Source organism: Bacillus sp. BACIII (genome assembly GCF_057836745.1).
Window position 1 is genome coordinate 140344 of sequence record NZ_CM174437.1, and the last position, 115343, is coordinate 255686.

117 protein-coding genes, 2 pseudogenes and 2 other annotated features (1 of these 121 running past the window's edge) are annotated in these 115343 nt (G+C 46.6%); of the genes and pseudogenes, 88 read left to right on the forward strand and 31 right to left on the reverse strand.

Annotation, left to right across the window (positions count from 1 at the left end):
- Positions 1 to 118 (forward strand) — a binding site (T-box leader); it begins 96 nt to the left of the window's first position.
- Between the two features lie 109 nt (positions 119 to 227).
- The 3 genes from leuS to ACXN9U_RS00855 all read left to right on the forward strand — a co-directional run bounded on the left by leuS (position 228) and on the right by ACXN9U_RS00855 (position 3633).
- Complete coding sequence (gene leuS / locus ACXN9U_RS00845; RefSeq protein WP_060964509.1) at positions 228 to 2642, forward strand: leucine--tRNA ligase; 2415 nt, start codon at positions 228 to 230, stop codon at positions 2640 to 2642.
- Between the two features lie 116 nt (positions 2643 to 2758).
- On the forward strand, positions 2759 to 3070 hold the full coding sequence (locus ACXN9U_RS00850; RefSeq protein WP_060964510.1) for a rhodanese-like domain-containing protein: 312 nt from the start codon (positions 2759 to 2761) through the stop codon (positions 3068 to 3070).
- 26 nt (positions 3071 to 3096) lie between these two features.
- Positions 3097 to 3633: a GNAT family N-acetyltransferase gene (locus tag ACXN9U_RS00855; protein WP_082761647.1), complete on the forward strand. Its 537-nt coding sequence runs from the start codon at positions 3097 to 3099 to the stop codon at positions 3631 to 3633.
- Between the two features lie 37 nt (positions 3634 to 3670).
- Here the strand turns inward: ACXN9U_RS00855 and ACXN9U_RS00860 are convergent.
- Positions 3671 to 4182: pseudogene (locus ACXN9U_RS00860) on the reverse strand (family 4 glycosyl hydrolase); the annotation flags it as partial.
- A gap of 125 nt (positions 4183 to 4307) precedes the next feature.
- Between ACXN9U_RS00860 and ACXN9U_RS00865 the strand changes: the two are divergent.
- A complete protein-coding gene (locus tag ACXN9U_RS00865; RefSeq protein WP_060964511.1) occupies positions 4308 to 4490 on the forward strand; it encodes a sporulation protein Cse60 in 183 nt (60 codons plus the stop codon).
- A 35-nt stretch (positions 4491 to 4525) separates the two neighbouring features.
- Here the strand turns inward: ACXN9U_RS00865 and opuD are convergent, their stop codons facing one another.
- Together opuD and ACXN9U_RS00875 are read right to left on the reverse strand one after the other, a co-directional pair.
- Positions 4526 to 6064 carry a glycine betaine transporter OpuD gene (gene opuD, locus ACXN9U_RS00870; protein WP_060964512.1) on the reverse strand — a complete coding sequence of 513 codons (1539 nt, stop codon included), beginning with the start codon at positions 6062 to 6064 and terminating at the stop codon, positions 4526 to 4528.
- 166 nt (positions 6065 to 6230) lie between these two features.
- On the reverse strand, positions 6231 to 7496 hold the full coding sequence (locus tag ACXN9U_RS00875; protein ID WP_060964513.1) for a BaiN/RdsA family NAD(P)/FAD-dependent oxidoreductase: 1266 nt from the start codon (positions 7494 to 7496) through the stop codon (positions 6231 to 6233).
- 205 nt (positions 7497 to 7701) lie between these two features.
- Between ACXN9U_RS00875 and ACXN9U_RS00880 the strand changes: the two genes are divergently transcribed.
- Positions 7702 to 9339, forward strand: a complete 1638-nt coding sequence (locus tag ACXN9U_RS00880) for a putative polysaccharide biosynthesis protein (protein ID WP_060964514.1) — start codon at positions 7702 to 7704, stop codon at positions 9337 to 9339.
- Positions 9340 to 9395: 56 nt separating this feature from the next.
- Positions 9396 to 10115: a pseudouridine synthase gene (locus tag ACXN9U_RS00885; RefSeq protein WP_060964515.1), complete on the forward strand. Its 720-nt coding sequence runs from the start codon at positions 9396 to 9398 to the stop codon at positions 10113 to 10115.
- Positions 10116 to 10246: 131 nt separating this feature from the next.
- On the opposite strand, the gene ACXN9U_RS00890 is transcribed toward ACXN9U_RS00885, so the two are convergent.
- Complete coding sequence (locus ACXN9U_RS00890) at positions 10247 to 10468, reverse strand: DeoR family transcriptional regulator (protein WP_003152337.1); 222 nt, start codon at positions 10466 to 10468, stop codon at positions 10247 to 10249.
- 279 nt (positions 10469 to 10747) lie between these two features.
- Between ACXN9U_RS00890 and ACXN9U_RS00895 the strand changes: the two genes are divergently transcribed.
- On the forward strand, positions 10748 to 11452 hold the full coding sequence (locus ACXN9U_RS00895) for an ABC transporter ATP-binding protein (RefSeq protein ID WP_016938525.1): 705 nt from the start codon (positions 10748 to 10750) through the stop codon (positions 11450 to 11452).
- Positions 11449 to 12609, forward strand: coding sequence for an ABC transporter permease (locus tag ACXN9U_RS00900; RefSeq protein ID WP_060964516.1), 1161 nt, complete (start codon positions 11449 to 11451; stop codon positions 12607 to 12609). The genes ACXN9U_RS00895 and ACXN9U_RS00900 overlap by 4 nt, the downstream gene beginning before the upstream one ends.
- 33 nt (positions 12610 to 12642) lie before the next feature.
- Here the strand turns inward: ACXN9U_RS00900 and ACXN9U_RS00905 are convergent, their stop codons facing one another.
- The gene (locus ACXN9U_RS00905) at positions 12643 to 13947 is read right to left on the reverse strand and encodes an NCS2 family permease (RefSeq protein WP_045926428.1); all 1305 of its coding nucleotides are present in this window, start codon (positions 13945 to 13947) and stop codon (positions 12643 to 12645) included.
- A 95-nt stretch (positions 13948 to 14042) separates the two neighbouring features.
- Here ACXN9U_RS00905 and pepV point away from each other — a divergent pair, with 95 nt between their 5' ends.
- Positions 14043 to 15434 carry a dipeptidase PepV gene (gene pepV / locus ACXN9U_RS00910; RefSeq protein ID WP_489202079.1) on the forward strand — a complete coding sequence of 464 codons (1392 nt, stop codon included), beginning with the start codon at positions 14043 to 14045 and terminating at the stop codon, positions 15432 to 15434.
- Positions 15435 to 15472: 38 nt separating this feature from the next.
- Here the strand turns inward: pepV and cysK are convergent, their stop codons facing one another.
- Positions 15473 to 16444: a cysteine synthase A gene (gene cysK, locus ACXN9U_RS00915; RefSeq protein ID WP_489202080.1), complete on the reverse strand. Its 972-nt coding sequence runs from the start codon at positions 16442 to 16444 to the stop codon at positions 15473 to 15475.
- Between the two features lie 90 nt (positions 16445 to 16534).
- Between cysK and thpR the strand changes: the two genes are divergently transcribed.
- From thpR to ACXN9U_RS00935, 4 genes are all read left to right on the forward strand, one after another.
- Positions 16535 to 17086 carry an RNA 2',3'-cyclic phosphodiesterase gene (thpR, locus tag ACXN9U_RS00920; RefSeq protein ID WP_489202081.1) on the forward strand — a complete coding sequence of 184 codons (552 nt, stop codon included), beginning with the start codon at positions 16535 to 16537 and terminating at the stop codon, positions 17084 to 17086.
- A 26-nt stretch (positions 17087 to 17112) separates the two neighbouring features.
- Complete coding sequence (locus tag ACXN9U_RS00925) at positions 17113 to 18045, forward strand: hypothetical protein (RefSeq protein ID WP_489202082.1); 933 nt, start codon at positions 17113 to 17115, stop codon at positions 18043 to 18045.
- A 52-nt stretch (positions 18046 to 18097) separates the two neighbouring features.
- The gene (locus ACXN9U_RS00930) at positions 18098 to 19027 is read left to right on the forward strand and encodes a YegS/Rv2252/BmrU family lipid kinase (RefSeq protein ID WP_489202083.1); all 930 of its coding nucleotides are present in this window, start codon (positions 18098 to 18100) and stop codon (positions 19025 to 19027) included.
- Between the two features lie 268 nt (positions 19028 to 19295).
- Positions 19296 to 20093, forward strand: coding sequence for a phosphotransferase family protein (locus ACXN9U_RS00935; protein WP_060965121.1), 798 nt, complete (start codon positions 19296 to 19298; stop codon positions 20091 to 20093).
- Here the strand turns inward: ACXN9U_RS00935 and ACXN9U_RS00940 are convergent, their stop codons facing one another.
- The gene (locus ACXN9U_RS00940) at positions 20094 to 20372 is read right to left on the reverse strand and encodes a YtzH-like family protein (protein WP_003152357.1); all 279 of its coding nucleotides are present in this window, start codon (positions 20370 to 20372) and stop codon (positions 20094 to 20096) included. It abuts the gene before it with no gap.
- A gap of 185 nt (positions 20373 to 20557) precedes the next feature.
- On the opposite strand from ACXN9U_RS00940, the gene trmB reads away from it, so the two are divergent.
- From trmB to ACXN9U_RS00955, 3 genes are all read left to right on the forward strand, one after another.
- Complete coding sequence (gene trmB, locus ACXN9U_RS00945) at positions 20558 to 21211, forward strand: tRNA (guanosine(46)-N7)-methyltransferase TrmB (RefSeq protein ID WP_060964522.1); 654 nt, start codon at positions 20558 to 20560, stop codon at positions 21209 to 21211.
- A gap of 58 nt (positions 21212 to 21269) precedes the next feature.
- A complete protein-coding gene (locus tag ACXN9U_RS00950; protein WP_489202084.1) occupies positions 21270 to 22115 on the forward strand; it encodes a YtnP family quorum-quenching lactonase in 846 nt (281 codons plus the stop codon).
- An 80-nt stretch (positions 22116 to 22195) separates the two neighbouring features.
- Positions 22196 to 23893: an NAD-dependent malic enzyme gene (locus ACXN9U_RS00955; RefSeq protein ID WP_489202085.1), complete on the forward strand. Its 1698-nt coding sequence runs from the start codon at positions 22196 to 22198 to the stop codon at positions 23891 to 23893.
- Between the two features lie 55 nt (positions 23894 to 23948).
- Here the strand turns inward: ACXN9U_RS00955 and ACXN9U_RS00960 are convergent, their stop codons facing one another.
- Complete coding sequence (locus tag ACXN9U_RS00960) at positions 23949 to 24266, reverse strand: PepSY domain-containing protein (protein WP_003152366.1); 318 nt, start codon at positions 24264 to 24266, stop codon at positions 23949 to 23951.
- Between the two features lie 157 nt (positions 24267 to 24423).
- Here ACXN9U_RS00960 and ACXN9U_RS00965 point away from each other — a divergent pair, with 157 nt between their 5' ends.
- A complete protein-coding gene (locus ACXN9U_RS00965) occupies positions 24424 to 25497 on the forward strand; it encodes a M42 family metallopeptidase (RefSeq protein WP_489202086.1) in 1074 nt (357 codons plus the stop codon).
- Between the two features lie 32 nt (positions 25498 to 25529).
- Here ACXN9U_RS00965 and ACXN9U_RS00970 read toward each other — a convergent pair whose 3' ends face one another.
- Positions 25530 to 25976, reverse strand: coding sequence for a YtoQ family protein (locus ACXN9U_RS00970; RefSeq protein ID WP_016938538.1), 447 nt, complete (start codon positions 25974 to 25976; stop codon positions 25530 to 25532).
- 198 nt (positions 25977 to 26174) lie between these two features.
- On the opposite strand from ACXN9U_RS00970, the gene ACXN9U_RS00975 reads away from it, so the two are divergent.
- The 12 genes from ACXN9U_RS00975 to motS all read left to right on the forward strand — a co-directional run bounded on the left by ACXN9U_RS00975 (position 26175) and on the right by motS (position 37763).
- Positions 26175 to 26498, forward strand: a complete 324-nt coding sequence (locus ACXN9U_RS00975; RefSeq protein ID WP_003152373.1) for a thioredoxin family protein — start codon at positions 26175 to 26177, stop codon at positions 26496 to 26498.
- A gap of 15 nt (positions 26499 to 26513) precedes the next feature.
- A complete protein-coding gene (locus ACXN9U_RS00980; protein ID WP_016938539.1) occupies positions 26514 to 27323 on the forward strand; it encodes a DUF1444 domain-containing protein in 810 nt (269 codons plus the stop codon).
- A 14-nt stretch (positions 27324 to 27337) separates the two neighbouring features.
- A complete protein-coding gene (gene ytpR, locus ACXN9U_RS00985) occupies positions 27338 to 27943 on the forward strand; it encodes a YtpR family tRNA-binding protein (RefSeq protein WP_438420410.1) in 606 nt (201 codons plus the stop codon).
- Between the two features lie 167 nt (positions 27944 to 28110).
- A complete protein-coding gene (locus ACXN9U_RS00990) occupies positions 28111 to 30690 on the forward strand; it encodes a DNA translocase FtsK (RefSeq protein ID WP_489202087.1) in 2580 nt (859 codons plus the stop codon).
- A gap of 239 nt (positions 30691 to 30929) precedes the next feature.
- On the forward strand, positions 30930 to 32228 hold the full coding sequence (murC, locus tag ACXN9U_RS00995) for a UDP-N-acetylmuramate--L-alanine ligase (protein WP_016938542.1): 1299 nt from the start codon (positions 30930 to 30932) through the stop codon (positions 32226 to 32228).
- Positions 32229 to 32384: 156 nt separating this feature from the next.
- A complete protein-coding gene (locus tag ACXN9U_RS01000) occupies positions 32385 to 32807 on the forward strand; it encodes a DUF948 domain-containing protein (RefSeq protein ID WP_060964533.1) in 423 nt (140 codons plus the stop codon).
- 32 nt (positions 32808 to 32839) lie between these two features.
- A complete protein-coding gene (locus ACXN9U_RS01005; protein ID WP_003152380.1) occupies positions 32840 to 33253 on the forward strand; it encodes a YtxH domain-containing protein in 414 nt (137 codons plus the stop codon).
- A 25-nt stretch (positions 33254 to 33278) separates the two neighbouring features.
- Entirely contained in the window at positions 33279 to 33605 is a 327-nt protein-coding gene (gene ytxJ, locus ACXN9U_RS01010; RefSeq protein WP_045926809.1) for a bacillithiol system redox-active protein YtxJ, read from the forward strand.
- Between the two features lie 236 nt (positions 33606 to 33841).
- Positions 33842 to 34918, forward strand: coding sequence for a bifunctional 3-deoxy-7-phosphoheptulonate synthase/chorismate mutase (locus ACXN9U_RS01015; protein WP_016938546.1), 1077 nt, complete (start codon positions 33842 to 33844; stop codon positions 34916 to 34918).
- Positions 34919 to 35195: 277 nt separating this feature from the next.
- A complete protein-coding gene (ccpA, locus tag ACXN9U_RS01020) occupies positions 35196 to 36200 on the forward strand; it encodes a catabolite control protein A (protein WP_489202088.1) in 1005 nt (334 codons plus the stop codon).
- A 68-nt stretch (positions 36201 to 36268) separates the two neighbouring features.
- Complete coding sequence (gene motP / locus ACXN9U_RS01025) at positions 36269 to 37084, forward strand: flagellar motor protein MotP (protein WP_016938548.1); 816 nt, start codon at positions 36269 to 36271, stop codon at positions 37082 to 37084.
- Positions 37074 to 37763: a flagellar motor protein MotS gene (gene motS / locus ACXN9U_RS01030; protein ID WP_060964535.1), complete on the forward strand. Its 690-nt coding sequence runs from the start codon at positions 37074 to 37076 to the stop codon at positions 37761 to 37763. Before motP ends, motS begins: the two co-directional genes overlap by 11 nt.
- An 11-nt stretch (positions 37764 to 37774) precedes the next feature.
- Here the strand turns inward: motS and ACXN9U_RS01035 are convergent, their stop codons facing one another.
- From ACXN9U_RS01035 to ACXN9U_RS01045, 3 genes are read right to left on the reverse strand one after another with little or no spacing between them, the layout of a single operon-like run.
- The gene (locus tag ACXN9U_RS01035) at positions 37775 to 38941 is read right to left on the reverse strand and encodes an acetoin utilization protein AcuC (RefSeq protein ID WP_489202089.1); all 1167 of its coding nucleotides are present in this window, start codon (positions 38939 to 38941) and stop codon (positions 37775 to 37777) included.
- On the reverse strand, positions 38938 to 39582 hold the full coding sequence (locus ACXN9U_RS01040) for an acetoin utilization AcuB family protein (protein WP_489202090.1): 645 nt from the start codon (positions 39580 to 39582) through the stop codon (positions 38938 to 38940). Before ACXN9U_RS01040 ends, ACXN9U_RS01035 begins: the two co-directional genes overlap by 4 nt.
- Before the next feature lie 24 nt (positions 39583 to 39606).
- Complete coding sequence (locus tag ACXN9U_RS01045) at positions 39607 to 40239, reverse strand: GNAT family N-acetyltransferase (protein WP_489202091.1); 633 nt, start codon at positions 40237 to 40239, stop codon at positions 39607 to 39609.
- A gap of 158 nt (positions 40240 to 40397) precedes the next feature.
- Here ACXN9U_RS01045 and acsA point away from each other — a divergent pair, with 158 nt between their 5' ends.
- The 3 genes from acsA to sr7p all read left to right on the forward strand — a co-directional run bounded on the left by acsA (position 40398) and on the right by sr7p (position 43966).
- A complete protein-coding gene (gene acsA / locus ACXN9U_RS01050) occupies positions 40398 to 42116 on the forward strand; it encodes an acetate--CoA ligase (protein ID WP_016938553.1) in 1719 nt (572 codons plus the stop codon).
- 55 nt (positions 42117 to 42171) lie between these two features.
- Positions 42172 to 42404, forward strand: a binding site (T-box leader).
- Between the two features lie 50 nt (positions 42405 to 42454).
- The gene (tyrS, locus tag ACXN9U_RS01055; RefSeq protein ID WP_016938554.1) at positions 42455 to 43720 is read left to right on the forward strand and encodes a tyrosine--tRNA ligase; all 1266 of its coding nucleotides are present in this window, start codon (positions 42455 to 42457) and stop codon (positions 43718 to 43720) included.
- 120 nt (positions 43721 to 43840) lie between these two features.
- Complete coding sequence (gene sr7p / locus ACXN9U_RS01060) at positions 43841 to 43966, forward strand: small protein SR7P (RefSeq protein WP_016938555.1); 126 nt, start codon at positions 43841 to 43843, stop codon at positions 43964 to 43966.
- A 41-nt stretch (positions 43967 to 44007) separates the two neighbouring features.
- On the opposite strand, the gene ACXN9U_RS01065 is transcribed toward sr7p, so the two are convergent.
- The 3 genes from ACXN9U_RS01065 to ACXN9U_RS01075 form a co-directional block, all read right to left on the reverse strand.
- Entirely contained in the window at positions 44008 to 44331 is a 324-nt protein-coding gene (locus tag ACXN9U_RS01065) for an AzlD domain-containing protein (protein ID WP_016938556.1), read from the reverse strand.
- Positions 44328 to 45059, reverse strand: a complete 732-nt coding sequence (locus tag ACXN9U_RS01070; protein ID WP_060964539.1) for an AzlC family ABC transporter permease — start codon at positions 45057 to 45059, stop codon at positions 44328 to 44330. The genes ACXN9U_RS01065 and ACXN9U_RS01070 overlap by 4 nt, the downstream gene beginning before the upstream one ends.
- A 71-nt stretch (positions 45060 to 45130) precedes the next feature.
- Positions 45131 to 45937: a TrmB family transcriptional regulator gene (locus ACXN9U_RS01075; RefSeq protein ID WP_016938558.1), complete on the reverse strand. Its 807-nt coding sequence runs from the start codon at positions 45935 to 45937 to the stop codon at positions 45131 to 45133.
- Between the two features lie 219 nt (positions 45938 to 46156).
- Between ACXN9U_RS01075 and ACXN9U_RS01080 the strand changes: the two genes are divergently transcribed.
- The 3 genes from ACXN9U_RS01080 to ACXN9U_RS01090 all read left to right on the forward strand — a co-directional run bounded on the left by ACXN9U_RS01080 (position 46157) and on the right by ACXN9U_RS01090 (position 48524).
- Positions 46157 to 47029: a cation diffusion facilitator family transporter gene (locus ACXN9U_RS01080; RefSeq protein WP_060964540.1), complete on the forward strand. Its 873-nt coding sequence runs from the start codon at positions 46157 to 46159 to the stop codon at positions 47027 to 47029.
- A 160-nt stretch (positions 47030 to 47189) separates the two neighbouring features.
- Positions 47190 to 47600, forward strand: a complete 411-nt coding sequence (locus tag ACXN9U_RS01085; protein ID WP_489202092.1) for a CotG/ExsB N-terminal domain-containing protein — start codon at positions 47190 to 47192, stop codon at positions 47598 to 47600.
- A gap of 168 nt (positions 47601 to 47768) precedes the next feature.
- A complete protein-coding gene (locus ACXN9U_RS01090; protein ID WP_269774643.1) occupies positions 47769 to 48524 on the forward strand; it encodes an SGNH/GDSL hydrolase family protein in 756 nt (251 codons plus the stop codon).
- A 15-nt stretch (positions 48525 to 48539) separates the two neighbouring features.
- On the opposite strand, the gene ACXN9U_RS01095 is transcribed toward ACXN9U_RS01090, so the two are convergent.
- The 3 genes from ACXN9U_RS01095 to ACXN9U_RS01105 form a co-directional block, all read right to left on the reverse strand.
- Positions 48540 to 48668 carry a hypothetical protein gene (locus tag ACXN9U_RS01095; protein WP_256076118.1) on the reverse strand — a complete coding sequence of 43 codons (129 nt, stop codon included), beginning with the start codon at positions 48666 to 48668 and terminating at the stop codon, positions 48540 to 48542.
- 146 nt (positions 48669 to 48814) lie between these two features.
- Positions 48815 to 49324: a cysteine protease YraA gene (gene yraA, locus ACXN9U_RS01100; RefSeq protein ID WP_060964543.1), complete on the reverse strand. Its 510-nt coding sequence runs from the start codon at positions 49322 to 49324 to the stop codon at positions 48815 to 48817.
- Between the two features lie 180 nt (positions 49325 to 49504).
- Positions 49505 to 49732 carry a hypothetical protein gene (locus ACXN9U_RS01105; protein WP_060964544.1) on the reverse strand — a complete coding sequence of 76 codons (228 nt, stop codon included), beginning with the start codon at positions 49730 to 49732 and terminating at the stop codon, positions 49505 to 49507.
- Positions 49733 to 49978: 246 nt separating this feature from the next.
- On the opposite strand from ACXN9U_RS01105, the gene hmpA reads away from it, so the two are divergent.
- Entirely contained in the window at positions 49979 to 51169 is a 1191-nt protein-coding gene (gene hmpA / locus ACXN9U_RS01110) for an NO-inducible flavohemoprotein (protein WP_060964545.1), read from the forward strand.
- Between the two features lie 568 nt (positions 51170 to 51737).
- On the opposite strand, the gene ACXN9U_RS01115 is transcribed toward hmpA, so the two are convergent.
- Positions 51738 to 51884 (reverse strand): hypothetical protein, encoded by a 147-nt coding sequence (locus ACXN9U_RS01115; RefSeq protein WP_158509235.1) that lies wholly within the window; start codon positions 51882 to 51884, stop codon positions 51738 to 51740.
- An 84-nt stretch (positions 51885 to 51968) separates the two neighbouring features.
- Between ACXN9U_RS01115 and ACXN9U_RS01120 the strand changes: the two genes are divergently transcribed.
- The 8 genes from ACXN9U_RS01120 to ACXN9U_RS01155 all read left to right on the forward strand — a co-directional run bounded on the left by ACXN9U_RS01120 (position 51969) and on the right by ACXN9U_RS01155 (position 56692).
- Positions 51969 to 52469 (forward strand): DUF4944 domain-containing protein, encoded by a 501-nt coding sequence (locus tag ACXN9U_RS01120; protein ID WP_489202093.1) that lies wholly within the window; start codon positions 51969 to 51971, stop codon positions 52467 to 52469.
- 227 nt (positions 52470 to 52696) lie between these two features.
- Positions 52697 to 52885: a hypothetical protein gene (locus ACXN9U_RS01125; RefSeq protein WP_489202094.1), complete on the forward strand. Its 189-nt coding sequence runs from the start codon at positions 52697 to 52699 to the stop codon at positions 52883 to 52885.
- Between the two features lie 325 nt (positions 52886 to 53210).
- Positions 53211 to 53534, forward strand: a complete 324-nt coding sequence (locus ACXN9U_RS01130) for a hypothetical protein (protein ID WP_489202095.1) — start codon at positions 53211 to 53213, stop codon at positions 53532 to 53534.
- Between the two features lie 267 nt (positions 53535 to 53801).
- Positions 53802 to 53978, forward strand: a complete 177-nt coding sequence (locus ACXN9U_RS01135; RefSeq protein WP_017418372.1) for a hypothetical protein — start codon at positions 53802 to 53804, stop codon at positions 53976 to 53978.
- Between the two features lie 23 nt (positions 53979 to 54001).
- Positions 54002 to 54682: a hypothetical protein gene (locus ACXN9U_RS01140; protein ID WP_060964548.1), complete on the forward strand. Its 681-nt coding sequence runs from the start codon at positions 54002 to 54004 to the stop codon at positions 54680 to 54682.
- 604 nt (positions 54683 to 55286) lie between these two features.
- Positions 55287 to 55817, forward strand: coding sequence for an HNH endonuclease signature motif containing protein (locus ACXN9U_RS01145; RefSeq protein WP_060964549.1), 531 nt, complete (start codon positions 55287 to 55289; stop codon positions 55815 to 55817).
- Between the two features lie 33 nt (positions 55818 to 55850).
- Positions 55851 to 56408: an SMI1/KNR4 family protein gene (locus tag ACXN9U_RS01150; RefSeq protein ID WP_489202096.1), complete on the forward strand. Its 558-nt coding sequence runs from the start codon at positions 55851 to 55853 to the stop codon at positions 56406 to 56408.
- A gap of 143 nt (positions 56409 to 56551) precedes the next feature.
- Positions 56552 to 56692: a PhrK family phosphatase-inhibitory pheromone gene (locus ACXN9U_RS01155; RefSeq protein WP_489202477.1), complete on the forward strand. Its 141-nt coding sequence runs from the start codon at positions 56552 to 56554 to the stop codon at positions 56690 to 56692.
- Positions 56693 to 56836: 144 nt separating this feature from the next.
- Here ACXN9U_RS01155 and rpsD read toward each other — a convergent pair whose 3' ends face one another.
- The gene (rpsD, locus tag ACXN9U_RS01160) at positions 56837 to 57439 is read right to left on the reverse strand and encodes a 30S ribosomal protein S4 (protein WP_003152406.1); all 603 of its coding nucleotides are present in this window, start codon (positions 57437 to 57439) and stop codon (positions 56837 to 56839) included.
- A gap of 290 nt (positions 57440 to 57729) precedes the next feature.
- Here rpsD and ACXN9U_RS01165 point away from each other — a divergent pair, with 290 nt between their 5' ends.
- Entirely contained in the window at positions 57730 to 59478 is a 1749-nt protein-coding gene (locus ACXN9U_RS01165) for a sensor domain-containing diguanylate cyclase (RefSeq protein WP_060964552.1), read from the forward strand.
- Positions 59479 to 59512: 34 nt separating this feature from the next.
- Here ACXN9U_RS01165 and ACXN9U_RS01170 read toward each other — a convergent pair whose 3' ends face one another.
- Positions 59513 to 59995 carry a GAF domain-containing protein gene (locus tag ACXN9U_RS01170; protein ID WP_016938571.1) on the reverse strand — a complete coding sequence of 161 codons (483 nt, stop codon included), beginning with the start codon at positions 59993 to 59995 and terminating at the stop codon, positions 59513 to 59515.
- A gap of 126 nt (positions 59996 to 60121) precedes the next feature.
- Here ACXN9U_RS01170 and refZ point away from each other — a divergent pair, with 126 nt between their 5' ends.
- Positions 60122 to 60745 (forward strand): forespore capture DNA-binding protein RefZ, encoded by a 624-nt coding sequence (refZ, locus tag ACXN9U_RS01175; RefSeq protein ID WP_016938572.1) that lies wholly within the window; start codon positions 60122 to 60124, stop codon positions 60743 to 60745.
- Here refZ and hisJ read toward each other — a convergent pair.
- Complete coding sequence (gene hisJ / locus ACXN9U_RS01180) at positions 60735 to 61547, reverse strand: histidinol-phosphatase HisJ (RefSeq protein ID WP_060964553.1); 813 nt, start codon at positions 61545 to 61547, stop codon at positions 60735 to 60737. The genes refZ and hisJ overlap by 11 nt on opposite strands.
- 195 nt (positions 61548 to 61742) lie before the next feature.
- Here hisJ and ezrA point away from each other — a divergent pair, with 195 nt between their 5' ends.
- Positions 61743 to 63434, forward strand: a complete 1692-nt coding sequence (gene ezrA / locus ACXN9U_RS01185) for a septation ring formation regulator EzrA (RefSeq protein ID WP_060964554.1) — start codon at positions 61743 to 61745, stop codon at positions 63432 to 63434.
- Positions 63435 to 63546: 112 nt separating this feature from the next.
- On the opposite strand, the gene brnQ is transcribed toward ezrA, so the two are convergent.
- Positions 63547 to 64887, reverse strand: coding sequence for a branched-chain amino acid transport system II carrier protein (brnQ, locus tag ACXN9U_RS01190; protein ID WP_489202097.1), 1341 nt, complete (start codon positions 64885 to 64887; stop codon positions 63547 to 63549).
- 193 nt (positions 64888 to 65080) lie between these two features.
- On the opposite strand from brnQ, the gene ACXN9U_RS01195 reads away from it, so the two are divergent.
- The 5 genes from ACXN9U_RS01195 to ACXN9U_RS01215 all read left to right on the forward strand — a co-directional run bounded on the left by ACXN9U_RS01195 (position 65081) and on the right by ACXN9U_RS01215 (position 71091).
- Positions 65081 to 66226 carry a cysteine desulfurase family protein gene (locus ACXN9U_RS01195; RefSeq protein ID WP_489202098.1) on the forward strand — a complete coding sequence of 382 codons (1146 nt, stop codon included), beginning with the start codon at positions 65081 to 65083 and terminating at the stop codon, positions 66224 to 66226.
- Positions 66227 to 66229: 3 nt separating this feature from the next.
- Positions 66230 to 67435 carry a tRNA uracil 4-sulfurtransferase ThiI gene (thiI, locus tag ACXN9U_RS01200; protein WP_016938577.1) on the forward strand — a complete coding sequence of 402 codons (1206 nt, stop codon included), beginning with the start codon at positions 66230 to 66232 and terminating at the stop codon, positions 67433 to 67435.
- A gap of 80 nt (positions 67436 to 67515) precedes the next feature.
- Positions 67516 to 67737, forward strand: coding sequence for an alpha/beta-type small acid-soluble spore protein (locus ACXN9U_RS01205; RefSeq protein WP_007408043.1), 222 nt, complete (start codon positions 67516 to 67518; stop codon positions 67735 to 67737).
- A 148-nt stretch (positions 67738 to 67885) separates the two neighbouring features.
- Positions 67886 to 69472 (forward strand): acyl-CoA synthetase MbcS, encoded by a 1587-nt coding sequence (gene mbcS, locus ACXN9U_RS01210; protein ID WP_489202099.1) that lies wholly within the window; start codon positions 67886 to 67888, stop codon positions 69470 to 69472.
- 23 nt (positions 69473 to 69495) lie between these two features.
- A complete protein-coding gene (locus ACXN9U_RS01215; protein ID WP_489202100.1) occupies positions 69496 to 71091 on the forward strand; it encodes an amidohydrolase in 1596 nt (531 codons plus the stop codon).
- A 16-nt stretch (positions 71092 to 71107) separates the two neighbouring features.
- Here ACXN9U_RS01215 and ACXN9U_RS01220 read toward each other — a convergent pair whose 3' ends face one another.
- Positions 71108 to 71914, reverse strand: a complete 807-nt coding sequence (locus ACXN9U_RS01220) for an NAD kinase (RefSeq protein ID WP_016938580.1) — start codon at positions 71912 to 71914, stop codon at positions 71108 to 71110.
- A 182-nt stretch (positions 71915 to 72096) separates the two neighbouring features.
- Between ACXN9U_RS01220 and sppA the strand changes: the two genes are divergently transcribed.
- From sppA to ACXN9U_RS01290, 14 genes are all read left to right on the forward strand, one after another.
- A complete protein-coding gene (sppA, locus tag ACXN9U_RS01225) occupies positions 72097 to 73104 on the forward strand; it encodes a signal peptide peptidase SppA (RefSeq protein ID WP_016938581.1) in 1008 nt (335 codons plus the stop codon).
- Between the two features lie 13 nt (positions 73105 to 73117).
- Positions 73118 to 73609, forward strand: a complete 492-nt coding sequence (locus tag ACXN9U_RS01230) for an RDD family protein (protein WP_049627162.1) — start codon at positions 73118 to 73120, stop codon at positions 73607 to 73609.
- 76 nt (positions 73610 to 73685) lie between these two features.
- Positions 73686 to 74375, forward strand: a complete 690-nt coding sequence (locus ACXN9U_RS01235) for a DUF2953 domain-containing protein (protein WP_489202101.1) — start codon at positions 73686 to 73688, stop codon at positions 74373 to 74375.
- 12 nt (positions 74376 to 74387) lie between these two features.
- Positions 74388 to 74828, forward strand: a complete 441-nt coding sequence (ytfJ, locus tag ACXN9U_RS01240; RefSeq protein WP_016938584.1) for a GerW family sporulation protein — start codon at positions 74388 to 74390, stop codon at positions 74826 to 74828.
- Positions 74829 to 74943: 115 nt separating this feature from the next.
- Positions 74944 to 75447 (forward strand): thiol peroxidase, encoded by a 504-nt coding sequence (gene tpx, locus ACXN9U_RS01245; protein ID WP_007408050.1) that lies wholly within the window; start codon positions 74944 to 74946, stop codon positions 75445 to 75447.
- Positions 75448 to 75508: 61 nt separating this feature from the next.
- The gene (locus ACXN9U_RS01250; RefSeq protein ID WP_489202102.1) at positions 75509 to 76495 is read left to right on the forward strand and encodes a class I SAM-dependent methyltransferase; all 987 of its coding nucleotides are present in this window, start codon (positions 75509 to 75511) and stop codon (positions 76493 to 76495) included.
- 313 nt (positions 76496 to 76808) lie between these two features.
- A complete protein-coding gene (locus tag ACXN9U_RS01255; protein WP_489202103.1) occupies positions 76809 to 77996 on the forward strand; it encodes an acetate kinase in 1188 nt (395 codons plus the stop codon).
- Between the two features lie 100 nt (positions 77997 to 78096).
- The gene (locus tag ACXN9U_RS01260) at positions 78097 to 78609 is read left to right on the forward strand and encodes a MogA/MoaB family molybdenum cofactor biosynthesis protein (protein WP_064777645.1); all 513 of its coding nucleotides are present in this window, start codon (positions 78097 to 78099) and stop codon (positions 78607 to 78609) included.
- A 150-nt stretch (positions 78610 to 78759) separates the two neighbouring features.
- The gene (locus ACXN9U_RS01265) at positions 78760 to 79971 is read left to right on the forward strand and encodes an argininosuccinate synthase (protein ID WP_016938589.1); all 1212 of its coding nucleotides are present in this window, start codon (positions 78760 to 78762) and stop codon (positions 79969 to 79971) included.
- A complete protein-coding gene (gene argH, locus ACXN9U_RS01270; protein ID WP_060964564.1) occupies positions 79968 to 81344 on the forward strand; it encodes an argininosuccinate lyase in 1377 nt (458 codons plus the stop codon). The genes ACXN9U_RS01265 and argH overlap by 4 nt, the downstream gene beginning before the upstream one ends.
- Positions 81345 to 81417: 73 nt before the next feature.
- Positions 81418 to 81546, forward strand: a complete 129-nt coding sequence (locus ACXN9U_RS01275; protein ID WP_014470818.1) for a hypothetical protein — start codon at positions 81418 to 81420, stop codon at positions 81544 to 81546.
- Positions 81547 to 81681: 135 nt separating this feature from the next.
- Positions 81682 to 82449 carry an SDR family oxidoreductase gene (locus tag ACXN9U_RS01280; RefSeq protein WP_016938591.1) on the forward strand — a complete coding sequence of 256 codons (768 nt, stop codon included), beginning with the start codon at positions 81682 to 81684 and terminating at the stop codon, positions 82447 to 82449.
- A 60-nt stretch (positions 82450 to 82509) separates the two neighbouring features.
- Entirely contained in the window at positions 82510 to 83196 is a 687-nt protein-coding gene (locus ACXN9U_RS01285) for a metal-dependent hydrolase (RefSeq protein ID WP_049627161.1), read from the forward strand.
- Positions 83197 to 83334: 138 nt separating this feature from the next.
- Complete coding sequence (locus ACXN9U_RS01290) at positions 83335 to 84651, forward strand: CBS domain-containing protein (protein WP_060964565.1); 1317 nt, start codon at positions 83335 to 83337, stop codon at positions 84649 to 84651.
- A gap of 28 nt (positions 84652 to 84679) precedes the next feature.
- Here the strand turns inward: ACXN9U_RS01290 and ACXN9U_RS01295 are convergent, their stop codons facing one another.
- Positions 84680 to 84982 (reverse strand): YtpI family protein, encoded by a 303-nt coding sequence (locus tag ACXN9U_RS01295; RefSeq protein ID WP_003152434.1) that lies wholly within the window; start codon positions 84980 to 84982, stop codon positions 84680 to 84682.
- A gap of 115 nt (positions 84983 to 85097) precedes the next feature.
- Between ACXN9U_RS01295 and ACXN9U_RS01300 the strand changes: the two genes are divergently transcribed.
- A complete protein-coding gene (locus ACXN9U_RS01300) occupies positions 85098 to 86039 on the forward strand; it encodes a DHH family phosphoesterase (protein ID WP_060964566.1) in 942 nt (313 codons plus the stop codon).
- A 17-nt stretch (positions 86040 to 86056) separates the two neighbouring features.
- On the opposite strand, the gene ACXN9U_RS01305 is transcribed toward ACXN9U_RS01300, so the two are convergent.
- The 3 genes from ACXN9U_RS01305 to ytrH all read right to left on the reverse strand — a co-directional run bounded on the left by ACXN9U_RS01305 (position 86057) and on the right by ytrH (position 87195).
- Positions 86057 to 86248: a YtzJ family protein gene (locus ACXN9U_RS01305; protein ID WP_013353167.1), complete on the reverse strand. Its 192-nt coding sequence runs from the start codon at positions 86246 to 86248 to the stop codon at positions 86057 to 86059.
- A gap of 105 nt (positions 86249 to 86353) precedes the next feature.
- Positions 86354 to 86857 (reverse strand): sporulation membrane protein YtrI, encoded by a 504-nt coding sequence (ytrI, locus tag ACXN9U_RS01310; RefSeq protein ID WP_016938595.1) that lies wholly within the window; start codon positions 86855 to 86857, stop codon positions 86354 to 86356.
- Entirely contained in the window at positions 86854 to 87195 is a 342-nt protein-coding gene (ytrH, locus tag ACXN9U_RS01315) for a sporulation membrane protein YtrH (RefSeq protein WP_016938596.1), read from the reverse strand. The genes ytrI and ytrH overlap by 4 nt, the downstream gene beginning before the upstream one ends.
- Positions 87196 to 87338: 143 nt before the next feature.
- Here ytrH and dnaE point away from each other — a divergent pair, with 143 nt between their 5' ends.
- The 7 genes from dnaE to ACXN9U_RS01350 all read left to right on the forward strand — a co-directional run bounded on the left by dnaE (position 87339) and on the right by ACXN9U_RS01350 (position 97658).
- Entirely contained in the window at positions 87339 to 90683 is a 3345-nt protein-coding gene (gene dnaE, locus ACXN9U_RS01320) for a DNA polymerase III subunit alpha (protein WP_489202104.1), read from the forward strand.
- 139 nt (positions 90684 to 90822) lie between these two features.
- Entirely contained in the window at positions 90823 to 92055 is a 1233-nt protein-coding gene (ystJ, locus tag ACXN9U_RS01325; protein WP_060964568.1) for an NADP-dependent malic enzyme, read from the forward strand.
- Positions 92056 to 92381: 326 nt separating this feature from the next.
- Complete coding sequence (accD, locus tag ACXN9U_RS01330; protein ID WP_060964569.1) at positions 92382 to 93254, forward strand: acetyl-CoA carboxylase, carboxyltransferase subunit beta; 873 nt, start codon at positions 92382 to 92384, stop codon at positions 93252 to 93254.
- The gene (gene accA, locus ACXN9U_RS01335) at positions 93239 to 94216 is read left to right on the forward strand and encodes an acetyl-CoA carboxylase carboxyl transferase subunit alpha (protein ID WP_016938600.1); all 978 of its coding nucleotides are present in this window, start codon (positions 93239 to 93241) and stop codon (positions 94214 to 94216) included. The genes accD and accA overlap by 16 nt, the downstream gene beginning before the upstream one ends.
- A 191-nt stretch (positions 94217 to 94407) precedes the next feature.
- A complete protein-coding gene (pfkA, locus tag ACXN9U_RS01340; protein WP_016938601.1) occupies positions 94408 to 95367 on the forward strand; it encodes a 6-phosphofructokinase in 960 nt (319 codons plus the stop codon).
- A gap of 39 nt (positions 95368 to 95406) precedes the next feature.
- Positions 95407 to 97164 (forward strand): pyruvate kinase, encoded by a 1758-nt coding sequence (gene pyk, locus ACXN9U_RS01345; protein WP_489202105.1) that lies wholly within the window; start codon positions 95407 to 95409, stop codon positions 97162 to 97164.
- A 110-nt stretch (positions 97165 to 97274) separates the two neighbouring features.
- Positions 97275 to 97658 (forward strand): FxsA family protein, encoded by a 384-nt coding sequence (locus ACXN9U_RS01350; RefSeq protein WP_016938603.1) that lies wholly within the window; start codon positions 97275 to 97277, stop codon positions 97656 to 97658.
- Positions 97659 to 97689: 31 nt separating this feature from the next.
- Here the strand turns inward: ACXN9U_RS01350 and ytvI are convergent, their stop codons facing one another.
- Positions 97690 to 98805, reverse strand: a complete 1116-nt coding sequence (gene ytvI / locus ACXN9U_RS01355) for a sporulation integral membrane protein YtvI (RefSeq protein ID WP_489202106.1) — start codon at positions 98803 to 98805, stop codon at positions 97690 to 97692.
- Positions 98806 to 98902: 97 nt separating this feature from the next.
- Between ytvI and ACXN9U_RS01360 the strand changes: the two genes are divergently transcribed.
- From ACXN9U_RS01360 to coaE, 14 genes and pseudogenes are all read left to right on the forward strand, one after another.
- Positions 98903 to 99367, forward strand: coding sequence for a DUF441 domain-containing protein (locus tag ACXN9U_RS01360; protein ID WP_007408072.1), 465 nt, complete (start codon positions 98903 to 98905; stop codon positions 99365 to 99367).
- A gap of 106 nt (positions 99368 to 99473) precedes the next feature.
- Positions 99474 to 99610 (forward strand): annotated as a pseudogene (locus ACXN9U_RS01365) (peptidoglycan-binding domain-containing protein); the annotation flags it as partial.
- Between the two features lie 162 nt (positions 99611 to 99772).
- Positions 99773 to 100183 carry a YjdF family protein gene (locus ACXN9U_RS01370; RefSeq protein ID WP_489202107.1) on the forward strand — a complete coding sequence of 137 codons (411 nt, stop codon included), beginning with the start codon at positions 99773 to 99775 and terminating at the stop codon, positions 100181 to 100183.
- Between the two features lie 346 nt (positions 100184 to 100529).
- Positions 100530 to 100949, forward strand: coding sequence for a hypothetical protein (locus ACXN9U_RS01375; RefSeq protein WP_489202108.1), 420 nt, complete (start codon positions 100530 to 100532; stop codon positions 100947 to 100949).
- A 282-nt stretch (positions 100950 to 101231) separates the two neighbouring features.
- Positions 101232 to 101372, forward strand: coding sequence for a PhrK family phosphatase-inhibitory pheromone (locus tag ACXN9U_RS01380; protein ID WP_489202478.1), 141 nt, complete (start codon positions 101232 to 101234; stop codon positions 101370 to 101372).
- A 438-nt stretch (positions 101373 to 101810) separates the two neighbouring features.
- Positions 101811 to 102929 carry a citrate synthase gene (citZ, locus tag ACXN9U_RS01385; RefSeq protein ID WP_489202109.1) on the forward strand — a complete coding sequence of 373 codons (1119 nt, stop codon included), beginning with the start codon at positions 101811 to 101813 and terminating at the stop codon, positions 102927 to 102929.
- Between the two features lie 160 nt (positions 102930 to 103089).
- Positions 103090 to 104361: an NADP-dependent isocitrate dehydrogenase gene (icd, locus tag ACXN9U_RS01390; protein WP_438420374.1), complete on the forward strand. Its 1272-nt coding sequence runs from the start codon at positions 103090 to 103092 to the stop codon at positions 104359 to 104361.
- Between the two features lie 45 nt (positions 104362 to 104406).
- The gene (mdh, locus tag ACXN9U_RS01395) at positions 104407 to 105345 is read left to right on the forward strand and encodes a malate dehydrogenase (RefSeq protein WP_003152455.1); all 939 of its coding nucleotides are present in this window, start codon (positions 104407 to 104409) and stop codon (positions 105343 to 105345) included.
- A 215-nt stretch (positions 105346 to 105560) separates the two neighbouring features.
- Positions 105561 to 106280, forward strand: coding sequence for a response regulator transcription factor (locus ACXN9U_RS01400; RefSeq protein ID WP_045509934.1), 720 nt, complete (start codon positions 105561 to 105563; stop codon positions 106278 to 106280).
- Positions 106273 to 108012, forward strand: a complete 1740-nt coding sequence (pnpS, locus tag ACXN9U_RS01405; RefSeq protein ID WP_489202110.1) for a two-component system histidine kinase PnpS — start codon at positions 106273 to 106275, stop codon at positions 108010 to 108012. The genes ACXN9U_RS01400 and pnpS overlap by 8 nt, the downstream gene beginning before the upstream one ends.
- 246 nt (positions 108013 to 108258) lie before the next feature.
- Positions 108259 to 110898, forward strand: a complete 2640-nt coding sequence (polA, locus tag ACXN9U_RS01410; protein WP_060964576.1) for a DNA polymerase I — start codon at positions 108259 to 108261, stop codon at positions 110896 to 110898.
- 28 nt (positions 110899 to 110926) lie between these two features.
- Complete coding sequence (gene mutM / locus ACXN9U_RS01415; protein WP_489202111.1) at positions 110927 to 111763, forward strand: DNA-formamidopyrimidine glycosylase; 837 nt, start codon at positions 110927 to 110929, stop codon at positions 111761 to 111763.
- A 131-nt stretch (positions 111764 to 111894) separates the two neighbouring features.
- Positions 111895 to 112527 (forward strand): sporulation membrane protein YtaF, encoded by a 633-nt coding sequence (gene ytaF, locus ACXN9U_RS01420; protein ID WP_060964578.1) that lies wholly within the window; start codon positions 111895 to 111897, stop codon positions 112525 to 112527.
- A 15-nt stretch (positions 112528 to 112542) separates the two neighbouring features.
- Complete coding sequence (coaE, locus tag ACXN9U_RS01425) at positions 112543 to 113136, forward strand: dephospho-CoA kinase (RefSeq protein ID WP_047476910.1); 594 nt, start codon at positions 112543 to 112545, stop codon at positions 113134 to 113136.
- A 38-nt stretch (positions 113137 to 113174) separates the two neighbouring features.
- On the opposite strand, the gene ACXN9U_RS01430 is transcribed toward coaE, so the two are convergent.
- Positions 113175 to 114017 carry an aldo/keto reductase gene (locus ACXN9U_RS01430; protein WP_060964579.1) on the reverse strand — a complete coding sequence of 281 codons (843 nt, stop codon included), beginning with the start codon at positions 114015 to 114017 and terminating at the stop codon, positions 113175 to 113177.
- A gap of 54 nt (positions 114018 to 114071) precedes the next feature.
- A complete protein-coding gene (locus ACXN9U_RS01435) occupies positions 114072 to 115271 on the reverse strand; it encodes an MFS transporter (protein WP_060964580.1) in 1200 nt (399 codons plus the stop codon).
- Positions 115272 to 115343 lie beyond the last annotated feature (72 nt).

The window sequence follows — 115343 nt, forward strand, 5'->3', positions numbered from 1 at the left end:
AGAGTTGCAGCGGCAAAACCGCTGACGCATAACTGCGTTAAAAGTATCAAGTGAGTGCGGCTTAAAACCGCGCTAACGAGGGTGGTACCGCGGGAAACAAAAATCTCTCGTCCCTTTTTGGGATGAGGGAGTTTTTTTTAGTTTTAGAATAATCTGAATATCATCTTCCTTATCCCGTCAATACTTGGACTACATACGCCGTATTCAATCAGAAGGAGGTTTTTGCGTTGAGTTTTCAGCACGAAAAAATAGAAAAGAAATGGCAGAATTACTGGTTGGAGCATAAAACGTTCGCCGTCAGCGAAGAGAGTGACAAGCCGAAGTTTTACGCGCTTGACATGTTCCCGTATCCTTCAGGAGCCGGCCTTCATGTCGGGCATCCGGAAGGCTATACGGCAACCGACATTCTTTCACGCATGAGACGCATGCAAGGGTATAATGTGCTTCATCCGATGGGATGGGACGCGTTCGGGCTTCCCGCCGAGCAATACGCGCTTGACACGGGGAATGATCCGGCTGAGTTTACGAAACACAATATCGATAATTTCCGCCGCCAGATCCAATCGCTCGGTTTTTCATATGATTGGGATCGTGAAATCAATACGACTGATCCCGACTACTACAAGTGGACGCAGTGGATCTTCACCAAGCTGTATGAAAAAGGTCTCGCTTATGTAGACGAAGTGCCGGTCAACTGGTGCCCGGCACTCGGAACGGTGCTTGCGAACGAAGAAGTCATTGACGGCAAAAGCGAGCGGGGCGGCCATCCGGTTGAACGCCGCCCGATGAGACAATGGATGCTGAAAATCACCGCTTATGCGGACAGGCTTCTTGAAGATTTAGAAGAGCTTGACTGGCCTGAAAGCATTAAAGACATGCAGCGCAACTGGATCGGACGCTCAGAAGGCGCAAACGTCCATTTCGCGATCGACGGCACTGACGACACATTCACGGTGTTTACGACAAGACCGGACACGCTGTTCGGCGCGGCTTATGCCGTGCTGGCTCCAGAGCATGAGCTTGTGGAGGCCATCACGACGGCTGAACAAAAAGAAGCGGTAGACGCTTATATTAAAGAAGTTCAGGCGAAAAGTGACCTGGAACGGACGGATCTTGCGAAAACAAAAACAGGCGTCTTCACGGGCGCATATGCGGTAAACCCGGCAAACGGGGAAAAGCTGCCGATCTGGATAGCTGATTATGTCCTCGCTTCTTACGGAACGGGTGCTGTAATGGCCGTGCCGGCGCATGATGAACGCGATTTTGAATTCGCCAAAGTGTTCAGCCTGCCTGTCAAAGAAGTCGTAAAAGGCGGAAACACGGAAGAGGAAGCGTACACGGGAGACGGAGAACATATCAATTCCGGCTTTCTGAACGGACTGAATCAAGCGGAAGCGATTGAAAAAATGATTGCCTGGCTTGAAGAAACGAAAAACGGTGAGAAAAAAGTGACATACCGTCTGCGTGATTGGCTGTTCAGCCGCCAGCGCTATTGGGGCGAGCCGATTCCGGTCATTCATTGGGAAGACGGCACTTCAACAGCCGTTCCGGCAGAAGAGCTGCCGCTGATTCTGCCGAAAACCGATGAGATCAAACCGAGCGGAACAGGTGAATCACCGCTTGCCAACATTAAAGAGTGGGTAGAGGTCACTGATCCTGAAACGGGCAGAAAGGGCAGAAGAGAAACGAACACGATGCCGCAATGGGCGGGAAGCTGCTGGTATTTCCTTCGCTTTATCGACCCGAAAAATCCGGATCAGCTCGCTTCACCTGAGAAACTGGATAAATGGCTGCCTGTCGATATTTACATCGGAGGAGCGGAGCATGCCGTGCTTCACCTTCTGTACGCGCGTTTCTGGCATAAATTCCTCTATGATATCGGTGTCGTACCGACGAAAGAACCGTTCCAAAAGCTGTATAACCAAGGAATGATTCTCGGGGAAAATAATGAAAAAATGAGTAAATCCCGCGGAAACGTCGTTAATCCGGATGAAATTGTGGCGTCTCACGGAGCAGATACGCTCCGCCTGTACGAAATGTTTATGGGGCCGCTTGACGCCTCTATCGCCTGGTCTGAATCAGGTCTTGACGGAGCGCGCCGCTTCCTTGACCGTGTATGGCGTTTGTTTATCGAGGAAAACGGCGAGCTGACGGGCAAAGTGACAGAAGGCGCGGGCGAAACTCTTGAGCGCGTCTATCATGAAACGGTTATGAAAGTGACAGAAAACTTCGAAGCGCTTCGCTTTAATACGGGCATCTCTCAGCTGATGGTCTTCATTAATGAAGCCTACAAAGCGAATGAACTTCCGAGAGAATATGTCGAAGGCTTTGTGAAGCTGCTTTCTCCTGTTGCACCGCATTTGGCGGAAGAACTGTGGGAAAAACTCGGCCACGAAGGTTCGATTGCATACGAAGCCTGGCCTGCTTATGACGAATCAAAACTGGTGGATGATGAAGTGGAAATCGTCGTCCAGCTGAACGGAAAAGTAAAAGCGAAATTAATGGTTCCGGCTGATGCTGATAAAGCAGCATTAGAACAGCTCGCACAAGCTGACGAAAAAGTAAAAGAGCAGCTTGAAGGAAAAACGATCCGAAAAATCATTGCCGTACCGGGCAAGCTTGTCAATATCGTGGCAAACTGACCGGACGAAGCCCCTCTCCTACTGAGAGGGGCTTTTTTATCAGGCCTCTATCATAGAAATTGCACTGCGGGCTTTGGTATACTTAACATCATAAAGATGAATGGGAGTGTCACATATTGAAAATAAATGAAATCAGCACAGCCGCACTTGAAGAAAAATTAAAAGCTGGAGAAGAGCTGTATCTGATTGATGTCAGAGAAGATGAAGAAGTAGCCGAAGGAATGATTCCGCAAGCTGTTCATATCCGCATGGAGGACATCCCAGAAAAGATGGATGCGTTAGACAAGGACAAGGAATATGTATTTATCTGCCGTTCCGGAAAAAGAAGCATGAACGTTTGTATGTATTTACATGAGCAGGGCTTCCGTACGGTTAATGTTGAAGGCGGAATGCTGGAATGGGAAGGCGAAACAAAACCGAAGAAATAACGTTGTGAAGTGAAAGAAGAAAAGGGATGTACGTCTTTTCTTCTTTTTTTATAGAAAAAACGGGAGGCGATCAGGTGAAACCGGTCATACGCGCTATGAAAGCAAGTGATATCAAACAGGTCCGGCAAATCGCGGAACGAAGCTGGCATCATACGTATGAAGGGATTATCCCCAGACACATTCAGGATCAGTTTCTCGAATCTGCCTATCATGATGAGATGATGGAACGCCGGCTTCGTCATTCACTGTTCCTTGTGGCAGAAGAAAAAGAGGGAAGACATCTCGGTTTTGCAAATGCCACCCCGGTTCAAAAAGACGGGAAAGCGGAGCTCGCCGCCATTTATATTGATCCGGATTGCCAGGGAAGCGGGATAGGCACGGCACTTCTTAAAGAGTGCATCAGACAGTCCGGCGGGATAAAAGAGCTTTATGTCCATGCAGAAAAAGAGAACCGCCCCGCCTTGTCCTTTTATCAGGCTAAAGGATTTCAATGGGTATGTGAATTTGAAGAAGACTTTAAAGGACACACCTTACAGACGGTCAAACTGGTGCTGAACATATAAAGCGTCCGGCCCCCCTCAAGGGCCGGATCGCGAATGATTAGTGATAAGCCGGAAGCCAGTCTTTGTGCGCTTCAAATAAGTCATCGCACAAAGATATGATGTCATTTATGGAAAGCTCGGCGTTCGTATGCGGATCAAGCATCGCCGCCTGATAGACAGCTTCCTTTTTTAAAGTGACGGCCGCTTCAATGGTTAAAAGCTGTGTGTTGATGTTCGTTCTGTTGAGCGCCGCGAGCTGTTCCGGAAGTTCGCCTGAATAGCACGGCATCATTTGATTTTTGACGGCGGCGCACGGCACTTCTGCGATCGCTTTCGCCTGCAGATTCTATCAGCCCCGTATTCAGCACATTGCCGCCGAACATAAACGGATGCCCCGTCTCCATCTTCTATCATTCTCGAACCATATTCTTTCGAGCGTTCATGCGTCAGGTTTTGATTGTTGGTGATGCCGTCTTTCATCGTTTCCCAATTTTTGATTTGTTCTGCGCATCTCCTAGGATATTCATCAAGCGGAATTTGGAGTTCGTCTATCAGCTCCGTCACATTTTTGCAAGCGTTTTCAATAACGATTTTCGGTTGTTTTTAGTAAAGATCAGTAAAAAATAAAAACTTGTTTATTCCCTATCATAATTCATTTCTGCCGGAATAAATTGATAGGGAAAGGAGAGGATGACGTGCTGAAGATAGCTGTGTTTGATCAGGAGCATGAGAAGGATTTGCAGACTGAAGTCAATTCATTTTTAAAGGGGATTTCTGAAGAACAGCTCGTTGATATCAAATATACGGTAGCGGCAGCCTGTGATCCGGAAGGGGAGCAGCTTTATTGTTTTTCCGCTCTCATTTTATATCGGAAATAAAGAAGCCCGGACGAATGGCCGGGCTTCACTGTGCATTATGCTTTTTTGACGCGGGGACTTCTCGGCTTTTGGTATTTCTCCGCTTGTTTGATTCCTTTTCTTTCACTCGCTAATGACTTGTACAGAGACACGATCATCAGAAGGATCACGACTGAAAACGGAACCGCAGCGAGAATGGCTGTGTTTTGCAGTGCGGCAAGGCCGCCGGAATATAATAAAACCGCTGCCACGGCAGACTGGATAATGCCCCAAGTGACTTTCACCTGGTTTGAAGGGTCCAACGAGCCGTGAGTCGTCTGCATTCCAAGCACAAATGTCGCTGAATCGGCTGATGTAATAAAAAATACAGCGATCAGAACAAGCGTCAACACGGATGTCACCATTGTGAGCGGATAGTGGCTGAGAGCGCCGAACAGCATCGTATCCGCCGACAATCCGGCGACATTGAAGACGCCTTTCTGCTGAAGATCCATTGCAGATACGCCGAAAATCGCAAACCATAAAAAGGCCAATATACAAGGTGTCACTAACACACCGATTAAAAATTCCCGGATGGTCCGGCCCCTTGATACACGGGCGATAAAAATGCCGACAAACGGAGACCAGGAAATCCACCAGGCCCAATAGAAAATGGTCCAGCTGTTAATCCATTCGCGTTTTTGGGGATCATTCGGTGACAAACGGAAGCTCATCTGCACGATATTTTGGATGTACTGCCCGATAGAATCGGTAAATGAGTTCATAATCAGCACCGTCGGGCCTGCAATGAGCATGAAAAGCATTAATATACCCGCGAGCACCATGTTGGTATTGCTTAAGTATTTAATTCCCTTGCCGATTCCGCTCCACGCAGAAATTAAGAAAAGCACGGTCACGACAACGATCAAGATCAGCTGAATGGAAAATGTCTTCGGAATGCCGAATAAATAATGCAGACCGCCGTTGATCTGAGTCGCGCCGAGCCCCAAGCTTGTCGCCACACCGACAACCGTTGCAAATACGGCGATACAGTCAATCGTCTTGCCGATCGGACCGTTCACTTTATCGCCTAAAATCGGTGTCAGTGTGCTGCTGATCAAACCGGGGGCATCTTTTCTGAATTGAAAATATGCGATACATAAAGCGACGACGGCGTATATGGCCCAAGCGTGCAGCCCCCAATGGAAAAACGTATACCGGAGCGCATCACGAAAAGCTTGGGGCGTTTCTGTTTCACCTGAGGGAGAGCTGATCGTGTAATGGCTGATCGGTTCCGCAGCCCCGTAAAATACAAGGCCGATTCCCATGCCTGCGCTGAATAGCATGGCAAACCATGATAATAAGCCGAATTCCGGTTTTTCCCCGGGTTTTCCGAGTTTTATTTTGCCGATCGGACTCACGATGAGAAAGAGACAGAAACCGACAAATATTGAAACGGCCAGCAGATAATACCAGCCGAAAGAATCCGTAACAAAACGTTGTGCCGTATCTGTCACTTGCTGCAGGCTATCAGGTGAAATAACTCCCCATAAAACCGCAGCGGCTGTGATAACGATCACAATCCAAAAAACACTGGAGATATTCTTTTTCTTCAAACGTTCTCACCCTCTGACTATTTTTTCAATACGCCATTTGCTTTAGTATGATCGTACGATTGCAGATCATCCTTTTCTTCCTATTCCCTCAATCAGGTGAAACAAAACGCAGAAAACTCTATCATGTTTTTGGTGGGGCGCTCAGGTTAATGTGCTTAAAACCATTTTACAGCGAGTGTGAGTAACGTCCTGCATTCAAGCCGGCGAGACGTCCCGTAACAAGGGCTGACGTGATATTATAGCCTCCGGTGTAGCCGTGAATGTCAAGGATTTCCCCACAAAAATATAAGCCCTCCATTTTTTTAGACGCCATTTGTTTCGGTTCAATCTCTTTTACGGAAACACCGCCGCCCGTGACAAACGCTTTGTCCAAAGAAAGCGTTCCGTCTGCTGAAACCGTAAATTGTTTGCAGTCTTTGACAAACGCCCTGAATTGATCCTTCGGCAGCTCCGTAAAGCTGATCTGAGGATCAAGGCCGTTCCGCTCCAGAAGGAAAAGCAGGTACCGTTCCTGCATCCATGGTCTGAGCGCGTTTTTGAGCGCTTTTTTCGGCGCGTCTTTCAGCTCCTTGTGCATCCGCTGAAATAACTCTTCCTCGGTGATGCCGGGAAACAGATCGATGCGGAGTTTGACCTCTGGCTGCTTTTTCAGTTCTTTGACGACAAACTGGCTGCAGCGGAGAATGGCGGGGCCTGACAAGCCGAAATGGGTAAACAGCATGTCCATCACATGTGTGACGACAGGTTTGCCTTTTTTATTCAGGACGCTGACGGCCGTGTTTCTAAGAGACAGCCCCTGAAGGGTTTTTTGCTTAATAAACGGCTCTGACGACGTAACCGGCACTTCTGTCGGAAAGAGTTCAGTTACGGTGTGGCCGGCCGCTTCCGCCCATGCATAGCCGTCTCCGGTGCTGCCGGTATGCGGGACTGATTTTCCGCCGACCGCGACAATGACGGCGCGTGCGTTAATGTGTTCGTCATTGTTTGTCGTAATGCCCGCTGTCCTGCCGTTCTCGTACCGCACTTCTTTGATTTTTTCATTTGTGCGGATGGTGACATTCAGTTCTTTTAAACGGTTCAAAAGCGCATCGACAACGCTTTGCGCTTTGTCCGTCACCGGGAACATGCGCCCGTGGTCTTCTTCTTTCAGCTGAATGCCGAGGTTTTCAAAAAAGGCGATGATATCTTCATTATTAAATTCGGAAAATGCGCTGTATAAAAAGCGGCCGTTGCCGGGAATGTGTTTGATAATCTCTTCAACAGGGAGGCGGTTGGTCACGTTGCAGCGCCCGCCGCCGGAAATCGCCAGCTTCCGTCCCAGCTTGTTTCCTTTATCAATTAATAGAACATCTGCCCCTTCTTCACCTGCGGCAATGGCAGCCATTAAACCGGACGGGCCGCCGCCGATCACAATCACGTCATAATGTTTCATATTTCATCAACAACTTTCTTTTTCGCGTATAATAGGCGGAAATGTCCGCTTCCTGCTATTATAGCGAAAGAAAGGGATTCCATAAACGTGTTTTGTGTTTTTAAAGTTTCCCAAAAAGTTTCCCGCTGTAATTATTACCGTCTATTTGCCCAATTGTGTTAAAATAGAAAAGTTGAATCTTCGTAGAAAATGGTGATGAGGAAACATGTCAAGCAAATTGTTAAGGGGCACGTTCGTGCTGACGCTCGGCACCTATATATCGCGGATTTTAGGGATGATTTATCTGATCCCGTTCGGAGCGATGGTCGGAGCGACGGGCGGAGCTTTGTTTCAATACGGATATAATCAATATACACTGTTTTTAAACATTGCCACGATGGGATTTCCCGCCGCGGTTTCAAAGTTTGTCTCGAAATATAATTCCAAAGGAGACTATGAGACGAGCAGGCGGATGCTGAGAGCGGGAATGTCGGTTATGCTCGTTACCGGGATGATCGCTTTTTCGATTCTTTATATTTCGGCGCCGTTTTTTGCGGAAACATCTCTCGGCGGCGCAAGTAACAACGGGCTTACGATTGACCACGTCGTTTATGTCATCCGGATGGTCAGTCTGGCACTTTTGGTTGTGCCGATTATGAGTCTTGTACGCGGTTTTTTCCAAGGCCACCAGATGATGGGGCCGACAGCCGTTTCTCAGGTTGTGGAACAGCTTGCCCGGATCATCTTCTTATTGGGCGCGACATATTTGATTTTAAGAGTGATTAACGGCGGCCTTGTCATCGCAGTCGGATATGCGACTTTCGCAGCGCTGATCGGATCATTCGGAGGGCTTGTCGTCCTTTATATTTACTGGAATAAGCGGAAAGGCGATCTTCTGGCGATGAAGCCGAACCTCGTCCCGTCAGCGAACTTAAGCTATAAAAAAATGTTCATTGAGCTTTTCAGCTATGCCGCTCCTTACGTTTTTGTCGGACTGGCGATTCCTTTGTATTCTTATATCGATACAAATACGTTTAATAAAGCGATGATTGCGGCGGGCCATAAGGACATCAGCCAGGACATGCTGGCGATTGTCACCCTCTATGTACCGAAGCTTGTCATGATTCCGGTTTCTCTGGCGACCGCTTTCGGTCTGACGCTGATCCCGACGATAACCGAATCATTTACGAGCAGGAATTATAAGCTTTTGAACCAGCAGATTAACCAGACGATGCAGATCATTTTGTTTCTGGTTATCCCCGCCGTTGTCGGGATGTCGGTGTTATCAGGGCCGGCCTATACGTTCTTCTACGGTTCTGAAAGCCTTCGTCCGGATATCGGACAGGATATTTTGTTCTGGTACGCGCCTGTCGCGATTTTGTTTTCTCTGTTTACAGTAAACGCCGCGATCCTGCAAGGGATTAATAAGCAGAAATTTGCGGTTGTGAGCCTTTTCATCGGCGTCATTATAAAAGTGGTGCTGAACGTGCCGCTGATCAAACTGTTTCAGGGAGACGGCGCCATATTGGCAACGGCGCTCGGTTATATCGCTTCTCTTCTGTACGGTTTTATTATGATTAAGCGCCATGCGGGCTATTCGTATACGGTGCTTATGAGGCGGGTCATTTTAATTGCGGTCTTATCCGTTGTAATGGGAGTCGCGGTCAAGCTGACTCAATGGCTGCTCAGTTTCTTCGTAACGTACCAAAGCGGCCAGCTGCATGCGGCGATTGTCGTCTTTGTCTGTGCCGCTGTCGGCGGTGCGGTGTACATGTTTGCCGCGTACCGAATCGGATTTTTGCAGAAAATGTTTGGAAACCGTCTGCCGCGGATTTTAAGAAGAGGCAGGCATTCCGCCCATTGAGGAATAATGAACAGTCCGCTTATTGCGGGCTTTTCTTTTTAAAGGAGAGGATCAGGATGAGACTTGATAAGCTGCTTTCAAACAGCGGATTCGGCTCAAGAAAAGATGTGAAAAAAATCGTCAAGGCAGGGGCTGTCATGATTGACGGAGAGCCGGCGAAAGATGTGAAAACCCATGTCGATCCGGATAAACAGGACATCACGGTATACGGAGAGCCGGCAGACTATCGGGAATTTATTTATGTCATGATGAATAAGCCGCAAGGAGTGCTGTCCGCTACAGAAGACAGCCGCCAGCAAACGGTGGTTGATCTGCTGACGCCTGAAGAACAGAGATTCGAACCGTTTCCGGCGGGACGTCTTGATAAGGATACCGAAGGATTTCTGCTTCTGACCAATGACGGGCAGCTCGCTCATCGTCTGCTTTCTCCGAAAAAGCACGTGCCTAAAACATACGAGGTCCGGTTAACCTCACCTCTGTCACCGGAAGACATCATCAATCTGGAAAAAGGCGTCGTCATTGAAGGGGGCTATAAGACGAAGCCGGCAGCCGTTGAAGCCATTACTGAAAGCCCGGATGGAACGGCCATTCATTTGACCATTACAGAAGGCAAATATCATCAGGTGAAGCTGATGGCAAAGGCTGTCGGAAATGAAGTGTCTTATTTAAAACGGCTTTCGATGGGGGCTGTTTCTCTTGATCCGGAGCTTAAGCCGGGAGAGTTTCGCGAGCTGACTGAAGAAGAGCTCGCAGCGCTGAAAGATACTGAAGTGTAATCGATATCAGAAAAGCCCAAAACAGATTTGTTTTGGGCTTTTTATATAGAGGAACAAAAAAACAACAAGGCAAAGACGCTGCTTTGCCTTGCAGCATGTCAGGCTGAAAAGGGCCTTATGTAATTGTTCGCTTAAGATGTAATTTTTACTTTTTTTCGTGTTGTCTCCCACTTGCCTCGGCTAGGACTATGAACAAGATCATTGTATGCTAACACATTTAAGTCTCGCTGAATGGTTCTAGGTGTAATGCCGAATTCATCAACCAGTTCCTGTGTCGTCACAAGACCTTTTTCCTGGATGAACATGTAAACTGATTTAATCCGAGTCAGCATACGATTTGTTGAAGGTTTCAAAAAACCACTCCTTATCATAAGATCGGAAGGACTTGATATACCACAACTTTCGACTCTAAAACTTCGTACGAATAAGCAACAAAGGCAGACATTCTGTTTTTTCTCTTTTAACTGCCTCCATTATACACGATATGGCGGACATGAATCTAGGAATAAACGCAGATAATTTTTACCAATTGGGAGTGCCTTGGTGCATTACTATGCCCGGCCCGCTTTTATTATTATGGTAACTGAAACTTTTTTTATACGTGTCCGTATGAAAACGGGGGAGGGAGAAGCTTGGGAGACTTATTGAATGCAAACATCGTCTGCGCCGGTTATGCTGACAGGCCGAAGGTGATCTCAAATGTATCTCTGTCGGTCAGCGCGGGGGAAATTGCCGGGTTAATCGGGGCAAACGGAGCGGGGAAAAGTACGGTGATTAAGGCGATTCTCGGGCTGTGCAGGGATATAGAAGGCGGAATTGAATGGAATGATTCATCCTATGCTTACATACCGGAGCGTCCGAGTTTTTATGAAGAACTGACGCTTTGGGAGCATCTTGAACTCACAGGGTCATTGCGGGGGATAGAAGCCGGAGAGTGCCGTGAGCGGGCCGGGCGGCTGCTTGATGAATTTTCATTGACGGCGGTAAAACATGAGTTGCCTTCCGGTTTTTCAAAAGGGATGCAGCAAAAATTGATGCTCATACAGGCGTTTTTGGCGAAGCCGGATATTTACATCATTGATGAGCCGTTTATCGGACTTGATCCGATCTCAACGAAGCTGTTTACCGACATGCTGATTGCTGAGAAAGAAAGGGGCGCGGGTATTCTGATGTGCACCCATGTTTTGGATACCGCCGAAAAAATCTGCGACCGGTTTTATTTGCTGGATCAAGGCGCTCTGCTTCTTCAAGGCACGTTAGCGGAGCTTCAAGAAAAAACGGGGAGCCGTTCATTGTTAGATTGCTTTTATTCAGCGGTTCGGAGCAGTCAGCGATGACCGGGCGGGCTTTGTTTTTTCAAAGGATGTTTCATTTTTGGCGGTATCAATGGAAGGTGTTTCAGACGGTCATTGATTGGACGGTCGCGCTGTATATCGTTCTTCCTGCTGCCGCATTTGCCGTTTATCAATATGCTGAATGGCTGAACGGAAGGGGGCTTCTTAATGGAGCGGCAGGAGTATTAGGCTGGGGCTGGTTGTATGTCTTCAGTGTCCTGCTGTTATGCACCGGTTTTATTCATACCTTTTTGCTGGAAGCGGATCATGTGTTTTTGGTGCATACAAAATATCTGATGAAAAAGCTGAAACGGTACGCGCTTTTGTATTCGATGTTCCTTTCACTTATCAAATGGGGCGTGCTTGCCGTGCTGTTATTTCCCTTATGGCGACAGTACGGTGACTGCACCTTTTCGGCATATTTCGGCATTTTTTGCTGTCTGTCCGGCTTTCATGCTGCGATATTGGCAGTGCATCGGCAAAGAAAAATCAGACGGCAGACATTCGGAAATCAGGCGGCAGGCTGGCTGAAAGCGGCGGTTCTGTTGGCGGGCGCGTGTTTCATGATCCGGTTTGCCGCGGAGTGGTACTGGCTTTGGCCGGCAGGATGTATATTGTTCATCTGTTCCGCCCTTTTGACTTGGAAAGAAGCGGAGTCCTTATCAGCTTTTGAGGAAGAAGTGCTTGAGGAGAACAGGCGAAAGCTTTCATTCACCGCTTCTGTTTTGATGCTCAGCCATGATGTGCAGCTGCCGAATGTGAAAAAGAAAGGGCGGAGCAAGCCGTTTTTATATCCCGGCTCAAAGCACATCTTTACAAAACGGTCGGCGTATACGGCGTGGAAAGAATTATTTTTTAAAGTGCTGATCCGAAACGGCGGGTATCTCCGGCAGCTTTACCTTTTAACCGCGGCTTTTACGGCTCTTATTCTCGTTCTTCCGCTTTTGCTGAAGCCGGCAGCCCTCATTTTATTTACACTGGTCAGCCGATACGCCGCGTCGCTTCTCTTTGACCGGATCACGGACAAACCGGTTTTAAGCGGTATCAAAAAAGACAGTGATGACTATTTCCGGGCGAGAAACAGCGTATTAACCTTCATTCAAATCATCGGTTCCGGATGGTGCCTCATTGCGGCGGTTTTTTCCGCTCTTTATATGTGAAAAATCCCTTTCCGAAAAAGGAAAGGGATTTTTTTAATGTCCGTTCAAAATAAAAAGCTGAATAAAAAACAGCACTGCAAAGATGATGACTAAAGGATGGATTTCGCGCCATTTTTTCTTGGCGAGCTTCACAAGCGGGTATGAAATGAAGCCGAGCGCGATTCCGGTTGAAATACTGGATGTTAAAGGCATCGCCAAAATGACGAGAAAGGCCGGGAATGCTTCATCAAGCTCATTCCAGCGGATATTCGACACCGCCCCCATCATCAGGCTGCCGACAATAATCAGAGCCGGTGACGTAATGGCTGACACTTCTGATAAGACGCTGACAAGCGGACTGAAAAACATGGAAACGGCAAACATAACGGCAATCGTCAGCGCCGTCAGGCCCGTTCTTCCGCCGGCGGCCACCCCTGCTGAAGATTCAACGAACGCGGTCGTCGGGCTGGTGCCGAAGATGCTTCCGACCGTCGTAGCGGTCGAATCAGCCAAAAGCGCTCTTCGCGCATTCGGCAGCTGATTGTTTTTGATCAATCCCGCCTGTTCAGCGACACCGATCATGGTGCCGGTCGTGTCAAAAATCGTAACGAGAAGAAAAGAAAACACAACGGCGTACAGACCGTGGTGCACGACATCCCCGAGGGCTCCGAACGGATTTGTTATTAAAAGCCCCTCAGGCAGGTGCGGGAAGGACATGAACCCTTTTGTAAAATGAATCTGACCGGTCAAAAAGGCAATGACAGCAGTCAGCGCCATACCGATGAACAGAGCTCCGTTTACATTCAGCACCATCAGCACGATACTGATGATGAGCCCGATAAGCGTTAAAATGACGGCAGGCGAATGAAGATCGCCGAGTGCGACTAAATTAGATTTATCAGCCGTGATGATACCGGATTGGCGCAAGCCGATAAACGCGATAAATAAGCCGATGCCGGTCGTAATTCCGTATTTTAAATTGCCCGGAATGGCTTCTATTAGTTGTTTTCTTAAAGGCGTTAACGATAAAATGATAAAGATGACTCCCGCGATAAATACGGCGCTGAAAGCCGTCTGATACGAAATGCCGCTGCCTGCGCCGACGACATGAAAGGCGAGATACGCGTTTAAGCCCATGCCGGGGGCAATGGCAATCGGAAAATTCGCAGCGAGAGCCATCCATAAAGTTCCGACAATGGAAGCGATAATCGTGGCGGTGAACACCTGGTCAAACGGAATTCCCGCATTTGAAAGGATCACCGGATTGACGACAATGATATACACCATTGTAAAGAAGGTGGTCAGTCCCGCGGTAATTTCTCTTTTTATTGTCGTTTGATGCTTGTCGAGATGAAACATAAGTACCTCCAATGACGAACATTTTTTCAAAACATCATCTATATTATTCGTTTTATGAACATTTTGCAAGTCTTTATCAAGAAAGGGGATTTGTGATGAACTGGGAAGTTGAAGTTATCCGAAACAAAGAAGATCTCATCCGTGACACGCAGAAATTTTTACAGATCAACAGCGTAATGGACGAATCAACAGCCGGCCCCGGCCGGCCGTTTGGGGAAGGCGTCAATGCCAGCCTGACTTCACTGCTGGAATTCGGCGAAAAAGAAGGCTTCACCGTCAAAAATCTTGACGGCTATGCGGGCCATATTGAGTGGGGAACGGGTGACGAAATTGTCGGCGTTCTGTGCCACGTCGATGTCGTTCCGCCCGGAGACGGCTGGACAAGCGATCCGTTTTCAGCCGAAATCAGGAACGGCCGGATATATGCCAGAGGCGCCATTGATGATAAAGGGCCGACAATGGCGGCGTTTTACGCGCTGAAAATCGTCAAAGACATGCAGCTGCCTTTATCCAAACGCGTGAGAATCATCATCGGAACAGATGAAGAGAGTGATTGGAGATGCGTGGACCACTATTTCAAACACGAAAAAATGCCTGACATCGGATTTGCCCCTGACGCCGATTTTCCGATCATTAACGCGGAAAAAGGAATGATAGATGCCACACTGCGTATTGCAAAAAGAACTTCTGACAAAGACGCAAAAAACGGGCTTCTGTCATTCCGTTCAGGGCTGCGCTTGAACATGGTGCCGGATGCGGCCGAAGCGGTCATTGAAGGGGCCGGCCAGGATGCCGTGCACGCATATTTCAGCAACTGGCTGGAACAGTCAAAAACACAAGGTGAAGCGGTTTCGGAAAACGGAAAACTGACGCTTCGGGTGTTCGGAAAATCATGCCACGCAATGGAACCGAATAATGGTGTCAATGCCGGCTTAAAGCTTGCTGAATGTCTTAACGGAACGGAACTGGATGAAGCCGGAAAACACTTTGTCAAAACCGTCAGTGACTATTTTTCAAATGATACACGGGGCAAAAAGCTGAAGATTGATTGCAGGGATGACATCAGCGGAGAGCTTACATTGAATGTCGGCACCTTTACATACAGAAAGGGTGAGGGCGGAGAACTCGGCATCAACATCCGTTATCCCGTCACTTCGGACAGCCAAGTGATTCGTGATGCCTTTATGTCCGCTGCTGAATTCCGGCTTGAAGAATTTAAAGACAGCAAACCGCACCACGTATCTGGCGATCATCCGCTCGTAAAGACACTTCAAAAGGTTTACGAAGGACAGACGGGAAAGAAAGCGGATTTGATTTCAATCGGCGGAGGAACGTATGCGAGATCCCTTGCGGCGGGCGTGGCGTTCGGGCCGCTGTTTCCCGGCCGGCCTGACAGCGCGCATCAAAAGGATGAGTACATCGAAATTGATGACCTTCTCCGGTCAACCGCTTTATACGCCGAAGCCATTTATGAGCTTGCCAAGTGATCACAAAAAGGGACGCCGAAAGCGGCATCCCTTTTTTATCATTCAAATGACCATAAATCCGTTGATAAATAACGTTCTCCCGTATCGGCCGTCATACAGATGACGATCTGTTCGGAAGGGAGGCGTTTTGCGGTTTCAATGGCCGCAAAGCAGGCGGCGCCTGAAGACGGGCCGACGAGTATACCTTCTTCCCGGGCCAGGCGCCGGGTTGTCGTATACGCATCTTCATCAGATATTTTCATGATTTCATCGTAAACGTCCTGATTCAATATGCCGGGAATAAATCCGGGGCTTGTCCCGACCAGCTTATGAGCGCCGGGTTTTCCGCCGGACAGTACCGGGGATCCCGCGGGTTCGGCGACATGAACAATCATATCAGGGAAAAGCTCCTTCAGCGTTTCTCCGGTTCCGGTAATGGTTCCGCCCGTTCCCGCCGTTGCAACAAAAGCACCGAGCGGCCTGTTGAGCTGCTGAACGGCCTGATAGATTTCAATCGCGGTCGTTTTTCGGTGGGCGTCCGGATTTGCGCCGTTATCGAATTGCATCGGGATAAAACTTCCCGGAATCTGTTCGGCGAGTTCTTTCGCTTTTTTGATGCTGCCGGGCATTCTTTCGGCCCCCGGCGTTAATACCACCTCCGCGCCGTACGCTTTAAGCAAGTTGATGCGTTCTTTCGTCATCGTGTCAGGCATGACGAGGATTGCTCTGTAGCCGCGGGCCGCCGCGTTCATCGCCAGACCGATGCCTGTATTGCCGCTTGTCGGTTCGATAATGACAGAGCCGGGTTTTAAATGCCCGCTTTTTTCCGCTTCAATGATCATATTGTAAGCCGCTCTGTCTTTGACGCTGCCGCTTGGGTTAAATGATTCTAATTTTAAATAGACTTGAGCTGCATGTTCTGGCTGAAGGCGATTGAGCTTTACGATCGGTGTGCCGCCGATCAGCTCCGCCGTGCTGTTTACGATTTTCAAGACCGGCTCATTCCTTTCTGTATAAAACGTTCGGTACATAATATCCTATCATAATAAGCGGACAGGGTTCTCCTCTCCGCTTATCCGTTTTATAATTAACACCATAACAAAAGAGGGGGAGATCCTCATATGAAAGCTTCATTGCCGCATTATTTTATCGGCATTCCGATTCCTGCTGACATTGCTGAACCGATTTGGGAAGCAGCCAGAAAGGAGCCGGCGTTAACATTCACAAAATGGGTGCATCCGCATGACTATCATATTACACTCATTTTTCTCGGGGCCGCGGATGAAGCCCGGCTTGCGAAACTATTGCCTTTGCTCGCAGATGCTGCGTCGAAAGCGCAGCCGTTTACCGTACAGTTTCAGCAGCTGGATGTTTTCGGCGACCGCAGACAGCCGAGAGTGCTTCACCTAGAACCTGAACGGAATGAACGGCTCTTTGATTTGCGGGAAAAAACAAAACAGGCTGTTTTGAAAGCCGGTTTTCAAGTGGAAAAACGGCCGTATCATCCTCATATGACGATGGCGCGGAAGTGGGCGGGAGACCGGCCGTTTCCGGACGATGTGCCGTTTGAAAGCGGCAGGGTGCAAAGTGCCGTCAGCCGGTTTTCCCTGTTTCAGACCCACCTTGACCGGTCGCCTAAATACGAAGAAATCGCACAGTTTCAATTGACATAAACAAATATTCGGAGTGGGGAAATCACATGGCACAGATCATCAAAATACACGATTGCATTTCAAGATATGAGCTCGATCCATATCATTATATGAACCAGTTTATCCGGCTGAAGAAAGAACGCTGGGAGGCTCTCCTTGAAGCCTTTGACCGGAAAACGGAGGAAAAAGAAACAGAAACGGCTCAAGGCGGTGAAACCGGCCAAACGCCGGCCCGAAAAAAATTTTTCTTAAAAAAGAGAAAAGAAGAAAAAACGGCCGATATAAATGAAAAGAGGCACCAATGGTTTGATGAGCCGGAGGAAGAAGAGGCGCTGTTCGGAAATCTTCCGTCTCAAAAGTCTGAGCTCGCGTCTTTTTTCAAAGAACAGCTGTATGACTTTCAATTAAAATGGGCGAGCTCCACGCTTTCTCAAAAGTCTGAGCTTTCGCAGGCGGTCAAGAGGGACAGGATATTAAAAATGCTTGCTCAAAAGCTGCCCGATTCGTATTTTGTGATGTATCATCCGGTTCTTCAAATCCAGCAGGCGTCCGTCGAGCTGAGCATCATCATCATCTCCCCGCTGGAGATTTTCTGCGCTGCTTTTATGGAAGCTGAAGAGGACAGCGTATATATCGGATCAAAACATCGTTTTTGGGAAGAGAGGGGTTCCGGCAGCACGCGCCAAGTATTAAATCCGTCTCTCAGCCTGAACCGCACGGGCTCGGTCGTTTCGCAAATCGTAAAAGAAAAGCAGGCCGACATTCCCGTCAGAAAGCTTTTGCTCAGCAGAACGTCTTATTTTGATTACCCGGAGCCGCCATTCGGGCTGGATATAGCCGATAAACGGACTGCCGCAGAGTGGCTGGAAAAGCAGCGGAAAAATACGGCGCCGATCAAGCACCATCAGCTGAAGGCGGCGAAGGCACTTTTGTCTTACGGCTTAAGTCATTCACACCGGAGAGAGGAATGGCTTGATTAAAACGGACGTTTGGAGGCTGTCTCTTCTTCAATGAAGCAGGTGAAAACAAACGATGAGTCAATGGTTTTTTATTATTAATCCGGTCTCAGGAGGCGGGAGGGGGCGGCGTGTCTGGAAATCGGTTCAAAAAGAGCTGACCAGACGCGGTGTCAGCCACCGCTCCTTTCTGACCGGACATCCCGGGCATGCGGAAGTGCTGGCGAGACAGATTTCAATGATGCAGGATCATAAGCTGAAGCGGCTTTTTGTCATCGGCGGTGACGGCACGATGCATGAAGTCATTAACGGACTGAAAGGAATGGATCAGATTGAACTGACCTTTGTGCCCGCCGGTTCGTACAATGACTTTTCCAAAGGCCTCGGTGTTAAGAAGTCGGCGCTCCTCCATGAAATCAAAGGTCTGCACCGCCCGCTCACACGGAAATTTTTCGGGGGAAGCATCAACTTTTTTCATGACAAAGCACAATCTCTTTATTTTATTAACCACCTGTCTATAGGGTTTGACGCCTCGGTTTCGAAGGCAGCCGCGGAGTTTCCGTTTTCGCGTGTTCTTCGGTTTCTGCGTCTCGGCTTTGTGATTTACCCGCTTGCGCATATACATACGGCCTCGGGGTTTCAGCCGTTCCGGTTTGCCTGCACGGCAGACGGCCAAAGGCATGAATTCCGCAATGTCTGGTTTGTCATTGCGGCTAATCATCCTTATTACGGAGGCGGTATGAAAGCGGCGCCTTCTGCAAATCCCCGCCAAAACGATTTTGATATTGTCATTGCGGAAAACCTGTCCTTTTTCTCGCTGTATCGTTTTTTATGGGCGATGAGCTTTGGCCGGCATATCAAAATGGACGGAGTGACGATGATAAAGGGGAAGGAATTCATTTTTGAAACAGATGGGAAAATTCCGTTTCACGCTGACGGCGAACTGGTCGGAACGACGCCGTTTCGGCTGATGCCGGGCGGAGCGCCGTTAAAAATAAAAACATAATAAAAATAAAACCCGTCAAATCTTTCTCGGCAAAGAACGGTTTGCGGCATAAATCTTCAGAATTCACAGGTGTTCTTGCTAGTTTTGCTTGACGAAGTTTGTGCTGTAGCGCTAAAATTTATAAGACGGCTATTGATTAGCATATGAGACTCTCAATAGCTGTCTTTTTTATTCTCAAGAAATTGTTTATGACAGGCTGCTCCGCCGAAAGAGAAAGGCTGGAGGCCTATTCTAAAATATTTTAAGAAATGATGGGTTGAACATTGATATGAACTGGTTGGGACAATTACTAGGTAGCGATTGGGAGATCTTCCCCGCCGGAGGAGCTACAGGAGATGCATATTATGCGAAACATAACGGCCAACAGCTTTTTTTAAAACGTAATAGCTCGCCCTTTTTAGCCGTGTTATCCGCCGAAGGCATTGTTCCGAAGCTGGTTTGGACGAAACGGATGGAAAACGGAGACGTTATTACGGCTCAGCATTGGATGACGGGCAGAGAGCTGAAGCCGAAGGATATGAGCGGACGCCCGGTGGCTGAGCTGCTCCGCAAAATCCACACATCGAAAGCCTTGCTTGACATGCTGAAAAGATTGGGGAAAGAACCGCTCGATCCGGGCGCTCTTTTGTCGCAGCTGAAGCAGGCCGTCTTTGCTGTGCGGCAATTTTCGCCGCTTATTCAGGAAGGCCTTGCTTATTTGGAAGCTCATGTGGATCAGGTGCAATTCGGTGAAAAAGTCGTTTGCCATTGTGATGTGAATCATAATAACTGGCTTTTGTCTGAAGACGACCAGCTGTATTTAATAGATTGGGACGGCGCGATGATAGCTGATCCGGCCATGGATCTCGGCCCTTTATTGTATCATTACGTCGAAGAGCCAGCGTGGGACAGCTGGCTTGGGATGTACGGCATGAAGCTCACGGAAGGGCTTCGGCTGCGGATGGCGTGGTACATGTTATCAGAGACCATCACCTTCATCGCCTGGCACAAATCAAAAGGGAACGACAAAGCGTACCATGATGCTATGGAAGAGCTTCATGCCCTGATGAAGCGGATTGTCAAGTAGTCAGGAGTACGAATCCATCTGCTCCACCCATTGGGACAAATGGTTTTGGTGCTCCTGAATATGCGTGTCGATGGAATCGGCCGTGATGCCTGACTGGCTGTAGCGGTATACATCCTCGAGCACGTTTTTTATATTTGAATCAAGCCCGGTGTTAGCCATCAGTGATTTGATGACGCGCTCGAGCTGTTCATACTCGGCAACCGTGCCGCAGCAATCCAATTGGTGGTCGGCCAGTATGTCCTTTAATAACCGGACCTGATGTTCGCTTGTTAAGCCCATGATTCATATACACATCCTTTCTGTGTCATACATTGTGCAAAGCGGTGCGGTTTTATGCATCACATGAGTGTTCCGGACCGGGGAGCCTCTTTTTTTATGCAGCCGGAGCCTTTAAAAGGCGCTTGCGGCTCTTTTTGTTTCATGGTATGTTGTTACTCGAAATTATAGATAGAGGTGTCAATCATATGAGAATGCGCCATAAACCTTGGGCGAATGATTTTCTGGCAGAAAACGCTGACATCGCCATCAGTGATCCGGCTCAGTTTAAAGGGCGTTGGAACACGGTCTTTGGCAATGACAACCCGATCCATATTGAAGTCGGTACGGGAAAAGGGCAGTTCATTTCAGGAATGGCCAAGCAAAATCCGGATATCAACTATATCGGAATTGAGCTGTTTAAAAGCGTCATCGTCACTGCCGTCCAAAAAGTAAAGGACAGCGGGGCTCACAATGTCCGTTTGTTAAATATAGACGCGGAAACACTGAATGACGTATTTGAACGGGGAGAAATCAAGCGCGTATATTTAAACTTTTCTGACCCTTGGCCGAAAAACCGTCACGAAAAACGCCGTTTAACCTTTAAAGCGTTCTTGAAAAAATACGAAGAAGTCATGGGCGAAACGGGTGAGATTCATTTCAAAACCGATAACCGCGGGTTGTTTGAATATTCTTTGAAAAGTTTTTCCGAATACGGCCTGCTTCTGAAGGAAGTCAGTCTCGATCTGCACAACAGCGATCCGAAAGGCAATATTATGACAGAATACGAAGAAAAATTCTCCGCGCTCGGCCAGCCGATTTACCGGGCTGAAGTTGAATGGAGAACAAAAGACAGACTCTGATGCGGGAGTCTGTTTTTTTATGCTTCCATTTGCTACGATTACATCAGGAGGGATCAAGATGGAGACATTGAATATTGGGAATATTTCATTAACATGGCTGGACGGCGGTGTAACGCATATGGACGGAGGAGCGATGTTCGGCGTTGTCCCGAAGCCTTTATGGTCGAGAAAATACCCTGTAAACGACAAAAACCAGATTGAATTAAGAACAGACCCGATTCTGATCAGAAAAAACGGCCTGAATATTTTGGTTGACGCGGGGATCGGCAGAGGAAAATTCTCTGATAAGCAGAAAAGGAATTACGGTGTAACGCAGGAGTCCAATCTGAAAAAATCTCTGAGTGAACTCGGGCTTTCCTGTGAAGACATTCATATTGCGGCAATGACCCATCTTCATTTTGACCATGCATGCGGCCTGACGGAATACCGCGGAGAGGAGCTTGTCTCTGTTTTCCCGAACGCCCGCATTATCACTTCTGCGACAGAGTGGCAAGAAATGAGAAACCCTAATATCAGATCGAAAAATACATATTGGAGAGAAAATTGGGAGGCTGTACAAGATCAGGTCGAGACCTTTGAGAACGCGTATGAGCTCACAGAAGGCATTGCGATGCACCATACCGGCGGCCACAGTGACGGACACAGTGTCATTGTGTTAGAAGACGGAGGGGAAACGGCTGTGCATTTTGCTGACCTGATGCCGACAAACGCGCATAAAAATCCGTTATGGGTGCTGGCATATGATGACTATCCGATGACCTCCATTCCGCAAAAGCAAAAATGGCAGGCGTTCGCGGCAGAGAAAAATGCTTGGCTGATTTTCTATCACGACGCGATTTACAGAGCCGTAAAATGGGGCAAAAACGGCGAAGTGGCCGCGTCTGTCAAACGGGAGAGAAAATAAGCGGAATCAAATGATTTACCTGTATGAATTTCGGGAATAAAAGCAAACCTAAGACAAATTGCTTTGAAAGGAAGAGACAGGTGAATCAATTTCAAGTGACAACAGATGGAGAAATCAAAACAACTCTGCGCGGATTAGAAGTTCTTTCTACTCCTTTTTTAAATAAAGGGGTGGCCTTTACACAAGAGGAAAGAAAGGAACTCGGACTCGAGGGATTTCTGCCGCCGAAGGTATTGACAATCGAAGAGCAGGTGAAGCGGGCTTACGAACAGTTCAGTTCGCAGCCTGATGAGCTGAGCAAAAATGTGTACTTGACTGCTCTCCATGACCGGAATGAAACATTATTTTACAGGCTGTTAAATGATCATTTAGGCGAAATGCTGCCGATCGTATATACGCCGACAGTCGGCACCGCGATCCAGCGTTACAGCCATGAGTACAGAAAACCCCGCGGTCTGTATTTGTCGATAGATGATCCTGAGGGAATGCGCGCCGCATTTCAGCAGTTCGGAAAAAATGAAAACATTGATTTAATCGTTGCGACAGATGCCGAGGGCATTCTGGGAATCGGTGATTGGGGCGTCGGCGGCATCGCCATTTCTGTCGGAAAACTTGCGGTGTATACGGCAGCGGCCGGAATTGACCCGTCACGAGTGCTTGCGGTCGTATTGGACGCGGGGACGAATCAGGAAAGCCTCTTAAATGACCCGTTTTACGTCGGAAACCAGCATTCAAGAGTGCGCGGCGAGAAATATGACCGCTTTATTGATGAGTATGTCTCGCTTGCCCGGGAAACATTCCCGAATGCGCTGCTTCATTGGGAGGATTTCGGCACGGCTAACGCCCGCGGCATATTGAAACGGTATAAAGATAAAGTCTGTACGTTTAACGATGACATTCAAGGAACGGGCGCGGTGTCGCTTGCAGCTGTTTTAGCCTGCGCGAAAGCATCAAAAGTGCCTTTAAAAGAACATAAAGTCGTCGTCTTCGGCGCGGGAACGGCCGGTATCGGAATTGCTGAGCAGCTGCGCGAAGCAATGGTGCATGCCGGATTAAGCGAAGAAGAATCATACAGCCGCTTTTGGTGTATCGACAGAAACGGACTGTTAACGGATGACATGAAAGACTTGCGTGATTTTCAGGTTCCGTACGCCCGGTCTGCCGATGAAGTGAAAGAGTACAGCCGCAGCGGTGAAGGCGGATCAATTGATCTGGCGGAGACGGTCCGTCAGGCCAAGCCGACGATTCTGATCGGCACATCTACTGTATCAGGCGCATTTACAGAAGAAATCGTCAAAGAAATGGCATCACATGTTAAACGGCCCGCTATTTTGCCGATGTCAAATCCGACCACATTATCAGAAGCAAAACCGGAAGACTTAATTAAATGGACGGAAGGCCGCGCGCTTGTCACGACGGGCAGTCCGTTCCCGCCTGTTGAGTATAACGGCGTTACGTACCATATCGGCCAGGCGAACAACGCGCTCGTATTCCCGGGACTTGGACTCGGCACGATTGTGACAAAGGCAAGGCTCATTACGGACAACATGTTTGTCGCCTGCGCGAATGCCATCGCCGGTATGGTGGATGTCGGCAAGCCAGGAGCGCCGATGCTCCCGAAAGTGGAAGATCTCAGAACGGTATCGGCAACTGTAGCGGCAGCCGTAGCAAAAGCGGCCATCCAGGACGGTGTAGCGGAAACGGAACCCGAGGATCTGATCCAAACGGTGCAGGACGAGATGTGGCACCCTGTATACAAACGGATTCGGCCGATGTAACTGAATAAAGCCCAAAACGCTGATGGTTTTGGGCTTTATTTTTTGCTTGTCCGAATTATGAGGCGACAGAATCAATGACATCGACAATCTGGCCTGTTTTTGCATTGACCATGACTTCATATTGCTCCAGCTCGCCGAAAGCCGAACGTGTCACGCCGGTTTTGTATACCTGGATGGTTTCTCCGTTTACCTGGTAAGGCTCAGGCTCTGTGTAAATCCACGATCCGTCTATCGGTCCGCGCTGTTTAAAAGCCGCTTTCACGATACGGAGCGCTTTTTCTGAAGAGATATAAGGTTTCATCGCATACTTTTTCACTGCGATGGCAGCGCATAATCCGACTCCTGCACCTAAGAGAAAATGACGTAATTTCAATATGAAGCACCTCCAATTATGTCGTATTTTTATTATACAGAAGATGCCAGACGGTGTTAAGTAAAGCGGCGGTTTTACAGCCCATTCAATCTGACCGCTTGGAAAACAGTTGTTTTTCTAATAAAATAAAAGCATTACATAGAAATGAGGGGAAAATATGAATGAGGAAACGAAAACGCTTTTCCGGACGCTGACGCAGCTTCCCGGCGCACCGGGAAATGAACATCAGGTCCGCTCCTTTATGAAACGGGAGCTTGCGAAATATGCGGATGACATCGTGCAGGACAGACTCGGAAGTGTTTTCGGCGTAAGGCGCGGTGCTGAAGATGCGCCCACTGTTATGGTAGCAGGCCATATGGATGAAGTCGGATTTATGGTAACGCAGATTACGGATAACGGCATGCTGAGATTTCAGACGCTCGGCGGCTGGTGGAGCCAGGTGCTTCTGGCCCAGCGCGTCGAGGTTCAGACGGATAACGGACCTGTCATCGGCGTCATCTCAAGCATCCCGCCCCACATTTTAACGGATGCCCAGCGCGCAAAGCCGATGGAGATCAAAAATATGATGATTGATATCGGTGCAGATGACAGAGAGGATGCGGTCAAAATGGGGATCAGACCGGGTCAGCAGGTCGTGCCGGTCTGCCCGTTCACCCCGATGGCCAACGAGAAGAAAATATTGTCCAAAGCGTGGGATAACCGCTACGGCTGCGGATTAAGCATTGAATTATTAAAAGAGCTGCACGGAAAAGAGCTGCCGAACAACCTGTACGCCGGGGCCACCGTTCAGGAGGAAGTCGGCCTGAGAGGGGCGCAGACAGCGGCCAACATGATTCAGCCTGATCTCTTCTTCGCGCTGGATGCCAGCCCGGCAAATGATATGAGCGGCGATAAGGAGCTGTTCGGCCGTCTCGGCGAGGGAGTGCTGCTCCGCATCCTCGACAGAACGACGGTCATGCACCGCGGGATGAGAGAGTTCGTCCTTGATATGGCGGAAACGCACAATATCCCTTATCAATATTTCGCTTCCGGCGGGGGAACGGATGCCGGGCGGGTTCACATATCAAACAGCGGGGTTCCGTCAGCCGTCATCGGCATTTGTTCAAGATACATTCATACAAATGCCGCCATCATCCATGTCGATGATTATGCCGCAGCGAAAGAAATGCTCATTAAGCTGGTCATGGCGAGTGACAAGCAGACGGTTGAAACGATCAGAGAAAATGTGTGAAAAAATAAGCAGGCCCGCATAAGGCGGCCTGCTTATTCTGTTTCAAATAAATAAGAGAGTGCTTTCATCGCCTGATTGACGGTTTCCACCGTAATATTCGCTTTGCCGGAAAGCTCTTTAAGCGGATGATGCAGCTCTTTCGGACGGATGAGAATGAGCGGCTTGCCTTTTGCTATGGCATAAGAAGCATCCATCGCGGTATTCCACTGTTTATATTTCTCGCCAAACAGGGCGATTACAAAATCGGCTTTTTCCATCAGCACCTCTGTACGGAAATTGTTGATATCAGAGGCTCTGGCGTCCTTTAAAACAGAATCAGGCTGCTCGCCCATAATCTCTTCTCCGATATTGTCTGAGCGCTCATGGTTTTCCATCGGTCCGACAAACGTAATCGGCAGGTGCAGCGCTTTTGCTTTGTTCTTGATCTCGTTCCGCCAATCGCTGTGGATTTCACCGGCTAAATATACGACAAACTGCATCTTTTGCTCCTCCTTATTCCATATTCAGATTTTCGTACGGCTATAAGCAAAATGGTAAACGAAACTTGCTTGATAATGCAAATGAAATATGATAATGATATTGCATATAGTTGGTCTTGCTGTAAACAGTCTGGTATGATCCAATTGGACAAACATCAGCATACAAAAAAACTTGAAAATCCAGATGGAGGAATGACAATGAAAAAGATTGAAAGCACGGAAGAATTGCAAAAAGCGGTACAGGACGATTGGGCGGTATTTATGTTTTCTGCGGATTGGTGCCCGGACTGCCGCTTTGTGGAGCCGTTTCTCCCTGAGCTGGAAGCGGACTTTCCTGAATTCACTTATTACTACGTAGACCGCGATCAATTTATCGATACATGTGCGGAATGGGAAATCTACGGCATTCCGAGTTTTGTGGTATTTAACGGAGGAAAAGAAGTAAACCGCTTCGTCAGCAAAGACCGCAAAACAAAAGAAGAAATCGAGCAATTTTTAACCGATTCCCTTGCTAAAGCATAAAGGAGGCCACGGGCTTTGAAGATGACGTCGAGGAAGCTGTCGGATCTATTAAAACAGCGCCTGCAGCACGAGAACCGATCCTTCTTTTTTGACAGAGAAAAAGACACCCTCCGTGTTGAGGATCAAACGACTAAAAAAGGCATCACATTAGAACTTCCGCCGATCATCGCCAAGTGGGAGACGAAAAAAGAAGAAGCGATCGACGAGATCGTCTACTATGTGTCAGAAGCGATGGAGGCGATGGGAGGAAGCGGACAGGAGATGTCCGGAAAGGAAGCCGGAATTTATCCGGTGATCCGCTCCACGTCATTTCCTGATCAAACGGGCGACGGCATTCCGCTCGTGTATGATGACCATACCGCCGAAACCAGAATCTACTACGCGCTTGATCTCGGCAAGACGTACCGCTTAATTGACAGCCGGATGCTTGAGAAAGAAAACTGGACAAAAGAACGGATCAGGGAGACGGCATCATTCAATCTCCGCTCGCTCCCTTCGGTCGTAAAGCAGGATACGGTTGCGGGCAATTATTTTTATTTTTTCAGAGCGAATGACGGCTATGACGCCAGCCGGATTCTCAATGATTCGATTCTTCATGAATACAAACAGGCCGCTGAAGGCGAATTAGCGATTTCTGTCCCGCATCAGGATGTATTAATACTTGCTGACATTCGAAATGAATCGGGTTATGATATTTTAGGGCAAATGTCCATGAGCTTCTTTGCAAGCGGCACGGTGCCGATTACGGCCCTTTCATTTCTCTATAATGAAGGCAGACTGGAACCTGTGTTTATCATGGCGAAAAGCCGGCCGAAAAAGGATTAGAAAGGATTTTTCTTATGAACGCTTTTTACAATAAAGAAGGTGTGGGAGATACGCTTCTGATCTCTCTTAAAGATGCAGCACGTGAAGAAATCGGCTATGAAAGAGAAGGCGATGTCGTCAGAATCTTTAACAAAGAAACAAAAGAAACGACGGGCTTTAATATTTTTAACGTGTCTTCTTATTTACAGATTGAGGACAACGGCCCTGTCGCTTTGTCTGAGACATTCGTTCAGGACGTGAATGAAATACTGAACAGAAACGGTGTTTCAGAAACGCTGACGGTTGACCTTTCTCCGAAATTTGTTGTCGGTCACGTTGAATCGAAAGAAAAACATCCGAATGCGGATAAACTGAATATCTGCCAAGTGAATGTGGGAGAGGAAACCCTTCAAATCGTTTGCGGCGCGCCGAACGTAGACAAAGGACAAAAAGTCGTCGTCGCTAAAGTCGGCGCGGTGATGCCGAGCGGGCTTGTCATTAAAGACGCTGAATTAAGAGGCGTTCCGTCAAGCGGCATGATCTGCTCCGCGAAAGAACTCGCTTTGCCGGATGCACCGTCGGAAAAAGGCATTCTCGTTCTTGAAGACAGCCGCCAGGCCGGCGAAGCATTTCAATTCTAACTCCCATAAATAAGCGCACAGAATCGAATGATGTGAGAGAAAGCCGTTAAGCAGGCCTGCTTAACGGCTTTCTTCAGTTGGGAGCTTAATCTTTTCTGAGCCGCCCGGCAGTGGTATACTAAATATCGTCCCAGACTACTAATAAGGGAGTTAGAGAGTGATTAAACATGAGTTGGCTGAATAAATTTTTTGACTTATTTTTAGGTGAAAAAGAAGAAGAGCATGAACATGAACCGAACACACATGCCCAAATCCCGAAACAGCAGATACCGGATCAGCCAGAAGGCAAATTAACGCGCATGGAAGATCCTAAAATATATTACGAATATCCGAAAGGGAATTTCCGCTTTCCCATCGTTCCGGACGGCTATAAGAGAACGGAACAAAGACAGCAGGAAAGGCATGAACGCCGCCAGCCGTCCCGGGGATATGCCGCCGGGAAGGAGCATACGGAGCGGGAGCGGAAACAGCATACATATGAAAAGCCGGAGCCGGTGAAAAAGCCCTTTAAACCGACATCCATTCCTTCACCGGTCTACGGTTTTCAATCTCAGCACAGCATTAAAAAAGCGCCTAATCCGCAAAAACAGCGTGAAGAGAGCGTGACATTGCTGTCAGAGGAGCAATTTGTTCCGCCAAAGTCCGGTCAGGAAACGGAAAAAGAGCCCGCATTCACAGCATCCGCCATGACAAAACAGACGGACACCCGGCCGGACCCGTCTGTGAAACCGGAAGAATTCCAGGCCGCCCAAAAAGAGCAGCCGCACACTGAGGCTGAGAATGCAAAAGAGCAAGTGTACAGTGCATCAGAACCGCGCGAGGCTAAAGACCTGCAGCAGCCGGAAAGCACGGAACCTGCCGGCTATGCAGATCAACAAGAGCTGGAACAAACCGAGCCGCAGCCTTTAAATGAGACTGAGTATGAAGCGTCCCGGCCGTCTGAACACACAGAAGAACAAGCGCCGCAGCAGGAGGAGTATCAAAAGCCTGAGGCGGAAGCCGCTCAAACTTTTGAAACCGCTGGGGAACCGGTATATACATACTCAGAACCCGGGTATGAAGAGGAAGTTCAGCCGCAGTCTGAATCGCTTGAGGCTGACACGGAACAAAAAGCAGAGGAACAGCCTGAGTTCAACGAAGCCCCTCCGCATTCTGAACCGGAGCCTGAATCTGCAGTCATCGAGCCGGCCGAAGCCCCGGCCCCGCCTGCCGAAGAAAAAACGAAGAATTACGAACAGCCCGTGAAAACGGCGGAGCGGCCGAAAGAGCGCAGTGTTCCGTTTAACGTTATGATGCTCAAAAGCGATAAACACAAGCAGACGAAGACGTCAGAAAGCGGTGCGGGCTATGTTTTCCCGAATCTGTCGCTTCTGGACGTACCGCCGGCGCAAAGACATGACGACCAATCATGGATTGAAGAACAGCGCGAGCTTTTAAACGTTACACTGAAAAACTTTAATGTGCGCGCCCAAGTCGTTCATGTCACACAAGGCCCGTCCGTCACAAGATTTGAAGTGCATCCTGAGCCGGGAGTGAAAGTAAACAAAATTACAAACTTAGCAGATGATATAAAGCTGAGTTTATCTGCCAAGGATATTCGGATTGAGGCGCCGATCCCCGGCAAAAACACGATCGGTATTGAAGTTCCGAACCGCGTAAGCAAGGTCGTTGATTTACGGCAGATGATCAGAAGCGCCGCTTTCAGGACGAATCCGTCTCCGCTTACAGCCGCGCTCGGTGTCGATATTTCCGGCAATCCGGTCGTCATTGATTTGAAAAAAATGCCGCACGGCTTGATTGCGGGTGCGACAGGATCGGGAAAAAGCGTCTGCATCAATACCATTTTGGTCAGTCTGCTTTATAAGGCAGATCCGAGCGAGGTCAAAGTGCTTTTGATTGATCCGAAAATGGTCGAGCTTGCGCCTTATAACAAAATTCCGCATTTAGTCAGCCCCGTCATCACGGACGCCAAAGCCGCAACCGCAGCGTTAAAATGGGTTGTGGAAGAGATGGAACGGCGGTATGAACTATTTGCCCATTCAGGTGTGAGAGATATCGGCCGCTTTAATGAATTAACGGCCGATCATAAGACAGGCGAAAAGCTCCCGTACCTCGTAGTGGTTATTGATGAGCTTGCCGATTTAATGATGGTCGCGCCGAACGATGTGGAAGAAAGCATTGCCAGAATCGCGCAGAAAGCGAGAGCCTGCGGCATTCATCTCCTAGTCGCGACACAGCGTCCGTCTGTCGATGTCATTACCGGCATGATCAAGGCGAACATCCCGACGAGGATCGCATTCTCCGTCTCAAGTCAGGTCGATTCCAGAACGATTATCGACATGGCGGGGGCGGAAAAGCTGCTCGGAAAAGGCGACATGCTGTACTGGGAAAACGGTACCGGTAAACCGGTGCGTCTGCAGGGGAACTTTGTCTCAGACAGCGAGATCGACCGCGTCGTCTCTCATGTCAGAAAGCAGCTCCCGCCTTCTTATTTGTTTGAACAGGAAGAACTGATCAGGCAGGGAACCGCCCTCAAGGAAGAGGACGAGCTGTTTCCTGAGGCGTGCCAATTTGTCGTGGAGCAAAACAGCGCCAGCACCTCCAGCCTTCAAAGAAGGTTCAGGATCGGCTATAACCGTGCGGCGAGGCTGATTGACATGATGGAAGCTGAAGGCATGATCTCAGAAGCAAAGGGCAGCAAACCCCGCGAAGTGCTGATTACGGCTGCTGACATTACTCAAGAATAAGAATATCGTTCATTTTTCTCACAAACATGGTATGATAATGGATGGACCATCAAACAGCATCACTGTCACGCGCTGAAATATCATGCGGCAGGTTTAATCAAAAAGAAAGTTACAGATACTGACGATAATGTAAAAATAAATGGAAGCGCCGCTGTGCGGGCTTTTCGCCCGCGGCGGTCGCAAAATGAAATGAGCGTCATATACTGGGGAACAGATAGACGTTTGTTGGAGGTACGATTATGACTGTTTATCATTTTGTTGGAATAAAAGGGACAGGTATGAGCCCGCTTGCTCAAATCCTGCATGATACAGGGTATCAGGTGCAGGGATCGGATATCGAGAAGCAGATTTTTACTCAGGCTGCCCTTGAAAAAAGAAATATCCCGATCTATCCGTTCAGCCCCGATAACATCAAACCGGGCTTAACGGTAATCGCCGGAAACGCATTCCCTGATTCTCATCCGGAAATCGCAAAGGCGCTCGCTGAAGGAATTCCTGTTATCAGATATCATAAATTTTTAGCTGAATATATGAAAAAATACACAAGTGTCGCGGTTACGGGCGCACACGGCAAGACGTCCACTACGGGTCTCTTGGCACACGTGATGCAGCAGGCGAAGCCGACTTCGTTTCTTATCGGAGACGGGACGGGCAGAGGAAATGAAAGCAGTGAATACTTTGTATTTGAAGCCTGCGAGTACCGCCGTCATTTCTTAAGCTATCAGCCTGATTACGCGATCATGACGAACATTGATTTTGATCACCCTGATTATTTCGCCAACATTGACGATGTGTTTGATGCTTTCCAAAACATGGCGCTTCAAGTCAACAAAGGCATCATTGCCTGCGGTGATGACGAGTATCTGCCGAAAATTCACGCCAATGTGCCTGTTGTTTATTACGGCACGGGAGAAGAAAACGATTTTCAAGCGAGAAACATCGTAAAAAATACGGAAGGCACGACATTTGACGTCTTTGTCCGCAATACGTTTTACGATACGTTCTACATCCCGGCATACGGCCATCACAATGTCCTCAATTCATTAGCGGTCATTGCGCTCTGCCACTATGAAGAGATCGACGTGAACATGATTAAACGCGGACTTGAATCATTCGGCGGCGTCAAACGCAGATTCAATGAAAAAGTGATCGGCAGCCAGGTGCTGATAGACGACTACGCCCACCATCCGACTGAAATTAAAGTTACCATTGAGGCGGCGCGCCAAAAATATCCGGAACGTGAAATCATCGCGGTATTCCAGCCGCATACGTTTACACGGACGCAATCATTCCTTGATGAATTTGCAGAAAGCTTGAGCGCGGCCGATCGCGTGTATCTGTGCGACATTTTCGGCTCTGCCCGCGAGAACGTCGGCAAACTCACCATCACGGATCTGCAGGAAAAAATCGATAACGCAGAACTCATTGAAGAGAATGACACATCCGTGTTAAAAGCGCATAAAGACGCAGTGCTGATCTTTATGGGCGCCGGAGACATTCAAAAATATATGAGGGCCTATGAAAACGTCATAGCGTAACAAAAAAGCAGTGGGGCTCTCACTGCTTTTTTGCGCGTGCTGCAAAGGGATTTACCGATAAACGGAGAAATAGTATACATACAGCCCCTTTCATATATGTTTATCATTTTAATAATTGGGTATATACCATTATATCCTGCAATAAGGAGGTATTAGATGATTATCATTCTTTACTTAAGCGTCGCACTCATTGCCGTAGCATTTCTCATCCTCGTCATTTATCTGTCCAAAACATTAAAGTCTGTGCAGATGACCTTAACAAACGTAGCGTCGACTTTAGACGGCCTTGAAGGGCAGATGAAGGGCATTACCGCAGAGACAACCGAGCTGTTACATAAGACAAACCGTCTCGCGGAAGACATTCAGGAAAAATCACAGAAATTAAATACGGTTGTCCATGCTGTGCAGGAAGTGGGAACTTCCGTCCAGCAGTTTAATACATCCATAAAGCAGGCAGCCGGTTCCGTTTCGGCCTCTGTCAGAGAGAACCAGGATAAGATCAGTCAGGTTGTCACCTGGAGCCAGGCCGCTATGGAAATATGGGACAAGTGGAAGCAAAAGAAAAAAACATCGCTTTAATCATAAGAAAAATCCACTAAGGAGGAATCATAATGAGCAAAGATGGAATCAATAGTAAGGATTTTTTAATCGGAACGCTGATCGGGGGAATTATCGGCGCGACAACGGCTTTGTTTCTGGCGCCTAAATCAGGCAAGGAGCTGCGCGACGATCTCGGCAGCCAGGCTTCCGCATTGAAGGATAAGACGGACAGAATGACGGCCGACGCGAAAGAAAAAGGCTCTCAATATGTCAGCATCGCCAAGGACAAAACATCTAACATCACCCAGCTGGTAGCTGATCAGTCAGGCCAGATTATGAATAAAGTGAAGGATTTAAAAGACCGTTCTAAGAGCACACTAACCGAGAAAGCCGAAGAGACGAGAAGCGAAATGCAGGACACGGCCCAAAGCATCAAAGCCGAAGCGGAAGATGCAGGGGAAAAAGCCGGTCAGGCAAATCGCTGATCTTCAATAAGGAGAGATAACAGACATGACAAAGCAGCTGATATCGTCAGAAGAAGAGTTCAAAAATGCCGCTGAGAAAGAAAGCACGTTCGTGTTTTTGAAACACAGCACAACCTGCCCGATTAGCCAAGCGGCGTTTCAGGAGTTTGACGCGTTTGCATCAGAGCATTCAGAAGTGCCTTCTTATTATCTGCAGGTGCAGGACAGCCGGCCGCTTTCAAACTATATCGCCGAGACCTACGGTGTGAAACATGAAAGCCCGCAAGTATTCGTCATTACAAACGGAGAAGTCAAATGGCACGCGTCTCATTCTCAAATCACAAAAAACGCAATAGAGCAGCACCTTTCATAATTTACTGACCGCCGGATGATACCGGCGGTTTTTTTTTGAAAAAAACTATTGATCATTTCAGCCATATCATGTAGGATATCAATATACACTACTTCAACGCATAAAAGCTTAAAAGCGTTTTGGTGATAAAGTAAAATGTGAAGAAATTTATTGTTTCATATTCCTATTTTCGCATAACTGTAGTAAGATGCATGTTAACCATTAAAATAAAACATAGCATAGAAGGGATGAAAAAGATGAGCAACAAGGAATTAGAGAGCCTAAGACAGCAGGCAGACGCACTAAACTTACAAATCCTTAAATTAATCAATGAACGCGGAGCCGTTGTAAAAGAAATCGGTAAAGCCAAAGAAGCACAGGGTGTCAACCGATTTGACCCCGTCAGAGAGCGTACAATGCTTAACCGCATTATTGAAAGCAATGACGGCCCGTTTGAAAACTCAACAATCCAGCATATTTTCAAAGAAATTTTCAAAGCCGGCCTTGAGCTTCAAGAAGAGGATCACAGCAAAGCGTTGCTCGTCTCCCGGAAGAAAAAAGCAGAAGATACGATCGTTGACATTAAAGGCGAAAAAGTCGGTGACGGCGATCAGAGATTCATCGTCGGTCCTTGTGCCGTAGAAAGCTATGAGCAGGTTGCGGAAGTAGCGGCCGCTGCGAAAAAACAAGGCATTAAAATCCTGCGCGGAGGTGCGTTCAAACCCCGCACAAGCCCGTATGATTTCCAAGGTCTCGGCGTAGAAGGCCTGCAAATCCTCAAACGCGTCGCTGATGAATATGACCTCGCGGTGATCAGTGAAATCGTTACGCCTGCCCACATTGAGCAAGCGATTGATTACATTGACGTCATTCAGATCGGCGCACGTAACATGCAAAACTTTGAATTACTGAAAGCCGCCGGTTCGGTTAAAAAGCCGGTATTGCTAAAACGCGGTCTTGCCGCAACGATTTCAGAGTTCATCAATGCAGCTGAATACATCATGTCACAAGGAAACGACCAAATCATTCTTTGTGAGCGCGGAATCAGAACGTACGAAACAGCAACGAGAAACACGCTTGACATTTCTGCCGTGCCGATTTTGAAACAGGAAACTCACTTGCCGGTGTTTGTTGACGTCACACATTCAACAGGCCGCCGCGATCTCCTGCTTCCGACAGCAAAAGCAGCGCTTGCGATCGGCGCTGACGGCGTGATGGCCGAAGTTCACCCTGATCCTTCCGTTGCCCTTTCAGACTCTGCGCAGCAGATGGATATACCTGAATTCGAGAAATGGCTGAACGAATTAAAGCCGATGGTGAAAGTAAAAGCATAATAAAGTGTTCCGTTCTTTAAGGGCCGCCTGTGCGGCCCTTTTTCGCTTCTTCATTTTATTTAATTATAAAATGGAAGTGAACGTTTTCATCACTGGGAAAAACGTGTATAATTTCATGAGAAGTATTTAAATTTGATGAATAATGAAAAATAATGTACACTACTGACTTACGCTTACAACCATAAACGACAGAATGCGAAAACGCACGACATTTCTTTACATAAAGTGTTTATGCTATAGATAAGGATAAGTGTATCCAGTAAAAGGAGTGGTTTCAGTGAGCAACATTACGATATACGACGTGGCCAGAGAAGCAAATGTCAGCATGGCGACTGTTTCCCGCGTCGTAAACGGCAATCCGAATGTAAAACCGACGACCAGAAAAAAAGTATTGGAAGCCATTGACCGGCTCGGCTACCGCCCGAACGCGGTGGCAAGAGGACTGGCAAGCAAAAAAACGACAACGGTCGGCGTCATCATCCCTGATATCTCAAGCATTTTCTACTCGGAACTTGCCCGGGGAATTGAAGATATCGCGACGATGTACAAATATAATATTATTTTAAGCAACTCGGACCAAAACCTCGAGAAGGAACTGCACCTGTTAAACACGATGCTCGGCAAACAAGTGGACGGTATCGTATTTATGGGCGGAAACATTACGGACGAGCATGTCGAAGAATTTAAGCGCTCTCCTGTGCCGATCGTATTGGCGGCATCAGTGGAAGAACAGGGTGAGACGCCTTCTGTCGCCATTGATTATGAACAGGCGATTTATGATGCCGTTAAGCTTTTCATTGAGAAAGGGCATCGCGACATCGCATTTGTCTCCGGGCCGATGGCAGAGCCGATCAACCGCTCGAAAAAACTGCAAGGGTACAGACGGGCGCTTGAAGAAGCGGGCATCCCGTTTAATGAGCAGTTCGTAGCGGAAGGCGATTACACCTATGATTCCGGAATGGAGGCGCTTCAAAGCTTAATGGGCCTTGAGCGGAAGCCGACGGCAATCCTTTCTGCAACGGATGAAATGGCGCTCGGCATTATTCATGCGGCTCAGGATCAAGGTCTGTCGATTCCTGACGATCTTGATATTATCGGTTTTGACAATACGAGATTGAGCCTGATGGTCCGCCCTCAGCTTTCCACAGTCGTGCAGCCTACTTACGATATCGGAGCCGTGGCGATGAGGCTTTTGACAAAACTGATGAACAAAGAGCCGGTTGAAGAGCATATCGTTGAGCTGCCTCACCGCATCGAATTAAGACAATCAACAAAGTCATAAAAAAACGGAAAAGCAAGCTTCACTCTGAGGAGTGGAATCTTGCTTTTTTACTTGAGTAAGGAGAAGATATGAAACGTTTTGATTATCTGACACCCGTTGGATTTATGTTAGGATGTATTATTGTCGCAATCGGAATTCTCTCAGGAACGGGACTTGCGGGAATCAGTTCATTTTTAGATCTGACTTCTTTTTTAATCGTCACAGGCGGCCTTGCCGCGGCGGTCTTTATCAGCTTTCCGCCTCGGGATTTAAAGAAAACCCCTTCTGTTTTAAAACAGGTATTTTCCCGTCAGGATGACAATGTGAAGGACCTTGTCAGAGTATTCGTCAGCCTTGCGGAGCAGGCGCGAAGACAGGGGCTGCTGTCTCTGGAGGACCGGGCGCGCGAGATTAAGGATCCGTTTTTGAAAAAAGGGCTTTTGCTTGCGATTGACGGCTGGGACGAAGAAACGATCCGGCTGGTGATGGATTCTGAGATCGCCGCGATGGAAGAACGACACAGAAAAGGAAGACGCGTTTTTGAAAAAGCTGGTGATTTCGCGCCCGCCTGGGGAATGATCGGGACGCTTGTCGGACTCGTGCTCATGCTTAAAAATTTAAATGACCCGCATACCCTCGGGCCGAACATGGCTGTTGCGCTATTGACGACGCTGTACGGCGCGCTGCTTGCCAATCTCGTGTTTATCCCTATCGCGGCAAAGCTTGAAGAAAAAACGGAAAGTGAAATTTTCATCAAACAGGTTATGATCGAAGGGGTTGTCGGCATCCAATCGGGAAAAAATCCCCGCAACCTCGAAAGTCAGCTCGTCGTTTTCAGCTCAAGAGAAGACTGGCGTAAAGAGCAGCCTGCGAACAAGAAAAAGGGCGCTGTCCATGAAGCTTAGAAGAGAGCGTTTTGAAAGAAGAAACAAACCGGAACATTCCGGCGGTTCACCAAGATGGATGGTGACGTTCGCTGACTTGATCACGCTCATTCTTGTGTTCTTTATATTGCTTTTTTCCATGTCGCAAATAGACGCGGAAAAATTTCAATCAGCCGTTTCATCGATTCATACAAACGGCAGCGGAGGTGAACCGGCGTCATCAGACAAAGCAAACGAAAATAAAGAACAGGATTTGCTGCTGCAGAACGTGAAAACATACATAAAATCGCACCATTTGAGTTCCAAATTAACGGCGAAGCGCGATGAGCGCGGAGTGGTTCTTGTGCTGCAGGAGGCCGTTCTGTTTCAGACAGGAAAAGCGGATGTGCTGAAAAACGCCGAGCCAGTCCTGCATCAGATCGCAGTGCTTTTGAAAACAATTCCGAATGACATTCAAGTGGAAGGCCATACGGACAGCCGCCGGATTTCCACCTATCAATTCCCGTCGAACTGGGAGCTGTCGTCTGCAAGAGCGGCGAGTGTGATCCGGTATTTTACCGCGAAAGAAGACTTTTCCACAAAACGGTTTATTTCAGTCGGATACGCGGATACGAAACCTGTGAAGGACAACAAAAGCCCCGGTCATATGAATGAGAACCGCCGTGTGGAAATTGTCATAAAAAAAACGACCTCCTCGTAAGGGTCGTTTTTTTATTTTGTTTTATACCTCTGTTCAGACCGGATGGCAAAAAGCGCTTTTTCCACGGTTTGGGCGTTTTTTTCTGATATTTCTTCTTTTCGGGGAATCGGAGGATATAATTGTTCAGGGTCACTCCAAAACGCGGGCAGGGTATAGGGCGAGTGTTTCTGCCATTTATGAATCCACTCCTGCGGTATGTGCTCCCCGGGATCAATCCCTTTCATCTCAAGCCATATGCGGCTCCATGCTCTCGGGACGACTCGCCAAATATCGTATCCGCCTCCGCCGACCGCGATCCATCTGCCGCTGCAATGTTGATGCGCTAATAAGTGAGCGAGCCGGGGGATCTCCTGATAGATGGAGATGGTAGTGGACAGGTGTGTCAATGGGTCGTAATAATGGGCGTCCGCTCCGTTCTGTGTCAGGATTACATCCGGCTTAAAAAAAGCCGCGATTTCTGAAGCGGCCGTTTTGTAAGCGTGAAGAAAGGAATCGTCCTCTGTGAAAGCGTCCAGCGGAATGTTAAAAGAATAGCCGTAGCCTTGCCCGCTTCCTTTTTCCAGTACCTGTCCCGTCCCGGGAAATAAATAACGCCCGGTTTCGTGAAATGAAACTGTGCAGACATCTGACCTGTCGTAAAACGTAAATTGAACGCCGTCGCCGTGATGAGCGTCGGTATCAATGTATAACACCTTTGCCCCGTAGTTTTTCTGAATGTATTGGATGGCCACGGCGCTGTCATTATAAATACAAAAGCCCGATGCCCTGCCGCGGAAGCCGTGGTGAAGGCCCCCGCCTAAATTGCAGGCATGCCTCGCCTGTCCCGTCATGACATAATCTGCCGCTGTTAAAGTGCCGCCCACCAGAAGCGACGCGGCTTCATGCATGCCGGCAAAAACTGGGGTGTCTTCCGTTCCTAGCCCGTAGCTTTCTCCTTCTGCGGCAGGAAGCCGGCCCGCCCCCGCTAGTTCAACCGCCTGTATGTAATCCTCTGTATGAACGAGTGCCAGCTCTTCTTTAGAAGCCATGCGCGGAGCGGCGATATCTCCCTCTTCAAACGCGTCCGCCGCCTGAAGCAGCTCGTATGTCAAAAGCACGCGCTGCTGATTAAACGGGTGATCCTGGTGAAATTGATACGTCTGATAAGAAGGCGAGTAAACAAAAACGCTGTCTCTCATGACTGATCCCTCAATTGTTTCGGCCACAAGACATTGTACCCGGCTTCATGAACGCTGCGGATAAAAGGGAGCGGATTCATCGTCTTCACCCGGAAGACGAGTATATTTGCCCCGGCGGAATCATGGGGATAGACGAGCACGCTCAAGATTTGCAGCTGAAGATCGCGGCACATGCAGCTGAGATCAGCAAGGCTTTTAGTCATATCCGTCACCAGAATTTCCACCTGTGATCCCGGCTGGGCTGCGCCTGTCAGGCTGACAAAGGTCCGGAGTACATCGGTTTTGGTTAAAATGCCCGTCAGCTTATGATTTACCGTAATCGGCAGACATCCGATGCCATGCTCATAGAAAGAAGCCGATATTTCCTCTACGAAATCAAGCGGATGGGCGCAGATGACATTCCGTTTCATAATGGTTTCCACTTTGTTTGTCAGAAACGCGACGCGGTCTTCTTGTTCAAAGCTGCCCGGGCCCGCCTGTTTAATGTCTCTGTCTGTGACGATGCCGGCAACGTGCAGTTCTTCGTCGATGACAGGGAGATGGCGGATATGATATGCCTTCATTTTATGTACGGCTGTTTCTATGGAGTCGTTTTTTGTGACGGTGATGACGTCCCGTTTCATGATTTGTTCTGCAATCATCTTTTTATCCCCTTTGTATGTCAGTCAATACATAAATCGCTGATAAAAACGAAGTCTGTCGAACTGTTCAATTGACGCCTGACTGACGTGCCTGCCGATGCGGGCCATCAGACAATTGGCCGGATGAGAGCTGATTTCCGATTCATCCGTTGCAAACCAGACAAGACCTCCGGCATTCATCATCTTTTCCATGATCTTTCTGTACTCCCACACGTCTTTTTTCATCCCTTTTAAATCCCAATGCCAGTAATATTCTGTCGTCATGATGATGTACCGTTCCATCTGTTCATCCATCATGCTGACAGTCAGCAAAGTTTTTCCGACAGAACAGCCTCTGTAGCCGGGAGCGACTTCGATCGCCCCGAGTTCAAGGAGATCTTCCATATTTCCGTCAGACCACCGTTCAAGCGGATCAGGATATAAATACGTCACATAGCCGATAATCGTCTCTCCGTCCCTGGCGATGATGATCCGCCCTTCGGGAAGCCCGGCTATTTCGACTAACGCTTTGTGCTGTTCATGAGGAAGGCGAAAGGCTGTCAGGCCTTCATGAAACTCATACTGTGCTAAGTCCTCTGGAGGAACAGGCCCTTCTATCAAAAGAGGGCCGGCTGCTGTCTGAATAGATGAAGAATGGTACGTTTTATGATGTTTCACTGATTCACCGCCTGTCGGTTCTTAATAAAAACACATCTCCTTTAAGCATAACAAAATATAAAGCGTTTTCAATAGTACGGCAATTTATATTTTAAAAATTGAGAAAACTGTGAACATCTACTATAATTAGTCTATAGATAAGCAAAGGGGGATGTTGCATGAATTTGAAAACGTTGCCAGCGGAAAAGGGGAATTATCATCTGCAAAATTATGAGGAAACATACCGCAGCTTCGATTGGAAAGAAGTCGAGACGGAGTTTTCCTGGCATCAGACCGGAAAGCTGAATGCCGCGTACGAAGCGATTGACCGTCATGCCGAATCATTTCGCAAAAACAAAGTAGCGTTGTATTACAAGGACGCAAACCGGGAAGAAAAATACACGTTTAAAGAAATGATGGAGGAATCGAACCGGGCGGGAAATGTGCTGAGACGGTATGGAAACGTAGAAAAAGGGGACCGCGTTTTCATTTTCATGCCGCGTTCGCCGGAGCTTTATTTTATCATGCTCGGCGCAATTAAAATCGGTGCGATTGCCGGCCCTTTATTTGAAGCGTTTATGGAAGGCGCCGTCAAAGACCGCCTGTTGAACAGCCAGGCCAAGGTTGTCGTAACAACACCTGAACTGGCTGAACGGATTCCGGCGGACAGCCTGCCCGACCTGGAGCATATCTTCATTGTCGGCGGCAGCAAAGAAGCCGGAGATAAAATCATTCATTATGATAAAGCGGCTGAGGGAGAAAGCACGAGACTTGATATTGAATGGATGGACAGAAGAGACGGCTACCTGCTTCACTATACATCAGGATCAACAGGAACGCCTAAAGGCGTGCTTCATGTTCATGAAGCCATGATTCAGCAATACCAGACCGGCAAGTGGGTGCTTGATCTTAAAGAGGACGATATATATTGGTGCACGGCGGACCCGGGCTGGGTGACCGGGACGGTGTACGGGATTTTTGCGCCGTGGCTGAACGGAGCGGCGAATGTGATCGTCGGCGGCAGATTCAGTCCGGAAAACTGGTACGGCACGATTGAAAAGCTTGGTGTCAGCGTCTGGTACAGCGCTCCGACGGCTTTCAGAATGCTTATGGGCGCCGGAGATGAAATGGCGTCCAAATTTGATCTTACTTCACTTCGTCACGTCCTGAGTGTCGGAGAACCTTTAAACCCGGAGGTCATTAAGTGGGGACATAAAGTATTCGGCAAGCGCATTCACGATACGTGGTGGATGACGGAAACAGGCGGGCAGCTTATCTGCAATTATCCGTGCATGGAGATCAAGCCGGGTTCAATGGGGAAACCGATTCCGGGAGTGGAAGCGGCGATCGTTGACAACCAAGGGAATGAGCTTCCGCCGTACCGAATGGGGAACCTCGCCATTAAAAAGGGCTGGCCGTCCATGATGGATTCCATTTGGAATAACAAAGAAAAATATGAATCTTATTTCATGCCGGGCGGCTGGTATGTTTCCGGAGATTCAGCTTATATGGATGAAGACGGTTATTTTTGGTTCCAAGGCAGAGTCGATGATGTCATCATGACATCCGGCGAGCGCGTCGGCCCGTTTGAAGTCGAAAGCAAACTTGTGGAACATCCGGCGATTGCCGAAGCCGGTGTTATCGGAAAGCCGGACCCTGTCCGGGGAGAAATTATTAAAGCATTTATCGCGCTTAGAGAAGGGCATGAGCCATCCGATCAGCTGAAGGAGGACATTCGCCTTTTTGTAAAACAAGGGCTGGCCGCCCATGCCGCACCGCGGGAAATTGAATTCAAAGATAAACTTCCAAAAACACGGAGCGGAAAAATCATGAGACGTGTGCTGAAGGCGTGGGAGCTCAACCTGCCGGCAGGCGACCTGTCCACAATGGAAGATTAAAGAGACGGCGTTGACATGACATCTTATTTATGTTAAAAATGAGTAAGCTTCATACGAAAAGGTTTTGATTGAGACAAGTAGGATATCTGATTGTTCCAGAGAGCTGATGGCCGGTGAAAATCAGCACATAAGATATGCCGAATACACTCATGAACCGCTTTTGCGAACAAAGCCCTTCCAAGGCTTTCAGTAGTGGAAGAACGGACACGGTCCGTTATCAAAAAGAGTGATAAAAGCTTTTTTATGCTTTTATTAGTAGGGTGGTACCGCGATTATATCGTCCCTTCGTTTTAAACGAAGGGGCGTTTTTTATTTCTATAAACAAAGGAGCAGACAAAATGACTAACTTATTAGAAGATTTATCATTCCGCGGCTTAATCCAGCAAATGACGGATGAAGAAGGACTGAATAAACAGCTGAACGAAGAAAAAATCCGTTTATACTCAGGGTTCGACCCGACGGCGGACAGCCTGCACATCGGTCACCTTCTGCCGATATTGACACTGCGCCGTTTCCAGCTTGCAGGCCACCATCCGATTGCGCTTGTAGGCGGAGCGACGGGGCTGATCGGCGATCCGAGCGGTAAAAAAGCGGAGCGTACGTTAAATACTCAGGATATCGTTGTCGAATGGTCGCAAAAAATTAAAAATCAGCTTTCCCGATTTTTAGATTTCGATGCAGGAGAAAACCCAGCCGTCATAGCGAACAACTTTGACTGGATCGGAAAAATGAGCATCATTGATTTTCTCCGCGACGTCGGAAAGAACTTCGGAATCAACTACATGCTTGCGAAAGATACTGTAAGCTCGAGAATTGAAACCGGAATTTCTTACACGGAATTCAGCTACATGATCCTGCAATCCTACGATTTTCTGAATCTGTACAGAGAAAAGAACTGCAAACTCCAAATCGGAGGCAGTGACCAGTGGGGCAACATCACGGCAGGTCTTGAACTGATCAGAAAATCGGAAGAAGAAGGGGCGAAAGCGTTCGGCCTTACCATTCCGCTCGTCACAAAAGCTGACGGCACGAAATTCGGCAAAACAGAAGGCGGCGCGATTTGGCTTGATAAAGAAAAGACATCGCCGTATGAATTCTACCAATTCTGGATCAATACAGATGACCGTGATGTCGTCAAATATTTAAAATACTTTACTTTCTTATCAAAAGAGGAAATTGAAGCTTATGCTGAAAAAGCCGAGACGGCTCCAGAGAAAAGGGAAGCGCAGAAACGCCTTGCTGAAGAAGTGACTGTACTTGTACACGGCCGTGAAGCGTTTGAGCAGGCCGTTCATATTTCTCAGGCGCTGTTCAGCGGCAATATTAAAGAGCTTTCCGCTCAAGACGTCAAGGTAGGTTTTAAAGACGTGCCTTCACTTGAAAAAGACCGCTCTGAAGAACTGTCTTTAGTAGACGTGCTTGTGGAATCTAAGTTGTCGCCTTCAAAACGGCAGGCCCGCGAAGACATTCAAAACGGGGCTGTTTACATTAACGGAGAGCGCCAGACGGATATCGGTCATCTGCTGACGGCGGAAGACCGCATCGAAGATCAATTTACCGTACTGCGCCGCGGAAAGAAAAAATACTTCTTGATCACATACTGAAAATAAAGAGCAGTCCGGCCGCTCAATGCGGCAGGCTGCTTTTTTTATGTTTTGCGAATACTGCACCGGGAAATGAGTACAGTACATAGTATAAGCAAAACAGGGAAGGGGCGCTGCGCCGTGAATTTCATGTTTACCATTGCGAAAGAAAGATTGCAGCGGGATCATTGGGAACAGCAGCAAAGCATGAACGCCGAAGTCAAAGCCGAAGAAACTGAGGCGGAAGAAGAAAATCCGACCTCATAAAACAAAAGCCTCCATTCCCAAGGGATGGAGGCTTTTGTTTGTCACCATATCAGTCTGACGGCGGCCATCAGCACGACGCCTGTAATGACCGTGATGGATAAGCTTTTCGTCCGCATCGCGCAAAGCAATGTCGGGATGAGGACGATCATTGCTTTCCAATCAAAGGTCAAAGTGCTGTTTGTTTTTACGATCATGCTTTCCGTTACCAAGGCGGTCAAAATGCAAAGCGGAATAAAGGAGAGCCACTTTAAAGCCAATTCCGGCATCTGAATGTTCCGGACAAATATAAACGGAACAATGCGCGGCACAAGCGTAACAATCATGCAGCCGAGTATAATCCAGATCATTTGCGTGCTGATGCTCATTTGTCCGTCACCACCCCGATTGTTGCCACAATTACGGTTGAGACGATGACCGCGATGTGTGACGGGACGAAATACGATAACAAGATCATAAAAATGATCATATAGAGAATAAGGGAGAGGCTGTGTTTCAGCTTTTCCGACGCGGACGACTGCAATTGCAGCACCAAAAGCGCCGCAAACATAGCGGGCAAAGCAAAGTCCAGACCGAGGGCGTAAGGATCAGATATCCATTGTCCGAGAAGCCCGCCCATCACACAAGAAATAATCCAGCACGCATAGGCGGTTATATTGAGGCCGTTCATCCACTTATCGTACAGCTTGCCGTTCTGAACCGCCTTGTTCACCGCTACCCCGAAAGATTCATCAGTAAGCAAAGCACCGAAGCCGATATTCTTCACCAAAGAGTATTTTGTGAAATAAGGCGCGATGGTCAGACTCAGGAGCAGGTGCCGCAGATTGACGATGAACGTCGTTAAAATAATGGCGGAAGTCGGACTCCCGGAAACAAGGAGTGAGCAAATAATAAATTGGGCGGCGCCGGCATAGACCAGCAAGGATAACAAACAAATTTCAAGAATACTGAGGTGTGAGGCAACGCCAACAATGCCAAAAGCAAAACCGACACTCATATAGCCCAGCAGTGTAGGCACACAATCCCGCACCCCCTGTAAAAACGTATCGTTCATTTCCCGGGAAACGGCTGTTTTTTGCACTTCTGTCTGAATCATTTTTATACTCCTTCCTTAGAGATTATAATGATAACGACTAATGAAAAAATCAAAGAAAATACGGTTCACATTTAAATGAACCGATTTCCGGTGACGACATGAAATAAAGAATGGTTTTGTTTCATCAGACCTTCAACTTTTTCAGCTCCGACTTCTTTCACAAGCTCCGCAAACATCAGGTCATGCCTCATATATTCCATGGCCACGAGAACGAGAGCGGGATCTTCTGTTTTAATGGCCCAGGCATTCGTCTGCGGGGAAAAATTGGCGATTAAGACTTCTTTATTATCCCGTGCTGCTATCGTTAATCTTCCGCCCATGCGTTTTTCCGCCACTTCAGGAGACATATTATGATGTGTCGTATTTCCGAGCTTCACTTCCGGAGGGCCGAACACAATCGAAAAGACGGGCAATTTTTCGGCGGCGCGTTTGTTAACGGCCTCTTGAATAAAGGGAATCTGCTGTTCCCAGACAGACAGCCACAATTCTTCCTCGGCTTTTTCAATCATATCCTTCAATTCATTGATGACATGATCATTTGTGCTGATGCGGCGGATGACATTCATCTCCTGCTCGCTTTCAAGCGCCAATAATTTCTCTTCAAGATAGCCGAAGGAGCTCTCGAAGTCATGCCGCAGCCGGTCGATTAATTCCTTTCCGGCCAGCGGGGCATATGTAACCGGATCAGACGGCACAATATGGACAGCGCCTTTATCAACTAATTTACCCAATACTTCATAGATCATTGAGCGGGGGACGCCTGACCTTTTACTGATTTCATATCCGGTAACAGGCGAGTGTTTCAACAAGCCGATATATGCTTTGCATTCGTATTGAGAAAATCCGAATTTCTGCAGTTCTTTCAGAACGTCCTCCATAAACATCCTCCATAGTGGTTATTCATGAAACTACTATAATGTAAGCGGTTGTATGTTGTCAATGGGACTTGAGTGCTGAAAGAACGATTCGCTTGTGTTTCCGCTTTCCAACTTATTTTAGGGCGAGTTACTTGTATGGCTCTTGTGAAAAACGTTGCCGTAGACCCACACGGATGCCGTTTGGTACGATAAATTCAAGAAGTCAAAATGAGGAGGATCATGGTGGAAAACACCTCTAAAATCGCTTTTTTATCAGTGATAAGCAATTCTCTGGTCGTCATGCTCAAAATAGCGGTAGGCATGGTAACCGGGTCTGTCGCAATACTTTCCGAAGCCATTCATTCTTTTTTAGATCTGATCGCCGCCTTCATCGCTTTTATTTCCGTCAGGATTTCAAAAAAGCCGGCTGATACAGGGCATCCGTACGGCCATGGAAAGGTCGAGAATCTGTCCGGAACGATCGAAACAATGCTGATTTTTGCGGCGGGGATTTGGATGATATATGAATGCGTTCAAAAACTGGTAAACCCGGAGCCTGTTCATCTGCCGGTATTGGGAATCGTTGTGATGCTTGCGGGAGCTCTCATTAATTTGATCGTCTCGAAATTAGTAAAAAGAGAAGCTGTAAAGGTTAATTCCGTGGCAATGAAATCAAATGCCCTGCACTTACTGACTGACGTGTACACCTCATTAGGCGTAGCGGCAAGCCTTTTGGTCGTTACATTAACGAAGTGGTACATACTTGATCCGATCATAGGTATGGTGCTGGCGGTGTATATCATATATGAAGCGTTTAAGTTAATGAAAGAAGCATTTCCGCCGCTGATTGACACCCGTTTGTCAGCAGAGGAAGAAAAAACAATTTTAAAGATTATCGAAACATTCCATCACGAATTTATTGAAATTCACGATTTTCGCACAAGGCGGTCCGGCCCGCAGGAGTATATTGATTTTCACATGGTCGTGGCGTCTCACGTGACGATTAAAGATGTGCATGACTTGTGTGACCGCATTGAAAGGGATATTACGGATGAATTTAAACAAGCACAGGTGATGATTCATGCCGAGCCGGAGAGTGAAAGGAAGAAATAAATCAGTTCTTGTATTTTGCGTTTTAACCAGAAAGGCCCGTTTATACGGGTCTTTTTGTTATGTAAATGACTATTTCTATCACGGATTGAGAGAGAAGCTTATACAAGAGAGGCGTTCATTTCATACGTTATGGTGTAAAGAAAGAGGGAGGTGAATACGATTGAACGCTATTTCTGTTAAAGAAATTGAACATGGAGTCGCCGTTGCTCATAGAGAAGGTTTAGGGGAGTATTTGCACCAAGAACCGGTTTCTGGAAAAAGCAAGCGCCGTTCACGCAGCAAAAAACGGACACGCCGGACACATCGTTCACGCAGCCAAAAACGGACGCACCGGACACACCGTTCACGCAGCCAAAAACGGACGCACCGGACACACCGTTCACGCAGTAAAAAACGGACGCACCGGACACACCGTTCGCGCAGCCAAAAACGGACGCACCGGACACACCGCTCACGCAGCAAAAAACGGACACACCGGACACACCGCTCACGCAGCAAAAAACGGACACATCGCACAAGACGGTCCCAAAAGAAACGCCGCTCTTCCCGCAAACGCTGTTTTAAATGCTGACTGTAGAAACGATGATAGATGATCTGCTATAATGGCAATAAAGGGACTGGATAAAAACTCCAGTATTACCTGCGGACACTGAACTGACAACATGACGCTGTTTGTTCGTGTCCGTTTTTGATTTTTGAACAACATGCCGAAGGATAAAACAGGAAGGGATGACGCCGAATGAAGCTGAATGAGGAAATGTATCAAGACTCTGAAGGAAAAACAATCTATTCGCAGGATATCAGCAGCAAGCTTTTGCATATCACGGACAGCGGGCATATCAGCGTTGACTTCATCAGCATAAGCAGGCTGCGGAAGGCTTCGAAAATCGCGATCTTAGGTGACAGCGTCGCCCGGGGGCTGCGTGCGAAATACAGCTTTGGTGACATTCTGAAAGACCGGACAAACGCCGAAATCACCAATCTGTCTGTCAGCGGCGTCAATATGAGCAACAACGGAAACGATAACATTTATCAGCAATCACTTAAAACGTCGGGACAAGATGTCATTATTGTGCAGGGAACAGATGATGATTGGTGCGGCCACATCCCCATCGGCACAGATGAAAAAGATATCACTTCATTTTACGGAGGTTTCTGCCAAGTCATTCAGCAGCTCCGCAGCAGAAATAAAGGCGCGAGCATCATTGCAGTGACCCCGACGAAACAAGCGAAAATGTCAAACGGAAAAATCGTCCGCCGTGATACTGATAAAAATAAACTGGGTTTGAAGCTGGCTGACTATGTAAAAGCCCAGAAAGAAGCCTGCACCCTGCTTTCTGTACCGTATGCCGACCTATTTGATACAGATCTCATCGACCCGTATAATCCCGCTTTCCGTAAAATGTGCATGTCAGAAGGCCTTCATCCGAACGAGACAGGGCATCAAATTATCTTTCAGGAAATCTGCCGAAATTTTTATTATTATTACGGATGAAACAGCACTGAAAGGTTATTTTCGGCTTTTCTCTTCTAAAAGCTCAATCATTCTTTGAGATGCACGCCGTTGCGCTCTTAAAAGCGAGACGATATTTCCGGTAAAACCGATTAAAATGATAAGCAGAAAAATGATTATCCACATAAGCGAACCTCCCGTCGAGTGTTGAAAAACCCACTCTTTATTTTACTTATTATGGATGAGGAAGAGAATAGGTCTAACTATTGGTGTTTCTTTATAAACCCATAAAAAAATGCACAGACTGAACTGGTCTGTGCATTTTTATTTGCTTATTTCAGCAGATTCAATGATTCGCGATTAAAGGCTTCCAAATCGTCAGGTGTTCTGCTTGTTACGATGTTATGGCTGACAACGACTTCTTCATCTTTATAATTGGCGCCGGCATTGATTAAGTCTTTGCGGATGCTGCGGTATCCCGTGATATCTTTCCCTTTCAGAAGGTCGGTATCAATCAGCAGCTGCGGGCCGTGGCAGATCGCAAAAACGGGTTTCTGATTTTCCACGAATGCTTTAGTAAATTCACCCGGGCGATCATCTCCGCGAAGCAGATCCGGTGAAAAGCCTCCAGGGATTAATAACGCATCGAATTCCTTGGCGTCTGCGTCTGAAATCGCTTGATCGATCTTAACTTTCTCACCGTGCTTGCCCGTCACTTCTTTCCCTGCTTCCAAATCTATTGTCACCACGCTGTGGCCTGCTTCTTTAAATGCTTCTGCCGGGCTTGTATATTCAATATCCTCGAATTGGTCTGTTATCAGAACTGCGATTTTTTTGCTCATATGTCATGCCTCCTGTGTAGTTTGTATATGACAAGGATATCAGGCAGATCGCTCTCTCTCAACGTATTTGCTTGGAGATAAAGCATAAAAAAGACCCCTCTGAAAAAGAGGAGCCAAAAGGTACGGAGGCCTGCTGAAACTTGCGTGTTTAACCTGAGATAAGGCAAGAAATCGAACCGATTACTTTTTGTGTCTTTTTTTATGCTTTTTACATCCGCATTTCCCGGGATCGCCCGGATCAATAACCTCATGAATTGTTTCTTCTTGATATACGTGGCGGGGAACATAACGGATATGCTCTCTTTTAATGTGTTTGATGGGATGGACGTAAACCACTTCTTTGTCAGTATACGTGTCAGTCACAATATACTTAGGGTCACAGTAATATACTTTCGATTTTTTACCCATTCATCTCACCTCCCGTACTTTATTAAATGCTGACAAGGGGGATTTTGCATCGGACAAGTACACCACGGCAAGTCCACATTTTTGCAGTTTGCAATAAGGAGCGGATAGTATCTGTATGGTTTTTCCTGAATTCGCTTTAAATTGGGATGGTTAATGCTTTTTAATCAGGGAAATTTATAAAAAAGAATTCAACATAATTCTTTTCTCAGTTCAACGAGATGCTGACATCTTTGGAGGGATTTCTGAATGCTCGATGAAAAAACAATTGAAATCGTTAAAAGCACAGTGCCGGTCTTGGAAGAGCACGGTGAAGAAATCACAGGACGATTTTATGACCTGCTGTTTCAGCATCACCCTGAGCTGCTGAATGTCTTTAATCAGACGAATCAAAAGAAAAAAACCCAGCGTACAGCTTTGTCGAATGCTGTGATCGCGGCCGCCGCCAATATTGACCGCTTGGAAAACATCGTTCCCGTCGTTAAACAAATCAGTCAAAAACACCGGAGTATCGGAGTTAAGCCCGAGCATTATCCAATCGTTGGCAAGTACTTGTTAATCGCGATAAAGGATGTGTTAAAAGACGGGGCTTCCCCTGAGGTCATTCAGGCATGGGAAAAAGCATACGGCGTCATTGCAGACGCATTTATCGGTATTGAGAAGGAAATGTATGAACAAGCGGAAACACAAAAAGGCGGCTGGAAAGACTATAAGGCGTTTAAAATTGATAAAAAAGTAAAAGAAAGCAAAGAGATCATGTCTTTTTATTTAAAACCGGAAGACGGACAAGTTCTCCCCGAATTCAAAGCGGGACAATATATCAGTGTAAAAGTATACATTCCGGATACGGGTTATACACATATCCGCCAGTACAGCTTGTCCGATGTGTCCGGTAAGGATTATTACCGGATTTCCGTTAAAAAAGAAGGGGTTGTTTCCTCATATCTGCATGACCAATTACACGAAAAGGATTCAATTGAGATCAGCGCTCCGGCCGGAGACTTCGTATTAGACCCTGATTCCAAAAAGAATCTGGTTCTCATCAGTGCCGGTGTCGGAATTACCCCGATGATCAGCATGTTAAAGACGGTTGCCAAAACCCAGCCGCAGCGAAATGTTCTCTTTATCCATGCGGCAAGGAGCGGCGAGTATCATGCGCTGCGGCATGAAGCTGAAGAAGCCGCTGAACACTCATCCGTTGCCACCGTCTTTATTTACAGCGACCCGTCCGAACAAGACCGCTCAGAAAACATTCATTTTCGGGAAGGCCGGATTGACAAACAGCTGTTAGAAGAAGTGATGACAGAAAAAGATGCTGATTTTTATCTATGCGGATCACCATCATTCATTAAGGCAATGAAAAAGCTGATTTCCGAATTCAATGCACCGCCGGAATCGATTCACTATGAATTATTCGAACCGCAGCTCAGTATGGTGTGATGAAAGAAGGAAGGACGAGGATTTTAATGTATGAAGCACCCGGATTGGGTGCTTTTTTTATTCTCTTGCAAGGAAGGTTCCGCTGCCCACATACAGGGAAACAAAGATACAAATCAGGGTAAGGTCACCCGCATTAAATGGGATGGAGGTGAATTGTCTTATTGAATATAAGTCCAAGACGGAAAGCCTGTTGGCGCTGAGGAGGAAATAGCGTGAAAATAGGGAGCGTCTTATCAGCAGAAAAAAAGCCATGTGCAGTATGCAATAGAAGAAATAGGGAAAGCAGGATGAGTCCCTGCTTTCTCTATTTCTTCGTGATTCCGTAATATAAAATCACTATCTCGCCAATGGCAAGTACTATACGAATGATAATTAATTTGGATTGCAGCATACTATACGTTAAATCTCACTCAAACAGACTGGTTTGAAAGCACCAAAAAGAATATTTGCACACAGAATATTCCTCTTTCTACATCATAATAGATAGTATTCAATAACTCATCTCTAATTTTTTTTAGAAAAAAAAGAACCAGTCATGCATCAGCAACTCGTTCAATTTTTGTTATGATCAGAATGATTTTAAGTACTTTTGTACTTCAGTTTCCCCTTGTTTAACTGTTAAATTCTCATTTGTGGCTTCAACTGCTTGAGCATTATTAAGAAAAGTAAAACTCAAAACTGATGTTACTAAAAGACTCATTGCAACTTTTTTCATTTGTTTCTCCTTTTTTGTATTTATGGTACTATTATATATTAATTACTTTTAAAGGGAAATCAATACATTTTTTGGAGGTTGTTTATGACGAACGAGTATAAAAGGCCCGTTTTATTTACAGTTTCTGCATTGGTGATCATTTTCCTAGTGTTTTTCTCATTAAAAATCTATAACCATTACAATCTCGAATATCCTAACTGGGAAGGTAAAAGTAAGGATCATAACTGGGAGGTAGTCTTTAAAAAGAATGAAGATGCTCCAAAGGAGTTCAGTGGGGAGATCCTTTGGATTGGCGATAAAGATAAAACTGATAAAACTTATATAGAATCCATAACAATAATGAAAGGTAATAAAACACTTCTTGATTCTTCAGATTTTAACAGCGATATCCCTATGAAAGATTATTCAGGTGGTACCTCTAGCGATGGATCAGCTAAAGAAAAATCATTTTCATTTTTAGAACGCTTAGAAGAATCTGATCTAAAAGGATCTAAGATAACGGTTCAAGTGAAATGGAAACAAGATAACCAATCATTCAGTACGGAAAAGTTCGTTCTTTCAAAGAAAACTATATTTAATCACTAAATTTATTGAGTTTATTCTAACCAGTTCTTAATCTGAACTGGGAGAAGATTTAATTAAATAAGTCCAAGACGGAACGCCTGCGGACACTGATCATTGTACAGATTTACTGTGCTCTGATTGGTGCCCGTTTTTTGTTTCTCGAAAGCGGCAAAGAAATGCTTATATAAATGCATTGGTTTCAATCTGAGGGCATTTCCCAAAAGGCGGGGAAATGGGGGTGGCAAAGGATGAAACGTGCCGGGATCGGCGATGTGATAAGAGAAGAATATAAATGCCCTTGTGGAAGTGGGCAAGTAGTTTACGGAAAAGAAAATATTCCCAGTTCCAGAAGTATCGAGATTGATTGTTACTGTAAGCAATGTAATGAAAAATACGATTTCGGTAGAGGAACGGCAACATTAAAAAATAATTATTAGTTTGAATTGCGCTCTTCGGGAGGGCTTTTTTATGTTCTCTGTAAACTGCGTCCGGTAAATCGTTCGACAAAATTCGTGAATGGTTCCATTATTATACTCTTTTACCGATAATATCAGGGAGGAGATGATATTATGAGCACAGATATAATAGTTGCTATAATAAACGGCTTGGTGACAATTTTAGTCGGAATTATTACAGCTCGTGTTGCTTAGTTAGGCTCAATGAGAGGTGCAAAGCTTCAAATTGAAAAGGCCAATGCGGATGCCGAGAGAGTTAAGAAGGAAGAAGAGGAATTAGCCAAGAAATTTAAAGTCATTCCTATAAATGGAAATAACGAAAAATATAAAAAAGATTAGTCCGCAACAAATTAGATCAATTAGGGAGCGGGCAGAAGACAAATTAAGTGTATCAACTTATTTAAAAATAAAACCCAAACTTAGCTTTGACACTTACAATGAAGTAAGACATACACTCAATAAAATTAACGATGTTTTGTTTGTTGCCGAAGTCCTTAGAATTTATAAATGTTTTAAAATTTTGAAGGACAATGGCAAACTGAATGATAAAAGCGTAGTAGCAGCAGGAGAAATATATGATGCATTGCAACATTGGATTAAAAAGTTACACATTGAGGAGCATCTTGAATAGAGATGCTTTTTTGCTTCCGGTAAATCAGTCATTGGTATTTACTGATTTTGTTTCCATGTAGTTAATAAGAATCATTTATTATGCTCTACCATTTTTCCGCCTCTAATAATGTGTTAACATGTTTTTTATAAATCAGTATCTTTACAGCTAGTACAAGAAAAAACAAATTGTTAGAAAGTTGTAAGTAGACAAAATATTTCATGTTTTATAAAATGTGGGTGTACTTAAAAACAAGCACCCGGAATTATGCAGATTGGAGAAATCAAAATGACTAATAAGAAAATTATCTTTGACATTATTATGTACATTATTTTCGGTGGGGTAAGTGTTTACTTATTTTCGCAAACTAATTTTGGAACAGGTGCGTTGATTTGTATTATCGTGATTTATCTTGCTGTTATCGCGTATAAAGTCAAACAGTTAGTCAGTCGGGCTGATTCTTAGGGTGCGTTAAGGGGGATTAGTAAGTGAACAGGAAAAAAATTTTGACCGGGGTTTTGGCTGCGTCAATCGCTTCAGGTACAGTTTTACCAACAAGTTCTGCGTTTGCTAAAAGCATTCAAGCACCTTCCTATGAACAGTTAAATAAGGATTTTAAAATCACAAGTGAAGTAATTAAGGATGACGGCAAACTAGTGGAGATTCAATACGCTAAACAAGGTGAGAAACACAAAGCTGTGCTTAATGCAAAAGATCATACTGTTAAAGTTGACGGTGAAGTACAAAAAGGTTTGAACTATGATTTTGATGAAAAGAAAGCAGAGATAGCAAATGGCACTCAAAATTCATCAGCGACAGATACATTCACAACAATGGCCGCGAAACCAAAGGCAGGATATAAGTATGTTGGAACGGTGTCTGGCCATACAAAAGAGTCTAAAAATGCAATCACCTTAGTGGGATCTTTATTTGGAACAATTCCTGGGCTTGGTTGGGGTGCTAAGGCTGCAGGTGTCTTGTTTGCTTACTGGACTAAAGAACGAATCCCTGATGCTTATTACAAATATGATTTGTATGAAAAAGGTGCAATGACTAACTCATGGTATCAATATACTACAACTCAATTTTTTGAAGATAAAGCACATAAAAAGCCGATGGGTAAACCTTGGACAAGCAGCCCAACAAAAATCGACTTGCCTAATAGCTAACTGGGAAAGCAGGTGTTTAAGCCTGCTTTTTTATATTCTCTGTAAACTGCTTCCAATAAATCTCGGAAATACGAATGGCGGTTAACAGTCTGAGGACGGGGGCGGTTTAGAAAGAATATATTGGAGGGAGTACATGGAGACAATTAGTCAAGCCTTTGAGGAATGAGGAAAGAATCTAAGCTGGGCGGCTGAAAGGATGTCAACGCCCAAACGGCTATCCATAGAAGCTTTTTTATGTTGATAGAGCATGCATGGAAACAATTTATGCGCATCGATTTGAGACGTCATGGTTTATTTCGCTCACGTGCTTCTGTTTATCGTGTGTAGTCTGTTCAGGTAAATCAGAAAAGGAATAAGCATGGCAAGGCAACGTGACGAATTAGACAAAATCTATAATACAGCACGCTGGAAGCGAGTAAGAAAAGTCGTTCTGATTAGGGACGGCTATTTGTGTTGTGAGTGCCGTCCTCGTGGATTGATAACGGAAGCGAATACGGTTCACCATAGCATTGCTTTAGGGGAGGATCCAAACCTAGCTTTGATCTTGATAATCATAAAACGATCTGTTTAAAGTACCACAATAGGAGGCACCCGGAAAGAAGCGGTGGGGAGGAGGAACAAACGATTATATGTAAGTAACACTTATAGCGGAAAATATGGAAGGGTTTTTCTCCATAACAGAGAATTTTTAGGGAAGGATATTAAAGCAGGTAAATCATATTCAAAGTCGTATTATCCTAAAAAGACAAAGTTTTTTATGTCCCAACATACTTCGGTAGCCGGCTGGAAAGGTTCACTTCCTGATACTTCCGCTGGAACGTTGGCTCCTGCTCTTGCGAATAAAATAGCAATGCTGTATCCAGAGATAATAAATACTCACAGCAAAAAAACAATGCCTTTACCGGCTAAAGCAAATTTCCCGGTTGTACCTGTCGATAAAAGAACTAAATGGGATAGTAGAACGGATCAAGGTAACTATATAAAGAAGTATATCGACACATACGGTGATCCGAAGTGGAATTGGAGTTCATTCGATATTCACCATGTGCTTCCGCTAAAGTATGGGGGAAAAAATAACTTTAATAATTTGTATCCTCTCCCTCGTGACATGCACCAAAACCTATTAAATCCTTGATGGGATAAATATTAATAAGTAAGAGGTGGCTCAATGGCAGTTTTTGTTGAAAAAACGCTCCAAGGTCTAAAAGAATTAATTGATGAAAAATGCCGCTTGAATATTTTGGGAAATGAAGGAACTCTTTTAGAAACAGAATGTACTTTCTCTAAAGGCGCAACAGATCTGGAGATTGAGAGTTTTGAGAAGAAAATAAAAGTCTCACTTCCTGAAGATTATAAAACCTTTTTAAAATTGCATAACGGAGCCAGAATATTTGATTTGTTGATTTACGGTGAGAATGTAGGTGGGGGTTTGCATATTCTTAATTTAGAAGAGATTGAAAAGTATATGCAAAATGGTTTTTTAGAGCCTCAGTTTATTCCTGTCGCACATCTGTTAGACGGATGTTATTTGTTAATTGACAAAACCAAAATGTCCACAGATCCAAACTATTTATGGTTCCTCAGATTTGTTGAGTATGAACCAATGCAACTTAATTTTGAGATATTCTTAGATAGGTATATTTTATCTCAGGGATCAAGTTTTTGGGAATGGAATATCTATACTGCTGAGAATTATTACAGAACTCACCAGAGTGATGAGCTTTAAATCATCCGTATACGGCCCGTTTCAGCCCATTAAAATAACCAGCAGGAACAATAATGCCTTATAAAAGAAGCATTGAATTTCCTAAGCATGCTATTTTAGCCGAGGAGAAAATGAGGTACCTGGAGGGATTGTAATTGAAAAAAATGATTCTTTGTGCAACTCTCACCTTCGTTACGTTAAGTGGTTTAGCTGCAGTTAAGATTAATCAAGAATCATCAGATATCAAGATAACAGAGCGCCCGGTCGGTACTCTAAAATTAGCAGAGCGGCCAGTTGGCACATAAAAAAAGCCCCGGACAGGGGCTTTTTTTAATAAAGAGAGGGGGGCATCTGTCCACCATTCTGACAGCCCAAAAGAAAAACCCTAGAAATGTTGATATAACAACGTTTCTAGGGTTTAATCCAATGCTCTTTAAAGAGCATTTTACTTAACGAGAGTAGAACTCAACGATAAGCGCTTCGTTAATTTCCGGAGCAAGCTCTGAGCGCTCTGGAAGACGAGTGAATGTACCTTCAAGCTTTTCAGCATCGAAAGTAAGGTACTCAGGAACGAAGTTGTTTACTTCTACAGATTCTTTGATGATTGAAAGGTTTCTTGATTTTTCGCGAACACCGATTGTTTGACCAGGTTTTACTTGGTAAGACGGAATGTCAACGCGGCTTCCGTCAACAAGGATGTGACCGTGGTTAACTAATTGGCGTGCCTGACGGCGAGTGCGCGCAAGACCAAGCTTGTACACAACGTTATCAAGACGTGCATCTAAAAGAATCATGAAGTTTTCGCCGTGTTTACCAGTCATTTTTGCAGCTTTGTCAAACAATGTGCGGAATTGACGTTCGTTTACACCGTACATGTGACGAAGTTTTTGCTTTTCTTGCAATTGCAAACCGTATTCTGATAGTTTTTTACGCTGTCCCGGACCGTGGGGACCTGGTGCGTAAGGGCGTTTTTCTAATTCTTTACCTGTACCGCTAAGAGAGATTCCTAAGCGGCGGGACAGTTTCCATGATGGACCTGTATAGCGAGCCATAATGTGACTCCTCCTTTGGTTTTATTTTGTGGAAAATAAAAACCGTCTGTTCGATCCGACCGTGCACATTTTGTTTTCATGTATCCTCGCTCCAGCAGCAGAGAGTTACACGATACACCTTACAGCTAAGGAACAAAATGCAAACACAGAAGCTGAACAAAAAGGCTGCAATATTTCACACAAAGAACATTATATGATTTTTCTCCGCCGCCGTCAACCATTTCTCCATGAAGACTGCCGGTTTATGATATAATGTACAAAAATGAGTAGTACATGTTTAGGTGATAAAAATGAAAAAACAAACAATCGATGAAGTGACGGCCTTTCATCAGAAAATGCTTTCTTTTTTCTTAACGAAATCTGAATCCGTCTCATTATCCGACTCGCTGTTATGGCTGGCCTCAGCTCTAGAATCCTGCTTTACATCTCTTTCATTGACCCTTTCACCGGCTGAATCCGCACGTTTCACCATAAAAACAGAAGAGGAACCGAATTATGCTCCGCTGAAAGAGAGTGACGGCCGTTTTATGATCAGGAATCAGACGTCCGGCAGATCGTTTTATCTGCGCACGGAAGGCGGGCTGCCGATCCCGGAATCATTGCCTGAGCTCGTTACTCAATTTATCAATCAATCTGTGAGACAGAGCGGGCTGTTTGACAAAACAAAGCATCAGCGGAAAATCCACAGAATGACAGAAATGTTCCATTCGCTTTTAGATCAGGATGAAGTATTGGAAAAGCTGCAGGCGAGTTTGAGGAAGGCTTTCCAGTCTTTCCGTTTTTCACTGTTCATCTCGCAGGACCAGGATACGGACAGACAGCTCCCCGCAAAAGAATTGCATATGGACGGAGAAGACGCCGATCAGTTTGCGCTGCAGGTGTTTTTATCAGGCAGAATGCTCAGGAAAGGCAGGTCATCTGCTTACCTGCCGATCAAAGGCCAGCAGGGGACTTACGGGGTTCTGAAGACGGAGGGAATGCAGGACGCCGCGCTCTCGTGCAGCACGCTGAGTGAAATGCTGCTGCTTACGGGCGCAGCGGGAAAAGCATTTGAAAATGCGCAGCTGTATGAGCAATCGAAAAAAAGCATTGCGAATCTGGAGCTCATTAATGAAACATCGCGCCAGCTGAATCAGCGTCTCAGGCTCACTGATACGATGCGGGAGCTCGCCGCCATCATGACCCAATCGTTTTACGCCGAAGAAGTGGCTTTTTTTCATATTGATCATTTTGAGACGCAAAATCTGCTTCCCGGACATACCGCCTTTTTTAAGACAGAACGCGCCAACCCGTATATCAGCATTGTGAAAGAAAAGCTGTTCGAGGGAGAAAAGGGTGTATTTATCGGCAGCGGAAAGACCGTATTTGGCGAAAATGGCTATGGTTCACTGATGGCGGTGCCGATGATCGAAAATGACACCGTCTTCGGTTTCGCGATTTTATTGAAAAAGGATTTGTATGCTTTTACGTTTGAAATGTATAAGCTTTTTCAGGCGCTCATTCACCATGCGACATTGGCTGTAACGAACTCCATGCTTCGCGACAGGCTTGAGCATCTTGTTCAGACAGACCAGCTGACGGAGCTGTATTCAAGAACCTATTTGGATGAGAAAATTCAATACAGCATGAAAATCCATAAACGGGGTGTATTTATCCTCGTTGATATCGATAATTTCAAACACATTAATGATACATACGGACATCAAACGGGAGATTCGATCCTCATTCAGGTGGCCTCCGTTATGAAAAACCATATCCGGGAGCACGATGTTGCCGCGAGATGGGGAGGCGAAGAGCTGGCTGTCTATCTGCCGAACATCAACGTGTCATCCGGAGAGTGCATTGCCAAAAGGCTCGTCCGCGCCATCCGGGAAAACACCGAGCCGCGCGTAACGATTTCCTGCGGCGTTTCCTGCTGGTCAAAGACTGGCCCTAAGCCGTTGAAAATGCTCGTTCAGCAAGCGGACGAGGCGCTTTATATCGCCAAACGGAGCGGTAAAAACCGGCTGATCATCCATCAAAACAGCACGGCGACGTAAAAAAGGAGCCGGCCTGCGGGCCGAACTCCTTTTTTTATCCTAATCGTTTTTCAAGCGTTTCAACAAACTTTGCTAAATAGGTTTCGTCCGTTTCATCAAAACGGTTTTTCACGGGGCTGTCAATGTCCAGCACACCGATCACTTCTCCGTTTACGCGGATCGGGAGGACGATTTCTGACTGGGAAGCCGCGTCACAGGCAATGTGTCCCGGGAACGCATTCACATCGGCAATCCGCTGCACGGCGCCATTGGAGTAGGCAGTGCCGCATACGCCTTTGCCGAACGGAATGCGCACACAGGCAGGAAGTCCTTGAAACGGTCCGAGTACAAGCTCGCCCTCTTTAGCGAAGTAAAACCCCGCCCAATTGACCTCATGTAATGAATGGTATAAAAGCGCTGACGCATTCGCGTAATTTGCGATCGCATCCGTTTCATCTTCTGTCATGGCTTCGAGCTGTTTAAGCAGAAGCTGATAACTTTTTTCTTTATCTCCGGACTGTTTTTCGACATGAAACATGGAAAACCCTCACTTTTTCTATAATATCAAACAAAGTTCCGGCCGTTCTGCCGGCATTTGTCGAGAAGTTCTTACAGGAACAGCGCCCTTCTGCTTGAATTGTTAACACATAAAGGGGTGAGCCGTATGAAAGTAAGCACCAAAGACAAAATTATTAACGCCGCTGTCCTGCTGTTTAACCAAAAAGGCTATTCCGGCACGTCCGTCCGTGAAATCGCAAAGTCAGCTGATGTAAATGTTGCGCACATCTCCTACTATTTTAAAGGGAAAGGCGGATTAATGGAACATTTAGTTTCCGAGTTTTACGAAGGCTATACTGAAGCGCTGGAAAAAGCCGCCGGCAGTGTGAACGGTGAAGACGCGCAGGAACGCATCCTGCGGGTGATTTTCGATATTTTATCCTATCAGCACGATCATCGTCAATTAACACGTTTTGTGTATCGGGAAGTGACGATTGATTCTGTGCTTATCAGGGAAATTATGTCTACTTACTTAATGAAAGAAAAATATATTTTCCAGCTGGTGATTGAAGAAGGGCAGTCACGCCACAAACGGCTGACGCTGCCCGTGCCGCATTTTATTCTGCAATTGAAATCCCTCTTAATGATGCCGTATCTCCAGCCTCAATATATTACGGAGGTGCTCTATATGCAGCCTCATGAGCCGTACTTTTATAAAAGGTATTTTGAAGAGGTGAAGATTTGGATCGAAAGCGTGTTCCGCCGTCCCGATGCGGCGCTTATGAAGTGACGATGCTTTTGTACGTTTCATAGGAACTGCCGACATCTTCCGCTTGATGGGCATCCGACCCGAATATGAGCGGGATTTTTTTTTGCTTCGCCGTCTCAGCCATCCAATCCTCTATATATACTTCCCCGGCAAACTTCTTTCTGAGTCCGGATGTATTCACATCCAGCTCCATTCCGTGCTTTTTCACGGCGTCAAGACAGCGGGCCGCAAGCTCTCTTATTTGAGAGGACATGCTATAAGGGAAAAGGCGCGCGAATTTTTTGACGAGCGTGATATGGCCGACCCGTTTTGGCTTAAATGGTCCGAGCGGTGTTACAATGGAAGAATACACAGTTTTATAGTATTGCTCATATACGGCTTCAACGCTGCCGAAGTGCGCGGCCAGCTGCTGAAACGCATGCTCATCAAAATCAAGGCATATATAAGACGGACCGGCCTTCAAAAAATGAACGGATAAAATGCCGTCATCCAGTGAGGGGCCGTATGTGTTAAGAAACGCCGCGGTTTCTTCTTCATACCCTGTGATAAAATCGGTTTCAAGCCCCGTCAGAATGCTGATTTGTCCCTTGTATTCCTTTTTCAGCTGTGACAGCCGCTCCAAATAAACCTCCATCTGTCTGAGATCCATTGCGCTGTCTTGAAGCGGTACAGGGTCTTGAAAAGACGGGGGAAGGGGGGCATGCTCTGTAAATGTGATCGAGTCAAAGCCTTTTTCCAGAGCTTTTTCGACATATTGTTTCAGCGTGTCTTTCGAGCCGTGAGGGCAAAAAGGCGTGTGGATATGAGCGTCTCGTTTTTCCATTTGTGTCACTCCATTAAAAAATTGCAGAATCCTGCCGAAATTATGCAAAAAGTTTTTGATTTCTGGTCAAAAAATGTTGGTTACATGGTATCATAATAACAATGAAAACGACAGATTTTCTCAATACATATATTGAAATCTTTCTGAATACATAAAACACCCTGACAGATTAAGAGAACAACAAGGGGGCTCATTATGGAGTTAGTCATCGGATTATTGGTTATACTGCTCGCGCTCTTTGCGGCGGGCTACTTTTTCAGGAAAAAAATTTATACGGAAATTGACCGGCTGGAGTCATGGAAAATTGAAATTTTAAACCGTTCGATAGTGGAAGAAATGTCCAAGATCAAACATTTGAAAATGACCGGAGAGACGGAAGAGTTCTTTGAAAGATGGCGCGAGGAGTGGGATGAAATTGTCACAGCCCATCTGCCGAAAGTAGAAGAGCTCCTTTATGATGCCGAAGAGAACGCCGACAAATACCGGTTTAAAAAAGCGAATCAGGTGCTTGTCCACATCGACGACCTCCTCACCGCCGCTGAATCAAATATAGAAGGCATACTGCGTGAGATCAGCGACCTTGTGACGAGCGAGGAAAAAAGCCGCGGAGAGATTGAACAGGTGCGTGAGCGGTATTCAAAAGCGCGGAAAAACCTTCTGGCGTACAGCCATCTCTACGGTGAGCTTTATAACAGCCTGGAGACGGATCTCGATGAAATTTGGAGCGGCATAAAAGAGTTTGAAGAAGAGACGGAAGGCGGCAATTACATCAAAGCGAGAAAAGTGCTGCTTGAACAGGACCGCAGGCTGGATCAGCTTCAAACATACATAGATGACGTTCCGAAACTGCTCGCGGACTGTAAACAGACCGTGCCGAACCAAATTGCCAAGCTGAAAGACGGCTACCGGGAAATGACGGAAAAAGGCTACAAACTGGAGCATATTCAAATCGAAAAAGAGCTGGAGACACTCACAAATCAAGTGAAACGGGCCGAAAATGCGCTTTTGGAAGAATTGGATGTCGACGAAGCGTCCGCCATTCTTCAGCTGATTGATGAAACCATTCAATCGATGTATGAACAGCTGGAAGGCGAAGTGGAAGCCGGTCAGTCCGTCTTAAGCAAAATGCCTGAACTGATCATCGCGTATGAGAAGCTTGAGGACGAAAAAGACCGCACAAAAACCGAAACAGAGCTCGTCAAGGAAAGCTATCAGCTGACGGCAGGAGAAATCGGCAGACAGCACGCGTTCGAAAAACAGATGGAAACGATCGGCCGGCTTCTTGAGCAGGCGAGAGAAAAACTCGACGGTGAGCATGTCGCTTACTCACTGCTGATTGAGGAAGTCGAGGCCATCGAAAAACAGCTGGAAGAGGCTCAGAAAGAGCACGCTGAATACCGTGAAAATCTGCAGGCGCTCAGAAAAGAAGAACTGCAGGCGCGGGAAACGCTGACGCATCTTCGGAAAACCATTTCTGATACGGCCAGAATGCTGCAAAAAAGCAACGTGCCGGGGATTCCCGAGCAGGTCAAGAATAAGCTAGAGACAGCGAATCATCATATAGAAGAAACCGTCAGCCAATTGGAAGAGCTGCCGCTGAACATGGAGGAAGCCGCCAAACACCTCACCGAAGCTGAAAAGATGGTTGAAGAAGTCAGCGAAGAGGCGAAAGAACTTGTCATTCAGGTGAAGCTTATTGAGCGGATCATTCAGTACGGCAATCGCTTCCGAAGCCAGAATCACATTTTATCTGAACAGCTGAAAGAAGCTGAACGGCTGTTTTACGCTTACAGCTATAATGAAGCTTATGAGATGGCGGCAGAAGCTGTTGAAAAAGCAGCTCCCGGCGCCGTGAAAAAAATTAAAGCTGATCAATCCGCTTCATAGCCGTGCAAGCAAAAACTGCACCCTGATGTACATCAGAGGTGCAGTTTTTTTGTTTCTCACGGAATATAAAAAGCGCCTGCGGCTGATATCGTCAAGCCGCAGACGCTGAATGTTACGATTTTGCTTTATTTAATTCGATGGGCGGACTGGTAAAAAACGTGATGATGCAGCCGATGATCGCTCCGGCGATTCCGGGAAGCACCCAGCCGATTCCCATGCTGTAAAGCGGAAGATTTGCGTTTAAGAATGAATCTAATGATCCGAGCGGAATGCCGGCTGCCTTCAAGCCGTCCAGAATGCTGAAGAGCCCCGTTCCGATCAGGCAGGCGATATAAACTTCCCGTCTTTCCTTAAAGATTTTATCAATAAAGGAAAGGACGATAATGACAATCGCCAGCGGGTAAATGGCTGATAAAATAGGAACTGAAAATGCAATGATCTCAGCAAGCCCGAAATTTGAAATCGCCAGGCTGAAGAGCGTGACAATCGTAACCACCATTTTGTATGATAAAGCGGGAATCAATTTTGAAAAATATTCGCCGCAAGATGTAACAAGCCCGATGCTTGTCGTTAAACACGCAACGGTGATGGCAGAGCCGAGAACGATGTTTCCAAGTGAACCGAACAGGTAATCAGATGAAGCTGATAAAATCTTTGCGCCTTCGCCGAGCGGCCCTACAGCGTCCGTGCTTGTCGCTCCCAAATAGGCCAAAGATAAATAAATGAATGTCAAACCTGCCGCAGCTATAAGACCCGCTTTAATACAAGCGGCCGCGAGCGCTTTACGCTGGGTGACGCCCCTGCTTTTAACAGCGTTGACGACAACAACACCGAAGACGATCGAAGCGAGCGCATCCATTGTTTTATAGCCTTCCAAAAATCCTTTGAATACCGGCGTTCCGGAATATGCCTGATGTACGGCGCCCAGTCCGCCCATCGGAGTGACAATAGCTTTTACGACGATGATTAAAATAATACCGAATTTAATAGGAGTCAAAATCTTTCCGACTCTGTCCACGATTTTGGAAGGATTAAGAGCTAAATAATACGTAATGGAAAAAAAGATCAACGTGAAAACAAATAAAGATAATCTTGGCGGAATGCCATGTAAAAACGGAACTGCACCGATTTCATATGAAACGGTTCCGGTTCTCGGAATCGCAAAAAGCGGTCCGATTGATAAATAAAGCACAACGGTGAAAATAGTCCCGAATACCGGATGAGCTTTATCGGCAAGCCCTTTTGCATCTTTACCCGTTAATGCGATGGCGATGATACCCAAAAGCGGCAGACCAACGCCGGTCAGTAAGAAACCGCCCATCGCTTTCCAGACATTATGCCCAGCCGCTTGTCCAAGCTCCGGCGGATATATCATATTTCCTGCCCCGAAAAAAAGTGCGAAAAGCATGAAACCGATAATAACGGTATCTTTGACAGGTAGTGAGTGTTTCATAAAAATCCTCCTAAATACTATGTTGAAATATTCTGTCAATTAATTGTCAGATAATATAACAAAACGAACATTACTTATTATATGGCAATGTACAGAGAAGTCAATACTCGATTTATTGCGAATTTATATTTACTTTTGTTATGGTAGCATAAATATCATACGATGTACCGTTTTCATAAAAGGAGTAAAAAAAATGATATATTTAGACAACAGCTCAACGACCGAGCCGTATGAAGAGGTATTGGATGTGTACAAACAGACGAGCAGCCGTTATTTCGGCAATCCTTCGTCCCTGCACCGATTAGGAACTGAGACGGAACAGCTCCTTGAAGCTGCTGCTCAGCAAATAAAAAAAACCTTGCGTTTGAAAAATTATGATATTGTATTTACATCAGGCGCGACTGAAGCGAACAACGCTGCGTTAAAGGGAGCCGCCTGGGCAAACATGAGTAAAGGAAGACATATCATTGCTTCAGCGATTGAGCATCCTTCCGTGACGGAAACGTTTGATCAGCTGACAGAGCTGTTTGGCTTTGAGGTCACATATCTTCCGGCCGACCAAGACGGCTTCGTTTCTTTAGAAGATGTAAAAGCGGCCATCAGGCCGGACACAATACTCGTCAGCGTTATGCATGTCAATAATGAAGTCGGCTCCATTCAGCCCGTAAAAGAAATCGGAGGGCTGTTAAAACAGCACCGGAATATTCTGTTTCATGTTGATCATGTACAGGGCATTCATAAAGTCCCGCTGTCTATAGAAGAAGCGGGTATCGACCTTTGCACCATTTCAGGACATAAATTTCACGGCTTAAAAGGAACCGGGGCGCTTATCGTCAAAAAGGGAACGCGGCTCATTCCGCTTATGACGGGCGGCTCCCAGCAAAAAGGCATCCGTGCCGGGACAGAACATACATCAGGCGCCGTTTCCCTTGCGAAAGCGGTCAATCTTTCTGCACGTGACATGAATGAGCGGCTTTCTTCTATGGAGGCGGCTAAGAATGCGCTGATGGAAAGGCTGAGCGGGACGGACGGGATCGTCATCAACACTCCCGTAAAAAACAGCGCCCCGCATATCATTAATTTTTCCGTTCCGGGCATCAAGGCGGAAGTGCTGCTGCACATGCTTGAGGAAAAAGGAATATATGTCTCAACGACCGCGGCATGTTCGGCAAGAGAGCACAAGCCGAGCCGTGTTCTTTTGCAAATGAATAAAGGCGAACAGATTGCATCAAGCAGCATCAGAGTCAGCCTGAACTTCAGCCACACGGCTGATATTACAGAACCGTTTATGGCCGCGCTGGCGCCGGCTGTTCAAAAACTAAAAAAAATGATGAGGTAGCAAATGAATTACGATCATATTTTAATCCGTTTTGGTGAAATATCCACAAAAGGAAAAAACAGACGCAGTTTTATTGAGAGATTAAAACAGAATATCCGCCTGGTATTAAAGGATTATAAAAAGGTAAAATACTTTTCAAACCGGGATCGGATGTCAATTACACTTAATGGAGAAAACCCGGAGGAAATTTGTTCCTTATTAAAGAATATATTCGGCATTCAAAGCTTCAGTCTCGCCATTAAATGCGAAAGCAAGCTTGAAGAGATTAAAAAAACGGCATTAGCCGCGATGGAAGGCCAATATAAACCGGGGAATACGTTTAAGGTCGAGACCAAACGGGCTTACAAGCAGTTTGAATTAGATACGAACGCGATGAACGCTGAGATTGGCGGCCATATTTTGAAAAACACGGATGGATTAACCGTCGATGTGAAAAATCCCGATATTCCGCTTCGGATTGAAATCAGGGAGGAAGCGACATTCCTGACCATTCGTAACGAAAAAGGCGCCGGAGGCCTTCCCGTCGGTTCTGCGGGTAAAGCGATGCTGATGCTTTCCGGCGGTTTTGACAGTCCGGTCGCCGGTTTTTACGCGATGAAACGGGGATTATCAGTGGAGGCCGTGCACTTCTTCAGTCCGCCGTATACGAGCGAACGGGCAAAGCAGAAAGTCATGGATCTCGCGGGATGCCTCGCAAAGTTCGGAGGCAGTATGACGCTTCATATCGTACCGTTTACAAAGACGCAGGAGCTCATCCAAAAACAAATTCCGGAAAACTATACGATGACGGCGACGCGGCGTCTCATGCTGCAGATCGCGGACAGAATCAGAGAAGAACGAAAAGCGCTCGCAATCATTACGGGGGAAAGCCTCGGCCAAGTGGCAAGCCAGACGCTTGAGAGCATGTATGCGATCAATGCCGTTACGGCAACGCCGATTTTGCGTCCTCTGATCGGAATGGACAAAACAGAAATCATCGAGAAATCAAAAGAAATCGGCACTTATGAAACAAGCATTCAGCCGTTTGAGGACTGCTGCACCATCTTTACGCCGCCAAGTCCGAAAACACGCCCGAAAAAAGAAAAAATCGAGCATTTCGAAAGCTTTGTTGATTTTGAACCGCTGATTGCAGAGGCGGCAGCCGGTATTGAAACCATTACTGTTTACTCAGAACAAGAAGCTCACGATAAATTTGCCGGCCTGTTTTAGAACTGTATACAATTACCAAAGTTTTTTTGAATGAGGACATGTGTTTTATCACATTCTATACTCACAAGGAGGTGATACACATGTCACAACAATCAAACAGCGGAAACAGCAACCAGCTTTTAGTGCCAGGAGCTGCACAAGCTATCGACCAAATGAAGTATGAAATCGCTTCTGAATTCGGTGTAAACCTTGGACCGGAAACAACTTCTCGCGCCAACGGTTCTGTCGGTGGAGAAATCACAAAACGTCTTGTTTCTTTTGCTCAGCAAAGCATGGGCGGAAGCAGCCAGCAGCAGTTTTAATCACAACTTCACATAATGGCTAAGAGAGCGGGGAATTCCCCGCTCTTTTTTCATGAATAAAGCTAGAAGGCATGAAGCAATTTATGCATATCTTTATTGTTACGTCCTATGTTTATGTATAATAGGGAAAGAAAGTGAGGAGTTGTTCGTGTTAAAACGAGAAGATTTAATCGCCCCAAAGAACTATAACCTAGTAAATGAAATCGAAAAGTTCAGCCGTTCCAAAGAGAAGAACGCGCTTATTTGGGAGGATCAAACAGGCAGCAAGAAAGTCTGGACATATGAAAAACTGATGGAAGAAACGAATAAAATCGGAGCCCGCCTGAAAGGTCTCGGGTTTGAAAAAGGCGATAAGCTGATTGTCATGGTTCCGAGAGTGCTTGAAGCGTATGCTGTATATTTAGCGATCTTAAAAGCCGGGATGGTCGTCATTCCTTGCTCGGAGATGCTTCGCGCCAAAGATTTGGACTACCGCATTAAACACGCCGAAGTGAAAGGTGTTATCGTTTATCCTACATTTATAAACGCGTTTGATGAGGTGAAAACTGATCAGCTCGTGACATTGGCCATTGGTGAAAATGATGCCGGCTGGAAAAACCTTTTAACGATTGAAGCGGACGGAGACAGTTTTCAAACCGCTGATACAACCAGAGAGGACATGGCGTTTTTATCCTATACTTCAGGAACGACCGGCCAGCCTAAAGGCGTTGTACATACACACGGCTGGGCTTTTGCCCATTTAAAAACATCCGCCGGTGCATGGCTGGATATTTCTGAAGACGATACAGTCTGGGCCACCGCGGCGCCCGGCTGGCAGAAATGGGTGTGGAGCCCGCTGCTTGCCGTTCTGGGAAGCGGCGCAACAGGATTTATTTATCACGGCAGATTCGACGCCAAGACGTATCTGGAGATGCTTGAGCGCCATCAGATCAATGTCTTCTGCTGTACGCCGACTGAATACCGTCTGATGGCCAAGGTGGAGGAATTGGACAAGTATGACCTTTCCGCCCTTCACAGCGCAGTTTCTGCGGGTGAACCTTTAAACCGGGAAGTCATTGACATCTTCCGGAAACATTTCGGCATTAAAGTGAGAGACGGCTACGGCCAAACGGAGAGCACTCTGTTAGTCGGCGTCCTGAAGAATATGGATATTAAGCCCGGAAGCATGGGGAAACCGACACCGGGAAATCAAGTAGAAATTATAAACGATGAAGGCGAAATATGTGAAATAGGCGAAACGGGCGATATCGCCGTGCACTTGAGCACACCGGCCTTATTCAAGGAATATTATAAAGACCCTGAAAGAACGAAAAAGCAGATTCGCGGAGATTACTTTTTGACAGGCGACCGCGCGAAAAAAGACGAGGACGGCTACTTTTGGTTTGAAAGCCGCAATGATGACATTATCGTCAGCTCCGGATATACAATCGGGCCTTTTGAAGTGGAAGATGCGCTCGTGAAACATCCGGAAGTGAAAGAATGCGCCGTCGTGGCGAGCCCGGATGAAATCAGAGGTTCAATCGTCAAAGCTTATGTCGTTTTACAAAACGATGAAAAGCGCAGTGACGCACTTGTTAAAGAACTGCAAAACCACGTAAAAACGATTACGGCGCCTTATAAATATCCGAGAGAAATTGAATTTGTCGAAAGCCTGCCGAAAACGGCATCCGCAAAAATCAGACGGGTAGAGCTGAGACAGCGTGAAGAACGGCTGAAGGCGGATAAAAAAGCTTAATACAGAAAAAGGGTGAGCGGGAGATGAAAGCGATTTGGCACGGCGGCACCATCTATACAATGCTTGACGAGAACCATGTCACAGAAGCCGTTTATACCGAAGACGGCATCATCAGACAGACAGGCAGCTTTCAGGAGCTCCGCGAGACATACGGTTCGCCTGATACGGAGGAAATCGACTTACATGGGGCTGTCATGTTTCCCGGTTTTACAGACAGTCACATGCATTTGATCGGACACGGTGAAAAACAGCTCCGCCTTGATTTGTCACAGCTGACGTCAAAAGAAGCGATACTGCAGGCTGCAAAAGAAGCAGAGCGTGAATTAGAAGATGGCGAATGGCTGATCGGCGAAGGCTGGGATGAAAATCTGTTTGAACAGCCGGTTTACGTAACGAAGCATGACCTTGACCCGCTCTTTCCCGATCGCCCCGTCCTGCTGAAGCGGGTATGCAGGCACGCCGCTGCAGTCAATTCGGCCGCATTGCGCGCGGCGGGGATTACAAACAGTACACCTGATCCAAACGGCGGGATTATCGTCCGGGACAGCGCCGGTCCGACAGGCCTTCTGCTGGATAAAGCCCAAGAGCTTGTGACTCAGGCTCTTCCGCCCGTCTCGCTTCACTATGTCAAACGCGCTCTTCAAACGGCAATCACGGACTGTTGGTCAAAAGGCCTGACCGGCGGGCATTCCGAGGATCTGGCATACTACGGAGACGCGTCCGTTCCCGTTGCCGCGTATGAGTCGTTAACAGGCTGCGGGCTGTTCCCTTTTCGGGCACATCTGCTTGTTCATCACGAAGCCGTCGACAGGTGGAGCGCTCTGGACAAATCGACGGGACCTTATCTGGAATACGGAGCGATGAAAATCTTCGCAGACGGCGCGCTCGGCGGCAGAACGGCTCTGTTGAAAAAGCCTTATCATGATGATCCGTCGGTTTCCGGCGTTCAGGTGCACGATGACGAAACCCTTGCCGCTCTTGTTTATAAAGCGAGACAGAAAGGGATGGAGATCGCCGTGCACGCGATTGGCGACCTTGCATTTGAAAAGGTGCTCGATGTGATCGAAAGATACCCGGCAAAGCCCGGACAGCTAGACAGGCTCATTCATGCGCAAGTATTAGATCACGGTTTGATGGAAAGAGCCGCCCGGCTTCCGATCGGCCTTGATCTTCAGCCGCATTTTGTGGCCAGTGATTTTCCGTGGGTGATTGACAGGCTCGGAGAAGAGCGGATGAAAACGGCTTTTGCCTGGAAAACCCTGCTGTCGAAAGGGCTGCTGTGCGCCGGAGGCTCAGATGCCCCGATAGAACCGGCAGATCCCATTCTGGGCATTCAATCGGCTGTGCTCCGTAGAAGCAAGCAGCATCCGGAAGGTCCGGCCTATTATGAAAAAGAGTGCCTGACCGTGTACGAAGCCATTCAGCTTTACACGGAGGGAAGCGCGGCAATCATCCATAAAGAACATAGCCGCGGACGGATAGCTTCCGGCTATGATGCCGACTTTACCGTTCTCAGCGGCGATCCGTTTAAAACGGACCCGAAAAAGCTTCATGAATTGGAAGCTGTCAAAACCATCGTCGGCGGCCGTATCGTATATGAAAAAGAGGACAGGCGTTAATGCCCGTCCTCTTTTTTTATGATAAAAATGAGCGCTTTACTTTTTCCCAGAAAGAGTTGTCTTTCAGTTTGACCGTTTTGATTTTTTTATCGGATAGTGTAATCTCAACCTTTTTGACATTTCTCGTGCTGAGCGCTTCATTATCAAGTCCGATAATCGGATGCTCATTGCCGTCCTGCACCACCTGCAGTGTCAGCTTCCGATCCGCGCTTAAAATAAACGAAGATCCGAGGGTGCGGTATGTGTTGTTATTCAAAGAGGCCAGTTCGGATACCTGCATGCAGGAAATCAAAGGATCAACAACAGCGCCTGAAACGGATTTATTGTAGGCGGTGCTGCCTGTCGGGGTGGAAATGATCATGCCGTCGCCCCTGAAGGTCTCAAAGTGCAGATCATCAATTAACACATCCATCACAAACGTTTTAATAATGCTTGAACGGATGGAAACCTCGTTTAAACAGTGAAAATGATTGCTGCCGTCCACCGTTACGTGAATGAGCGGGTATTTTCTGACCTCAAGCTGTTCCGCGGTCATGCTGTCCGCCATTTTTTCAGGCTCATCGCTGTGAAAATCACAGTACAAATGGGCTTTTCCTTTTTTAGCGATGCCGACATACAGGCAGTCATCACGGAATCCGGTTTTTCTGACGGCCTGCAGAAATGAGCCGTCGCTGCCGATGCTGGCGATAATTCCGGCATCCTCCGGTTGGGCCGCAACTGTAAAACCGTGCGATTTGGCAAGCTGCTTCAGAGAGCTGACTTGTTCTTTTGTTTCGTTGTCTTGTTTGTGAAAAAAATAAACATTGCGGCGAAGATCGGTCATATCTCCATTCCCCTTTGCTGTCATATTTACGTTTTTCTCCCATCAGATATTGTGTTAAAATACCTGTGGCAATAGTGTAACATGTTTCCTGTTTATCCGTTAAGTGAAAGCGCTTCATGAAAAAAGTGAATCTTTTTTTCCAGGAGAACGTACGAATAGTGACAGAAAAGGAGGCAGAACAAATGAATGCAAAAAGATGGATTGCGCTCGTCATCGCCATCGGCATTTTCGGCGTATCAGTCATTGCAAGTGTGACTGTCGGGGTGCTGAAAAATGTCGGAGATACAGGGTCTGACTTTGCATCCCTGACAGATGACACAGAGGAAGTGACGCTTGATAAGGGGAGCCCCGGCAGTAAAATCGCCGTGCTTGAAGTGGACGGCACGATTGAGGATAACGGGGAGTCCGCAGGCCTGCTCAGCTCAGGCGGGTATGATCACAGATCATTTTTAAAACAAATAGAGCGTGCGAAAGAAGATAAAAGCGTCAAAGGAATTGTCCTGAAAATCAATTCCCCAGGCGGAGGCGTGTACGAAAGCGCGGAAATACATAAAAAACTGGAAGAACTAAAGAAAGAAACGAAGAAACCGATTTATGTATCCATGGGCTCGATGGCGGCATCGGGAGGCTACTACATCTCAACGGCCGCTGATAAAATCTATGCTTCACCGGAAACGCTCACCGGCTCACTCGGCGTCATCATGGAAAGCGTCAATTATTCTAAGCTCGCTGATGAACTCGGCATCAAGTTTGAAACCATCAAAAGCGGCGCGCATAAAGACATCATGTCACCGACCCGCGACATGACGAAGGAAGAAAGAAAGATCATGCAGACGATGGTCAATGATTCTTATGAAGGATTTGTCAATGTCATTTCAAAAGGCCGGCACATGTCAAAAGCGGATGTGAAAAAAATTGCCGACGGCCGTGTTTACGACGGCAGACAAGCGAAAAAAATCGGCCTCGTTGATGATCTCGGTTTTTACGATGATACGATCAGCGCGATGAAAAAGGACCATAAAAATATGAAAAACGCTTCAGTCATTACGTATGAGGAAGGATTCGGATTAGGCTCGCTCTTTTCCATGAGCGCAGCGAAAATGTTTAAAAGCGAAATTGATTTTCTGAATATGAAAGAGCTCATTTCGCAATCCGGTTCGCCGCGGATGATGTATCTCTATGCAAAGTAGGGGGGAAGAAAGAATGGACGCAACTTACGAAGGCTTTCACGGCAAAGAAGAGGAAGCCGAACAACAGGGGGCGCTCGACCCGGCTTACGCGGGCTTTTGGATCCGGTTTTGGGCGTTTCTTCTCGATTGGCTGGTGATCTGGGGGCTTAACCATCTCATCGTTTCACCGGTGTTCACGCTGATGAATTTACCGAAAACAAGCGGAATGTTTACAATCTCAGCCTATTCCGTCACAACTTTGATCGTCTACCTCGCCTATTTTGTGTTCATGACAAAATGGTTTCATCAGACACTCGGCAAAATGGTCTTCGGGTTAAAGGTCACTTCTTTGACGCCCGGAAAACCGCTGACATGGGGCACCGTCATTTTCAGGGAAGCAGTGGGGCGTTATATCGATAAAATCTGGATTCTTTATATTGTCATTGCGTTTACGCCTAAGAAGCAGGGAATTCATGATCTTATCGCCGACACAACGGTGATTCACGAAGCACTGTACCGCAAATAAAAGCATTAAACCCGGATAAACATCCGGGTTTATTTTTTTTGGTTTTGGCGATAATGCAGCTAAGGAAGTGAAGCTTATGGGATATGCCGCAGCAGCTGTTATTCTCATTCTCATTTTGTTCTGGCTGCTCATGAGGATGAAAATCCATCTGACTTTCGAATATCTGCATGATAAAGATAACGACAAAATGACGTTTAAACTCTCTGCCTTATACGGGCTGATCCGTTTTAAAAAAACGCTGCCCGTTATTAAAGTAAACAGCGAAGATGCGTCAATTGATGTCAAGCAAGACACAAAATCTGAAATAAAGGGTCAGCACAAAGAGAAGAAAAAAATCACATATGAAGATGTCAAACAGACCATTCACAGAATAGAAATGATTCTGCAGCAGGTCGTCAGAATGCGTCAAATCGGCGCCTCATTTCTTGCGGGAGTCCGCGTGACGAAGTTCGAATGGGTGACGGTTATCGGAATAAAGGACGCCGCCGTTACGGGAATCGCCGCCGGCGGCTTGTGGGCCGTAAAGGGAGGCATTACGGCGTTGCTGTATGACCATCTGCGTTTTATACATAAACCGGTGTGCGAAGTCATTCCGTCTTTTCAAGTGCCTGCATCCAAGACGCATTTGCAGTGTATATTCTTTTTTCGTTTTGGACATCTTATAGGTGCAGCTTTCAAATTGCTCAAATACGGGCGGAACGGACTTTCTATCATACGAAAGAAACAGCCGGTTCCGGTTGCTTCAAAGAATGATTCATCAGTTTAAGGAGGAGCGCACATGGCAGACCATCCCATTCAAGGTTTAATGAAAACCGCTATGGAAAATTTAAAAGAAATGATTGATGTGAATACAATCATCGGTGATCCGGTTGAAACGCCTGACGGCAGCGTAATCTTAACGGTTTCAAAGGTCGGCTTCGGATTTGCGGCGGGCGGAAGCGAGTTTGGAGCAAAACCGGCTGAAAAAAGAACCGAGGACGACGAAAGAAAAGAGCAGAAGCTCCCGTTCGGCGGCGGAAGCGGCGGCGGAGTATCCATTACGCCGATTGCGTTTCTGATTGTCGGAACAAACGGCGTGCGTATGCTTCATTTAGACGAGAACACCCATTTGATTGATAAACTGTTAGACTCCGCGCCTCAAACGATTGAACGCATCCAGCATATGTTTAAAAAAAACGAAAAAGGCCGGAACCAAAAAAGAACGGATATTGATTTATAACAGAAAAGTTAACTGCCGCCCGCAGTTAGCTTTTTTTTACGATGCGGCATAACCTTTGCAGTTTGCATAAAACTCGACTATGATAGAGCTATACATAGATAAGGGAGGAATCAGAATGGCTGAGATTACATTTAAAGGCGGAGCCGTGACGCTGATCGGACAAGAAGTGAAACCGGGTGACCAAGCTCCTGACTTCACGGTTTTGACAAACGGATTAGAAGAGAAGACATTAGCAGATATGAAAGGGAAAGTAACGATCATATCCGTTATTCCTTCCATTGACACAGGCGTGTGTGACGCGCAGACGCGCCGCTTCAACGAAGAAGCAGCAAAACTCGGCGATGTGAACGTTTATACAATCAGCGCCGACCTCCCGTTTGCACAAGCGCGCTGGTGCGGAGCGAACGGAATCGACAAAGTTGAAACATTATCGGATCATAAAGAGATGTCATTTGGTGAAGCATTCGGTGTTTACATCAAAGAACTTCGTCTTTTGGCGCGTTCCGTATTCGTTCTTGATCAGGACGGAAAAGTCGTTTATGCGGAATACGTAAGCGAAGCGACAAACCACCCGAATTATGAAAAGCCTATCGAAGCTGCAAAAGCGTTAATCAAGTAAAGAGAGAAAAAGAGCTCCGGGTGCTGCCGCGGAGCTCTTTTCATGGCAAGGAGGAAACAGCATGCAACACGACCATGTCGGTCAGATTTACGAACTTTTAGATGAAGCCGCCCAAGTAATAGCAGAAGGCCTTCAGCTGTCTTATATTGAGGGGCTTGCGGAAGCGGGAGAGATGTATTTTCTCGAAACGGCCGAACAGCTTCGGCTTCAGGAAAAACAAACCGGACAGCTTAAAAGCCTGCTTGCGAAAGCAGACTTCAAACAATGGGAGTCTGAATGGACCCGCAAGGCATTCCAGCTCGCCATTTTAAAAGGATTGAAAGATAAATCCCATCCGAACAGACAGATGACGCCTGATACGATCGGCCTTTTCATCAGTTACCTCGTGAATAAATTTACGGGCGGCCAAAAAGGCCTGACATTGCTGGACCCCGCCTGCGGCACCGGAAACCTTCTATTGACCGCGGCAAACCAGCTTTCTGACAAAGCGGCAAAAAGCTTCGGCATTGAAATTGATGATGTCCTTCTGAAGATCGCTTATGCCCAGGCGAATCTGCAGGAAAAAGAAATGGAGCTGTTCTGCCAGGACAGTCTTCAGCCGTTATTTATCGAACCGGCTGATGCAGTCATCTGCGATTTGCCGGTCGGCTATTATCCGAATGACGAAGGCGCAGAAGCGTTTGAGCTGAAAGCGGATGAAGGCCACTCATTTGCCCACCACTTATTCATTGAGCAAAGCGTCAAGCATACAAAACCGGGCGGATACTTATTTTTTATGATTCCGAACCATCTGTTTGACAGCGCCCAAAGCGATAAACTGAAGCGGTTTTTTGCGGAAAAAGTGTATATCAACGCCCTTCTTCAGCTGCCGGCTACTCTGTTTAAAGACGAAGCGCAGGCAAAGAGCATTTTAATTTTGCAGAAAAAAGGCGATGGCGCAAAGCCGCCGAAACAAACGCTTCTGGCCAATCTTCCTTCCTTCGCGAACCAGCAGGCGATGCGGGAGATGATGGCAAAATTGGATCAATGGATTCAAAAAGAAAAATAATGGCGAAAAAGCAGGGTGGGGACGCAAAATCCCGCACTGCTTTTTGCTTTTGAAAATGAATGGATATCAGGGTGCTGACACAACTTAAGGAAAGAACATAACATTCCGTAAGACCGAGCCGTCCATTTGGCACAGTACGGATTTATCAGAAAATAATGACTTCATTTTGTAAGCGGTGCCAATATGGATGTTGACTTGAAATGCTGAGTTGACAATGTTTAAATGGAAAAGTCAGATATTTTTTGGACTGCAGTTACGGTCTGGGAAAAAAGAACGAAACAAACGAAGAAGAATTTTGATAGGAGCGTCATTTATGTCTAAAATTATTGCAATTAACGCAGGAAGCTCATCTTTAAAATTTCAGCTATTCGAAATGCCTTCAGAAAAGGTGCTAACAAAAGGTTTAGTAGAACGGATCGGTATTGCCGACAGCGTTTTCACAATCTCTGTTAACGGCGAAAAAAATACAGAAGTGACAGATATTCCGGATCATGCGGTCGCGGTGAAGATGCTGCTTCACAAGCTGACTGAATTCGGTATTATAAAGGATTTAAATGAAATTGACGGAATCGGCCACCGTGTTGTTCACGGCGGAGAAAAATTCAGCGATTCTGTTTTGCTTACGGATGAAACAACCCGTGAGATTGAAGAGATTGCAGAACTTGCGCCGCTTCACAACCCGGCTAACATCGTCGGCATTAAAGCCTTTAAAGAAGTGCTACCGGATGTACCTGCGGTTGCAGTATTTGATACGGCGTTCCACCAAACGATGCCTGAGCAATCTTACTTGTACAGCCTTCCGTATGAATACTACGAGAAATACGGCATCCGCAAATACGGTTTCCACGGCACATCTCATAAATACGTGACACAGCGCGCAGCTGAGCTTCTTGGCCGTCCGATTGAAGACTTGCGCCTGATTTCCTGCCACCTGGGTAACGGAGCAAGTATCGCAGCCGTAGAAGGCGGAAAATCAATTGATACGTCAATGGGCTTCACACCGCTTGCGGGTGTTGCGATGGGAACGCGGTCAGGAAACATCGACCCTGCCTTAATTCCGTATATCATGGAAAAAACGGATCAGACGGCTGATGAAGTATTAAATACATTAAATAAAAAGAGCGGACTGCTTGGCATATCCGGTTTCTCAAGCGACCTTCGCGATATCGTAGAAGCTTCAAAAGAAGGCAACGAAAGAGCGGAAACGGCGCTTGAAGTGTTCGCAAGCAGAATCCATAAATACATCGGTTCTTACGCTGCGAGAATGAGCGGCGTTGACGCGATTATTTTCACTGCCGGTATCGGTGAAAACAGCGTTGAAGTCAGAGAACGCGTGCTTCGCGGCTTAGAATTCATGGGCGTTTATTGGGACCCTGCGCTGAACAACGTGCGCGGCGAGGAAGCGTTTATCAGCTACCCGCACTCTCCTGTCAAAGTCATCATCATTCCGACTGATGAAGAGGTCATGATCGCGCGCGACGTTGTCCGCCTCGCACAGTAATGATCGAAAAAAGCACATCCTTTAAGGATGTGCTTTTTTATTGAATGCTGAAGCACCAAACGTTACGATATGCTTAGTACATAAATGATGAGGTGAAACAATGAGTGTGCATGAACATAAACAGGAGGCCCCGTCAGCGGTGCGCTGCAAAGTGATCACAGTCAGCGACACGAGAACGAAAGAAACCGATAAAAGCGGGCGCGTCATGATGGATTTCATCAGGGAAGCGGGATTTGAGACGGTCGCTTATGACATCGTAAAAGATGAGAAAGGTGAATTGCAGAAAGCCGTTTTATCCGGCTGTATGGATGAATATACAGATGCGGTGCTGTTAAACGGAGGGACGGGCATTGCCGAAAGGGATGTCACCATTGAAGCGGTCACGCCGCTGTTTTCGAAAGAGCTCCCGGGATTCGGCGAGCTGTTCCGCATGCTGAGCTATACGGAGGACATCGGTTCCGCCGCCATTTTGTCCAGAGCGGCAGCGGGTGTGATCCAAAATACCGCAGTCTTCTGCACGCCGGGCTCCTCAGGCGCCGTCAAGCTTGCAATGAAGAAATTGATTATTCCTGAACTGCCTCATGTGCTCCGGGAGATCCGAAAAGACTTATAAATGGATAAAAAGGCTTTGCTCCGCTCAAAAAATTGGGTGGAGTTTTTTTATAAAAAGCTTGAAAAAACAGAATTTACTTGTTACAGTGTATACATACAAAATGCATTTTTATTAATTAAAACTAATTTTTATACAGGGGGAGCTTTTAACATGGCAGAACAGAAAAAAGTTGTATTGGCATACTCAGGAGGTCTTGATACTTCTGTAGCGATAAAATGGCTGCAAGAACAGGGATACGATGTGATTGCATGCTGCTTAGACGTAGGGGAAGGAAAGGATTTGGCATTCGTTCAGCAAAAAGCGCTGGAAGTAGGCGCCGTAAATTCGTATGTGATTGATGCAAAAGAAGAATTCGCCCAAGAGTACGCGCTTATTTCTATGCAGGCTCATACAATGTATGAAGGGAAGTATCCGCTCGTATCTGCACTGTCCCGCCCGTTAATTGCGAAAAAACTCGTTGAAGTCGCGGAAAAGGAAAACGCAGTGGCCGTGGCGCACGGCTGCACAGGAAAAGGCAATGATCAGGTTCGTTTTGAAGTATCCATTAAATCATTAAACCCTGATCTGGAGGTCATCGCTCCGGTCCGTGAGTGGCAATGGTCGCGTGAAGAAGAAATTGAATACGCCGCAAGCCGCGGCATACCGATTCCGATCAATCTTGACAGCCCTTATTCCATCGACCAGAATCTGTGGGGCCGCGCCAATGAATGCGGTATATTAGAAGACCCGTGGGCGGCGCCGCCTGAAGGGGCATATGACCTGACAGCATCTCTTGAAAATACGCCGGACGTTCCTGAAATCATCGAAATCGCATTTGAAGCCGGTGTGCCGGTTTCAATCGACGGTGTGTCCTACCCGCTTGCTGATTTAATTCTCAAGCTGAACGAGACTGCCGGAAAACACGGCATCGGCCGGATTGACCATGTCGAAAACCGCCTGGTCGGCATTAAGTCCCGTGAAGTTTATGAATGCCCGGGCGCAATGACTTTGATTACGGCTCACAAAGAGCTTGAGGATCTGACTTTAGTGAAAGAAGTGGCTCACTTCAAGCCGGCAATTGAACAAAAACTGTCTGAAATCATCTATAACGGTTTATGGTTCTCACCGTTAAAAGACGCGCTGCTTGCATTCCTGAAAGAAACCCAAAAGCACGTCACCGGCGTTGTGCGCGTTAAGCTGTTTAAAGGCCATGCCATTGTAGAAGGACGCAAGTCGGAATATTCTCTCTACGATGAAAAACTTGCGACATATACAAAAGACGATGCGTTTGACCATCATGCGGCAATCGGCTTTATCGAGCTTTGGGGACTGCCGACAAAAGTAAACAGCATTGTGAAAAAGAAGGAGCAGATTGAAGCATGAAGAAGCTTTGGGGAGGCCGTTTTCAAAAAACACCGGAAAAGTGGGTCGATGAGTTCGGTGCATCCATCACATTCGACCAAAACTTAGTCAAAGAGGATATTACAGGGTCTCTCGCTCATGCGGCAATGCTGAAAAAATGCGGCATTCTGACGGAGGAAGAAGAAGGCGCCATCCGTCAAGGGCTGCAGACCCTCCTGCAAAAAGCAGAGGAAGGGACGCTTGAATTCTCTGTTGATTATGAAGATATTCATTTGAACATTGAAAAAATGCTGATTGAAGAAATCGGACCGCTCGGCGGAAAGCTCCATACAGGCAGAAGCCGGAACGACCAAGTGGCGACAGACATGCATCTATATTTGAAAGATCATGTCTCCCATATCATCGGGCTGATTGAACAGTTCCAAAAAGCGCTGATCGAAAAAGCAGAGGCCAATGTCGAGACCATTCTGCCGGGGTACACCCATTTGCAGCGGGCCCAGCCGATTTCTTTCGCCCACCATCTGCTCGCCTATTTTTGGATGCTTGAACGGGATAAAGAGCGTTTCCGTGACGCGCTGAAGCGGATTAACATATCGCCTCTCGGATGCGGGGCGCTTGCCGGAACGACGTTTCCGATAGACCGCAGCTATTCGGCGGAGCTGCTCGGTTTTGACTCCATTTATGAGAACAGTCTTGACGGGGTCAGCGACAGAGATTTTATTCTCGAGTTTTTAAGCAGCAGCAGTATGCTGATGATGCACCTTTCACGTTTCTCGGAAGAAATCATTCTATGGTGCTCGCAGGAATTCAGATTCATTGAATTGGATGATACGTACGCAACGGGAAGCAGCATGATGCCGCAGAAGAAAAACCCGGACATGGCCGAGCTGATCCGCGGAAAAACCGGACGCGTATACGGTGATATGATGGGGCTTTTCACGATTATGAAAGGGCTCCCGCTCGCATACAACAAAGACCTTCAGGAAGATAAAGAAGGCATGTTTGATACGGTGAAAACCGTTGAAGGAAGCCTTCAGATTTTTACGGGCATGATTGAAACGATGACCGTAAACAAAGACATTATGAAACAGGCGACAAAACAAGATTTTTCAAACGCGACGGAACTTGCCGATTATTTAGCCAAAAAAGGCATGCCGTTCAGAGAAGCGCACGAAGTGGTCGGCAAGCTTGTGTACAGCTGTATTGAAAAAGGAATCTTTTTAAGTGATATGGCATTTGAAGAATTCCTTCAAGCCAGCCGTCTCTTTGAAGAAGATATTTATACCGTGCTCGATCCGCACCATGCGGTTGAAAAAAGAATGAGCGCCGGCGGAACGGGTTTTCAGCAGGTGAAACAGGCGCTCGTAAAAGCAAAAGCCTGCGCCGGCGTTTAATTTGCTAAAATTTCCTTCATATTTTCCCGTCATATCAGACACGCTACATCTATAATGATGGGAGGTAGAAGGAATGCGCAAAGAACAAGACCGTTACATCTATGATGAAAAAGAAAGTGAAGAAACGGCCCGGCTCATCTCAGAGGCATACCAAAGCGGTTATGTCGGTCTGGAGGAAGCCTCAGCCCCTTCAGAAAATTAAGCTGTCTGTAAAGACGGCTTTTTTCGTGCGGATGAAGTGCAAAAAAGTGATATTGCCGCTTGTTTATAGTAAAGTAGAGGGAGAAACGACTTTATTTTATTGAAGCGGCAACGTTGCCTGGGGAGGGTATTCAATGTGCGACATGCTCTAATCACTGCCGGCACGAAGGGATTGGGCCGAAAAGTGACTGAAATGCTGCTGGAAAAAGGCTTTTCGGTCACAGTGAATTACAGACAGGACGAAGAAGCCGTCGCTTGTCTGAAGGCTGATTATCCCCGGTGCCATGACAGATTGCAATTCGTTAAGGGCGATGTAACCCGAAAAGAAGATCTCATGCGGATCGCCGATGCAGCCCTTCAGCGGTTTGGAAGAATTGACATACTGATTAACAACGCCGGGCCGTACATATTTGAGCGCAAAAAGCTTGCCGATTACTCCGATGACGAATGGTATGGCATGCTTGAAGGGAATTTAAGCGCCGTTTTCCATCTGTTTAAAGCGGTTATCCCGGTAATGAGACAGCAGCGCTTCGGCCGGATTATTACATACGGCTTCCAAGGCGCAGACCATGCCCCCGGCTGGCTTCACCGTTCCGCTTTCGGAGCGGCTAAAGTCGGGTTGGCTTCGTTAACGAAAACAATCGCGATTGAAGAAGCCGAATCAGGCATCACGGCCAACATGGTCTGCCCGGGTGATATTGTAGGAGATATGAAAGAAGCGTCTATAGAAGAAGCAAGACGGAAAATCGGGAAAGAAAACACGCCGATCGGGAGGTCCGGAACCGGAGAAGACATTGCAAGAATCATCGCCTTCTTATGTGAAGAGGATTCCGATCTTGTCACCGGGACGGTCATAGAAGCAACTGGCGGGCTGAATGTGATTAACAGGCATCAATCCCTGTAAGTTTTTTCGTTTGTCAAAAAGGGAACTTGATAAATATTAATTTTTTATGAGGTGAAAACGATGAAAGTGACTTATCACGGACATTCTGTCATTCAAGTGGAAACGAAAACCCATAACATTATTTTTGATCCGTTCCTAACCGGAAACAGTCTGACCAATCTGAAGCCGGAAGAAGTGAAAGCGGATGTCATTCTGCTTACTCACGGACACAATGACCATGTCGGAGATACAGAGCAGATCGCCAAACAAAACGACGCACTCGTTATTGCGCCGAACGAACTGGCCGTTTATCTCGGTTTTAAAGGGTTAAACGTCCACCCGATGCATATCGGCGGGGCGCGCCAATTTGATTTCGGCAAAGTGAAACTGACACAGGCGTTCCACGGATCGGCGGTCACTGATGCAGAAAACAAAACCATCACATACACCGGGATGCCGGCCGGGATTTTATTAACGATTGACGGCAAAACGATTTTCCACGCCGGCGATACGGCGCTGTTCTCAGATATGAAACTGATCGGGGAACTGAATCACATTGACCTGGCGTTTCTGCCGATCGGTGATAATTTCACCATGGGGCCTGAAGATGCGAAACTCGCGGCTGAATGGCTGAGAGCGAAACAGGTCGTTCCCGTTCATTACAATACATTCCCTGTCATTGAACAGGACCCTGACGCTTTCGCTGAAAGTCTGCCCGGAGGCGTCGGTAAAGTCATGGCGGTCGGCGAGACCATTGAGCTTGCCTGACATATGTGTCAAAGACCTTCTGAACCAAACGTTCAGAAGGTCTTTTTGTGATGACGCCTTTTTTCGGGCGTCTCATTGCGAATGAATCCCCCGTGCCCTTATAATAAAAGCAGAAGACTGTCCTTAGAGGTGAAACGCTTGGCAACAAAGCATGAACAAATCCTATCGTACATAGATTCGCTTCCTGTCGGTGAAAAAATTTCGGTCAGAAGAATTGCGAAAGAAATGAAAGTCAGTGAGGGAACGGCTTACAGAGCCATTAAGGAAGCCGAAAATAAAGGGTTCGTTTCCACTATTGAACGTGTGGGAACCATCCGGATTGAACAGAAGAAAAAGGAAAATATCGAAAAGCTGACATACGCCGAGGTTGTCAACGTGATAGACGGCCAGGTGCTCGGCGGAAAAGCCGGTCTGCATAAAACGCTGAATAAGTTTGTGATCGGGGCGATGGAGCTTGACGCGATGATGCGTTATACGGCGGCGGGGAACCTGTTAATTGTCGGAAACAGAATCAATGCCCACCGCCAGGCGCTTGAAGCGGGCGCGGCTGTTTTGGTAACCGGAGGATTTAATACCGATGACAGCATTATCGAGCTGGCCGATATGCTTGAGCTTCCGATTCTCTCCACAAGCTATGATACCTTTACGGTAGCCGCGATGATCAACCGGGCGATCTATGATCAGCTCATAAAAAAAGAGATTGTGCTCGTGGAGGACATTTTGACTCCCGCCGATCGGACAGTGACGCTGTCTCCTAAAGATAAACTGGAGAAATGGTACGAAAAAAACGATGAAACCGGACACGGCCGCTTTCCGGTTATCGATCAGCAGATGAAAATCCACGGGATCCTCACACCGAAAGATATCGCCGGACATGACAGGTCAGTCCCGATTGAAAAAGTAATGACCAAAAACCCTGTCACGGTAATCGGGAAAACGTCTGTCGCCTCAGCGGCTCAAATGATGGTTTGGGAAGGAATCGAAGTGCTCCCGGTGACAGACGGGAACCACAGACTGATCGGCATGATCAGCCGTCAGGACGTCTTAAAAGCGCTGCAAATGATTCAAAAGCAGCCTCAGGTCGGGGAAAAACTTGATGATATCGTTTCAAGGGGATTTAAAGAAGAGGAAGATGACAAAACGCCGGCCGTTTATCAATATGAAGTCACGCCGCAGATGACCAATCAGCTCGGGACGATTTCTTACGGGGTGTTTACAACGATTTTAACTCAGGCCGCCAGCCGATTTTTACGGTCCCGCAAACGCGGCGAGCTGGTCATTGAAAGCATTACGATTTTCTTCTTAAAGCCCGTGCAGATGGAATCGGTCATTGAAGTGAAGCCGCGCATTTTAGAAGCGGGCCGGAAATTCGGAAAAATGGAAGTGGAAGTGTCAAGCCAAAGCGGCATTGTTTCAAAAGCGATGCTCATGGTGCAGCTGATGGAGAGAAGTTAAGGGACGCATCTCGGTCCCTTGACATTCATTATGCGTGGTCTCTCTCCGCTTCTTTTGCATGGATGGGTTCATAATGCTTATAGGCTTTATACCCTGCCCATGCGCTGCCTGCTCCGATTAAAATGAAGACGCCGCCGATGACGAGGGTCAGGACGGAGTGAAACAGAATCATTTGGTTTACTCCGTACAAAAGCACCAGCGCGCCTAACGCCATACTTGATTTAGCCGAAAAACATTCCTTCTCCAGCGCCCGTTTCGTCTGGATGCCTTTTACTTTGTAATACACGTAAAAGCAGGCAGAAAGCCCGATGAGAAAAACAAAAACCAGCATAAATGAAATCCTCCATTATATGAGTTTGCAAAACCGTTTATACCATTGCTGAAAGATTTTCCTTTTCCACGGATAAAGAGTATGATTAAATGAATAAAAACAAAAGGAGAAAACGATGAAATCCGAATTGATCAGAACCATATCATTATATGACACCATTATCTTACATAGACATGTGAGGCCTGACCCGGACGCTTACGGATCACAGTGCGGCCTTACGGAAATCCTGCGGGAAACGTATCCCGAAAAAAATATTTTTGCCGTCGGACAGCCTGAGCCGTCCCTGTCTTTCTTATATTCCCTCGATGAGGTGGGTGACGAAGCCTACAAAGATGCTCTTGTCATCGTGTGCGACACCGCAAACCAAGCACGGATCGACGATCAGCGCTACCATTCCGGCGCAAAGCTCATGAAAATAGACCACCATCCAAATGAAGATCCGTATGGCGATCTGTTATGGGTCGATACGAATGCAAGCTCCGTAAGCGAAATGATCTATGAGCTGTACCTGGAAGGAAAGCAGCACGGCTGGAAGCTGAATACGAAAGCAGCTGAGCTGATCTACGCGGGTATCGTCGGTGATACGGGACGCTTCTTATTCCCGAACACCACAAAAAAGACATTAAAATACGCGGGAGAGCTCATTGAGTTCCCATTTTCATCGTCAGAGCTGTTTAATCAATTGTATGAAACGAAATTAAATGTGGTGAAGCTGAATGGCTTTATTTATCAAAATGTGTCATTGTCTGAAAACGGCGTCGCTTCCGTTTTCATTAAAAAAGACATTTTGGAGACATATGGAACCACCGCTTCTGAAGCGTCGCAGCTCGTCGGAACACTCGGAAATATTTCCGGTATTCGCGCTTGGGTGTTTTTCGTAGAAGAAGACGACCAAATCAGAGTCCGGTTCCGTTCAAAAGGTCCGGTCATCAACGGAATTGCCCGGAAATACAATGGCGGCGGACATCCGCTTGCAGCCGGCGCATCCATCTTCAGCTGGGATGAAACCGGTCCGATTCTTGCTGATCTTGAAGAGATATGTAACGAACACAAGTAGAGGGGAGACCCTCTTTCTTAGTGTTCATCTGTCACGGGGATGAACCAGCAGCCGAATTCAGTCAGGTCTTCGTAGACGCGGAGATTACAGATTTGGAGTTCTTTTTTTATGAGGGAAGCGAGTGTGTCTGTTTCTGCATATGCGGAATAGCCTTTTCTGATTCGGTCTGCATGATCTTTTGCCAGGCGGCGTTCACTAAAAACCTCCATTTTCCCTTCCTCCCTTCAGAAGCTTTGAAAATGTCTCATTTACAGTTTATAAAAAAGCGGAGAAAAAAGCGACAGATCTATGGAAATTTTTTAAAAATGACATAATTACGTCGCAAAAGAAATATGAATTTCGACAGACAATCTCGTATAAATCGTCAGTTCCTTTACTTGAGCTTTATATTCCTTTTCATTTATGGTGTACACCTTGTTTTCAATCGTCCGTTTTAAAAGCTCCTTTGTTTTATACACGCTCTCAATATCCTTTGTGATGACTTCAGAAATATCATCTTTCACCTGTTCTTCAAATTTCATCTTATCAGGCTGGGCGATTCTGTATTTTTCCCCATTGATCAGCTTAACATCAACACTTTGGATAAGCAGTCTTTGTTTATTATCCTCATTTAATTTATGAAGATCTTTCTGATAGATGGAGATCTGGTTTTTCAAATCCCGTGCGTGCTCCCGCTGTTTTTCAATTAACGTCACCTGTTCTTCCTGAAACGTTCCGTATGTAAACAGAAAGAACAGCCAGCTGACGATGGCTCCGCACATCATTCCCGCAAAAAAACGCTGCCATCCCGGTTTTTTATAATACTCGGGAATTCTCATGAAGGCATATTCTCCTGAGCCAGCCATGACACAATCAGCCAGCCGGTCTGCGCGCCGCCCATCGCTGAAATAATTAATAGAAGCTGTTTGAAGATGTCGCGCGTGTTGCCTTCAAACAGCCCCCGCTCAAAACTGTATACCGCGTCAAATGTTCCTCCGATGGCCGCGACAAGCGCCCAGATCTTCAGCCTGTTCGCCAATTTTGTAATCGCCGTCAGCGGAGGCTCGCCTGATAAATAAGCTCCGACGCCGCCGATGAGCGCTCCGCCGAGCAAAACGCCGAGGGCGATAAAATAACTGCTGATAAAATTCGCCATAAAGCCGGCTTCCTGATCCATATATACACCACCTCACTTTTCTATCATATTGAGCAAAGCGGACAAGTATGATGATGAGTCAAAAAAGAACATTTGTTTCTTAAGAAAACCCGTCTTATAATGTAGAAAGGCAAAATGAACGTATACGGAAAGGAGTGGCGGCATTGTCTTTTGTTCATCTGCAAGTACATAGCGGCTACAGCCTGTTAAACAGCGCCGCTTCTGTAAAAGATCTTGTTACACAAGCGAAGGAGCTCGGTTATTCTTCATTGGCGCTGACCGACGAAAATGTGCTGTACGGCGCCATTGAGTTTTATAAAGCATGCAAGTCAAACGGAATAAAGCCGATTATCGGTCTGACCGCTTCTATATACACGGACGAAACGGAACTTGAAGCACACCCGCTTGTTCTTTTGGCGGAGACAAACACCGGATATCAGAACCTGCTGAAAATCTCAAGTGCGCTGCAATCCATAGCAAAGGGCGGCATGAAGCGAAAATGGATGAAGAGCTATCATGAGGGGCTGATCGCCATTACGCCCGGTGAAAACGGGTACATTGAAGGTCTGCTGCAAGCCGGGAAATTTGAAGAAGCGGTCAAAGCTGCCGAAGGATTCCGGGAACTGTTCGGAGAAGGCCGTTTTTATTTAGGATACCAGCCGTTCAAAGGTCATGAGACGTTATCGGAAGATATTCTCCGCCTGTCAGCCGAGACGGAAATCCCAGTCTGCGCGGCGGGGGATGTCCGTTATATCAAGAAAGAAGATCAAGATGCGTACCGCTGTCTGTGCGCCATTAAAGCCGGTGAGAAATGGGAGGATCAGAGCGGGAATCTGCCGGATTTACACTTGAGGCCGCCTGAAGAGATGGCGGAGCTTTACACGCGGCATCCGGAAGCGATTGAAGCATCCGCGCGTATCGCCGGGCAATGCCGGGTCGATGTCAGCCTCGGACAGACACGCCTTCCGTCTTTTCCGGCGCCGGACGGCAAATCAGCCGATGATTATTTGGCGGAAGTCTGTCACGAGGGGCTGCGTCTCCGTTTCGGCACTCCTGATGAGCGCGCCGTGCGCCGGCTTGAATATGAGCTGGACGTCATCAGGCGCATGAAATTCAGTGATTATTTTCTCATCGTATGGGACTTTATGAAGTACGCGCATGAAAAGGGCATTGTGACAGGCCCGGGAAGAGGATCTGCGGCAGGCTCGCTTGTCGCTTACTCTCTTTTCATTACAGACGTGGATCCGCTGAAACATTCTCTGCTGTTTGAAAGGTTTCTTAATCCTGAGAGGATCAGCATGCCCGATATTGATATCGATTTCCCAGATACGAGAAGGGATGAGGTCATTCAGTATGTACAAAATAAGTACGGGGCCATGCACGTCGCCCAGATTATCACCTTCGGAACATTGGCCGCAAAGGCGGCGTTAAGAGACACTGGAAGAGTGTTCGGGATCAATCCGAAAGAAGCTGACCAGCTTGCCCGCCTGATTCCGTCAAAGCCGGGAATGACGCTTGAGGAAGCGAGGCGGCAGTCCGCTCAGCTGAACAGGCGGCTGTCTGAATCCGCCGTTCTTCATAAAGTGTTTCAGATCGCCAGGAAAATTGAAGGTCTTCCGAGGCATACGTCAACACACGCGGCCGGCGTTGTTCTCAGTAAAGATCCGCTTTCTGAAGTTGTCCCTCTTCAAGAAGGGCATGACGGCGTGTATTTAACGCAGTATGCGATGGATCACTTGGAAGATCTGGGTCTTTTAAAAATGGACTTTTTAGGTTTGCGCAACCTGACGCTTATTGAATCCATTAAAACGATGATTGAAAAAGAGACGAATACGAAAATTGATTTTTCCGAGATTTCTTACCAGGATGAAAAAACGTTCTCCCTGTTGTCAAACGGCGATACGACGGGCATTTTTCAGCTGGAATCATCAGGGATGAGGAGCGTGCTGAAGCGACTGAAGCCGTCGAGGCTTGAAGATATTGTCGCGGTGAATGCGCTTTACAGACCGGGACCGATGGAAAATATTCCATTATTTATCGATCGGAAGCACGGGCGGGCGCGTGTGGAAGTGCCGCATGAGGATGTAAGAAATATTCTCAGTGACACGTACGGCGTCATCGTCTATCAGGAGCAGATTATGATGATCGCCTCGCGGATGGCAGGGTTTTCATTAGGTGAAGCGGATCTGCTCAGACGGGCTGTCAGCAAAAAACAAAAAGACATTCTGGACAGAGAGCGAAGCCATTTTGTTGAAGGGTGCTTAAAAAAGGAGTATTCTGTAGTCACTGCAAACGAGGTCTACGATCTGATTGTCAAATTCGCCAACTACGGATTTAACAGAAGCCATGCTGTCGCATACAGCATGATCGGCTATCAGCTCGCCTATTTAAAAGCGCACTATCCTTTATATTTTATGTGCGGTCTTTTGACGAGCGTCATCGGCAATGAGGACAAAATATCGCAATATTTGCATGAAGCGAAGGGGAGCGGGATCCAAGTTCTTCCGCCGTCAATAAACAAGAGCGGTTTTCCGTTTGCGCCGGAAAACGGAGCCGTCAGATACAGTTTGCGGGCCGTGAAAAACGTAGGCGTCTCGGCAGTGAAAGATATTTATAAAGCAAGAACACATAAACCGTTCGAGGATCTTTTCGATTTCTGCTTTCGCGTACCTGCAAAAAGCGTTAATCGGAAAACAATCGAAGCCCTTATATTTTCTGGCGCCATGGACGAATTCAATCAAAACCGCGCCTCCTTGCTGGCCTCCGTTGATGTCGCTTTAGAGCACGCTGAACTTTTTCGTGCAGATGATGATCAAATGGGATTGTTTTTGGAAGAATCGTTCTCCATTAAGCCAAAATATGTAGAGGCTGAGGAATTTCCGCTTGTGGACAAGCTTCGGTTTGAAAAAGAAGCTCTCGGTGTTTATTTCTCAAGCCATCCTTTGTCCGCTTTCAGGGATCTCTTGAAAAAACGGAGTGCGCAAGCGATCGCAAAAGCGCGGCAGATGCCTAAGGGGCAGCTGTCGATCGGCGCTTTGCTCGCAGGCATCAAAACGATTCGGACAAAGACAGGTCAGCATATGGCGTTTCTCACATTAAGCGACGAAACGGGAGAAATGGAAGCCGTCGTGTTTCCTGAGCAATACAGAAGGCTGTCTCCACTGTTAAAAGAAGGCGCACTTTTATTCGCCGCCGGAAAAATGGAAGAGCGGCAGGAGAAGACACAATTCATCATGTCATCCGCCTCTCTCCTTGAGGAGACGGAGACAGAGACAGGCAGAGCGCCGTCTGTTTACATCAAAATCGAAGGCGGCCGGCACAATCAGGAGTTTTTGGAAAAGATGAAGCGTATTTTACTGGAGCATAAAGGGGAAACCGGCGTTTATCTTTATTATGAAAAAGACAAGCAGACCATCAGGCTGCCCGACACCTTTCATATTCAGGCGGACCATCAGGCGTTATACCGTTTAAAAGAGCTGCTGGGCCGCGAAAACGTCGTGTTAAAATAGTGGTAACAACAATGGTTTTGTTATACAATTGAAACAATTGTGCTATCTTATTTAAAGATTCTGAAATTTTTCACCTCCAGAGATTGTACCAGTCTATGCGGCAGAATATGTAACAAAGTACTTAAAAGGAGTGTTTAGCATGTCATTAAGAGAAGAAGCGTTACATTTACACAAAGTAAACCAAGGAAAGCTTGAATCAAAAGCAAAGGTGGAAGTCAGAAATGCGGACGATTTAAGCCTTGCCTACTCTCCGGGGGTAGCTGAGCCTTGTAAAGAGATTTATGACGATAAAAATAAAGTATATGATTATACAATGAAGGGGAACATGGTAGCAGTCGTAACAGACGGATCAGCGGTTCTCGGTCTCGGAAATATCGGGCCTGAAGCTTCACTTCCGGTCATGGAAGGAAAAGCGGTTCTGTTCAAAAGCTTCGCGGGCGTGGACGCATTCCCGATCGCGCTCAACACAAACGACGTGGACAAAATCATCGACACGGTGAAGCTGCTTGAACCGACATTCGGCGGTGTCAATCTTGAAGATATTGCGGCGCCGAACTGTTTTATCATTGAAGAGCGCCTGAAAAAAGAAACAAACATTCCGGTTTTCCACGATGATCAGCACGGCACTGCCATCGTAACTGTAGCCGGACTTGTAAACGCGCTGAAATTATCAGGAAAATCCATGTCATCCATTAAAGTTGTGGCAAACGGAGCGGGAGCAGCAGGCATCGCGATCATCAAGCTTCTTTACCATTTCGGCGTTCGCGACATCGTGATGTGCGACTCTAAAGGAGCCATTTACGAAGGGCGTCCTGCCGGCATGAATGCGGTGAAAAACGAAGTGGCCAAGTTTACAAACCAAGACCGCAATGACGGTTCGCTGCAGGATGTCATTAAAGATGCAGACGTCTTTATCGGCGTATCAGTCGAAGGCGCTCTGACGAAAGAAATGGTGGAAAGCATGGCGAAAGATCCGATTATTTTCGCAATGGCCAACCCGAATCCGGAAATCATGCCTGAAGACGCGCGCGCAGCCGGCGCAAGCGTAATCGGAACAGGCCGTTCTGACTTCCCGAACCAGGTCAACAACGTACTTGCATTCCCTGGAATCTTCCGCGGAGCGCTTGACGTTCGCGCGACTCACATCAACGAAGAAATGAAAATAGCTGCGGTTGAAGCGATCGCTTCCCTCGTTTCAGAGGATGAATTAAGCGCGGATTATGTCATCCCGGCTCCATTTGACAAACGCGTGGCTCCTGCCGTTGCGAAAGCCGTTGCGAAAGCGGCGATGGAAACGGGCGTCGCCAGAATTACGGTCGACCCTGAAGAAGTGGCTGAAAAAACAAGACAGCTCACGGTCATCGGCGAATAATAACACAAAAAGAATTGGCAGCGCGTTGGGAAAAACAACGCGCTGCTGTTCAATATACGGACTGCTGGCATTTTTTTAAGGGCAGGTCTTAAAAAAAATTCAGCAGAATCTTTATTTCTTTTGAAAACGCTGACAGATAAGGCTGAGCAACGCTTTTAAAGGTCTGTTATCCGTCCGTTTCCGCCTGCTTTTCAGCAAAAAATGTCGAATGGAGGATGACACCGTTTGACAAAAAAAGTACAATAGTTTCGGTAAAGTTATTATTAAGTCTATCTAATCGGAAGACATGCAGTGAAGAGAACCCTTCACAAAAGGGAGGTAATCATTTGTTAAAGGATATATTCACAAAAAAGAAAAAATATGCTTCCGTGCCGTCTGAGCAGGCAAAACATGATGTTCCGGAAGGCATTATGACAAAGTGCCCCAAATGTAAAAAAATCATGCTCACAAAAGAGTTAGATAAAAACCTGCGCGTCTGCATGAACTGCGGGCACCATTTCCCGATGAATGCAAAGCAGCGCATTGAAATCCTCCTGGATGAAGATTCATTCGAAGAATTCAACCAGGGAATGATATCTGAAAATCCGCTCGGTTTCCCGGGATACTTAGAAAAAATCGAAAAAGACCGTGAGAAAACATCGCAGAATGAAGCGGTTGTTACCGGAAAAGGGACCATCAGCGGATTCCCTGCCGTAATCGCGATCATGGATTCGACATTCCGCATGGGCAGCATGGGCTCGGTTGTCGGCGAAAAAATCACGCTGGCAATTGAAAAAGCGAAAGAGGAAAAAGTCCCATTCATCATCTTTACCGCTTCCGGCGGCGCACGTATGCAGGAAGGGGTCTTAAGCCTTATGCAGATGGCGAAGACAAGCTCTGCATTGAAACTGTTCAGTGAAGAGCAGGGGCTGATTATTTCGGTTATGACCCATCCGACGACTGGCGGCGTATCGGCCAGTTTCGCGTCTCTCGGTGATTATAATTTCGCTGAACCGGGCGCCTTGATCGGATTTGCCGGAAGACGTATTATTGAACAGACGATCGGAGAAAAACTGCCGGAAGATTTCCAGACGGCGGAATTTTTATTAAAGCACGGCCAGCTTGATGCGGTGATTCACAGAAACGACATGAAAGACAAACTCGCATTTCTGCTGGACATGCACCAAACAGGAGGTGAGCATGAGTGGCTGCAAGATTAGAATTTGAAAAACCGGTGATTGAACTGCAGACAAAAATCGCCGAACTGAAAAAATTCACCCAAGATTCGGAGATGGATTTAAGCGCTGAAATCGCAAGGCTTGAAGACCGGCTCAGCAAGCTCCAGGATGAAATTTATAAAAACCTGAAGCCTTGGGACAGAGTGCAGATCGCACGCCTTCCCGAACGGCCGACGACCCTTGATTACATTCAATACCTGTTTACCGACTTTTTTGAGTGCCACGGAGACAGAACATACGGAGACGATGCTGCGATTGTCGGCGGAGTTGCCAAATATCACGGCATGCCGGTTACCGTCATCGGTCATCAGCGCGGAAAAGACACGAAAGAAAACCTTGTCCGCAATTTCGGAATGCCTCACCCTGAAGGCTACCGTAAAGCGCTTCGCCTCATGAAGCAGGCGGATAAGTTTAACCGCCCGATTATCTGCTTCATCGACACGAAGGGAGCGTATCCGGGCAAAGCGGCGGAAGAACGGGGACAAAGTGAAGCCATTGCTAAGAACCTGTTCGAAATGGCCGGACTGACAGTGCCTGTCGTTTGTATCGTCATCGGCGAAGGCGGCAGCGGAGGGGCGCTTGCATTAGGTGTGGGCAACCGCATGCTGATGCTGGAGAACTCGACGTATTCCGTTATTTCTCCTGAAGGAGCCGCGTCCATTTTGTGGAAAGATTCAAGCCTTGCCAAAAAAGCGGCTGAAACCATGAAGATTACTGCGCCCGATTTATTAGAATTAGGAATTATAGATAATATGATTAAAGAAGTGAAGGGCGGAGCTCACCATGATATTAAGCAGCAGGCGGGCTACATTGACGGCATCCTTAAAGAAACATTAAAATCTCTTCTTCCATTGAACGCCGAAGAATTGATCTCACAGCGCTACGAAAAATACAAAGCCATCGGAAAAGTTTCGGTTGAGGATCAATATATCGGGGCAAACTGAATAGACGTGAAGCCTATGGCTCACGTTTATTTTTTGTGTTTTTTGTGATATTCCTTAAATTTTATTTAAAAACAGTTTATTTAATTGTATAATAGGTAAGGTTTCATGGGAGCTCAGGCGTCCCTTTTCATTGTTTTAGGGCAATGATCATGATATGTTTAACATATATATGTTGCTGAGGTGAATAGGAAATGAAGCGTATAGGAGTATTAACGAGCGGCGGGGATTCCCCGGGGATGAACGCAGCGGTGCGAGCGGTTGTGCGTAAAGCTATCTATCACGATGTAGAAGTTTACGGAATTTATAACGGTTATTCAGGATTAATCAGCGGAAAAATAGAGAAACTGGAGCTTGGTTCGGTCGGTGACATCATCCACCGCGGAGGAACAAAGCTGTATACAGCCAGATGTCCTGAATTCAAAACAGTTGAAGGCCGTGAAAAAGGAATCGAAAATTTAAAGAGACTCGGCATTGAAGGTCTTGTCGTGATCGGCGGAGACGGTTCGTACATGGGTGCGAAAAAATTAACGGAACACGGGTTTCCGTGTGTAGGTGTACCGGGTACGATAGATAATGACATCCCGGGAACTGATTTTACGATCGGATTTGATACGGCGTTAAATACCGTAATTGATGCGATTGATAAAATCCGTGACACAGCTACGTCGCATGAGCGTACATACGTAATTGAAGTGATGGGACGCCATGCAGGCGACATTGCTTTATGGGCAGGTCTTGCAGGCGGAGCGGAATCCATTTTAATCCCTGAAGCGGACTACGATATGGAGGAAATTATCGGCCGTTTGAAGAGAGGGCACGACCGCGGCAAAAAACACAGTATCATCATCGTTGCTGAGGGGGTAGGCAGCGGGGTTGAATTCGGAAAACGCATCGAAGAAGAAACAAACCTTGAAACACGGGTATCCGTTTTAGGGCACATCCAGCGCGGCGGATCTCCAAGCGCTTCTGACCGGGTTCTTGCAAGCCGCCTCGGCGCTTACGCGGTTGAGCTTCTGCTTAAAGGAAAAGGCGGACGCTGCGTAGGTATACAAAACAACAAGCTTGTAGACCATGATATTATAGAAATTTTAGAATCAAAACATACTGTTGAACCAAACATGTATCAGCTTTCAAAAGAACTGTCTATTTAAGACGGAAGAAGCTGAAGATTTCAGAAGGAAGTGAACGAGTTGAAAAAAACAAAAATCGTTTGTACAATCGGTCCGGCCAGTGAAAGTGTAGAAATGCTGACAAAATTGATGGAAGCGGGTATGAACGTTGCTCGTCTGAATTTTTCACACGGTGATTTCGAAGAGCACGGCGCAAGAATCAAAAACATCAGAGAAGCAAGCAAAAAGCTCGGCAAAAACGTGGGGATTCTCCTCGATACGAAAGGTCCGGAAATCCGCACGCACGATATGGAAAACGGCGCGCTTGAGCTTCAGGCGGGAAATGAAATTATCGTTTCTACAAAACAGGTACTGGGAACGCTTGAAAAATTCTCAGTTTCTTATGAAGGCCTGGCAGACGACGTGTCAGCAGGATCTATCATCCTGCTGGATGACGGTTTAATCGGATTGGAAGTGATTGAATCAAATCCGGAAAAACACGAAATCAAAACAAAAATCTTAAACAGCGGCACGCTGAAAAATAAAAAAGGCGTAAACGTTCCCGGTGTCAGCGTCAACCTTCCGGGAATTACTGAAAAAGACGCTAAAGACATCGTCTTCGGTATCGAGCAAGGCGTTGATTTCATCGCTGCGTCATTTGTACGCCGCTCTACGGATGTTCTGGAAATCCGCGAACTGCTTGAAGAGCATAACGCGTCTGACATTCAAATCATCCCTAAAATTGAGAACCAGGAAGGCGTAGACAATCTGGATGCGATCCTGGAAGTATCTGACGGCTTAATGGTAGCGCGCGGAGACCTCGGCGTAGAGATTCCGGCTGAAGAAGTGCCGCTCGTGCAAAAAGAAATGATCAAAAAATGCAACGCGCTCGGCAAACCGGTTATTACCGCGACTCAAATGCTTGACAGCATGCAGCGCAACCCACGTCCGACACGCGCTGAAGCAAGTGACGTTGCCAATGCTATTTTCGACGGCACAGATGCGATCATGCTTTCCGGTGAGACGGCTGCGGGACAATATCCTGTTGAGGCGGTTCAAACAATGTTTAACATCGCCACACGTACGGAAGAATCTCTGAACTACAAAGAAATTCTGTCTAAACGCAGAGATCAGGTCGGCATGACGATTACCGATGCAATTGGCCAATCCGTTGCACACACGGCGATCAATCTGAACGCGGCAGCTATCGTTACGCCTACAGAAAGCGGCCATACGGCGCGTATGATCGCGAAATACCGTCCGCAGGCTCCGATTGTAGCCGTTACAGTGAATGAGTCTGTATCACGCAAACTCGGCCTTGTATTCGGTGTCTTCCCGGCAAGCGGCCAAAACGCGAATTCTACAGATGAAATGCTTGAAGATGCAGTTCAAAAATCACTTGACAGCGGAATCGTGAAACACGGTGATTTGATTGTCATTACAGCCGGTTCTGTCGGTGAATCAGGTACGACGAATCTGATGAAAGTTCACACTGTCGGCAGCATTATCGCAAAAGGACAAGGCATCGGACGCAAATCAGCATTCGGTCCGGTTGTTGTTGCAAAAAATGCGAAGGAAGCTGAACAAAAAATGACAGACGGCGCAGTATTGGTTGCTTCAAGCACTGACCGTGACATGATCGCTTCGCTTGAAAAAGCATCAGCGCTCATCACGGAAGAAGGCGGACTGACAAGCCATGCAGCAGTAGTCGGTTTAAGCTTGGGCATTCCGGTTATCGTCGGTCTGGAGAACGCAACTTCAGTTTTAGCAGAAGGACAGGTTATCACAGTTGACGCTGCCCGCGGCGCTGTGTATGAAGGCCGCGCAAGCGTTCTTTAAACAGCTTTAAACAAGAGAGGGGGGTTCTCCCTTCTCTTTTGTCTTTAGGTTGATTTTCCTATTCCCATGCGGACGGTGACGCGCTTTTAGAAGGGCAGGAGGGCAGAAAAATGAGAGTGTTATTCTTACTGTTTATCGTGTGTCCGGCAATTGAAATCGGCTTGTTTCTGCTGGCGGGAAAATGGCTCGGCGTTTTTCCGACCGTCCTTCTCATCATTTTGACAGGCGTGCTGGGCGCCTTGGTGGCAAAAAGACAGGGAATTGATGTATATCATCGGGTAATGCGCGACCTGCAGCACGGCAGCATGCCGGGGGACGCGCTTCTTGATGGAATATGCGTCTTTATCGGAGGCCTGCTTTTGATGCTTCCGGGTTTTTTGTCCGATATTGCAGGGGCTTGTCTTCTGATTCCGTTCACTCGGAACCGCATGAAGCCGCTTTTGTTCAAATGGCTGAGAGGAATGTCAAAAAACAAGCGGATCATTATCAAATAAAAACGGCAGCCTTCTTGCAGGGCTGCTGTTTTTATTTGGACTGGACAGTAATATAGGCCCATATTTCTTTTAAAGCGCCCGTTGTGATAAAGGCCTGAATGAAAACGAGCAGCGCAGGCCCCGCAGCCAGTCCTAAAATTCCGAACAGCTTAAAACCGGCAAACAGGGCGATTAAGGTCGCAAGCGGATCAAGCCCGATTGACTTGCTTAAAATCTTCGGCTCCGTCAGCTGGCGCTGAATGAGAACCACTATATATAAAATACCGAGACCGATCGCTTGGGGAAGCTGACCGGCAATGGCCAAATACATAATCCAGGGAACAAATACCGATCCGGCGCCGAGATACGGGAGAAGATCCACCAGGCCGATAAAAAAGGCAATGGTCGCCGCATGCTCAATTCCTAAAAGAAACAGTCCGATAAAGACAATGATCATCGTAAAAAGGATGAGCACGGCCTGCGCCTTAATGAAACCGGCCATCGCTTTTTTCAGTTCTCCCGACACGGCCTTGGCGTTTGCCGAAACGCGTTCCGGAAGAATGGAATAAAGCATCGCTTTCAGCTTGTGCCAGTCCTTAGTCATAAAAAAAGTCGCCAGCATTGCGAATACGAAGACAGCAGCCGTATTGGGAAGGAAGGCAATCCATTTCGGCACCAGCTCTAAAAGATGTGAAAGCATCAGCCCCGCATTTTTAGCGGCTGTATCACCAAGGGTCTGGATATGCGTCACGATGGATGCCTGCTGATTGGTTTCCAGCCCGTTAAATAAGACAGTCAGCTCGTGGTACAATGGCTGAATGCGGGAAGTGAAGAACTCCTCGCAATACGTTATAAAGGCGCTGATATGGGGAGGGAGCGTTTTGGCCAGATAGGCGGTTCCCGAGATGATTTCCGCAACGAGAAAAGTCGCAGCGCCAAGAAGAATCAGCAAAAAGAAGGCCAGGACAATGACTGTATTGACTGATCGGGGCAGCCCTGTCACTTTGTCCAGCCAGTCAACAACGGGAATAATCGCCGATGACAGAATAAGGGCGATCAGAAACGGATAAGTTAACGGGAATGAGGCGTAACCGGCCGCTAAAGCGCCGCCGGCCGCAGCTAGTACAAACAGCGCGCGGAAAAAAACAGTTGCATAGTGCGGATTCACATCGATCCTCCTCTCGGTCGGCACGTCCTATTACATTAGTTTATTCGTCAAAAAAAAGGATATGAATACAGTTATGATGAAGGATGGTGCTTTCAGGATGTTTACACAGGCGAATTTATTCTTACTATTATTGCTGGCCATCGCATTGATAGCCAAAAACCAGTCATTGCTTTTTGCCGTCGGCTTTCTCATTGTGATAAAAGCTGTCGGTCTTGACCAGAAATTGTTCCCGGTGATTCAGTCAAAAGGAATCAACTGGGGGGTCACCGTCATTACAATCGCCGTTTTAGTGCCGATTGCGACAGGTGACATCGGTTTTAAACAGCTCGGAGAAGCGATGAAATCATATTATGCGTGGATCGCTCTCGGCGCTGGAATCGCCGTAGCCTTAATCGCCAAAAACGGTCTCACCTTATTGGAAAACGATCCTCATATTACAACTGCGCTGGTGATCGGCACGATACTTGCCGTCGCGCTTTTCGGCGGCGTCGCCGTCGGTCCGTTAATCGGCGCCGGAATTGCCTATCTGGCCATGCAGATCGTTAAAATATTCACTTCGTAAGCCGCTTTTTTTGCGGGTGAAATAAGAGTTTGCACCTGCGCATTTTGTCGTTCAGACAAATGCCATTTGCATTATTCTGAGGAATGAAGTGGCTTACCATGTAACAAAGAACTTCGGAATCGATGGCGCATATGGCACGAAGACTGAAGATGCAGTAAGGCGGTTCCAATTGATGAATGGATTAAAAGCTGATGGAATTTATGCACTTGAACCAAATCAAAACTTGAAGTGTTGTTAAAATAAGCTGAGACCCTTTCCTTCAATTTGAAAGTTTGTTAAATTTATAATGAGAATGAAAAAACACAATTCGGTTGGTAGTCCGGATGCATTATTTAAAATGTCAGTAACCTTCCCCTCCTCGGGATGTCCATCATTCTTCAGTAAATTTAGGAGGAGGGAATCGTTATGAAATTAACGGTTTACTACGATGGTCAGTTTTGGGTAGGAGTAATTGAAGTTGTGAATGATGGGAAATTAAGAGCAATTCGTCATTTGTTTGGACAAGAGCCAAAGGATTCAGAAATAATGCATTTTGTGAATAATCAACTTTTACAGACTCTCTCCCGCACTGAACAAGAAGGGGTTTGTGTTAAAACAAAATCTAAGAAGTTAAATCCAAAAAGATTACAACGACAAGCTTCTAAAGAGATGAAAAATATCGGGATATCAACTAAGGCACAAAAAGCAATAAAACAGGAGCTGGAAACAAGAAAAGAAAAGAAAAAACAACTGAATAGAAAACAAAGAGAAAAAATAAAGGAACAAAAATATTTAATCAGAAAACAAAAAGCAAAAGAAAAGCATAGGGGCAAATAGTTGGAGAACCCTATGAAGCTCTCCGATTAAAAAGGTGAGCGGCATCAGTTTTTTCTTCGGACTGATTAAGAAAATAGAAGTAGAAATCGAGCCCTTCTCGAGATGAGGAGGGTTTTTCTGCAATTTATTTAAATTCACTTACATCAGTAAATGAGTCAGTTTCAATTAATGAACGGTTTGATGAGGATATTTAGGGCTGAGTACAAAAGCGAAAATCTTGTCTTAGCTGAAGTAATAATAAGCTCTCTCTTTTATGAAGGGAAAAGACTTTTCGAAGTTATTAGATATTCAAGATGTAATAAAAAATAAAGGAATGCAAATGTTAAAGTGAAGGGAGATGATTACTATGAAAAAAATAATTGTATTGGTGATCTTATGTTTTTCGTTAAGCTCTATCACAGTGGCTGCTGCTAAACAAGAACACGGGCAGAACCCAAAAGTTTCTCAGGAGCTATTTGATTTTTTTATGCATGAGCTTTTCTGTAAAAATATATTAGACAGTGCCCGCGAATTCTATAAGGATGACACACTCTCTGTTACCATTAAAGGAGGCGTTAAATTATCCGAAGAAAAAGAAGGCAGGTATATAGTGAAGTTCATAATTATCCCTCATTCAAAGCTTCCGGGTAAAAAAGGCAAGATTTCAGGAACCGATACATTGACTTTCAGAGTAGACCCCTTCCTTTTGGGTTCTGGTTCAAGGGACAGAGATTCAGCAGTTACATTCCTGCATTTAAAGCATCACAACTCCACAAGGCAAAATTGATAAAACAGGATACTCTACATAGGATATCCTCTTTATGAGGCTAAAATAAATATTATTTACGGAGTTCTGCAGCAGGATCAGAGGAAAAGCATTGAAACTTGTCGAGGTGGTATTTTTTACTTATATGAAGTAAATGACCTTGATAGCGTCTTTGATCTTTCTTTGGTTATTTCAGAACACTGTGAGAAGCATGGACTCTATAAAGAGGCGCTTGAATTTTCTAAGCATGCTATTTTAGCCGAGGAGAAAATGAGGCACCTGGAGGGATTATAATTGAAAAAAATGATTCTTTGTGCAGCCCTAACTTTCGTTACGTTAAGTGGTTTAGCTGTAGTCAAGATTAATCAAGAATCATCAGATGTTAAAATAACAGAGCGCCCGGTGGGTACACTAAAATTAGCAGAGCGGCCAGTTGGCACATAAAAAAGCCCCGGATAGGGTTTTTTTTTTTGCGCTTTTCTGGAGTTCATTTGTGAATAACCCGGGTAGTGGAGTGGTGCGAACTCCCAAAGCTCCCCCAAATGAAAACATGAGAATACATGGTTTTACAAAGCGTCTGAAAGCGAGCGATTAAATAAATTAACGGAAAACCTTGATATATAGGGCTTTTAAAACATTTTTAGTTAAAAGTCTACAAATTAATCTGATTATTGTTTATAATAAGAATAGGCTTAAACTTAAATAAGCTTATAAGAATTTGTTATGTTCCTCTATAAGCATACCGGTTATGTAACCGCAATCATTGAAATGTAAGCATTTTCTTAAAGGGGAAAGGGAGTGTTTACATGACTCATTTTAAGTAAGCCGTATGTTTTATGTACTCTTTAAAGGGGAATTTTGATTGAAAAGGAGAGGTTGAATATGACAGCAACACGCGGTCTTGAAGGGGTTGTAGCAACAACATCATCTGTAAGCTCTATTATCGACGATACCCTTACATATGTAGGGTACGATATTGACGACTTGACAGAGAATGCAAGTTTTGAAGAAATCATTTATTTGCTGTGGCATCTGCGCCTGCCGAATAAAACAGAGCTTGCTGAACTGAGAAAACAGCTTGCGAAAGAAGCTGCCGTTCCACAAGAAATCATTGAGCACTTCAAATCCTATCCCCTCAATAACGTGCATCCAATGGCTGCGCTCCGGACGGCGATTTCATTACTCGGTCTGACTGACAGTGAAGCCGATGTCATGAATCCGGAAGCGAACTACAGAAAAGCCATCCGTCTGCAGGCGAAGGTGCCGGGCATTGTCGCCGCTTTCTCAAGAATCCGCAAAGGACTTGATCCTGTTGAACCGAAGGAAGAGTACGGTATTGCGGAGAACTTCCTTTACACCTTAAATGGTGAAGATCCTTCTCCGATCGAAGTGGAAGCGTTTAACAAAGCGCTCATTCTTCATGCGGATCATGAGCTGAATGCATCAACATTTACGGCGAGAGTATGTGTCGCCACCTTATCCGATATTTACTCAGGCATCACGGCGGCCATCGGCGCATTAAAAGGACCGCTTCACGGCGGAGCCAATGAAGCCGTCATGAAAATGCTGACAGAGATCGGAGAAGCGGAAAATGCCGAGCCTTATATCCGCAGCAAAATGGAGAAAAAGGAAAAAGTGATGGGCTTCGGACACCGCGTGTATAAGCATGGGGATCCGCGCGCCAAACATTTAAAAGAAATGAGCAAACGCCTGACGAATCTGACGGGTGAAAGCAAATGGTACGACATGTCAATCCGTGTCGAAGAAATTGTGACGTCGGAGAAAAAACTTCCGCCTAACGTTGATTTCTATTCCGCATCTGTGTACCACAGTCTCGGCATTGACCACGATCTGTTTACGCCGATCTTTGCGGTCAGCAGAATGTCCGGATGGATCGCGCACATTCTTGAGCAATACGATAACAACCGCCTCATCCGCCCGCGCGCTGAATACACGGGTCCGGATAAGCAGACTTTTGTTCCGATTGACGAAAGAGCCTGATCAAACGGGAGGCTGGTGATTTTCATGTCGTTAGCCTCTTGTTAATCAAGCCCAAGTTGGTTTACAATTTTGATAGAATCTTGAGAAAAATCATTTTATTTTCTATACAAGAAAAATAAAATGTTTTCTAAATATGAATTACATACTGGGAGGTAATATTGTGTCACAAGGTGAAAAAATTACAGTCTCTAATGGAGTATTAAACGTACCAAATAATCCGATTATCCCGTTTATTGAAGGTGACGGCACAGGCCCTGATATTTGGAATGCCGCTTCTAAAGTATTGGAAGCCGCTGTTGAAAAAGCATATAAAGGCGAGAAAAAAATCACGTGGAAAGAAGTTTATGCCGGTGAAAAGGCTTATAATAAAACAGGTGAGTGGCTTCCTGCCGAAACGCTGGAAGACATCAGAGAGTACTTCATCGCTATCAAAGGACCTCTGACGACACCGGTCGGCGGCGGTATCCGTTCTCTGAACGTGGCGCTGAGACAGGAGCTTGATTTGTTTACATGCCTGCGCCCTGTCAGATATTTCACTGGGGTGCCTTCTCCGGTCAAACGTCCTGAAGATACGGATATGGTCATTTTCCGCGAAAATACGGAAGATATTTACGCCGGAATTGAGTATGCGAAAGGTTCTGAAGAAGTTGAAAAGCTGATCAGCTTCCTGCAAAATGAAATGGGCGTTAACAAAATCCGTTTCCCTGAAACATCAGGAATCGGCATAAAGCCTGTTTCTGAAGAAGGAACAAGCCGCTTAGTCAGAGCTGCCATTGAGTATGCGATCGAAAACGGCCGCAAGTCTGTCACGCTTGTCCACAAAGGAAACATCATGAAGTTCACTGAAGGGGCATTTAAAAATTGGGGCTATGAGCTTGCCGAAAGAGAATACGGAGATAAAGTATTCACTTGGGCCGAATATGACCGCATCGTCGAAAAAGACGGAAAAGAAGCGGCTGATAAAGCGCAGAGCGAAGCAGAAGCAGCAGGAAAAATCATCGTCAAAGACAGCATCGCTGATATTTTCCTTCAGCAGATCTTAACCCGTCCGAGTGAATTCGACGTCGTGGCGACGATGAACTTAAACGGAGACTATATCTCTGATGCGCTTGCCGCTCAGGTAGGCGGAATCGGAATCGCGCCGGGAGCGAACATCAACTATGAAACAGGGCATGCGATTTTCGAAGCGACTCACGGAACGGCTCCTAAATATGCTGGCCTTGACAAAGTCAACCCGTCATCCGTTATCCTTTCAGGAGTGCTTCTTCTTGAACACCTGAACTGGAATGAGGCGGCTGACCTAGTCATTAAATCTATGGAAAAAACGATTGCTTCAAAAGTAGTAACTTACGATTTTGCAAGATTAATGGACGGTGCAACTGAAGTGAAATGTTCAGAGTTCGGTGAAGAGCTTATCAAAAACATGGACTGAACCTAAAGCAGACTTCTAATGAAGCCAAAAAAGGAGAAGAGAATCATGGGAAAAACACGCAGTAAAGTTTCTGTTATCGGAGCAGGATTTACGGGAGCGACAACAGCCTTCCTTACAGCTCAAAAAGAGCTTGCGGATGTTGTGCTCGTTGATATTCCACAATTAGAAAACCCGACTAAAGGAAAAGCGCTTGACATGCTCGAAGCAAGTCCGGTTCAAGGATTTGACGCGAAAATCACAGGCACGTCCAACTACGAGGACACAGCTGGTTCTGATATCGTCGTCATCACGGCCGGAATTGCGAGAAAACCAGGCATGAGCCGTGATGATCTCGTATCTACAAACGAAAAAATCATGAGAAGCGTCACACGTGAGATCGTGAAATATTCTCCTGACTGCATTATCGTCGTATTAACAAACCCTGTTGATGCGATGACATATGCGGTGTACAAAGAATCAGGCTTCCCGAAAGAACGCGTTATCGGACAATCCGGAGTGCTTGACACTGCGCGGTTCAGAACATTCGTCGCTGAAGAATTAAACCTGTCAGTAAAAGACGTGACCGGTTTTGTTCTCGGAGGACACGGTGACGACATGGTTCCTCTCGTCCGTTATTCCTATGCGGGCGGCATTCCGCTCGAAACGCTTATCCCGAAAGACCGTCTTGATGCGATTGTAGAGCGCACAAGAAAAGGCGGCGGGGAAATCGTCAACCTTCTCGGAAACGGAAGCGCCTACTACGCGCCTGCTGCATCACTGACAGAAATGGTAGAAGCCATTTTGAAAGATCAGCGCCGCGTGCTTCCGACCATCGCTTATTTAGAAGGCGAATACGGTCATGAAGGCATTTACTTAGGCGTACCGACGATTATCGGAGGAAACGGCCTAGAGCAAATCATTGAGCTTGAACTGACAGACTATGAAAAAGCACAGCTGAGTAAATCAGTTGAATCTGTCAAAAACGTGATGAAAGTATTGTCATAAGAAAAAAGGGAAGGCTTCCGAATCAGAAGCCTTCCTCTTTTTACAATTAATGAAAGCGTTTTCTTTTTCCCTGAACGATCCTTTCTCTGAAAATGATCAAAAAGGCGAATTGTCTGAACGGGCAGTATTAGATAAAATGAAATCATAAAGTGATATGCAGCACATAAAATAGAGAAAATTGGATGTCGGGGAAAATAGACAGCGGAGGGCGCAGCATGAACAAAAAAATTTTAGTTGTAGATGATGAACAATCTATCGTTACTCTTTTACAGTACAATCTGGAACGGTCCGGCTATGATGTCATTACCGCATCAGACGGCGAAGAGGCTCTGGAGCAGGCAGAGAAGGAAAATCCGGATTTAATCGTACTGGATGTCATGCTGCCGAAAGTGGACGGAATCGACGTCTGTAAACAGCTCAGACAGCAGAAAATGATGGTTCCGATCTTGATGCTGACAGCAAAAGATGAGGAGTTTGATAAGGTGCTGGGACTGGAGCTCGGAGCGGATGATTACATGACAAAGCCGTTCAGTCCGAGGGAAGTGACTGCGCGGGTGAAAGCCATTTTAAGAAGGGCTGACATTTCTTCGCTGTCACAAGGCAGAGAAGAGGAAAAGGACGGGCAGATCCTTATCGGCGAGCTGAAAATTCTTCCGGAGCATTACGAAGCGTACTTTAAGTCGGAACAGCTGGAATTGACGCCTAAAGAATTTGAACTGCTTCTGTATTTGGGAAAACACAAGGGAAGAGTGCTGACAAGAGATCTTCTGCTGAGCGCGGTCTGGAACTATGATTTTGCCGGGGACACCCGGATTGTTGACGTTCATATCAGCCATCTGCGCGACAAAATCGAATCAAATACCAAAAAACCCATCTATATTAAAACAATCAGAGGTTTGGGGTATAAACTGGAGGAGCCAAAAATGAATGAATAAAGTCCGTGTGCGTCTGTTCGCTTTACTTGTTGTATGTATCATATTGGTTTTCAGTGTTCTCGGCCTTTTTTTACAGCAGCTTATTTCTTCAGCCGCTAAAGACAAAACGGCGGATCAGCTGAAAAAGGAATCGGTATACATAGCGGGCCTTCTTGATACCGGCCGAATCGGCAATAAAAGCAATGAAACGGTGATCCGCGACGCCGGCCGCACCCTCGGTATAAACGTCTCTGTTCTCAATGAGAAGGGTGACGCCGTTTATCATTCCGGCAGGCATGCTGATGATGCAGCCGTAAAGGAGTTCATTTCTCACAATAAAAATGAGGCAGCCATACAGGCGGGAAGCAAAATGATCCGCGGCGCTGCCGTAAAAAATGACGCCGGCCAAACGGCGGGATATGTGCTCGTTTCCTCGGAAATCAGCGGCGGTTCAAGTATTACCGGAGAAATGTGGGGTATGCTGGCAGCAAGTCTTTGTACCGCTTTTATCATTATCGTTTTCTTTTATACAAACATGACGTCCCGTTACAAAAAATCAATCGACGCCGCGACGAAGGTGGCGACGGAACTGTCCAAAGGCAATTATGACGCCCGCTCCTACAGCGGTTATGCAAGGCGGTCTGACCGTCTCGGGCGTGCGATGAACAGTCTGGCGGTCGATTTGATGGAAATGACGAGAACGCAGGATATGCAGCGCGACCGTCTGTTAACCGTCATTGAAAATATCGGTTCAGGTTTGATTTTAATAGACGGAAGAGGTTTTATTAATCTCGTGAACCGATCGTACACGAAGCAGTTTCATACAAAGCCTGACCGTCTGCTTCGCCGCCTTTACCATGATGCGTTTGAGCATGAGGAAATCATTCGGCTCGTCGAAGATATTTTTATGACGGAGACGAAAAAATGCCAGCTGCTGAGACTTCCCATCAACATTGAGCGGCGCTACTTTGAAGTTGACGGCGTTCCGATCATGGGTCCTGATGATGAATGGAAGGGCATTGTTCTCGTTTTTCACGATATAACGGAAATTAAAAAATTGGAGCAGATGAGGAAGGACTTCGTCGCCAATGTTTCCCATGAACTGAAAACGCCGATCACCTCGATTAAAGGCTTTACGGAAACGCTGTTAGATGGGGCGATGAAAGATGAAAAGGCACTTTCAGACTTTCTGTCTATCATTCTGAAAGAAAGTGAGCGGCTCCAATCCCTCGTACAGGACTTATTGGATTTATCCAAAATGGAGCAGCAGAACTTTACGATGCGCGTAGAATCCTTTGACGCCGCAAAAATCCTCCATGAAATCGAAGCCCTTTTACAGCATAAGGCTGAGGAAAAAGGCATCAGTTTTCAGCTTGACCTTCCGGAGGAGCCGATTTTTGTGATGGGTGATGTGCACAGGCTGAAGCAGGTATTCCTGAATCTGGCGAACAACGCTTTAACCTACACGCCTGAAAAAGGGACGGTGGCGATTTCGGTAAATGTGAAAGAAACCGCTGTTGATATCAAAGTGTCCGATACGGGAATCGGCATTCAGAAGGAAGAGATTCCGCGGATATTTGAGAGATTCTACCGCGTGGATAAAGACAGAAGCCGCAACTCGGGAGGAACCGGGCTCGGTCTTGCCATCGTAAAGCACTTAATAGAAGCCCATGAAGGCAAAATCGAAGTCACAAGCGAGCCGGGACAGGGAACCGTGTTCACTGTGACGCTGAAGCGGCCGCCGGCAGCGTGATCGGCTTTACAAAGGATTAACAATTTCTTCATGACCTGTTAAACCTATCTTGTTAGGATGTAACAGAACCCCTTCATCCAAGGAGCCAATTTTGACGGCGGGAACGTGTTTTCTTGTTCCCGTCCTTTTTTGCGTTTTCACGGGGTCCGCTCATTTTCCTTTCAAATTGAACTTTGTTAAAATAAGAGAAGCTGTGAGATTAAAAAACAGAGGAATGACGAGCTTTTGCTCTTAGGAGGATATTGAATGACGGAACGAAAAAAATTAGTGCTTGTCGACGGAAACAGTCTGGCGTACCGGGCGTTTTTTGCATTACCGCTTCTAAGCAATGAAAAAGGCATTCATACAAATGCCGTATACGGGTTTGCGATGATTTTAATGAAAATGCTGGAGGATGAAAAACCGACCCACATGCTGGTGGCTTTTGATGCGGGAAAAACGACTTTCCGCCACAGCACGTTTAAAGAATATAAAGGCGGAAGACAAAAAACGCCGCCGGAGCTTTCTGAACAGATGCCGTTCATCCGTGAGCTCCTCGATGCTTACAATATCAGCCGCTATGAGCTTCCTGAATATGAAGCGGATGATATTATCGGCACGCTTGCAGTATCTGCTGAGAAAGACGGCTTTGAAGTAAAGGTATTTTCCGGAGACAAAGACTTAACGCAGCTTGCAACCGGGAAAACGACCGTTGCCATTACGAGAAAAGGCATTACCGACGTGGAAGATTACACGCCGGAGCACGTCGAAGAAAAGTACGGTCTGACACCGCTGCAAATCATTGATATGAAGGGATTAATGGGGGATTCATCCGATAACATTCCGGGTGTTCCCGGCGTCGGCGAAAAAACGGCAATTAAACTCTTGAAGCAGTTCCATTCGGTTGAGAAATTGCTTGAATCAATTGATGAAGTCAGCGGGAAAAAATTAAAAGAAAAGCTCGAAGAATATAAAGAACAAGCCCTGATGAGCAAAGAGCTGGCGACGATTATGACAAATGCGCCGATTGAAGTCAAGCTTGACGATTTAGATTATCAAGGGTTCGACCGTGAACAAGTCGTTGCCATTTTTAAAGACCTCGGTTTTAACACGCTGCTTGAGCGGCTCGGTGAAGATAGCGGAGAAACGGCGGAAGAAGATTTTGAGGACATCAATGTTGAAACGGCCGAAGAAATCACCGAAGCTATGCTCGTTTCGCCGTCCGCTTTAGTCGTCGAACAAATCGGTGATAACTATCACGAAGAACCGATACTCGGCTTTTCCATCGTGAATGAAGCAGGCCTTTATTATATTCCGAAAGAAACCGCCATCCAGTCCGAAGCGTTTAAATCCTGGGCTGAAGATGAATCGAAGAAAAAGTGGGTGTTTGACAGCAAACGCTCCGTCGTCGCTTTGCGCTGGCAGGGAATTGAGCTGAAGGGAACGGAATTTGACGCGCTTCTTGCCGCCTACATTATAAACCCGGGCAATTCGTACGACGATGTCGCGAGCGTAGCGAAAGAATACGGCCTGAATATCGTTTCAAAAGATGAAGCGGTTTACGGTAAAGGCGCAAAGCGCGCCGTTCCGGCTGAAAAAGAGCTTGCCGATCATCTTGCGAGAAAAGCGTCTGCCGTTAACAGCCTCCGGGACAAACTGCTGCACGCGCTGGAAGAAAATAATCAGCTTGAATTATATGAAGATCTCGAACTCCCGCTTGCGCTTATTCTCGGAGAAATGGAATCAATGGGCGTCAAAGTGGATGTTGATAGACTGAAGCGAATGGGCGAAGAGCTCGGCGCGAAGCTGAAAGAATATGAAGAAAAAATCCATGACATCGCCGGTGAACCGTTTAATATCAATTCACCAAAACAGCTCGGCGTCATTCTGTTTGAAAAGCTCGGCCTGCCGCCAGTAAAGAAAACAAAAACAGGCTATTCCACTTCAGCCGATGTGCTGGAGAAGCTCGCAGACAAACATGATATCGTTGCCTACATCCTGCAATACAGACAAATCGGCAAACTCCAATCGACTTATATTGAAGGGCTGCTGAAAGTCACACGCAAGGATTCTCATAAGGTGCATACCCGATTCAATCAGGCATTGACTCAAACCGGGCGCCTCAGCTCAACTGATCCGAACCTGCAAAACATTCCGATCAGGCTGGAGGAAGGACGGAAAATCCGTCAGGCTTTCGTTCCGTCAGAACCGGACTGGCTTATTTTCGCCGCTGATTATTCACAAATTGAGTTAAGGGTGCTTGCGCATATTTCAAAAGATGAAAATCTGATTGAGGCGTTTACGAATGATATGGACATTCACACAAAAACCGCAATGGATGTGTTTCATGTCAGCGAGGATGAAGTGACACAGGCGATGCGCCGTCAGGCAAAGGCCGTCAATTTCGGGATCGTTTACGGCATCAGTGATTACGGGCTGTCTCAAAACCTCGGCATTACCCGGAAGGAAGCGGGCGCTTTTATTGACCGCTACTTAGAAAGCTTTCCGGGCGTCAAGGCGTATATGGAAGAATCGGTGCAGGAAGCGAAACAAAAAGGATATGTGACGACTCTTATGCAGCGCCGCCGCTATATCCCTGAGCTGACAAGCCGTAACTTCAACCTGCGGAGCTTTGCGGAACGGACGGCTATGAATACGCCGATTCAGGGCAGCGCCGCTGATATTATTAAAAAAGCCATGATTGATATGGCAGCTGAGCTGAAGGAGAAAAAACTGAAGGCAAGACTGCTGCTTCAGGTGCACGATGAATTGATTTTTGAAGCGCCTAAGGAAGAAATTGAAATATTAGAGAAGCTGGTTCCTGAAGTGATGGAGCATGCTTTGGCATTAGACGTGCCGTTAAAGGCGGATTATGCTTCAGGACCGTCTTGGTACGATGCAAAATAAATAAACAGAGAAAAAGGAAGTGATGATTGTGCCGGAATTACCAGAAGTTGAAACGGTCCGGCGCACTCTGACCGGTCTTGTGAAGGGAAAAACGATTGAATCGGCGGACATCAGGTGGCCGAATATCATCAAAAAACCCGCCGAGCCGGAGGAATTCGCGCGGCAGATTGCAGGAGAAACCATTCGATCCATCGGAAGAAGGGGAAAGTTTTTGCTTTTCCATCTGGATCATTATGTCATGGTGTCCCATCTTCGGATGGAGGGGAAATACGGTCTTTATCAGGCCGATGAGCCTGACGATAAACATGTTCACGTTGTGTTTCGCATGACGGACGGAACAGAGCTCCGCTACCGGGATGTCCGGAAATTCGGCACGATGCATTTATTTGCGCCGGGAGAGGAACTGAATGCATTACCGCTTTCACAGCTCGGGCCCGAACCAGATGATGAAGCCTTTACCGCCGCCTATTTAAAAGAGCGGCTGGCAAAAACGAACCGCGCGGTAAAAACCGCCCTGCTCGATCAAAAAGCGGTCGTCGGCCTCGGCAACATTTATGTCGATGAAGCTTTATTCCGGGCGCGGATTCACCCTGAGACAAAAGCGAACAGCCTGTCTGACGGACAGATAAAAAAGCTTCATACAGAAATTAAAGACACCCTTCAGGAAGCGATTGACGCGGGCGGGAGCACCGTCCGGTCTTATATCAATTCTCAAGGGGAAATCGGAATGTTTCAGCTCAAACATTACGTATACGGCAAAAAGGATGAGCCGTGCAAAACGTGCGGCACGATGATTTCTAAAATCGTAGTCGGCGGAAGGGGTACGCATTTCTGCGCCCGATGCCAAAAAAAAATCATAAACTGAAGCTGTTCAAGCAGGCGGCAGCAGAATGACTTTTTTCTAACACAGTTGATGACCTTTCTCCATATATATATTGTGATTCACCCAATAGGCATATGTCACAATTGCCGATCAAGAGAAAGGGAGAAACGGATATGGAGATTGTTTCTTTGCTGCTTTTGGCTTTTGCTGTCAGCTTGGACAGTTTTTCAGTCGGGTTTACGTATGGATTGAGAAAAATGAAAATCCCGTTCAAAGCGATTGCCGTGATCGCTTGCTGTTCAGCCTCTGTGATGTTTATATCCATGCTGATCGGCCATTTTCTGACAAAGATTTTCCCTGTATCCGTCACGGAGAAACTGGGCGGGCTGATCTTAATCGGAATCGGGGCATGGGTCATCTATCAATTTTTTAAACCGGCGAAAGAGCCGGATTACTTATTACACGAAAAAACACTGCTAAACCTTGAAGTGAAATCGCTCGGCATCGTGATTCACATTTTGAAAAAGCCGACCAGCGCAGATATTGATCAATCCGGAACCATTAACGGAGTCGAAGCGCTTCTGCTCGGTATCGCCTTATCTATTGACGCCTTTGGCGCAGGCATGGGAGCGGCCATTCTTGGTTTTTCTCCGGTTATGATGAGCGTGACCGTCGGGGTGATGAGCTCGCTGTTTGTGTCATTCGGCATCAACGCCGGGCATTTTCTTTCAAGATGTAATTGGATAGATAAAATGACATTTTTGCCGGGGATCCTGCTGATTATCATCGGGATTTGGAAAATGTAAGAAGGAGTGGGCTTTTTGAGCTTGGTCATCGGTTTAACGGGAGGCATCGCCAGCGGCAAAAGCACGGTAGCGCGCATGCTGATCGACAAAAAAATAACAGTCATTGATGCGGATGTCATCGCTAAGCAGGCGGTGGAAAAAGGAATGCCGGCTTACGGACAGATCGTTGAAGCGTTCGGAAAAGACATCCTGCTGGAAAACGGCGGCATTGACAGAAAAAAACTCGGTTCTATCGTTTTTACGGACGAACAGAAGCGTCTGATGCTGAATCAGATCGTTCATCCGGCAGTGCGTGCGGAAATGATGAAACAGCGGGATGAAGCCGTTGCGCGAAAAGAGCGGTTCGTCGTTTTGGATATACCGCTTTTGTATGAAAGCGGGCTTGACTATCTGGTCGGCAAAGTGCTCGTCGTCACCGTACCGGCAGACATCCAGCTCAAACGGCTGATGAAGCGGAATTCACTTACAGAAGAAGAAGCGATGAGCCGGATAACATCGCAAATGCCTTTAGCGGACAAAACAAAAAAAGCTGACGCCGTCATTGATAACAGCGGCAGTCTTGACTATACGAAGCATCAGCTGGAGGAAATATTGAGCAGCTGGACATAAAGAAACACCGTTCGGAAAACCGAACGGTGTTTTTCTGGTTAAAAATCAAAATTGTCAGGGTCCGGGCCGACACGGAGATTTTCGTTCAGATCATCAATCCGCTTCATATCGTCAGCTGACAGTTCGAAATCGAAGACATTTGCATTTTCTTCAATACGGTGTTTTTTAGTTGATTTCGGAATGGTGATGACGCCGTTTTGCAAATCCCAGCGCAAAATCACTTGAGCGGCTGATTTGCCGTATTTCTCAGCGATTTCCTGTAAGACGGGATGATCAAGCAGCTGGCCTTGCATCAATGGCGACCATGCTTCAAGCTGAATATTTTGTTCGGCGCAGAAAGCGTGCAGTTCTTTCTGTGTCAGACGGGGGTGGTACTCCACCTGGTTAATCATCGGCTTGATTTCCGTTTCTTTCATGAGATGTTTCAGATGGTGAATTTGGAAATTGCTGACCCCGATCGCCTTAATCCGTCCATCCCGGTAGAGGGTTTCGAGCGCCCGCCACGCATCGATGTACTTTCCTTCGACAGGCCAATGGATCAAATATAAATCTAAATAGTCTAAACCGAGTTTTTCTAAGCTTGTGTCAAATGCTTTTAACGTTTCTTCATACCCTAAATCGGCATTCCACACTTTTGACGTGACAAAAATGTCTTCACGCTTTAATCCCGCTTCTTGCAATCCTTGGCGGATGCCTTCGCCGACACCCTCTTCATTTCCGTAAATCGCGGCGGTATCAACACTGCGATAGCCGTGCACCAATGCCGTTTTCACCGCGTTGACGAGTTCCGCGCCTTCCTCTACTTTGAAAACTCCGATGCCGAACCAAGGCATCTCTACTCCGTTATGCAATGTTGCTTTTGCTTGTAAATGTGTTGTCATGTATATGTTCCTCCTATTGTTTGTTAAAAAAATTAAAATGCGCTGAAGAAAAACTCACCTCCTTTCAAGGACAGTGCGATCCCGCTTTTCAAGCTTTCTGCTCCATCCGGTTAACACGACCGCGCTGAGCACCATTAACGCCCCGATCCAAGCGGTATGAATAATCCCGATTGAATCTGTTATAATCCCGCCGGCAAAAGAACCGATTGCGATTCCGGCATTAAATGCCGCGATGTTTAAGGCTGATGCTGTATCAACGGCGCTTGGCGCAAAACGTTCACTCAGCATCACGACATATACCTGAAGCCCAGGCACATTCATAAACGCCAACAGCCCCATAAAAATAATGGTGATTAATCCGGCTGTTTTAAACGGCGCGGTAAAAGTCAGGACAAACAGCACAGCCGCCTGGACAATGAACATGTAAAACAATGCTCTCAGCGGATTCCGATTTGATAACCGGCCGCCGATCATGTTTCCGATGGCAATCGCAATTCCGTAAACAAGCAGGATGGCCGCGACGGTTTCTTTCTGAAAACCGGTTACTTCCTGAAGAAGCGGAGATAAATACGTAAACACGACAAACGTTCCGCCGTAGCCTAACGCTGTAATAATAAATAAAAGCAGCAGCCGGCCGTTTTTGACGAGTTTGATCTGTTCGGAAAATGCGGTTTTCGTTCCTTTGCGCAAATGTGACGGAACGAGAAGCGCATTTGTAAGGAATGCAATGATTCCTACCGCGACGATGACGGCAAATGCGATTCTCCATCCGAATTGCTGGCCGAGATAGGTGCCGAACGGAACACCGGTCACTGTAGCCACCGTCAGCCCCGTGAACATGATGGAAATCGCGCTTGCTCTTTTATGCTCCGGCACGATATTGGCGGCGATTGTTGCCCCGATTGACATGAAAATGCCGTGGGAAAAAGCCGAAATGACCCGTGCTGCCAGTAAGACGCCGATTGAGGAAGCGCTCGCTGCAAGTGTATTTCCGGCGATAAAAATCAGCATCACCCAGAGCAGCAGCGTTTTCCGCGACATGCCTGATGTAAGAGAAGTTAAAACCGGGGCGCCGAATGTCACACCCAGAGCATACATGGAAACGGTAAGTCCCGCCGTTGTCACAGGTATATGCAGATCATGAGATATAAGCGGCAGCAGTCCGACGCTGATAAATTCGGTTGTGCCGATCGCAAAAGCACTGACGGCTAATGCCAGCAGCGCTGGTAAATAGCTTTGGCGATGTGAAGACATCTGTTTTCCTCCTTGAACGAAAATGTATGGTTGAAATGATGCCGGGTAAACGATATAAGTATAAGAGTACAT

Coding starts and splice junctions, on each gene's coding strand:
- ACXN9U_RS00990 (WP_489202087.1), top strand. CDS start 28,111: ATGAGTTGGCTGAATAAATTTTTTGACTTATTTTTAGGTGAAAAAGAA.
- ACXN9U_RS01430 (WP_060964579.1), bottom strand. CDS start 114,017: ATGACAACACATTTACAAGCAAAAGCAACATTGCATAACGGAGTAGAG.
- argH (WP_060964564.1), top strand. CDS start 79,968: ATGAAGAAGCTTTGGGGAGGCCGTTTTCAAAAAACACCGGAAAAGTGG.
- pnpS (WP_489202110.1), top strand. CDS start 106,273: ATGAATAAAGTCCGTGTGCGTCTGTTCGCTTTACTTGTTGTATGTATC.
- ytxJ (WP_045926809.1), top strand. CDS start 33,279: ATGACAAAGCAGCTGATATCGTCAGAAGAAGAGTTCAAAAATGCCGCT.
- hmpA (WP_060964545.1), top strand. CDS start 49,979: ATGCTCGATGAAAAAACAATTGAAATCGTTAAAAGCACAGTGCCGGTC.
- ACXN9U_RS01105 (WP_060964544.1), bottom strand. CDS start 49,732: ATGGGTAAAAAATCGAAAGTATATTACTGTGACCCTAAGTATATTGTG.
- ACXN9U_RS01400 (WP_045509934.1), top strand. CDS start 105,561: ATGAACAAAAAAATTTTAGTTGTAGATGATGAACAATCTATCGTTACT.
- trmB (WP_060964522.1), top strand. CDS start 20,558: ATGAGAATGCGCCATAAACCTTGGGCGAATGATTTTCTGGCAGAAAAC.
- murC (WP_016938542.1), top strand. CDS start 30,930: ATGACTGTTTATCATTTTGTTGGAATAAAAGGGACAGGTATGAGCCCG.
- pepV (WP_489202079.1), top strand. CDS start 14,043: ATGAACTGGGAAGTTGAAGTTATCCGAAACAAAGAAGATCTCATCCGT.
- ACXN9U_RS00940 (WP_003152357.1), bottom strand. CDS start 20,372: ATGGGCTTAACAAGCGAACATCAGGTCCGGTTATTAAAGGACATACTG.
- ystJ (WP_060964568.1), top strand. CDS start 90,823: ATGTCATTAAGAGAAGAAGCGTTACATTTACACAAAGTAAACCAAGGA.
- ACXN9U_RS01065 (WP_016938556.1), bottom strand. CDS start 44,331: ATGAGCATCAGCACGCAAATGATCTGGATTATACTCGGCTGCATGATT.
- ACXN9U_RS01005 (WP_003152380.1), top strand. CDS start 32,840: ATGAGCAAAGATGGAATCAATAGTAAGGATTTTTTAATCGGAACGCTG.
- ACXN9U_RS01370 (WP_489202107.1), top strand. CDS start 99,773: ATGAAATTAACGGTTTACTACGATGGTCAGTTTTGGGTAGGAGTAATT.
- thiI (WP_016938577.1), top strand. CDS start 66,230: ATGAATTACGATCATATTTTAATCCGTTTTGGTGAAATATCCACAAAA.
- tpx (WP_007408050.1), top strand. CDS start 74,944: ATGGCTGAGATTACATTTAAAGGCGGAGCCGTGACGCTGATCGGACAA.
- ACXN9U_RS01155 (WP_489202477.1), top strand. CDS start 56,552: ATGATTCTTTGTGCAACTCTCACCTTCGTTACGTTAAGTGGTTTAGCT.
- rpsD (WP_003152406.1), bottom strand. CDS start 57,439: ATGGCTCGCTATACAGGTCCATCATGGAAACTGTCCCGCCGCTTAGGA.
- ACXN9U_RS00970 (WP_016938538.1), bottom strand. CDS start 25,976: ATGCAGTTTGTCGTATATTTAGCCGGTGAAATCCACAGCGATTGGCGG.
- polA (WP_060964576.1), top strand. CDS start 108,259: ATGACGGAACGAAAAAAATTAGTGCTTGTCGACGGAAACAGTCTGGCG.
- ytrH (WP_016938596.1), bottom strand. CDS start 87,195: ATGGATCAGGAAGCCGGCTTTATGGCGAATTTTATCAGCAGTTATTTT.
- yraA (WP_060964543.1), bottom strand. CDS start 49,324: ATGAGCAAAAAAATCGCAGTTCTGATAACAGACCAATTCGAGGATATT.
- ytaF (WP_060964578.1), top strand. CDS start 111,895: ATGGAGATTGTTTCTTTGCTGCTTTTGGCTTTTGCTGTCAGCTTGGAC.
- ACXN9U_RS01165 (WP_060964552.1), top strand. CDS start 57,730: ATGAAAAAACAAACAATCGATGAAGTGACGGCCTTTCATCAGAAAATG.
- tyrS (WP_016938554.1), top strand. CDS start 42,455: ATGACTAACTTATTAGAAGATTTATCATTCCGCGGCTTAATCCAGCAA.
- ACXN9U_RS00900 (WP_060964516.1), top strand. CDS start 11,449: ATGACCGGGCGGGCTTTGTTTTTTCAAAGGATGTTTCATTTTTGGCGG.
- mdh (WP_003152455.1), top strand. CDS start 104,407: ATGGGAAAAACACGCAGTAAAGTTTCTGTTATCGGAGCAGGATTTACG.
- ACXN9U_RS01095 (WP_256076118.1), bottom strand. CDS start 48,668: ATGTGGATAATCATTTTTCTGCTTATCATTTTAATCGGTTTTACCGGA.
- ACXN9U_RS01125 (WP_489202094.1), top strand. CDS start 52,697: ATGAAACGTGCCGGGATCGGCGATGTGATAAGAGAAGAATATAAATGC.
- ACXN9U_RS01275 (WP_014470818.1), top strand. CDS start 81,418: ATGCGCAAAGAACAAGACCGTTACATCTATGATGAAAAAGAAAGTGAA.
- ytrI (WP_016938595.1), bottom strand. CDS start 86,857: ATGAGAATTCCCGAGTATTATAAAAAACCGGGATGGCAGCGTTTTTTT.
- ACXN9U_RS00885 (WP_060964515.1), top strand. CDS start 9,396: ATGAGACTTGATAAGCTGCTTTCAAACAGCGGATTCGGCTCAAGAAAA.
- ACXN9U_RS01170 (WP_016938571.1), bottom strand. CDS start 59,995: ATGTTTCATGTCGAAAAACAGTCCGGAGATAAAGAAAAAAGTTATCAG.
- refZ (WP_016938572.1), top strand. CDS start 60,122: ATGAAAGTAAGCACCAAAGACAAAATTATTAACGCCGCTGTCCTGCTG.
- ACXN9U_RS01285 (WP_049627161.1), top strand. CDS start 82,510: ATGAAAGTGACTTATCACGGACATTCTGTCATTCAAGTGGAAACGAAA.
- ACXN9U_RS01360 (WP_007408072.1), top strand. CDS start 98,903: ATGTTTACACAGGCGAATTTATTCTTACTATTATTGCTGGCCATCGCA.
- brnQ (WP_489202097.1), bottom strand. CDS start 64,887: ATGAAACACTCACTACCTGTCAAAGATACCGTTATTATCGGTTTCATG.
- ACXN9U_RS01000 (WP_060964533.1), top strand. CDS start 32,385: ATGATTATCATTCTTTACTTAAGCGTCGCACTCATTGCCGTAGCATTT.
- ACXN9U_RS01115 (WP_158509235.1), bottom strand. CDS start 51,884: ATGAAAAAAGTTGCAATGAGTCTTTTAGTAACATCAGTTTTGAGTTTT.
- ACXN9U_RS01015 (WP_016938546.1), top strand. CDS start 33,842: ATGAGCAACAAGGAATTAGAGAGCCTAAGACAGCAGGCAGACGCACTA.
- hisJ (WP_060964553.1), bottom strand. CDS start 61,547: ATGGAAAAACGAGACGCTCATATCCACACGCCTTTTTGCCCTCACGGC.
- ACXN9U_RS01120 (WP_489202093.1), top strand. CDS start 51,969: ATGACGAACGAGTATAAAAGGCCCGTTTTATTTACAGTTTCTGCATTG.
- ACXN9U_RS01230 (WP_049627162.1), top strand. CDS start 73,118: ATGGACGCAACTTACGAAGGCTTTCACGGCAAAGAAGAGGAAGCCGAA.
- cysK (WP_489202080.1), bottom strand. CDS start 16,444: ATGTACCGAACGTTTTATACAGAAAGGAATGAGCCGGTCTTGAAAATC.
- motP (WP_016938548.1), top strand. CDS start 36,269: ATGAAACGTTTTGATTATCTGACACCCGTTGGATTTATGTTAGGATGT.
- ACXN9U_RS01435 (WP_060964580.1), bottom strand. CDS start 115,271: ATGTCTTCACATCGCCAAAGCTATTTACCAGCGCTGCTGGCATTAGCC.
- ACXN9U_RS01300 (WP_060964566.1), top strand. CDS start 85,098: ATGAAATCCGAATTGATCAGAACCATATCATTATATGACACCATTATC.
- ACXN9U_RS01135 (WP_017418372.1), top strand. CDS start 53,802: ATGACTAATAAGAAAATTATCTTTGACATTATTATGTACATTATTTTC.
- ACXN9U_RS01250 (WP_489202102.1), top strand. CDS start 75,509: ATGCAACACGACCATGTCGGTCAGATTTACGAACTTTTAGATGAAGCC.
- ACXN9U_RS01255 (WP_489202103.1), top strand. CDS start 76,809: ATGTCTAAAATTATTGCAATTAACGCAGGAAGCTCATCTTTAAAATTT.
- pfkA (WP_016938601.1), top strand. CDS start 94,408: ATGAAGCGTATAGGAGTATTAACGAGCGGCGGGGATTCCCCGGGGATG.
- ACXN9U_RS00875 (WP_060964513.1), bottom strand. CDS start 7,496: ATGAAACATTATGACGTGATTGTGATCGGCGGCGGCCCGTCCGGTTTA.
- ACXN9U_RS00930 (WP_489202083.1), top strand. CDS start 18,098: ATGAGTCAATGGTTTTTTATTATTAATCCGGTCTCAGGAGGCGGGAGG.
- motS (WP_060964535.1), top strand. CDS start 37,074: ATGAAGCTTAGAAGAGAGCGTTTTGAAAGAAGAAACAAACCGGAACAT.
- ACXN9U_RS01040 (WP_489202090.1), bottom strand. CDS start 39,582: ATGATTGCAGAACAAATCATGAAACGGGACGTCATCACCGTCACAAAA.
- ezrA (WP_060964554.1), top strand. CDS start 61,743: ATGGAGTTAGTCATCGGATTATTGGTTATACTGCTCGCGCTCTTTGCG.
- ACXN9U_RS00925 (WP_489202082.1), top strand. CDS start 17,113: ATGGCACAGATCATCAAAATACACGATTGCATTTCAAGATATGAGCTC.
- ACXN9U_RS01205 (WP_007408043.1), top strand. CDS start 67,516: ATGTCACAACAATCAAACAGCGGAAACAGCAACCAGCTTTTAGTGCCA.
- ACXN9U_RS01375 (WP_489202108.1), top strand. CDS start 100,530: ATGAAAAAAATAATTGTATTGGTGATCTTATGTTTTTCGTTAAGCTCT.
- ACXN9U_RS00855 (WP_082761647.1), top strand. CDS start 3,097: ATGTACGTCTTTTCTTCTTTTTTTATAGAAAAAACGGGAGGCGATCAG.
- ACXN9U_RS01260 (WP_064777645.1), top strand. CDS start 78,097: ATGAGTGTGCATGAACATAAACAGGAGGCCCCGTCAGCGGTGCGCTGC.
- ACXN9U_RS00880 (WP_060964514.1), top strand. CDS start 7,702: ATGTCAAGCAAATTGTTAAGGGGCACGTTCGTGCTGACGCTCGGCACC.
- ACXN9U_RS01380 (WP_489202478.1), top strand. CDS start 101,232: ATGATTCTTTGTGCAGCCCTAACTTTCGTTACGTTAAGTGGTTTAGCT.
- ACXN9U_RS01080 (WP_060964540.1), top strand. CDS start 46,157: ATGGTGGAAAACACCTCTAAAATCGCTTTTTTATCAGTGATAAGCAAT.
- ytpR (WP_438420410.1), top strand. CDS start 27,338: ATGAACGCTTTTTACAATAAAGAAGGTGTGGGAGATACGCTTCTGATC.
- ACXN9U_RS01235 (WP_489202101.1), top strand. CDS start 73,686: ATGGGATATGCCGCAGCAGCTGTTATTCTCATTCTCATTTTGTTCTGG.
- ACXN9U_RS01075 (WP_016938558.1), bottom strand. CDS start 45,937: ATGGAGGACGTTCTGAAAGAACTGCAGAAATTCGGATTTTCTCAATAC.
- citZ (WP_489202109.1), top strand. CDS start 101,811: ATGACAGCAACACGCGGTCTTGAAGGGGTTGTAGCAACAACATCATCT.
- ACXN9U_RS01220 (WP_016938580.1), bottom strand. CDS start 71,914: ATGACCGATCTTCGCCGCAATGTTTATTTTTTTCACAAACAAGACAAC.
- ACXN9U_RS01195 (WP_489202098.1), top strand. CDS start 65,081: ATGATATATTTAGACAACAGCTCAACGACCGAGCCGTATGAAGAGGTA.
- ACXN9U_RS00975 (WP_003152373.1), top strand. CDS start 26,175: ATGAAAAAGATTGAAAGCACGGAAGAATTGCAAAAAGCGGTACAGGAC.
- ytfJ (WP_016938584.1), top strand. CDS start 74,388: ATGGCAGACCATCCCATTCAAGGTTTAATGAAAACCGCTATGGAAAAT.
- ACXN9U_RS01265 (WP_016938589.1), top strand. CDS start 78,760: ATGGCAGAACAGAAAAAAGTTGTATTGGCATACTCAGGAGGTCTTGAT.
- ACXN9U_RS01130 (WP_489202095.1), top strand. CDS start 53,211: ATGGAAATAACGAAAAATATAAAAAAGATTAGTCCGCAACAAATTAGA.
- ACXN9U_RS00950 (WP_489202084.1), top strand. CDS start 21,270: ATGGAGACATTGAATATTGGGAATATTTCATTAACATGGCTGGACGGC.
- acsA (WP_016938553.1), top strand. CDS start 40,398: ATGAATTTGAAAACGTTGCCAGCGGAAAAGGGGAATTATCATCTGCAA.
- ACXN9U_RS01070 (WP_060964539.1), bottom strand. CDS start 45,059: ATGATTCAGACAGAAGTGCAAAAAACAGCCGTTTCCCGGGAAATGAAC.
- ACXN9U_RS00935 (WP_060965121.1), top strand. CDS start 19,296: ATGAACTGGTTGGGACAATTACTAGGTAGCGATTGGGAGATCTTCCCC.
- ACXN9U_RS01090 (WP_269774643.1), top strand. CDS start 47,769: ATGAAGCTGAATGAGGAAATGTATCAAGACTCTGAAGGAAAAACAATC.
- ACXN9U_RS01305 (WP_013353167.1), bottom strand. CDS start 86,248: ATGGAGGTTTTTAGTGAACGCCGCCTGGCAAAAGATCATGCAGACCGA.
- ACXN9U_RS01215 (WP_489202100.1), top strand. CDS start 69,496: ATGAAAGCGATTTGGCACGGCGGCACCATCTATACAATGCTTGACGAG.
- ACXN9U_RS00965 (WP_489202086.1), top strand. CDS start 24,424: ATGAATGAGGAAACGAAAACGCTTTTCCGGACGCTGACGCAGCTTCCC.
- ACXN9U_RS01350 (WP_016938603.1), top strand. CDS start 97,275: ATGAGAGTGTTATTCTTACTGTTTATCGTGTGTCCGGCAATTGAAATC.
- ACXN9U_RS01035 (WP_489202089.1), bottom strand. CDS start 38,941: ATGAGAGACAGCGTTTTTGTTTACTCGCCTTCTTATCAGACGTATCAA.
- ACXN9U_RS00905 (WP_045926428.1), bottom strand. CDS start 13,947: ATGTTTCATCTCGACAAGCATCAAACGACAATAAAAAGAGAAATTACC.
- ACXN9U_RS01295 (WP_003152434.1), bottom strand. CDS start 84,982: ATGCTGGTTTTTGTTTTTCTCATCGGGCTTTCTGCCTGCTTTTACGTG.
- sppA (WP_016938581.1), top strand. CDS start 72,097: ATGAATGCAAAAAGATGGATTGCGCTCGTCATCGCCATCGGCATTTTC.
- ACXN9U_RS01150 (WP_489202096.1), top strand. CDS start 55,851: ATGGCAGTTTTTGTTGAAAAAACGCTCCAAGGTCTAAAAGAATTAATT.
- thpR (WP_489202081.1), top strand. CDS start 16,535: ATGAAAGCTTCATTGCCGCATTATTTTATCGGCATTCCGATTCCTGCT.